The sequence below is a fragment of the Haloarcula sp. H-hyl6 genome, from assembly GCF_056934455.1.
The window spans coordinates 1-110,790 of the sequence record NZ_JBRIIK010000002.1 but is presented as its reverse complement, the minus strand read 5'-3'; the positions used below and the strand labels follow the sequence as shown (position 1 = coordinate 110,790).

Annotated in this window: 123 protein-coding genes and 1 tRNA gene (1 of these 124 only partly in view); 62 read left to right on the top strand and 62 right to left on the bottom strand. The window is 58.6% G+C overall.

Features of this window, described 5'->3' with window-relative positions; translation table 11 throughout:
* Positions 1–1,654: the 5' portion of a hypothetical protein gene (locus Hhyl6_RS13780; RefSeq protein WP_483739831.1), read on the bottom strand. It extends 314 nt beyond the left edge of the window; the window shows 1,654 of its 1,968 coding nt (coding positions 1–1,654); it begins with the start codon at positions 1,652–1,654; its stop codon lies beyond the left edge, outside the window.
* On the bottom strand, positions 1,654–2,763 hold the full coding sequence (locus Hhyl6_RS13775) for a hypothetical protein (RefSeq protein ID WP_483739830.1): 1,110 nt from the start codon (positions 2,761–2,763) through the stop codon (positions 1,654–1,656). The genes Hhyl6_RS13780 and Hhyl6_RS13775 overlap by 1 nt, the downstream gene beginning before the upstream one ends.
* 122 nt (positions 2,764–2,885) lie before the next feature.
* On the opposite strand from Hhyl6_RS13775, the gene Hhyl6_RS13770 reads away from it, so the two are divergent.
* Genes Hhyl6_RS13770 through Hhyl6_RS13760 form a run of 3 tightly spaced genes read left to right on the top strand, consistent with a single transcriptional unit; the run spans position 2,886 to position 3,693 of the window.
* Entirely contained in the window at positions 2,886–3,167 is a 282-nt protein-coding gene (locus Hhyl6_RS13770; RefSeq protein ID WP_483739829.1) for a DUF7837 family putative zinc-binding protein, read from the top strand.
* Positions 3,164–3,319 carry a zinc-ribbon domain-containing protein gene (locus Hhyl6_RS13765; RefSeq protein WP_483739828.1) on the top strand — a complete coding sequence of 52 codons (156 nt, stop codon included), beginning with the start codon at positions 3,164–3,166 and terminating at the stop codon, positions 3,317–3,319. The genes Hhyl6_RS13770 and Hhyl6_RS13765 overlap by 4 nt, the downstream gene beginning before the upstream one ends.
* Positions 3,319–3,693 carry a hypothetical protein gene (locus Hhyl6_RS13760; protein ID WP_483739827.1) on the top strand — a complete coding sequence of 125 codons (375 nt, stop codon included), beginning with the start codon at positions 3,319–3,321 and terminating at the stop codon, positions 3,691–3,693. The genes Hhyl6_RS13765 and Hhyl6_RS13760 overlap by 1 nt, the downstream gene beginning before the upstream one ends.
* On the opposite strand, the gene Hhyl6_RS13755 is transcribed toward Hhyl6_RS13760, so the two are convergent.
* A complete protein-coding gene (locus tag Hhyl6_RS13755; protein WP_483739826.1) occupies positions 3,690–4,283 on the bottom strand; it encodes a hypothetical protein in 594 nt (197 codons plus the stop codon). The two genes, Hhyl6_RS13760 and Hhyl6_RS13755, sit on opposite strands and share 4 nt — an antisense overlap.
* Before the next feature lie 131 nt (positions 4,284–4,414).
* Between Hhyl6_RS13755 and Hhyl6_RS13750 the strand changes: the two genes are divergently transcribed.
* The 3 genes from Hhyl6_RS13750 (at position 4,415) to Hhyl6_RS13740 (ending at position 5,502) form a co-directional block, all read left to right on the top strand.
* Positions 4,415–4,741 carry a hypothetical protein gene (locus Hhyl6_RS13750; RefSeq protein ID WP_483739825.1) on the top strand — a complete coding sequence of 109 codons (327 nt, stop codon included), beginning with the start codon at positions 4,415–4,417 and terminating at the stop codon, positions 4,739–4,741.
* Between the two features lie 44 nt (positions 4,742–4,785).
* Positions 4,786–5,019, top strand: coding sequence for a hypothetical protein (locus Hhyl6_RS13745; protein ID WP_483739824.1), 234 nt, complete (start codon positions 4,786–4,788; stop codon positions 5,017–5,019).
* 183 nt (positions 5,020–5,202) lie between these two features.
* Positions 5,203–5,502: a hypothetical protein gene (locus tag Hhyl6_RS13740; RefSeq protein ID WP_483739823.1), complete on the top strand. Its 300-nt coding sequence runs from the start codon at positions 5,203–5,205 to the stop codon at positions 5,500–5,502.
* 165 nt (positions 5,503–5,667) lie between these two features.
* Here the strand turns inward: Hhyl6_RS13740 and Hhyl6_RS13735 are convergent, their stop codons facing one another.
* From Hhyl6_RS13735 to Hhyl6_RS13720, 4 genes are all read right to left on the bottom strand, one after another.
* The gene (locus tag Hhyl6_RS13735) at positions 5,668–6,606 is read right to left on the bottom strand and encodes a hypothetical protein (RefSeq protein ID WP_483739822.1); all 939 of its coding nucleotides are present in this window, start codon (positions 6,604–6,606) and stop codon (positions 5,668–5,670) included.
* Entirely contained in the window at positions 6,603–7,157 is a 555-nt protein-coding gene (locus tag Hhyl6_RS13730; protein WP_483739821.1) for an HD domain-containing protein, read from the bottom strand. Before Hhyl6_RS13730 ends, Hhyl6_RS13735 begins: the two co-directional genes overlap by 4 nt.
* A 220-nt stretch (positions 7,158–7,377) precedes the next feature.
* Positions 7,378–7,505 (bottom strand) — tRNA-OTHER (locus tag Hhyl6_RS13725).
* Positions 7,506–8,473: 968 nt separating this feature from the next.
* Entirely contained in the window at positions 8,474–9,115 is a 642-nt protein-coding gene (locus Hhyl6_RS13720) for a tyrosine-type recombinase/integrase (RefSeq protein ID WP_483739820.1), read from the bottom strand.
* A gap of 212 nt (positions 9,116–9,327) precedes the next feature.
* Between Hhyl6_RS13720 and Hhyl6_RS13715 the strand changes: the two genes are divergently transcribed.
* Genes Hhyl6_RS13715 through Hhyl6_RS13700 form a run of 4 tightly spaced genes read left to right on the top strand, consistent with a single transcriptional unit; the run spans position 9,328 to position 12,018 of the window.
* On the top strand, positions 9,328–9,594 hold the full coding sequence (locus Hhyl6_RS13715; RefSeq protein ID WP_483739819.1) for a hypothetical protein: 267 nt from the start codon (positions 9,328–9,330) through the stop codon (positions 9,592–9,594).
* A gap of 54 nt (positions 9,595–9,648) precedes the next feature.
* A complete protein-coding gene (locus tag Hhyl6_RS13710) occupies positions 9,649–11,109 on the top strand; it encodes a hypothetical protein (protein ID WP_483739818.1) in 1,461 nt (486 codons plus the stop codon).
* Positions 11,106–11,366 (top strand): hypothetical protein, encoded by a 261-nt coding sequence (locus tag Hhyl6_RS13705; RefSeq protein WP_483739817.1) that lies wholly within the window; start codon positions 11,106–11,108, stop codon positions 11,364–11,366. The genes Hhyl6_RS13710 and Hhyl6_RS13705 overlap by 4 nt, the downstream gene beginning before the upstream one ends.
* Positions 11,326–12,018, top strand: a complete 693-nt coding sequence (locus Hhyl6_RS13700) for a cyclin family protein (protein WP_483739816.1) — start codon at positions 11,326–11,328, stop codon at positions 12,016–12,018. Before Hhyl6_RS13705 ends, Hhyl6_RS13700 begins: the two co-directional genes overlap by 41 nt.
* 24 nt (positions 12,019–12,042) lie before the next feature.
* On the opposite strand, the gene Hhyl6_RS13695 is transcribed toward Hhyl6_RS13700, so the two are convergent.
* Positions 12,043–12,942: a hypothetical protein gene (locus Hhyl6_RS13695; RefSeq protein ID WP_483739815.1), complete on the bottom strand. Its 900-nt coding sequence runs from the start codon at positions 12,940–12,942 to the stop codon at positions 12,043–12,045.
* Positions 12,943–12,946: 4 nt separating this feature from the next.
* Positions 12,947–16,876, bottom strand: coding sequence for a glycine-rich domain-containing protein (locus Hhyl6_RS13690; RefSeq protein WP_483739814.1), 3,930 nt, complete (start codon positions 16,874–16,876; stop codon positions 12,947–12,949).
* A 123-nt stretch (positions 16,877–16,999) separates the two neighbouring features.
* Between Hhyl6_RS13690 and Hhyl6_RS13685 the strand changes: the two genes are divergently transcribed.
* Positions 17,000–17,581, top strand: a complete 582-nt coding sequence (locus Hhyl6_RS13685) for a hypothetical protein (protein WP_483739813.1) — start codon at positions 17,000–17,002, stop codon at positions 17,579–17,581.
* Between the two features lie 37 nt (positions 17,582–17,618).
* Here Hhyl6_RS13685 and Hhyl6_RS13680 read toward each other — a convergent pair whose 3' ends face one another.
* The 14 genes from Hhyl6_RS13680 to Hhyl6_RS13615 all read right to left on the bottom strand — a co-directional run bounded on the left by Hhyl6_RS13680 (position 17,619) and on the right by Hhyl6_RS13615 (position 30,724).
* Positions 17,619–19,214 carry a glycosyltransferase family 2 protein gene (locus Hhyl6_RS13680; protein ID WP_483739812.1) on the bottom strand — a complete coding sequence of 532 codons (1,596 nt, stop codon included), beginning with the start codon at positions 19,212–19,214 and terminating at the stop codon, positions 17,619–17,621.
* A gap of 217 nt (positions 19,215–19,431) precedes the next feature.
* Positions 19,432–20,031, bottom strand: coding sequence for an MPN domain-containing protein (locus Hhyl6_RS13675; protein WP_276273565.1), 600 nt, complete (start codon positions 20,029–20,031; stop codon positions 19,432–19,434).
* Between the two features lie 117 nt (positions 20,032–20,148).
* Positions 20,149–21,081, bottom strand: coding sequence for a hypothetical protein (locus Hhyl6_RS13670; protein ID WP_276273564.1), 933 nt, complete (start codon positions 21,079–21,081; stop codon positions 20,149–20,151).
* Positions 21,082–21,408: 327 nt separating this feature from the next.
* Positions 21,409–23,379 (bottom strand): fusexin 1, encoded by a 1,971-nt coding sequence (fsx1, locus tag Hhyl6_RS13665; protein ID WP_483739811.1) that lies wholly within the window; start codon positions 23,377–23,379, stop codon positions 21,409–21,411.
* 286 nt (positions 23,380–23,665) lie between these two features.
* The gene (locus Hhyl6_RS13660) at positions 23,666–23,959 is read right to left on the bottom strand and encodes a hypothetical protein (protein ID WP_483739810.1); all 294 of its coding nucleotides are present in this window, start codon (positions 23,957–23,959) and stop codon (positions 23,666–23,668) included.
* Positions 23,960–24,178: 219 nt separating this feature from the next.
* Positions 24,179–25,522 (bottom strand): ATP-binding protein, encoded by a 1,344-nt coding sequence (locus Hhyl6_RS13655; RefSeq protein WP_483739809.1) that lies wholly within the window; start codon positions 25,520–25,522, stop codon positions 24,179–24,181.
* A 30-nt stretch (positions 25,523–25,552) separates the two neighbouring features.
* Positions 25,553–26,131: a hypothetical protein gene (locus tag Hhyl6_RS13650; protein WP_483739808.1), complete on the bottom strand. Its 579-nt coding sequence runs from the start codon at positions 26,129–26,131 to the stop codon at positions 25,553–25,555.
* A 6-nt stretch (positions 26,132–26,137) separates the two neighbouring features.
* Positions 26,138–26,317, bottom strand: a complete 180-nt coding sequence (locus Hhyl6_RS13645) for a hypothetical protein (RefSeq protein ID WP_483739807.1) — start codon at positions 26,315–26,317, stop codon at positions 26,138–26,140.
* Positions 26,314–26,448 (bottom strand): hypothetical protein, encoded by a 135-nt coding sequence (locus tag Hhyl6_RS13640; protein WP_483739806.1) that lies wholly within the window; start codon positions 26,446–26,448, stop codon positions 26,314–26,316. The genes Hhyl6_RS13645 and Hhyl6_RS13640 overlap by 4 nt, the downstream gene beginning before the upstream one ends.
* A gap of 291 nt (positions 26,449–26,739) precedes the next feature.
* Complete coding sequence (locus Hhyl6_RS13635) at positions 26,740–27,675, bottom strand: hypothetical protein (RefSeq protein WP_483739805.1); 936 nt, start codon at positions 27,673–27,675, stop codon at positions 26,740–26,742.
* A gap of 14 nt (positions 27,676–27,689) precedes the next feature.
* Entirely contained in the window at positions 27,690–28,250 is a 561-nt protein-coding gene (locus Hhyl6_RS13630; protein ID WP_483739804.1) for a hypothetical protein, read from the bottom strand.
* Positions 28,251–28,262: 12 nt separating this feature from the next.
* The gene (locus Hhyl6_RS13625) at positions 28,263–29,960 is read right to left on the bottom strand and encodes a hypothetical protein (protein WP_483739803.1); all 1,698 of its coding nucleotides are present in this window, start codon (positions 29,958–29,960) and stop codon (positions 28,263–28,265) included.
* A complete protein-coding gene (locus Hhyl6_RS13620) occupies positions 29,961–30,146 on the bottom strand; it encodes a hypothetical protein (RefSeq protein ID WP_483739802.1) in 186 nt (61 codons plus the stop codon).
* A 38-nt stretch (positions 30,147–30,184) separates the two neighbouring features.
* Positions 30,185–30,724 carry a hypothetical protein gene (locus tag Hhyl6_RS13615; protein WP_483739801.1) on the bottom strand — a complete coding sequence of 180 codons (540 nt, stop codon included), beginning with the start codon at positions 30,722–30,724 and terminating at the stop codon, positions 30,185–30,187.
* Positions 30,725–31,049: 325 nt separating this feature from the next.
* On the opposite strand from Hhyl6_RS13615, the gene Hhyl6_RS13610 reads away from it, so the two are divergent.
* Positions 31,050–31,472 carry a DUF8104 domain-containing protein gene (locus tag Hhyl6_RS13610; protein ID WP_483739800.1) on the top strand — a complete coding sequence of 141 codons (423 nt, stop codon included), beginning with the start codon at positions 31,050–31,052 and terminating at the stop codon, positions 31,470–31,472.
* 3 nt (positions 31,473–31,475) lie between these two features.
* Here Hhyl6_RS13610 and Hhyl6_RS13605 read toward each other — a convergent pair whose 3' ends face one another.
* Complete coding sequence (locus Hhyl6_RS13605; RefSeq protein ID WP_483739799.1) at positions 31,476–32,057, bottom strand: hypothetical protein; 582 nt, start codon at positions 32,055–32,057, stop codon at positions 31,476–31,478.
* Positions 32,058–32,358: 301 nt separating this feature from the next.
* On the opposite strand from Hhyl6_RS13605, the gene Hhyl6_RS13600 reads away from it, so the two are divergent.
* The 13 genes from Hhyl6_RS13600 to Hhyl6_RS13540 all read left to right on the top strand — a co-directional run bounded on the left by Hhyl6_RS13600 (position 32,359) and on the right by Hhyl6_RS13540 (position 45,125).
* A complete protein-coding gene (locus tag Hhyl6_RS13600) occupies positions 32,359–32,562 on the top strand; it encodes a hypothetical protein (RefSeq protein ID WP_483739798.1) in 204 nt (67 codons plus the stop codon).
* A gap of 8 nt (positions 32,563–32,570) precedes the next feature.
* On the top strand, positions 32,571–33,755 hold the full coding sequence (locus Hhyl6_RS13595) for a TrbL/VirB6 family protein (protein WP_483739797.1): 1,185 nt from the start codon (positions 32,571–32,573) through the stop codon (positions 33,753–33,755).
* Entirely contained in the window at positions 33,748–36,471 is a 2,724-nt protein-coding gene (locus tag Hhyl6_RS13590) for a VirB4 family type IV secretion system protein (RefSeq protein WP_483739796.1), read from the top strand. The genes Hhyl6_RS13595 and Hhyl6_RS13590 overlap by 8 nt, the downstream gene beginning before the upstream one ends.
* Positions 36,462–37,439: a DUF8128 domain-containing protein gene (locus Hhyl6_RS13585; protein ID WP_483739795.1), complete on the top strand. Its 978-nt coding sequence runs from the start codon at positions 36,462–36,464 to the stop codon at positions 37,437–37,439. Before Hhyl6_RS13590 ends, Hhyl6_RS13585 begins: the two co-directional genes overlap by 10 nt.
* Positions 37,436–39,355, top strand: coding sequence for a type IV secretory system conjugative DNA transfer family protein (locus tag Hhyl6_RS13580; RefSeq protein ID WP_483739794.1), 1,920 nt, complete (start codon positions 37,436–37,438; stop codon positions 39,353–39,355). The genes Hhyl6_RS13585 and Hhyl6_RS13580 overlap by 4 nt, the downstream gene beginning before the upstream one ends.
* Positions 39,352–39,771 carry a hypothetical protein gene (locus Hhyl6_RS13575; RefSeq protein ID WP_483739793.1) on the top strand — a complete coding sequence of 140 codons (420 nt, stop codon included), beginning with the start codon at positions 39,352–39,354 and terminating at the stop codon, positions 39,769–39,771. The genes Hhyl6_RS13580 and Hhyl6_RS13575 overlap by 4 nt, the downstream gene beginning before the upstream one ends.
* 47 nt (positions 39,772–39,818) lie before the next feature.
* Entirely contained in the window at positions 39,819–40,097 is a 279-nt protein-coding gene (locus Hhyl6_RS13570) for a hypothetical protein (protein WP_483739792.1), read from the top strand.
* A gap of 564 nt (positions 40,098–40,661) precedes the next feature.
* A complete protein-coding gene (locus Hhyl6_RS13565; protein ID WP_483739791.1) occupies positions 40,662–41,882 on the top strand; it encodes a Cdc6/Cdc18 family protein in 1,221 nt (406 codons plus the stop codon).
* Positions 41,883–41,942: 60 nt separating this feature from the next.
* Positions 41,943–42,209 (top strand): hypothetical protein, encoded by a 267-nt coding sequence (locus tag Hhyl6_RS13560; RefSeq protein ID WP_483739790.1) that lies wholly within the window; start codon positions 41,943–41,945, stop codon positions 42,207–42,209.
* Positions 42,206–42,442 (top strand): hypothetical protein, encoded by a 237-nt coding sequence (locus Hhyl6_RS13555; protein WP_483739789.1) that lies wholly within the window; start codon positions 42,206–42,208, stop codon positions 42,440–42,442. The genes Hhyl6_RS13560 and Hhyl6_RS13555 overlap by 4 nt, the downstream gene beginning before the upstream one ends.
* A 43-nt stretch (positions 42,443–42,485) precedes the next feature.
* Positions 42,486–42,782, top strand: a complete 297-nt coding sequence (locus Hhyl6_RS13550; protein WP_483739788.1) for a hypothetical protein — start codon at positions 42,486–42,488, stop codon at positions 42,780–42,782.
* Positions 42,779–43,048 carry a winged helix DNA-binding protein gene (locus Hhyl6_RS13545; protein ID WP_483739787.1) on the top strand — a complete coding sequence of 90 codons (270 nt, stop codon included), beginning with the start codon at positions 42,779–42,781 and terminating at the stop codon, positions 43,046–43,048. Before Hhyl6_RS13550 ends, Hhyl6_RS13545 begins: the two co-directional genes overlap by 4 nt.
* Positions 43,049–43,139: 91 nt before the next feature.
* The gene (locus tag Hhyl6_RS13540; protein ID WP_483739786.1) at positions 43,140–45,125 is read left to right on the top strand and encodes an ATP-binding protein; all 1,986 of its coding nucleotides are present in this window, start codon (positions 43,140–43,142) and stop codon (positions 45,123–45,125) included.
* Between the two features lie 31 nt (positions 45,126–45,156).
* Here Hhyl6_RS13540 and Hhyl6_RS13535 read toward each other — a convergent pair whose 3' ends face one another.
* The 4 genes from Hhyl6_RS13535 to Hhyl6_RS13520 are packed head-to-tail and all read right to left on the bottom strand — an operon-like array spanning position 45,157 to position 47,808.
* Complete coding sequence (locus tag Hhyl6_RS13535; RefSeq protein ID WP_483739785.1) at positions 45,157–45,723, bottom strand: hypothetical protein; 567 nt, start codon at positions 45,721–45,723, stop codon at positions 45,157–45,159.
* 2 nt (positions 45,724–45,725) lie between these two features.
* The gene (locus Hhyl6_RS13530; RefSeq protein WP_483739784.1) at positions 45,726–46,826 is read right to left on the bottom strand and encodes an ATP-binding protein; all 1,101 of its coding nucleotides are present in this window, start codon (positions 46,824–46,826) and stop codon (positions 45,726–45,728) included.
* Positions 46,823–47,527, bottom strand: coding sequence for a hypothetical protein (locus tag Hhyl6_RS13525; protein WP_483739783.1), 705 nt, complete (start codon positions 47,525–47,527; stop codon positions 46,823–46,825). Before Hhyl6_RS13525 ends, Hhyl6_RS13530 begins: the two co-directional genes overlap by 4 nt.
* Entirely contained in the window at positions 47,524–47,808 is a 285-nt protein-coding gene (locus tag Hhyl6_RS13520) for a hypothetical protein (RefSeq protein WP_483739782.1), read from the bottom strand. The genes Hhyl6_RS13525 and Hhyl6_RS13520 overlap by 4 nt, the downstream gene beginning before the upstream one ends.
* Positions 47,809–47,890: 82 nt before the next feature.
* On the opposite strand from Hhyl6_RS13520, the gene Hhyl6_RS13515 reads away from it, so the two are divergent.
* Positions 47,891–48,424, top strand: coding sequence for a hypothetical protein (locus Hhyl6_RS13515; protein ID WP_483739781.1), 534 nt, complete (start codon positions 47,891–47,893; stop codon positions 48,422–48,424).
* On the opposite strand, the gene Hhyl6_RS13510 is transcribed toward Hhyl6_RS13515, so the two are convergent.
* From Hhyl6_RS13510 to Hhyl6_RS13495, 4 genes are all read right to left on the bottom strand, one after another.
* Complete coding sequence (locus Hhyl6_RS13510; protein ID WP_483739780.1) at positions 48,425–49,303, bottom strand: DUF6610 family protein; 879 nt, start codon at positions 49,301–49,303, stop codon at positions 48,425–48,427.
* Between the two features lie 129 nt (positions 49,304–49,432).
* On the bottom strand, positions 49,433–49,615 hold the full coding sequence (locus Hhyl6_RS13505; RefSeq protein ID WP_483739779.1) for a hypothetical protein: 183 nt from the start codon (positions 49,613–49,615) through the stop codon (positions 49,433–49,435).
* Between the two features lie 167 nt (positions 49,616–49,782).
* Positions 49,783–50,769 carry a tyrosine-type recombinase/integrase gene (locus Hhyl6_RS13500; RefSeq protein ID WP_483739778.1) on the bottom strand — a complete coding sequence of 329 codons (987 nt, stop codon included), beginning with the start codon at positions 50,767–50,769 and terminating at the stop codon, positions 49,783–49,785.
* Positions 50,770–51,276 (bottom strand): hypothetical protein, encoded by a 507-nt coding sequence (locus tag Hhyl6_RS13495; RefSeq protein WP_483739777.1) that lies wholly within the window; start codon positions 51,274–51,276, stop codon positions 50,770–50,772.
* 462 nt (positions 51,277–51,738) lie between these two features.
* On the opposite strand from Hhyl6_RS13495, the gene Hhyl6_RS13490 reads away from it, so the two are divergent.
* Together Hhyl6_RS13490 and Hhyl6_RS13485 are read left to right on the top strand one after the other, a co-directional pair.
* Positions 51,739–52,776: a homing endonuclease associated repeat-containing protein gene (locus Hhyl6_RS13490; protein ID WP_483739776.1), complete on the top strand. Its 1,038-nt coding sequence runs from the start codon at positions 51,739–51,741 to the stop codon at positions 52,774–52,776.
* Positions 52,777–52,814: 38 nt separating this feature from the next.
* Positions 52,815–52,946: a hypothetical protein gene (locus Hhyl6_RS13485; protein WP_483739775.1), complete on the top strand. Its 132-nt coding sequence runs from the start codon at positions 52,815–52,817 to the stop codon at positions 52,944–52,946.
* Between the two features lie 47 nt (positions 52,947–52,993).
* Here the strand turns inward: Hhyl6_RS13485 and Hhyl6_RS13480 are convergent, their stop codons facing one another.
* Genes Hhyl6_RS13480 through Hhyl6_RS13470 form a run of 3 tightly spaced genes read right to left on the bottom strand, consistent with a single transcriptional unit; the run spans position 52,994 to position 55,442 of the window.
* A complete protein-coding gene (locus Hhyl6_RS13480; protein WP_483739774.1) occupies positions 52,994–53,806 on the bottom strand; it encodes a hypothetical protein in 813 nt (270 codons plus the stop codon).
* A 17-nt stretch (positions 53,807–53,823) separates the two neighbouring features.
* Positions 53,824–54,777: a hypothetical protein gene (locus tag Hhyl6_RS13475; protein WP_483739773.1), complete on the bottom strand. Its 954-nt coding sequence runs from the start codon at positions 54,775–54,777 to the stop codon at positions 53,824–53,826.
* On the bottom strand, positions 54,774–55,442 hold the full coding sequence (locus Hhyl6_RS13470) for a hypothetical protein (protein WP_483739772.1): 669 nt from the start codon (positions 55,440–55,442) through the stop codon (positions 54,774–54,776). The genes Hhyl6_RS13475 and Hhyl6_RS13470 overlap by 4 nt, the downstream gene beginning before the upstream one ends.
* A 70-nt stretch (positions 55,443–55,512) precedes the next feature.
* On the opposite strand from Hhyl6_RS13470, the gene Hhyl6_RS13465 reads away from it, so the two are divergent.
* Positions 55,513–56,301, top strand: a complete 789-nt coding sequence (locus tag Hhyl6_RS13465) for a hypothetical protein (protein ID WP_483739771.1) — start codon at positions 55,513–55,515, stop codon at positions 56,299–56,301.
* Positions 56,302–56,471: 170 nt separating this feature from the next.
* Here Hhyl6_RS13465 and Hhyl6_RS13460 read toward each other — a convergent pair whose 3' ends face one another.
* Positions 56,472–57,407: a tyrosine-type recombinase/integrase gene (locus Hhyl6_RS13460; RefSeq protein ID WP_483740733.1), complete on the bottom strand. Its 936-nt coding sequence runs from the start codon at positions 57,405–57,407 to the stop codon at positions 56,472–56,474.
* Positions 57,397–57,912 carry a hypothetical protein gene (locus Hhyl6_RS13455; RefSeq protein ID WP_483739770.1) on the bottom strand — a complete coding sequence of 172 codons (516 nt, stop codon included), beginning with the start codon at positions 57,910–57,912 and terminating at the stop codon, positions 57,397–57,399. The genes Hhyl6_RS13460 and Hhyl6_RS13455 overlap by 11 nt, the downstream gene beginning before the upstream one ends.
* 735 nt (positions 57,913–58,647) lie before the next feature.
* Here Hhyl6_RS13455 and Hhyl6_RS13450 point away from each other — a divergent pair.
* From Hhyl6_RS13450 to Hhyl6_RS13435, 4 genes are all read left to right on the top strand, one after another.
* Positions 58,648–60,111, top strand: a complete 1,464-nt coding sequence (locus tag Hhyl6_RS13450; RefSeq protein ID WP_483739769.1) for an APC family permease — start codon at positions 58,648–58,650, stop codon at positions 60,109–60,111.
* A gap of 101 nt (positions 60,112–60,212) precedes the next feature.
* Positions 60,213–60,926 (top strand): universal stress protein UspA, encoded by a 714-nt coding sequence (locus Hhyl6_RS13445; RefSeq protein WP_483739768.1) that lies wholly within the window; start codon positions 60,213–60,215, stop codon positions 60,924–60,926.
* A 1-nt stretch (position 60,927) separates the two neighbouring features.
* Positions 60,928–61,656: a universal stress protein gene (locus Hhyl6_RS13440; protein WP_483739767.1), complete on the top strand. Its 729-nt coding sequence runs from the start codon at positions 60,928–60,930 to the stop codon at positions 61,654–61,656.
* An 88-nt stretch (positions 61,657–61,744) separates the two neighbouring features.
* Positions 61,745–62,701: a nucleoside hydrolase gene (locus Hhyl6_RS13435; protein WP_483739766.1), complete on the top strand. Its 957-nt coding sequence runs from the start codon at positions 61,745–61,747 to the stop codon at positions 62,699–62,701.
* 63 nt (positions 62,702–62,764) lie between these two features.
* Here Hhyl6_RS13435 and Hhyl6_RS13430 read toward each other — a convergent pair whose 3' ends face one another.
* On the bottom strand, positions 62,765–64,012 hold the full coding sequence (locus tag Hhyl6_RS13430; protein ID WP_483739765.1) for a sulfatase family protein: 1,248 nt from the start codon (positions 64,010–64,012) through the stop codon (positions 62,765–62,767).
* Positions 64,013–64,131: 119 nt separating this feature from the next.
* Here Hhyl6_RS13430 and Hhyl6_RS13425 point away from each other — a divergent pair, with 119 nt between their 5' ends.
* A complete protein-coding gene (locus Hhyl6_RS13425) occupies positions 64,132–64,368 on the top strand; it encodes a hypothetical protein (protein ID WP_483739764.1) in 237 nt (78 codons plus the stop codon).
* 139 nt (positions 64,369–64,507) lie between these two features.
* Here Hhyl6_RS13425 and Hhyl6_RS13420 read toward each other — a convergent pair whose 3' ends face one another.
* The gene (locus Hhyl6_RS13420) at positions 64,508–64,702 is read right to left on the bottom strand and encodes a hypothetical protein (RefSeq protein ID WP_483739763.1); all 195 of its coding nucleotides are present in this window, start codon (positions 64,700–64,702) and stop codon (positions 64,508–64,510) included.
* Positions 64,703–64,926: 224 nt separating this feature from the next.
* Complete coding sequence (locus Hhyl6_RS13415) at positions 64,927–65,991, bottom strand: Brp/Blh family beta-carotene 15,15'-dioxygenase (RefSeq protein WP_483739762.1); 1,065 nt, start codon at positions 65,989–65,991, stop codon at positions 64,927–64,929.
* Positions 65,992–66,091: 100 nt separating this feature from the next.
* Here Hhyl6_RS13415 and Hhyl6_RS13410 point away from each other — a divergent pair, with 100 nt between their 5' ends.
* Positions 66,092–67,612 carry a phytoene desaturase family protein gene (locus Hhyl6_RS13410; RefSeq protein WP_483739761.1) on the top strand — a complete coding sequence of 507 codons (1,521 nt, stop codon included), beginning with the start codon at positions 66,092–66,094 and terminating at the stop codon, positions 67,610–67,612.
* A 45-nt stretch (positions 67,613–67,657) separates the two neighbouring features.
* On the opposite strand, the gene Hhyl6_RS13405 is transcribed toward Hhyl6_RS13410, so the two are convergent.
* Positions 67,658–68,386, bottom strand: a complete 729-nt coding sequence (locus Hhyl6_RS13405; RefSeq protein ID WP_483739760.1) for a GIY-YIG domain-containing protein — start codon at positions 68,384–68,386, stop codon at positions 67,658–67,660.
* A gap of 131 nt (positions 68,387–68,517) precedes the next feature.
* Between Hhyl6_RS13405 and Hhyl6_RS13400 the strand changes: the two genes are divergently transcribed.
* Both Hhyl6_RS13400 and Hhyl6_RS13395 read left to right on the top strand, forming a co-directional pair.
* On the top strand, positions 68,518–69,786 hold the full coding sequence (locus Hhyl6_RS13400; RefSeq protein ID WP_483739759.1) for a cytochrome P450: 1,269 nt from the start codon (positions 68,518–68,520) through the stop codon (positions 69,784–69,786).
* A 60-nt stretch (positions 69,787–69,846) separates the two neighbouring features.
* A complete protein-coding gene (locus tag Hhyl6_RS13395) occupies positions 69,847–70,002 on the top strand; it encodes a hypothetical protein (RefSeq protein WP_483739758.1) in 156 nt (51 codons plus the stop codon).
* Here the strand turns inward: Hhyl6_RS13395 and Hhyl6_RS13390 are convergent, their stop codons facing one another.
* Entirely contained in the window at positions 70,003–70,464 is a 462-nt protein-coding gene (locus Hhyl6_RS13390; protein WP_483739757.1) for a nucleoside deaminase, read from the bottom strand.
* Between the two features lie 90 nt (positions 70,465–70,554).
* Between Hhyl6_RS13390 and Hhyl6_RS13385 the strand changes: the two genes are divergently transcribed.
* Positions 70,555–70,800, top strand: coding sequence for a DUF7861 family protein (locus Hhyl6_RS13385; protein WP_483739756.1), 246 nt, complete (start codon positions 70,555–70,557; stop codon positions 70,798–70,800).
* A gap of 7 nt (positions 70,801–70,807) precedes the next feature.
* On the opposite strand, the gene Hhyl6_RS13380 is transcribed toward Hhyl6_RS13385, so the two are convergent.
* The 3 genes from Hhyl6_RS13380 to Hhyl6_RS13370 form a co-directional block, all read right to left on the bottom strand.
* Positions 70,808–71,335 carry a TrmB family transcriptional regulator gene (locus Hhyl6_RS13380; RefSeq protein WP_483739755.1) on the bottom strand — a complete coding sequence of 176 codons (528 nt, stop codon included), beginning with the start codon at positions 71,333–71,335 and terminating at the stop codon, positions 70,808–70,810.
* A gap of 97 nt (positions 71,336–71,432) precedes the next feature.
* A complete protein-coding gene (gene pdhA / locus Hhyl6_RS13375) occupies positions 71,433–72,542 on the bottom strand; it encodes a pyruvate dehydrogenase (acetyl-transferring) E1 component subunit alpha (RefSeq protein ID WP_483739754.1) in 1,110 nt (369 codons plus the stop codon).
* 51 nt (positions 72,543–72,593) lie between these two features.
* The gene (locus Hhyl6_RS13370) at positions 72,594–73,250 is read right to left on the bottom strand and encodes a sugar phosphate isomerase/epimerase family protein (protein WP_483739753.1); all 657 of its coding nucleotides are present in this window, start codon (positions 73,248–73,250) and stop codon (positions 72,594–72,596) included.
* A 94-nt stretch (positions 73,251–73,344) separates the two neighbouring features.
* On the opposite strand from Hhyl6_RS13370, the gene Hhyl6_RS13365 reads away from it, so the two are divergent.
* The 5 genes from Hhyl6_RS13365 to Hhyl6_RS13345 all read left to right on the top strand — a co-directional run bounded on the left by Hhyl6_RS13365 (position 73,345) and on the right by Hhyl6_RS13345 (position 78,787).
* On the top strand, positions 73,345–73,506 hold the full coding sequence (locus Hhyl6_RS13365; protein ID WP_483739752.1) for a hypothetical protein: 162 nt from the start codon (positions 73,345–73,347) through the stop codon (positions 73,504–73,506).
* 87 nt (positions 73,507–73,593) lie between these two features.
* Positions 73,594–74,667, top strand: a complete 1,074-nt coding sequence (locus Hhyl6_RS13360; RefSeq protein ID WP_483739751.1) for a thiamine ABC transporter substrate-binding protein — start codon at positions 73,594–73,596, stop codon at positions 74,665–74,667.
* 1 nt (position 74,668) lies between these two features.
* Positions 74,669–76,486 carry an ABC transporter permease gene (locus Hhyl6_RS13355; protein WP_483739750.1) on the top strand — a complete coding sequence of 606 codons (1,818 nt, stop codon included), beginning with the start codon at positions 74,669–74,671 and terminating at the stop codon, positions 76,484–76,486.
* Positions 76,476–77,552 carry an ABC transporter ATP-binding protein gene (locus Hhyl6_RS13350; protein ID WP_483739749.1) on the top strand — a complete coding sequence of 359 codons (1,077 nt, stop codon included), beginning with the start codon at positions 76,476–76,478 and terminating at the stop codon, positions 77,550–77,552. Before Hhyl6_RS13355 ends, Hhyl6_RS13350 begins: the two co-directional genes overlap by 11 nt.
* A 137-nt stretch (positions 77,553–77,689) precedes the next feature.
* On the top strand, positions 77,690–78,787 hold the full coding sequence (locus tag Hhyl6_RS13345; RefSeq protein ID WP_483739748.1) for a CapA family protein: 1,098 nt from the start codon (positions 77,690–77,692) through the stop codon (positions 78,785–78,787).
* A 3-nt stretch (positions 78,788–78,790) separates the two neighbouring features.
* Here the strand turns inward: Hhyl6_RS13345 and Hhyl6_RS13340 are convergent, their stop codons facing one another.
* Entirely contained in the window at positions 78,791–79,714 is a 924-nt protein-coding gene (locus Hhyl6_RS13340; RefSeq protein WP_483739747.1) for a hypothetical protein, read from the bottom strand.
* Positions 79,715–79,879: 165 nt separating this feature from the next.
* Between Hhyl6_RS13340 and Hhyl6_RS13335 the strand changes: the two genes are divergently transcribed.
* Both Hhyl6_RS13335 and Hhyl6_RS13330 read left to right on the top strand, forming a co-directional pair.
* The gene (locus Hhyl6_RS13335) at positions 79,880–80,491 is read left to right on the top strand and encodes a translation initiation factor IF-2 subunit beta (RefSeq protein ID WP_483739746.1); all 612 of its coding nucleotides are present in this window, start codon (positions 79,880–79,882) and stop codon (positions 80,489–80,491) included.
* Between the two features lie 62 nt (positions 80,492–80,553).
* Positions 80,554–80,970 carry a hypothetical protein gene (locus Hhyl6_RS13330; RefSeq protein ID WP_483739745.1) on the top strand — a complete coding sequence of 139 codons (417 nt, stop codon included), beginning with the start codon at positions 80,554–80,556 and terminating at the stop codon, positions 80,968–80,970.
* A 7-nt stretch (positions 80,971–80,977) separates the two neighbouring features.
* Here the strand turns inward: Hhyl6_RS13330 and cysK are convergent, their stop codons facing one another.
* Complete coding sequence (gene cysK / locus Hhyl6_RS13325) at positions 80,978–81,916, bottom strand: cysteine synthase A (protein ID WP_483739744.1); 939 nt, start codon at positions 81,914–81,916, stop codon at positions 80,978–80,980.
* Positions 81,917–81,978: 62 nt separating this feature from the next.
* Positions 81,979–82,731, bottom strand: a complete 753-nt coding sequence (locus tag Hhyl6_RS13320; RefSeq protein ID WP_483739743.1) for an SOS response-associated peptidase — start codon at positions 82,729–82,731, stop codon at positions 81,979–81,981.
* An 83-nt stretch (positions 82,732–82,814) separates the two neighbouring features.
* Between Hhyl6_RS13320 and Hhyl6_RS13315 the strand changes: the two genes are divergently transcribed.
* The 8 genes from Hhyl6_RS13315 to Hhyl6_RS13280 all read left to right on the top strand — a co-directional run bounded on the left by Hhyl6_RS13315 (position 82,815) and on the right by Hhyl6_RS13280 (position 88,429).
* A complete protein-coding gene (locus Hhyl6_RS13315) occupies positions 82,815–83,699 on the top strand; it encodes an aldo/keto reductase (protein ID WP_483739742.1) in 885 nt (294 codons plus the stop codon).
* 3 nt (positions 83,700–83,702) lie between these two features.
* The gene (locus Hhyl6_RS13310; RefSeq protein ID WP_483739741.1) at positions 83,703–84,455 is read left to right on the top strand and encodes a class I SAM-dependent methyltransferase; all 753 of its coding nucleotides are present in this window, start codon (positions 83,703–83,705) and stop codon (positions 84,453–84,455) included.
* A 66-nt stretch (positions 84,456–84,521) separates the two neighbouring features.
* Complete coding sequence (locus tag Hhyl6_RS13305; protein WP_483740732.1) at positions 84,522–84,908, top strand: hypothetical protein; 387 nt, start codon at positions 84,522–84,524, stop codon at positions 84,906–84,908.
* Positions 84,909–84,965: 57 nt separating this feature from the next.
* Positions 84,966–85,340, top strand: a complete 375-nt coding sequence (locus Hhyl6_RS13300) for a cyclophilin-like family protein (RefSeq protein ID WP_483739740.1) — start codon at positions 84,966–84,968, stop codon at positions 85,338–85,340.
* A 2-nt stretch (positions 85,341–85,342) separates the two neighbouring features.
* Entirely contained in the window at positions 85,343–85,726 is a 384-nt protein-coding gene (locus Hhyl6_RS13295; protein WP_483739739.1) for a gamma-glutamylcyclotransferase family protein, read from the top strand.
* A 52-nt stretch (positions 85,727–85,778) separates the two neighbouring features.
* A complete protein-coding gene (locus Hhyl6_RS13290) occupies positions 85,779–87,017 on the top strand; it encodes an ornithine cyclodeaminase, nickel-pincer nucleotide-dependent (RefSeq protein WP_483739738.1) in 1,239 nt (412 codons plus the stop codon).
* Positions 87,018–87,116: 99 nt separating this feature from the next.
* The gene (locus Hhyl6_RS13285) at positions 87,117–87,530 is read left to right on the top strand and encodes a hypothetical protein (protein ID WP_483739737.1); all 414 of its coding nucleotides are present in this window, start codon (positions 87,117–87,119) and stop codon (positions 87,528–87,530) included.
* Positions 87,527–88,429 carry a hypothetical protein gene (locus tag Hhyl6_RS13280; protein ID WP_483739736.1) on the top strand — a complete coding sequence of 301 codons (903 nt, stop codon included), beginning with the start codon at positions 87,527–87,529 and terminating at the stop codon, positions 88,427–88,429. The genes Hhyl6_RS13285 and Hhyl6_RS13280 overlap by 4 nt, the downstream gene beginning before the upstream one ends.
* A gap of 31 nt (positions 88,430–88,460) precedes the next feature.
* On the opposite strand, the gene Hhyl6_RS13275 is transcribed toward Hhyl6_RS13280, so the two are convergent.
* Positions 88,461–88,733, bottom strand: coding sequence for a DUF7553 family protein (locus tag Hhyl6_RS13275; protein WP_483739735.1), 273 nt, complete (start codon positions 88,731–88,733; stop codon positions 88,461–88,463).
* A 105-nt stretch (positions 88,734–88,838) separates the two neighbouring features.
* Here Hhyl6_RS13275 and Hhyl6_RS13270 point away from each other — a divergent pair, with 105 nt between their 5' ends.
* From Hhyl6_RS13270 to Hhyl6_RS13260, 3 genes are all read left to right on the top strand, one after another.
* Positions 88,839–90,218, top strand: coding sequence for a phosphoribosylglycinamide synthetase C domain-containing protein (locus Hhyl6_RS13270; protein ID WP_483739734.1), 1,380 nt, complete (start codon positions 88,839–88,841; stop codon positions 90,216–90,218).
* Positions 90,219–90,275: 57 nt separating this feature from the next.
* Positions 90,276–90,521 carry a DUF7127 family protein gene (locus Hhyl6_RS13265; protein WP_483739733.1) on the top strand — a complete coding sequence of 82 codons (246 nt, stop codon included), beginning with the start codon at positions 90,276–90,278 and terminating at the stop codon, positions 90,519–90,521.
* A 78-nt stretch (positions 90,522–90,599) separates the two neighbouring features.
* Positions 90,600–91,604, top strand: coding sequence for a DUF368 domain-containing protein (locus Hhyl6_RS13260; protein ID WP_483739732.1), 1,005 nt, complete (start codon positions 90,600–90,602; stop codon positions 91,602–91,604).
* A gap of 214 nt (positions 91,605–91,818) precedes the next feature.
* Here Hhyl6_RS13260 and Hhyl6_RS13255 read toward each other — a convergent pair whose 3' ends face one another.
* The 5 genes from Hhyl6_RS13255 to crtD form a co-directional block, all read right to left on the bottom strand.
* Complete coding sequence (locus tag Hhyl6_RS13255) at positions 91,819–92,922, bottom strand: NADH:flavin oxidoreductase/NADH oxidase (protein WP_483739731.1); 1,104 nt, start codon at positions 92,920–92,922, stop codon at positions 91,819–91,821.
* A gap of 156 nt (positions 92,923–93,078) precedes the next feature.
* The gene (locus Hhyl6_RS13250) at positions 93,079–93,591 is read right to left on the bottom strand and encodes a hypothetical protein (protein ID WP_483739730.1); all 513 of its coding nucleotides are present in this window, start codon (positions 93,589–93,591) and stop codon (positions 93,079–93,081) included.
* Positions 93,592–93,809: 218 nt separating this feature from the next.
* The gene (cruF, locus tag Hhyl6_RS13245) at positions 93,810–94,679 is read right to left on the bottom strand and encodes a bisanhydrobacterioruberin hydratase (RefSeq protein WP_483739729.1); all 870 of its coding nucleotides are present in this window, start codon (positions 94,677–94,679) and stop codon (positions 93,810–93,812) included.
* The gene (locus Hhyl6_RS13240; RefSeq protein WP_483739728.1) at positions 94,672–95,553 is read right to left on the bottom strand and encodes a prenyltransferase; all 882 of its coding nucleotides are present in this window, start codon (positions 95,551–95,553) and stop codon (positions 94,672–94,674) included. The genes cruF and Hhyl6_RS13240 overlap by 8 nt, the downstream gene beginning before the upstream one ends.
* Complete coding sequence (crtD, locus tag Hhyl6_RS13235; RefSeq protein WP_483739727.1) at positions 95,550–97,037, bottom strand: carotenoid 3,4-desaturase; 1,488 nt, start codon at positions 97,035–97,037, stop codon at positions 95,550–95,552. The genes Hhyl6_RS13240 and crtD overlap by 4 nt, the downstream gene beginning before the upstream one ends.
* A gap of 147 nt (positions 97,038–97,184) precedes the next feature.
* Between crtD and Hhyl6_RS13230 the strand changes: the two genes are divergently transcribed.
* On the top strand, positions 97,185–97,877 hold the full coding sequence (locus tag Hhyl6_RS13230) for an SDR family NAD(P)-dependent oxidoreductase (RefSeq protein ID WP_483739726.1): 693 nt from the start codon (positions 97,185–97,187) through the stop codon (positions 97,875–97,877).
* 46 nt (positions 97,878–97,923) lie between these two features.
* Positions 97,924–98,796: a ZIP family metal transporter gene (locus Hhyl6_RS13225; protein WP_483739725.1), complete on the top strand. Its 873-nt coding sequence runs from the start codon at positions 97,924–97,926 to the stop codon at positions 98,794–98,796.
* Between the two features lie 6 nt (positions 98,797–98,802).
* On the opposite strand, the gene Hhyl6_RS13220 is transcribed toward Hhyl6_RS13225, so the two are convergent.
* Positions 98,803–99,690 carry a hypothetical protein gene (locus Hhyl6_RS13220; protein ID WP_483739724.1) on the bottom strand — a complete coding sequence of 296 codons (888 nt, stop codon included), beginning with the start codon at positions 99,688–99,690 and terminating at the stop codon, positions 98,803–98,805.
* A gap of 102 nt (positions 99,691–99,792) precedes the next feature.
* Positions 99,793–100,134, bottom strand: a complete 342-nt coding sequence (locus Hhyl6_RS13215; RefSeq protein WP_483739723.1) for a hypothetical protein — start codon at positions 100,132–100,134, stop codon at positions 99,793–99,795.
* Positions 100,135–100,458: 324 nt separating this feature from the next.
* Here Hhyl6_RS13215 and Hhyl6_RS13210 point away from each other — a divergent pair, with 324 nt between their 5' ends.
* Complete coding sequence (locus Hhyl6_RS13210; protein ID WP_483739722.1) at positions 100,459–101,625, top strand: tyrosine-type recombinase/integrase; 1,167 nt, start codon at positions 100,459–100,461, stop codon at positions 101,623–101,625.
* A 1,040-nt stretch (positions 101,626–102,665) separates the two neighbouring features.
* Positions 102,666–103,541: a hypothetical protein gene (locus Hhyl6_RS13205; RefSeq protein WP_483739721.1), complete on the top strand. Its 876-nt coding sequence runs from the start codon at positions 102,666–102,668 to the stop codon at positions 103,539–103,541.
* A 4-nt stretch (positions 103,542–103,545) separates the two neighbouring features.
* On the opposite strand, the gene Hhyl6_RS13200 is transcribed toward Hhyl6_RS13205, so the two are convergent.
* From Hhyl6_RS13200 to Hhyl6_RS13175, 6 genes are all read right to left on the bottom strand, one after another.
* Positions 103,546–103,779, bottom strand: coding sequence for a hypothetical protein (locus Hhyl6_RS13200; protein WP_483739720.1), 234 nt, complete (start codon positions 103,777–103,779; stop codon positions 103,546–103,548).
* A gap of 691 nt (positions 103,780–104,470) precedes the next feature.
* Positions 104,471–104,794, bottom strand: coding sequence for a transcription factor S (locus tag Hhyl6_RS13195; protein WP_483739719.1), 324 nt, complete (start codon positions 104,792–104,794; stop codon positions 104,471–104,473).
* A gap of 38 nt (positions 104,795–104,832) precedes the next feature.
* Complete coding sequence (locus Hhyl6_RS13190; protein ID WP_483739718.1) at positions 104,833–105,420, bottom strand: DUF8135 domain-containing protein; 588 nt, start codon at positions 105,418–105,420, stop codon at positions 104,833–104,835.
* A complete protein-coding gene (locus Hhyl6_RS13185; protein WP_483739717.1) occupies positions 105,413–106,333 on the bottom strand; it encodes a hypothetical protein in 921 nt (306 codons plus the stop codon). The genes Hhyl6_RS13190 and Hhyl6_RS13185 overlap by 8 nt, the downstream gene beginning before the upstream one ends.
* A 99-nt stretch (positions 106,334–106,432) precedes the next feature.
* Positions 106,433–107,269, bottom strand: a complete 837-nt coding sequence (locus tag Hhyl6_RS13180) for an RAD55 family ATPase (protein ID WP_483739716.1) — start codon at positions 107,267–107,269, stop codon at positions 106,433–106,435.
* Positions 107,270–107,402: 133 nt separating this feature from the next.
* Complete coding sequence (locus tag Hhyl6_RS13175) at positions 107,403–108,368, bottom strand: beta-ribofuranosylaminobenzene 5'-phosphate synthase family protein (protein WP_483739715.1); 966 nt, start codon at positions 108,366–108,368, stop codon at positions 107,403–107,405.
* Between the two features lie 129 nt (positions 108,369–108,497).
* On the opposite strand from Hhyl6_RS13175, the gene ilvD reads away from it, so the two are divergent.
* Together ilvD and Hhyl6_RS13165 are read left to right on the top strand one after the other, a co-directional pair.
* Entirely contained in the window at positions 108,498–110,237 is a 1,740-nt protein-coding gene (gene ilvD / locus Hhyl6_RS13170; RefSeq protein WP_483739714.1) for a dihydroxy-acid dehydratase, read from the top strand.
* Positions 110,238–110,327: 90 nt separating this feature from the next.
* Positions 110,328–110,570 (top strand): hypothetical protein, encoded by a 243-nt coding sequence (locus tag Hhyl6_RS13165; RefSeq protein WP_483739713.1) that lies wholly within the window; start codon positions 110,328–110,330, stop codon positions 110,568–110,570.
* Positions 110,571–110,790 lie beyond the last annotated feature (220 nt).

Genomic DNA, 110,790 nt, shown 5'->3' with positions numbered 1-110,790 from the left:
AATCGCTTCCGTGTGTGAACCGGTCGTCTTCTAAAAGCTTTCTTCGGTGCTCTCCGGCCCTGAAGAGGATTACTGAAGGATGTCTTCGGTCCACCTGATCTTCTATTTCATCGAGTAACTCGTCGACAGTATCTACCGTGTGCTCCTCGAGCATCAGCCGCCTCAAAACGTACTCTCGATAACTATCTAAGATACTCCGGAAGTTGCCTGTCGGAGATTTGTGTACTGCTTCCTCAGGCACGAAGTTTCGCTTACGCGGATATCCAACTGAGACCTTGATACCGTCAAGATCCGGAGGGAACGGTTTCTGCTTCAGCAACTCGATTTCTTTCAGTGCTTGCCTCAACAGGCATGAGCTATCAAATTGGTCGTTCACCTCTTTTTCCCAAGAGTCGACGTACTCTAATTCGATAGGATGGTTCCGCATCCGCATTATATCCTGTTTCTCAGCGTGTGACAGTGCAGTATCCAGGGTTTCAGACAGTTTTTCTATTCTCTCGTTTATATCAACCTGGTCGTCTAGGAGGAAGTCCAAAGGATAGTCATCTTCAAATCCTTCAATTGCATCCAGCAGGCTGTTGATCTCAATACGCTCCCTGCTTCCTGTAGGGAAAGGCAGTTCTTTAGGTGTAGAGTTCGAGAAGTTCTCTTGAGTGTCTTCGTCGAACAGATACAGTGAAAACGCCAGGTAGAACGAGGGTATCCAGCTGTTTGTCCCCATAGAGGTCATGACTGGGCCGAGTGACTGCTGTAGTTGTCTGTTTGTCTCCCAATCTTCCCAGTAAGGCACTTCACCGAGAATGGATTGAATCTCGAAGTAGGTCTCTGTAAGAGAGCTAATGGAGGAAAAGTTCTGCTCGGCGTATTTCTGAAGCAGTTCCTCGATAAACTCTTCCTCAGAAATTATGCCCTTTACGTAGAGGTTGTATCCCCAGGAGTATCCGGCGAATTTCTGTATCTGGATTCGCTTCCGGAAGGTGTTAGCAATTTCCTGTTTTTGGTCAAGGAAGTCTTCGTTGTACTCGCTTTCCGGGGTTCCGAGCGGTAGGTACTGGGCTCGTTCAAATGCTCTTACGTCATCCAGATTGTGGTGAAGTCGTTTGATAGACTCCTTACATCCGTTTTCAATAGAGCATCTCCAGAGCTCACGGTAGTACTGGAGAAGAGTATCGATGATTTCCTGGCTTTTAGCTAATCTGTCGACACTGTCTACGTCTTCGAAGGTCTGTGTTGTTCCGTACTGGATATGGCTGTATCTCTCGAAGATATTCCCTACAGCGTCGTCAAATCCAGGGTTAGGATATGACTGCACGTAGCAGCTTGTGATGGAGTTAAGCAGTTGATCGAAGGCCTCTAGATCATTTGCTTGGCGGGAGTAATTGGTGATCGCTGATATCGAGTCGATAATGCTTGTTCTTAGATCCTCGTCAGCACCATTCTCAAGCACTGTATCATACAGCTGGATGTACTGGCGTCTACAGAAAGCGTAGTTCGACCGGAACTGACCATTTGAGTCCGTTTCTCTGTCAATCAGTTCCTGAATCAGCTCTGCGATGTGAGAGAGATTATCTGAGAGTTCCTGTCCTTTTCCCTCCCGTATTGAGGCCTCTGCATTGTCGAAGAAGTGTTCCAGATAGTCTTCGTAGTTAGGCATCAGTTTTCCCTACGTGTCCGCAGTCCACGACGCAGTTGTTCTGTGAGCTCTTCTACTGTTTCGTCATCGATGTCTCCTTCTAAAGAGAGAACTGTGGTATCTTCAGCGAGAGAAAGGCCTACTGTCGGGTTCTTCCTTATGCTGGTAGCAGGCTCTTGATCAACAATATCTGAAACATTCCCCATCCTTCTCAAGTTGATATCTGTGATGACTCCTCGTTTTTCGATGTCTCTTGAAGAAATCGAGGTATGATCTAATCCAAAGTTTGGCATACCTATCGATACCTGTTCGAAGTTGTGTATCGTCTCTGAGAGTACTTGGTTCGGAGTAGAACTTTCTCTTATGAGGTCCTTCTCTAAATCGGCTTTTGCGTATTCTTTAACCTCCTCGTCTAAATCTGTGTAGAACAAGAGATCTAATGCATCCAAGAACCGCCCAGCTACAGACACAATAGACGATACGAACAGTACAGCCGTTATATAAATTGGTAGAAGCCCTACGTCCTGTACTGAAGATTGTGTGAAGGCGATTACTCCAAGAAGCAGGTTAGAGCCAAAGACAAAAGTAACTGTCCAGATTGATCCAATGTCCTCGACGAACAACCTTGTTAACTCGTCGCTTAGGGAGTTACTGTAGATCTCTTCCCAGACGAAAGTCAAGGCAACAAAGCTAAAACCGATAATGACTGCGTGTACCTGCCATGCAGTTCCGAGTACACTGCTCTGGATGTTGAGCGTGAAGTCGTTTAGCAGAGTAGAATGAAGGAGAGAGATTGAACCTCCTACAACCACTGCTGCAACAACTAGAAAAAGCCCTTTCAGAACCTCCACTCTCCGGCGTTCCCGAGATTTAAACACTCGAAGAAGCGGTACAAAGCCTGAGTAGCTGTATTTCCGGTAAAGTGATCGCAGTTGCAGTGACCAAGGGGATAGGAAGAAACCTCGTCTCCACATCCATCCTAAGATCAGGAGGACTACTGCGATGACGGCGGACGTGAGGATCTGCCAGCTCACATCCAGAACCTGGTTGAGGAAGACGAACAGGGCAGATACGATTACAGCTAAAGTCCCGAAGCGTATCACTGAGGTTCCCAGTGATCGCGTGTTCATGACGGATATCTGTCTTCGGGAGGCCATTCTCTTCTGAGGAATTATTCAATCCACTGGTTAAAACATGGTGTTGTTCCGTCTTCTCGTCTCTCTGATTAGTCTGTCCGGAAGAAGGAGGGGCTATGTTTTCTCTACTTTCACTGTGGTTACCTGACCTATATGCCCTTGGCAGTGTTCAGGTCTTGTTAGAGGGCAGCGTTTCCGGCCCTCAGTCACACGCTCCCCGCACCCCCCTTTGGAGGCTAACTATGGCTGCTCAGAAACCCGATCGACTCGGAGTCTGCCCGACCTGCCACGAAGGACTACATCCACGACATATTCTGATTCAGTACGAAACAAGTTCAGGTGAGGAAGAGGCTTGGACAGAGTGTCCGGGCTGCGGCGAGGTCGTCCATCCAAAATGAGTTCCTACCTATTGGAGGAGGTGAAACGGGTTCTGAGACCTTCCGACAAGAAACTGTTTGAGTGCCGGAACTGCGGTTACAAACTGGAGGAAGAAGCGGATGAATGCCCTGAGTGCGGCGCGGAGGATATCGCCACCTACAGATTCGAATGATGGTCTACCCTGATGTAACTGACGAGGATACGCTCGAACACCGTTCCGAGGCTGTCGAAGAGATAGAGAGTTGGATCAGGGAGAACTGCTTCGAGGCAGAGAATATCGGTATCATTGCAGGGCCTCAAGTCAACCGAAAGACCGGGCACTGGTGGGTGCATATCCAAGTCCAGCACAGAAACAGAGGCGAACTCCTTGAATTGGATATTGCGTATGCCAGAAGGGAACTGTCCACGGAGGAAGTTGCTCAGGAGTATTCCCGGCTGAGAGACCTTCTTCGACACCGATTCCGAGAAGCAGATCTGCGTTTCTCCAACTTCAACGAGTACTACGAATCAGTAATCGAGTCGACTCAGGAAGTTGAAATCGGTTAGATCTGCCACCTGATGCCGGTCATCATCGCGATGATCGCCAGCATCAACACAGTTTGAACCAGGCCCCACTTCATCGTAGCTCCGAACAACTCATCCAAGCGCTCCGGGTCAGGCTCGGGCCGGGATAGTTCCACACCCATCTTCGTCGTCAAGTAGTGTAGAGGGCCGAACCCTATCAACAGCATCGTGACACCGATACCGAGAGCTCCCCACAGCCAGATACTCGGAGACTCCCAGTAACCCATCATAGCTGCCAGGCCGATCCCCGAACCGATCACGCCGACGCTCAATGGCTCCGCGACGACCGCCATCTTCGGCACCAACTTCTGATTGATCACTCCTGCTGCGTCATCCGGTACCTCGTCGAGAGCAGGGCCGAGAACAAACTTGAAGAAGAAGTCAAGGCCGAACCAGAACGCTCCCAATCCGACGTGGACGTAGAACAAAGCCCGGGGATCTCCAGAGAGATACGCAGCGATTGGAGCGCCCAAGAAGAGCACGGCTGCTACAGCTGCAAACCGTGAACCAGCGGAATTGATTACAATACCCAGTTCCTCTCGGTGACTCGAAGGCCTGTCAACAGTAGCCATGAATGCTACGTTGTGAACCCGTCTAACCCCTGACGTATACTATTTATGGAAATGCCTAGTTTTGCATTTTCCATATCGAGGGACTGGGGGTCGGATTTATCAGTACTACTCGATATCTACTGTTTTATTGGGTGAAGCACTGTATTTCAGAGGTAGAGTTTACAGACCACGCTTTCGAGAAGGTTGATGGCAGCGAAAAAAGTCGATGCAAACTCCCCGAGTCCATCATCGAGAACTGGATTTTCAGACGGAAGGGTAAACAGTTCTACGACACGGAAGAAGACACGCTCCTGTTCATACATCAGAAGACGGTCGTTGTAACGGATTATGAGCCGGAGGATGATGTCTGGGTTGTCGTAACGGTGTACCGTAGTCAGAGTCCTGGGAAACAAGGTCTTGACCGGTACTCACAGGTTGAGGCAGAGGATTTCAAGGAGTCTCGCCGGGAGAACGAGTAACCCTGTCACCCGGTTTTAAAAGCAGTAGTTGGTGAATAGGTGTTATGCTGGAAGGATTATTGGAGAGCGAATGGACTGCCCTATTCGTGTTCGAGGCCTTTGTCACATTCGCTGTCTTCGGATCTTACCTCGCAGTGTTCTGGGGGCTCGGAGAAATACCGCAGCTGCAGTTCAGTCTCGAATCCTTCCTCAACCAGTACGGAGTCATCTTCTTCATCGGCGTTGTACTTGTCAGGATCGGGAACAAGGTCCTACAAGCAGCGATTCAGGGAATGTAACCTCTTTCGAGGAGACGCCCAGCGTTAATCCACTTCTTCCGCTAAGCTATAAAAACGAGTTCTTGAAAATATACTACAGAGCAATTTTCACCCGCAGGACTCGGAGGAGGATAACCAATCGACTACGTCAGGATAAACGGCACTGACTACAGAATCACGGAGCACGCACGGCTTCGCTGGACTATGCGGATCAACACCTCCGAGAAACTGAACGAAGAACACATCGATAACAGTGTCCGAGTCAACCTTTCCGGAGGATACGAACGAGGATTCTGGAACCAAGACTACGGCGCAGTTCTCCTCGTAAGCGCTGACTCAATCGCCACAGTCATACCTGAAAACGATCTCGGGCTGAGCGAAGATCTGAAACAATGCTGCAGCTGCGAGGCTTTGATTATGGAAGACTGCAGCCTGGATAACTGCCGTTGGTGTGGAGAAGAGAACTTCGAAGAACTGTCGGCCTTTCCTGCCGAACAAGGGTAGGGTAAGAAAGGAAGATACCCCGTTAGAAATCATCGTTTGGTTTCTCGGAAGGCCTACTTCAACTCTCGCAGTGAAACCCGGCGTGAGTGAACCCTGTTGACGCCAACAGTTAATCTCTGACCGACCGAGCCACGGTTTTCCTGGTCCATTGTCATTGTAAGACACCTAGATCTCGTTCAGCGAAGGCTGCTTTTCTTGCTTTTCCCCGGCTTCTTCATCTCCTTCGTTGTTTTCGTCGAGGCCTTCCGAGCTGTCGTTGTTTTCTCGGTATTCGTCTTCGTCGACGTCGGGAGGGAAGAGATAATCTTCCTCATCCTCGTCTTGGCTGATCCAGACACCGTCCTTGTTCTTCTTGTATTCGACGCCGTCCATCGTCATTGTCTCCCGATCCTCACTTTCTTCTCCACTACTGTCGTCTTCTTTCCCGGTGTCGTCTTGGCTACTATCAGCGTCCTCGCTGCTGTCATCTTCACCGGCGAAGATCACGTCACCGCTGCCAAACGACTTCTCCTCTTCTTCCTCTTCTTTTTCTTGGTTGTCATCGCTTTCTTCGTCTTCGTCGGTTGCTGTTGATTCGGAGCTGTCACCGGAAACGATAACCGAATCTCCATCTGCTTCTTCTTCCTGGTCGACGTCTTCAGCGTCTTCTTCCCCGCTGTCCTTTTGATCAGATCTGGAGTCTTCAGAGTCCTCATCCATATCTTCATTCTCTAACGGCTTTACCGGGTGAGCGGAAGGAACATCATCTGCGCTCATCTCCTCAAACTTGCTGCCAGGTATGGCGTCAACGTCGCCACGAACAGCTTTCTCACAGTACTTCTGTTCCCTCTCTTCCTCGTACTCCAAGAGATCAGGGCCTTCGTCTCGGCCAGGAACCATCTCACTGAGACGAGGCTTCACGTAGTTCGGACCACTGTAATTCGCCTTGCCGTGCTCTTTCTCGAAACGGACGAAAATGTCTATTTCCTTCGCGGTCGGCCAGTAGCCTTTCTCACGGTAGAACTCAAGCACTTTCTTGTACGCAAAATCGTACCTGTCCGAGATCTTTCCCTGTCTCTTCAGTTCGTTGTAGGCCTGTAGGCTGGTATCCTTGATTTCGATCACTGATCACCTCCGTTGGCTACGAAATCGATTGTTTTCGAAAGGCTATCTGGATCTACTTCGCCTCGCCCTGGGAGATTGAACTGGTCGACGAAGTCGGAGGCCTCAATTGCTGTACTCAGTGCAGAAACCCTTCCCAAGATAGCCTGTTCTTCGTCGGTTTTCCGTTCGTGGATAACCTCTTGAAGCTCTTCGCACGGATCCAATACGTCGAACCACGCAGCCTTCCTGGAAGAGATGTAGTCGGCACGGTGATGCAGTTTCTCTAACTCCGTCTCTGGATCCTTCCCCTGACACCAGGCACCGTTGTGACTGTCAATACAGCCGAGGACTTCATCCGGAAGATCCGCCTTCCTTCCAAGGAATCGGGATGCAACCCTGTCGTGATCATCTTGGGTCTCATGTTCATCACGAGGAGGAAGGCCCTGCTTGAACAAGTCGTGAAGAAGGATCCCGGCACGTCCATAGTCGAGCTGTGCTTCATCGATGTGTCCCAGTTCTACTTCTGTCCGTGCAAGATCCTCGAAAACTCGGAAACTTCTCTTGGTATGCAACCAGAGACCGTGTTTTCCCCTGGTATCCGGTGGATGGTACTTGCCTGAGGAAGAAGCCGGGCAGGTCCAGAAATAGTCAGGGCAGTGCTGCAGGAATACGTTGATAACCTGCTGCCTCAGTTTGTCGTCTTCGATTTTCTGTATTTCTGGGAGTCGGCGAAGCAGCTCCTCACGGTCTAACTCTGGTAGGTCGTTTTCGATTGTACATCACACTCGTATACGCCGCCTCCGGGATTCGAACCCGGGCAGGGAGGTGTCCACCGCGTTCACCACAGAACTCGCGTCCTGTGTAGCTACTTGCGGCTTCGTCCGAATGGGCCTCCCGCTCTCCCACTGAGCTAAGGCGGCTTGTAATGGATCAGCCGGACTTAGACTAGCCATCCGCCCTTCCTTTCGGAAGACAGGAACTATGGCTCTCGGCGTCAGTGCCTTATCCGGCTGAAAGCCCCTGCTGGGATTTGAACCCAGAACAGTGCGGCTACAAACCGCTCCACAACTAACTCCAGAGGTCTACTACGCTTCTCGCTTGTTGGCCGTTTCTCCCGCTTTTAATCGGGTAGTCCGGCTCCGCTTCCACGACCCGACATGGATTCGGTTGTGCGCTCTGCTCTTTTGAGCTACAGGGGCGTAAAGGATGCAGGACCCTCCCCGGAAAAAGGAACACAGTGCTTCAACAAGGCTGAGGTGTCTGCCCACCCTTCCACCCTGTTAGAGCAGAAGGTGTCTACGCACGCCGGTTCTCGGCACTTATTCAGAGCCCGCTGGTGGAAGACTCCGTGCGAACTCGTTTTTCCTGTTGAAGCAGTTCCCCTCCGAAAAGAGGAACCCTGCAAAAACGGGGGACAGGCAGGAAGTGAACCTGCTTACAGCCATCTGATTTTCACGACTTTAGGGCTCTGCCCCCTCTTGTACCCCGACTCTTTATGCGAGGCCTCTGGGATCCAATACTCAGAGAGATTGGTTGACCGGGGAGCGCCAAGCTGCGGCACCTTCCAGGTAACCAAGTGACATTGCAGCTGTACACTCCACTATGTTCGTCTCGCAGAGATCAGGGAACGTGTTTTGGAGAACTAAAGGCCTTAACCCAGCTTTCCTGCCGTCCCAGGTCCTTGTCTGTGTAGTGTAGGGGGGAGGGAAATCCGCTTCTCCACTACCAGACCAGGGTATGCAGGCAAAAGACCGGGTTTTGTAGAGGCCTTCAGACTGTGCTCCGGTCATTACCGACACGGATGGGTTACCGATCGGTTCCCGGAGACTGCTTCTAGTACCAATTTACCACTAGCCGTTTTTAAATGTTAGCTGTCAAGTCGAATACCTCAATCCCAGTTCTTAGCCGCCTCATTCAGCACGTCACGGTTCTTCTCATTAGCAAGGTGAGCATAGAGATCCATCGTAGTCTGCATCTCCTTATGACCCATCGTATCCGAGAGCTCTTTCGGAGGAACACCGTTCTCGTACATCCTCGTACCGTAGGTATGCCGCAATGCGTGAGGCCTCACACGCTTCGGTTCAGGGACCTCCTCTGTGACCTCTTCTTTCGAGTCGAGTTGTGGATAGAACCCGTTCTCCCAGGCAAGATCTTTCATCAGGTCTTGAAAGTACTTGGTTGAGATATGGGAGTCAGTTCGTGGACTGGGAAAGAGGTAGTCGTCCGGGTTCTCTGTACGACTGTTGACCCATTCGATGAAGTCATCTTGTACAGGGATGTCTCCGAGAGAGTCGAGTGTTGGGACGAATCGAACTCCTGCAGCCGATTTCGTATTCTGTCGTTCGATGTCTACTCCGGTGTTGCCGAAGTTGACGTGTTTTCGTTGGAGGGTTACTGTTTCTTCGTTCCGCAGACCGTGGCCTAAGCAGGTCTTGATCAGCATTCTATCGAATTTATCTGTGCAAGCTGTGAGGAGGGTGGTTATCTCCTGTTTTGTGAGTATCCTTTGTTGTCGGGAGGCCTCTGCCATATATCCTTATTTGGTGAGAGATATTTTTATTTCCTGTTCGCTTTTCTAGACAAAAACGAATAACTTGGTGTGGGAGGTGGCTTCTCTCCGAATTTCTTGGTTCTGGTTTCTCGACCACTTTACCTTTTAGCTAAAAGGTAGTTTATAGCTATAAGTTGGGTCAATTAACTAACCCTAAAAATAAAAAGAAGTGTGAGAAATCTGATGATAAGATGACTGAGCTCAAAGACTTCAGGAGTGAGAAGATCGAGCAACTGAGAAACGATGTCCTCGCCATACTTGAGGAAAATGACGGAGAAATATACAACAGAAAACTCGCTGAAGACGAACTGGATTCTGACACATATAGCTGGTCAGAAAACTCCCTCAAAATGGCCTTGTCCAAGCTCAGAGATAAACTCGAAGAAGAAGGAGAAATCAGAGTGGAAAAGGAGGATACTGACTCAGTTGCCCAGGCCAAATTATGGGTGAAAGTATGATCTCTCAGTCTACACCACATTCTCACTACTATACTACTCATAGGTGATTCACGATTGTCAGATAACCATGAAAACGTCAAAGACGCCGTTTCTTCACAAGACACAAAATCTACTGAACAACCTTCTATCAAAATCAACGTACCACAAGGCCTCGAAGCCGAGATCCAGGTCCGTGAGGAAGAGGACTTGGAAACGGTTCTTGCCAACCTCGAACTACTTGCTCGCCGCGAAGACTTCGACACTGAAGGCCTTCTCTCCCGATCGGTAACGGGGGATCAAGGAGACGAGACCGTCGATGAAGATTTTCTCGGCTGGTTGAATCAGCTGGATGAGAATCTCGGTGAGGTCGAGCAGCATCTTCGAGAGCTTAATCAGCGGGTTGACCGGGGTGAGGACGAACTCGGTGGAGGTGAAGATAGCCAGCTCGCTGAAGTTATGGATAGGATCCAGGAGCTGGATGAAGCTGTACAGGAAATGCCGGACGATGTTGATGACTTGAGGACGCAAGTCTCCACGGAAGAAGCTTCACAGGAAGACAGTTATCAGAGAGAAGATGAAGATTCCAGTGAGCAAGAAGATGACAAAGAGGAACCAGAGGAGGCAGACGAGTCTGAAGGCCTTTTCAGGTCTGTCTCTGACTTCCAAAATCTCAGTAGAGAGCAGAGAGCCGACGAAGTAAAACAGGTCATCGAGGAATATCAGCCGATCGGAGCCTCCGAGATCTGTGAGAAACTGTTTGGTTACGAGGCGAAATCAGGGACGGATGCCTACGTAGCTGTTCAGAACGTGATGCAGGACTTCCGGGATGAACTGGAAACCGAGAAAGACGGTCGCAGCACAGAGTACAGTATACCAGAAACAGAAGAACAGGACTCCTCAGATAGCGACGAAGCCGCAACAGATGAAGACGAAGAGACTCAGCCTGAAACACAGCCCACACCAAAGATAGAATCTGAATCCGTAGAAACAGACATTGAAGGTGGTGAGGACAGAGATTTTTCTGACCAAGATGGACGGTACAGTCTTGAAGATCTGAGAGAAGATGAGGATCTTGACGCAGAGGCAGAGGTCCTGAAGGTTTTCCAAGAGTACCGGAAGGAATATGGGTCAATCTCCATCCCTGAGGCAACAAAGGTATTGTTCGGATTTGAGGCCTCGGAAGAGGATGAAGAGCACCAGGTGGTAATGAACTACCTCTCAGACCACGATTCGAAAGACGGTAGGAAAGTAGAGGAAGTTGAAGGACCCGACGGAGAAACCAGATACAGAATCTGTGGGCCTTTCCAGTTCAAGAACCTGTACTACGACAGTCATCACGAAGTGATCTGCACCGAATGCCCGGTTGGGGAAGAAGCAGTGTACGCACCAAGGAAGGCTAAGAAACATCATGTCAACACAAGGAACGATGGGATGAAACCGCATCACAACTCTTTCGTCTCAGCTCAAATCCCCAGCAACTTCCAAAACGGCGAAACCGTACGCACCATCATTGAACGCGAGTGTGGTAACCAGTGAAGAAGCGACTCACATCCTTCCTCATCGGTACCATCGAGGCCTTCCTCGCGGTCAACTTTATTATCTCCCTCGCCACCTATGCTGCGTACCCTGATTTCTTCCACGTAGGCCTCCTGTTTGACCCTCAAGTTCTGATCCTGACCATCCCTCTCTCCGCAGCATTCCATCTCAACACTAAATACCTGAGAGAAGCGATGGATAACTCCGAAGAAATCCGTGAAAAGTTCGAGGAGGTGGAGCCCGATCTCAGCCACTGAACTTGAAAAATTCGTCAACAACTACAACCAGAACCTCGGTGAGGAAGAAGATCTTCTAAGCAAATTATCCAAGCTCGGTGCAGGCCTCGAACTCAGTGAAGACACATTGGACAAGGCAGCAGAGCTCATCGACAAATACAGAGATGAACTCGAGGTCCAGAAAGACCACTTGCCGCCTGCTTCTCTCCACATCGCTTCACGGCTTAACGACGAGCCCAGGACTCAGAAAATGATTCTCTCCGAATTACTGGCCGATCGGCATATCCTCAATCAGAGGAACATGCAGTACACGGAGAGAGATCTGAAGCGTGGCGTGAAGAAGACTGTGAAGAAACTGAGGACACGCATCGATGCGGATCTGTCTTTCGTCCGGAGTCACGAGCATCTTCCCTACCTTGTCTCTCAAATCGACGAAATCGAAGAAGACAGTGAAGTTGTCGAACTGGCAGAGCAGTACTGCCGGACCATACAGAAACAGGGCGGGTTGTCTCGAAGCAAAGTAGCGATCGCCGGAGCCTGTCTCGAAGCAGCGGTCGAGGAAACCGACGTCGACTACACGCTTACCCACACTCAACTGGCAGAGATCACCGGGATGAACAGCACCACCTTCGAAAACAACTTGGCCGCAGTCAAGGAAACAATCCTCGACTAAACCTTCCTACTCCTCTTTCTTTTTCTAAGCGAACTCTTTGGTGATGCTTGCGCCTATGGCGAGGCCTTGGAACAGTTTCACCGCTACATAGTACCCGGCCAAGAGATACATTATCGAATCCAGGAGAACAATCGCTTGGCCGACGTACAGCAGTGGTTCAGGAGCAGACAAGATCGTGGTATAGAACTCGACGAGGCCTCCCGCGTTCGACGTATTGATACCACGGTGTACACCGTAGAAGAATCCGAAAGTGACCGGAATGTACCTTTTCAACGGCAGGTAGACATCGAGATCTGCACCGTAAAGGTACAATGCAGAGACAAACATGATTGAGAATGCGACGGCCTTGAATCCGAGACTGGTCAAGCCGTGGATGTAGGCGAAGAAAACGCCGGCAGGGAAAGCACCAGCTATCATCGCGAGAGGTGCGTTCTCTGTTTTCTCGTAGACAACAATCGAGATCACAGTTCCGAGGCCGAGAAGTGCGATGTTCTCGCCTCCAGGCGCCAGAATCAGGTTGACGATGTCACGTACTGAGGCTGGTTCACCGGTCATAGCTGCGGAAGCGTACATCCTGCTCGGCAACCTGAAAACACTCAATTGAACGTTTGAGACCAGTGTTCCGAAGTTCAACACAACCAGTGGAAGTACTGTTGCGAATGCTGCTCTGGGCCAAGAGGCCACGCTTTTCGTCAAGCTCCCGCCGACGATGTAGATCATCAACCAGCCGAACAAGGTCAACAGGAAGAATGCAACTCCGAGAATGATGACATCGAACTGGTTTCCGCTTCCTACTGTTCCCTGAATACCGTAGAGGATGAATCCGCCTGCGGAGGCGAGAGTTCCGAATAGAATTACGAATAGGTTGACGTAGTCATACTCAGATCCTTTTGCCGTCTTCAGTAACGATGTGAGATCTACCACTTAGTCAAATCCACCTCTTCCGTGTCCAAGCGATTAGGAGGAAGCCGAACACCGCTGTACCGAGCAGGCCTGCCGAATCTTTCGTCGGCACCGGAACCTGCTGTACCTGTCCTTTGCACTCTCCACTGTCTTCGTAATTGTAGGCGCTGGATAGCTTGGAGGACAGGCACACCTTCTCAGACCGGACCAGTTGATCTGGAAGCTCCGGCACCAGCTTCATCAATTCCTGTACTGGGTCGAACCGTTCAACCGGTTTCACTGTCACCGACAATGGGCCTGCATCTCCCTGACTGGCCTTGGTGTCGAACTTGCAGGTGAACTTGCCGTCTAACCCGAGCTCTTGGAGCTTCTCCTTACTTGGAATTTTGAATCTAGCCTTTAATAAGATACTCGACGACTGCTTGTAGGTCCCCTGAGTCTTGCTCGGAACCAGTGTAGTAATGTTACTGCGGTAAGGCCTCTGGACGTTGACCGCGGATTTAACGTCGACGAAGCTGCAGGCGGTCGAGTTCCCTGTGGCAACGGTGACTCTGTTCGGTTCTTTATCGAAGTTGTAGACAGTGATGTACTTCACCTGGGTTCTGCCGTATCCAACTTCGTAGAACTGCTGAGTGTCGAAAGAGGCCTTCACCGTGGTATTGTTCTTAGGCTTTGGAGGTGGCGCACCTCCTCCTGATCCGCCGCCTGTTCCTCCTCCCTCGCTTGAAGTCCTGTACTTGTACTTCAGGATGCCGTTGTAAGTCCCTTCGTGGAGGGAGGAGTTACCATAGTCATCTGGGACGATTACGTAGATGCTTTCCTGTGTTTCGTTGATGTTGAGGCCTGAACCCGAGGCGTTGATATCTACTGAACTGGATTCTCTGTCGTCCCATTCCGGTGCGTTGTCTTTGTCCAACCCTATCTTCAGAGTGGATTCGTCGGTGACGTTGGAAGGGACTTCGACGTTGAAGTTGAGTTTGACCGTGTCGTAGTACGTGCTCGGCGTGTTCAACAAGACCTCCGTATCCTGACCGTACACACTGCCAGTATTGCAGCTGTAGTCGACGGTGAACTCCTTCTCAGCCTGTGCAGGTAGATCGACGACAGTCCTGTTTTTCTGGGTGCAGGCTTGCTGGTTGAACGCGGCTGTGGTCGACAGGTTCTCGAAGTCGAGGCTTGCCGTGTTGTTGACCTGGGCTGTTCTTGAGGCGTTGATTGTAGATCCGATAAGGACTGTGTCTTTCGCCGGTTTGACCTTGGAAAGGTTCTCCGTGACGTGGTCGACGTCGAACGTCCTGTTCCAGCACTCCTTCGTCAACAAGGAATCGGTCTTCGAGATATTTCCTGTGGTGTCGATGCTGCAGGTGCTGGAGAGATCTACGTTGCTGAGTGAGACATCGAGAGTCTTTAAGTCTGCTGTCAATTCGGTCCTGTTGAAAACGTGCTGCGTTGTAAGCGAGCTCGTCTTCGAAACATTCTGCCCCCTGTTCACCGTGGAGACTTTCTCATTGACAATCCAGTCACCGTGGCTTTCCACAGTATGAGTAACACTGCCTCCACCAGAGAGAAGGCCAGACCACTGATCCTGCGAGTCAACTGTGCCGGGAATGGAGAGCTCGACAGTGTAATTGATCGAGGACGAGGCCCCGTTGCTCAACGTATAGGTCTGGACCAAGTACTGAGTGCTGAGATTGCTGACCTGACCCGTATCCTGCCTGTGCCCGGTATCTGACTCCGAGAGATCTACAGCTTTGTTGCCGGAGTACGCTCCCTTGCTGTCACTGACGTTCACAGTACTTGTGAATGGGAAACCGATGTCGGACTTCAACGTAGAGTTTGTGAACTCGACAGCAGTGGAAAGACCTTGGAAACTACTGATGTCCTTGACACCTACAGGATCGAGGCCGAAGACCAGCCTTCTGTAGTTGGTTTCGTTGACTACGACTTCGCTGCTCGCGATCTCTGGCTTGGCGTTGGTGATTTCGAAGGTGTAGTTGTTGCCGATGCTGGTGACTGCACCGTCATTGTCCTCCGCATTATCTATGACAATGCTGTAGTTGCCAGTACTGTCCGCAGTGATTGTAGGAGAAGCCCAGTACGTGGAGTTGACCTGAGTTCCGTTTTTCGTAGAGAAAACTGTTGAAGAACTGTTCTGGCCTGTAAATCTAGCAGCTACAAGGCTGCCATCAGGGTCAGAGACGTTTACCAAGAGTTTGACTGTATCCCCATACTTGACATTGCTATTATTCAAAGAAGCTGAGTGGAATACTGGATCATAATTTGTATTAATCGCCTCAATTGTTACTGAGCCATCCCCGGCATTTGTCCCCGTAGAATATTCTGTATAATTTGAAACTTCATAATATGGATTGCCGTTTTCTCCATCGAATCCCTCATGGGCTGGACTATAGTCATAATATCCTCCCTTTCCTCCACTTCCTCCTCCGAAGCAAGAGCTAAAATATCCCTCACCTCCTTGACCTGGACTTGAATCAGCATCGTAGCCGTTTTTACCTTCTGAATAGCCTGTTTGTCCATCTCCATTTCCACCTGATCCGCCATCTCCACCGTGTGTAGCATCTTGGTCTCCAGTAGCTCCGCCTCCTCCACCGCCTCCTCCAGCACAAGCTAGGAGATCTCCTCCAGTATATTTTATTGCTGAAGAACCTCCACCACCGCCTCCAGCAGCATTTCCAGCATCACCATCAAAATCACCAGCGTTACCTCCCATTCCTCCAACTCCAATCGTCAAGTTATTACTCGAATCAATCGGAATTTTAAACTCCATCGTTGCACCTAATCCGCCATTTCCTCCATAGTGATTTGCCGTATCTCCACCATCACCTCCTTCAGCTCCTTTTAAAGTGACATTTAGGAACTCTGCTTCATCTGGAATATCGTAGGTATAAGATCCAACACTTGAGTATGAATTTGTGCCTATAACTGAGGCTGAACCAATTATGTAAGTGTAAATTTCTTTAGGAGGACGGAATTGTACACCATTTTCTGTTTTTACTTTAGCTGAAGGATTGTAAGTGTATTCAGTTTCTATAATTTTGGTGCTATTTCTGGGGAAAGTTACGTTATAGACATGGTAGTTATAGGCTTGTTTGTTGTCTATAAGCAAATCACTGTTTATGCCTGCTTCTTTAGCTTCTGTTAGTGCATCTTCTATGCTTTTGTTTACCTTTTTGTGCCGGATATTGTTGAAATCTATTTTTCTCAGCGTGGCATTTTTAGGTGTTGCTAAGTAGACCAATTCGTTTGCTTTTGGTTCATATAGGTTATCGTAAGTGATGTTCTTGTACGCAAACTCACCATTCCTTTCAAAGCTACCACCTACGATTAGTTTCTCTGTGTCCTTCCCGCTGTAGATATCTTGGTAGCTGTCCTGGACTGTGCCGTTGTAGATCAGGCTGTAGTTGATGATTAGGTGTTCGTAGTGAGCGTTGACGGTGATGTTCCAGGTCGCGTTTCCGAGGACGGTGTTGCCTTGGCCTTCTACAGCTTCATCGAACGAGGACTCGAAGACGGTGCCTCTTTCTGTGGATTCGTTGCTGTAGAAGCTGTCCGAATAGTCGTAGTAGTTCGCTGGAAGGCCTTCTACACTGTCGTTTTGTCCGAGCAGTGCTGAGGCCTCAGGACTCGGATACTCATAATTCGAGGCGAGGCCGTACTGGTAGTTCAGTGTGGATACTCCGCTATTTTCTCCCCAGGAGTCTCTGGTGTAGCTCCAGTCGACGACTGCGTGATCTGTGGCGTTGGGGACGAATACCTGGCGTGGAGTCAGTGTCTTGTTGAGGTAGCTGGTTTCGAACTTGATCGCTGAGTCATTGACGAATGTGGTGTTCACGTTTTCCTCGGTGAGGCCTGCTATCTGTACATCAGCTGCTGCAGCCGATGTTGTTAGAAACAAAGCTGCTGCTAAGAGAACCAAGGCCTTCCTGTCAGACATATAAAAAATAGATGGAACGTTACTTAAAAAAGTGCATTCCATGTAGAGTCAGAGACTCCCCATTCTTACTCCATATTTACCTACCATGTACCCTTTTTATCACCCAGCCTGAACAGCCACTATATGACAATCACCGGTGGCATTCTGTTCCGGGAAGAGCCTTACTCAGATCTTGAGGAGCTCAAAGAGGAGCGTATGGACAAGATCAGCAGTTCTCATCAAAACTCTGCTATTGACGAGATCCCGGATATCGAGGAAGAGGAGTTCGTGGAGAGGACGATGAAAGCTGTCGGCCTGAACATTCCCTCCTTTGACTACGACAAACTGCGGAAAGAGGAATACGGCTCACCAGGGAGGGAGAGGCTTAGGGTCAAGCTGCTGGTCAACGGCAACATCGATCTTCTCGAATACCCTCCCGAGAACGATTACCCAGAAATTGAAGTGGGCGATGTGAACGGGAACTGGCTGGAATGGCGGGTCTCAATCGAAGGAAAGAGCGGGGACGAGGTAAGCCAGGAGATCGAGGAGAAACTCGAAGACCTGCAGGAAGGCCTTGACGCCCTCCGACCCAGATTAGAAGAAGTGAACGAAGAGCTTCGGCAACAGGCGAGAGAAGAGTATCAGACCCGGATGGAGAAAACTGAGAAGCATTCAGAGACGATAGATAACATCGACGTCACCACTCCGGACGAAAAAGAGGATTAGCCAGACCTTCTCTAAAAAGAACAAGAGAGAAGGCGGTTTACACCCTCGCCAACTGGATACCAGACAAACCAGCTAACCCAGCCAAGCCTACAGCTGTCAGGACTTCACCGTAGCCGATCATCGACAACCCTGTTCCGACAACACCGGTCAACAGGAACACCGCCGGCATCCACGCCACGACCCGGACCACGCGAGAACTCTGCGAGTCACGGTTCCAGAGAATCAATCCCGGTGCTAAGAGGAACGCTGACCCGACAGCCAGCAACGGCAAGTCATACAGCAGGCCTACCACTGAGACGAAGACACCGGACAATACTGTGAACGGCATCATCTTGACCTGGTGAGAGACGTGGACGCCGTTCTCCTCCTTCGGAGTCGTATGGAAGAACGCATCACCGCCACGCACTATCTCCACGATCTTCTTCACAGCAGTCGGAGCCAAACTACAGTACACCGCAGTACTCACCGCCAGAAAACTCGCCAGCTGCAACGGTTTGTCCCGCATATCGATGAGGAACGACAGAATCGGACTGACCAGTGTTGCCAACGTCATCATGTAGAATCCGGTGCTGAACTCGAAATCCAGACCCAGTCCGAACACTGCTGTGACACTGAGAATGTACGAAAGGAAAAGTGTGGACAACGGCAGGTTCAGTACCGGGAAAGCTACGTCCAGTTTCTCAGTGAGGGAGGCCTTGCTCTTCAGAAAACGAGGCAATTCCTTGACGATGTACTCTGTCGTCCCTGCACTCCACTTGATGTGCCGCTTCCACATCGCGTAGTAGTCCTCAGGGAAGTCCTCTCCACAGACAACGTCGTCAGCAAACACTCCTTTGTATCCGTGTTCACGGATCCGTGTAGCGAACGCCAAGTCCTCAGACACCATCTCAGGGAACCCGCCGATATCCTTCCAGGCCTTTCGCCGGAATACGGTGCCGTGGCCGAGGAACATTACGAAGCCGTACCTGTTCCGTTGAGGCATATAACGGTCCCAGTGAATATCGATGCCTTTCCCAAGCAGCTGTGCGAACCGTGATTCCTGTTCGTTGGTGTCGTGATTGGCCTGGACAAAGCCGACGTCAGGCGTTGAGAAGTACCGGAGGATCTCGGAAAGAAACGTATCCAGTAGTCTTTCGTCGCTGTCGACGACTGCGAAGTACTCGGCGTCGACCTGCTGGACGGCGTTGTTCAACGCACCGGCTTTGAAGCCTTCCCTGTTATCCCTGCGAATAACCTGGACACTGCTGTACTGCTGGGCGAACTCATCAACCCTTTCACGAAACTTCTGCTCGGTGCTGTCGTCCAGGATGTACAGAGGTGCGTCGAAGCCCTGCTCAACGCAGTCTTTCGCTGTCTCGACGTCGAAATCGTTGAACGTCGGCAATAGAACTGCTGCATCCAACTCCTGCACCTGTTCCCTGTCGAGTTTCTCTGGCGTGGTCCGTGGCAGGTAGCCGAAGAGCTGGACCACGATGTTGTAGATCCCGTAAAACCAAAAGATGGAGATCGAGGTGAGTAGGAATCCGACCACAGTCTTCCCCAGTAATCCGTTGATTGAGGCAACTATCTGCAGTGCTTCACCGCCGAAGAACACGATTGATACAAGCCACGTAGACAGGATTGTGGCGTACATCGCCGGGCTTTTCGCCTGACTGATGGCGTATCAAGCCCTGCTGAGTCTTGAGGACTGTTGACGGGTTTTAGAAGATTGTAGTTGAGGTCCGAGAAGTAGTTTGGTTCGTGTCATATACGGTTCGCCTCTTAGTGGGTGATGCGTCTACCTGAATGATCCATTGTATTAGTACATGTTTACCACTAGAACTTTTTAAAATCCAAGGCCAGGTACGGAATCAACCCGAGGCCTTGATCCCGATCTCTACGGGTTCGAACTCGTGGCCATCAGGCGTATCCACTATCTTCCAACACTTCAGGCCTCCAACCTCTCCCTCAAGCTGCACCACCTGATCATACATCAGACAACTCCAATCCAAGTCAGACTCCAAATCCTTGTCCTCCTCAGAAAGCCGTTGATTGAAATCTGGGTGCGTGTGGAGTATACCGTCAAAGGGAGCGGAGCTGAACAGCGTTGAGCATCTGCCAGCGACAGCATCGTGCTTCGACTTCGTGATATCATCCACAAGCCGTAGCCGAGTCACCTCCTTGTCCTCCACCTTCATACAGAACAAGCGCTCATCCGCAGCGTTGTAACCGATGCTAGCGGCACCAACATTATTCAGCTCTTCAATCTCTTCGGCGGGGAATGTCAAGACAGGTGCTTGGCCGTCATCAAACGCATCGAGGCCTTCACGCATCACAAAACGGGTCTGGGCATCGAAGTTAGAGTTAGTGTACATCGTATAGACGAATCCGCCGGATACCAGGACAGCTGCGAATCCGAGGTATATCCAGTCCTCTAACGTGACTTCGAGCAGCTTTGCGATTAGAGACATACAGAACTACTTCGACCTCTCGTACAACTGAAAATGAGGATCTACTACTTAAGAAAGAAAGGGAGAAAAAAGGAAAGGGAAGTTATTTTGGACGCAGGTGTTCAGAGACGGACACTTTTAGTTGAGCGTGATGCTCGAAGTGACCATCGAAACACCGGTGTCCTGAGCAGGTGTAGCTGCGTTCTCGACGCCCCACTTGACTTCGTTTCCTTCGATGTATGGAGCAGAGTCGAGGACTGCGAACTCCAGGCTCTCGCCGGAAGTACCGTCAGCATCTGCCTTCAAGACAATAGCGCCTGACTTCTCTTTCTCGTAAGCTGTGAGCAGTGGTTCCTTGTCTTCTGTTGCTGGATATACTGCGTAGGCCTTGTCGAATCTGTCAGGTGCAGAGTTTGGCATTGCTATCTTCTCTGCGTTAGGCATTGAGACCTTGCTCAGGTTGGAGCCATCCACTTTGTTGACGAGGACAACCTTTGGGTTGTATGCTCTGTCGTCGACGTTGACGCCGACCTGCATACCGTCCAGGGTTACTCTCTCATCAGCGGATAGATCTACGGATGAAACGGTGTTCCCGTTCGGTCCGAAGAACGTCACGCCGACGTTGGACGGAGATACTCCTTGCCAGACCTTGATGTTGACAAGCTCGCTGACTTGGTCAACGAATTTCTCCTTGACAACTCCGTAGTCGTAGGTACTGTCGAATGCAGTTACCTTTGCTGTGGTTCCTGTTACGAACTCAGTGTAGCTTGCTCTGCTGTCTGCGCCTGCGGATGCACTTCCTAAGTCGTATGTTTCGCTGTCACCGATCCTCCAGGCGTGGGCAGTTGTTGCTACCTGATTGTTTGAGTCTGAGGTCTGGGAGAATGCTGCGATGGAGACTGTTGCTTCATCTCCGGTTGCTACGTTAGGACCAGGGTTTGAGCCGTTATCTGCTGGATCTGAATTTGCTGAACTCATAAACGGCAGGTTGCCTGTGGCACCTCCAACGACGAGGGCTCCGAGAACGAATGCTACGGATATTCCTCCGATAAGCTGTTTTCCAGTAGCCATGTGTAATTTGTCACCTCCTGCGGTGTAGGGTCAGACAGAGACAGGATCAACCGAGGAATAGGCTTTCGACCCAAATAATTCAGAAGTGCTATCGGAGTCGCCGCTGCCAGGCGTATGTGGTTCACTCCGGTTCTCAAATGGCCGGCTCCAAGCCATTGAACCAGAGCGTTCGTGATACTGGCCCTGTGACAGATCCGAATAGCTGAGGTCGAAACCTTCCTCAGGCAGATCCCGTATTTGTTCTCTGCCTGCCTTTAGGGGATTTTGAGGAAAACGATACATTCTATCTACGAATTGATAGTTACTACTTATAAAACCCGTCCGGAACTAAAGTTCGATATCCGGAGTACTGGCACTCACATACAGATAACCCAGTCCGATCAGACCCAACACCGTAGCCAAAAGGCCCAGCGGATCTGTGACCAACTGGTACACTGCTACTGCGATCATTGCACCGCCGACAAGGCCTATAACCAGTCGAACGTGGGAATCCTTCACCGGAATGAACTCTGTCGCCAGTCCGTCAACAAGTTTACCGAGCTTGACTCCTACCAGGGCGAATCCTCCGAGAAACGCGATGAACGTCACGAACACTTGGAACCAGTTCAACGCATTCGCATCGCCACTCCAAATGTTTCCGAAGGCATTCAACGGATTACTTAGCTGAGTGCTTGTACCTGGAAGAGTGAACCGTTTACCGAACAATCCGGTTCCACCGGTAGTTGTCGTACCTGGGTCCCGGCACTCATACTGGACATCGTCATTGACGTAGACTGCCTCCAATTCTCCTGTACAGGTATCCTGTTCCGAGAGCTTGAGGCCGTTAGGACAACTGTAGATGACGTCGTTACCATCCTTCTGCTTCACAACCTCTTTGCCCTGAGTACATTCTGACTGCTGCGTGGCCTCAACCGAGACACTGGTCGAAACCTCGTTACCAGCACCAGTATCCTCCACAGTGATACTGCACTGCCCTGTGTACCGGGATTGAGTCATACTTGTCGACGTGAACGTGACCCTGAAGCTGTAAGACGCAGTCTCACCAGGAGCAACCGTCTTCGTATTCTGAAGAGCATCCGCCTGGAAGTACTGACCGCAGTTTTCGGCACGAGCTGAGAAACTGCCTTCAGCCTCACCCACATTCTTCACATCAACAGAGATCCTGCCACTACTGAGCTCTCCGAAACTGGTTCCATCACTGGAAACAATCTTCGGCCTCCCCACTGGTTTCGAGACAGAGATATACCCGTTCTCGCCAGCATCAACATAGACGTTGAACTCGGGATAGGCCAAGCTACGACTCATATCGACTTTGAACGCACCGCTCTGGAAGCTCGAGTCCAACACCTCCGAATCAGCAAGAGGTGAACTACTGTACTTCTGCTGTGCGTTCTCAGCCTTCCCGTTCATCTGGCTCTCGATGTAGCTCTCGGTAGCTGAGCCAGCTGCCCAGTCCTGCAATAGATCAGGGCCGGAGTTCGCTACGTAGCTCCAGTAATTATTGTAGCGTCTTTCACTGATGATTCTCCAACCGTTCTCGTAGTTATTCCCGTGGAGAGCCAGTTCGTCGTCGACGAGCGGAGGATTCTCACCGGTCTCCAGGTTGCCCTGCCACTTCACCTTCGCATACCGGCCAAGGTTTGAGACTACGCCTGATCCGCCGTCTCCATTTGTAATTACTGCTGTCTGCGGGTTCTTGTTTCCGGCTTGCAGCTTCCATTCTGTGCGGAAGATCTCGTCAGGTGAGCCGATATCCGCGACAGCTCCGTAGTATCCGTTTTTCCTGAAACAGTAGATATCATATTTGTAGGTTCCACTCCAGTAGTCGTACCACTTGTTTCCGTAGGCCTCAACGTCGGTTGTTCCCCATCCTTCTACTGTGTAGGTCTGTGCGTCGTTCAAGTCGGCACAGTTCGAAGTCACCCAGTTCCAGAGTTCCTCTTTAGAACTGACTGTAGTACTGATTCCATCCCAACCGTAGATCTTCTTCAACCCGTTGTCCTGGGCCGGGTAACGGGCGTAGGTATCCTGGTGAGAAACACTCAAAGTCAGGTCTTCCTCTGCTGTAGCTCCAGTCCTGCTCTCGATCTCACTGGATCCAAGATAGACATCGATTTCGTCCGTCGCAAAGTTCGAGACGTAACCAGCCTGGAGAACTTCGCCGTCAAAGAACTCGCTGTTGCTCTTGTATTTAACACTGTCAACAGAGGTCGTACCCGCTGCTGCCAACGAGGTAAACAGTAGAAGAGAAATTCCTGCAATCAAGGCCTTCCAACCCTTATCCACTCTTGATTTCACCTACACACTCGGCCTCCTGGTACAGAGTGCCGTTGATAATTTTGAACGTGGCGTTGGAAGGAATCGAAACTCCACTCTCTGAGGCGTAGTCACGCAGGTCTTGTTCAGAGTCAAAGGTCTGGTTGTTTTGCTGGATCTTGTGCCAGCAGCCATCATCTGTTCTGGCGAGGCTCAATGGTCCGACGTTGAGAGCAGAAGCAATAGTCAAAGCTAGAAGTATTACAACTCCTATCCCTGAAATCCATTTCACTGCTGTCGAACCTTTGCTAGTATTATTGATTGTGTATCACCCTGCTTTGATATCGATCATTTTCTTGACTCCGACTAAGCCGAATCCGACGAAGATACCGTTCGTAATCGCCGCGAACAGCCGTTGAAGGCCTGTACTTGGTGTTGGCACTGCGAAAAAGTAGAACCCGGATGCAGCCAATACCAATGCACCTGTAACGTACAGACTTCGGATGAACGGTACTCGTGCTGGAACCCTGTCGACACTCAACAGAGCAGCTACGATGTAGGCAGCTGCAACTGTTACCTCGGGGTTCTGGAAAGCCAGTTGTATGATCGCGTTGAGTACCACTTCAGTCGTTCACCGGCCAGCTATCTATGACTGAGGTATCTTTGCTGCCACAGCCATTCTCACGGCTTTTGTAGTGGCGGTTAGGTGCAGAGCGGTCGTCCTTCGGATTTGTCCTGTAGGTTTCTCCGCATCCCTTGCAGTGGACCAGGCATCGATACTTCTCAGCCATTTTATCTATATTACAGATGTGAAGATACTCCTTATAAAATGGCGGGACGGCTAGCCGGTGTGCCTGACCAACGGACTGTAAAACTTCACCACAGGACAGTCCTCAACGCCATCGTGCTTCTCCGGGTTGACGTACAAAAACTCGTACTGATTCAAGTCGTTGATCTTCTTCCTCCACTTCTCCTTATCGCCCTGCCCGTAGAGGTTAGTGGAGTTCAACGCCTTACGCCAATCCACCGGGTTCAGGCCTTCACCGATAAACATGTGCGTCGTATCTCCGACGAAGTCATACGGATCTGAGCTTTGAGGGTACGGCAGTTTTGAAGGCCGCTGCGTGCTGAGAATAGTAGCTACATCCGCCTGGCGTCCAGCGATATCAAGGATCTTCTGAAAGTATCTCTTGACGAGGTCGCCAGTGTCTCGGCCCGCAACTTCGTGGAACTCGTCCCCGTAAAGTATGAATGGGCCTTCGATATTCCCCCGCCTGACTTCCTTGATGAAGTTCCTCATCAGGACCGCAACGTAGAACTGGAACTTCTCCTCATCGCCGTAGGTGTAATTGTCGTAGTGCTTGAGGCTGAGCGAGATGACTGCTCTCTTCTCCTCAAGCCTGTGGTTCTCTAACTCGTGTTGTCCCTTGTTCTCTTTCCAGACGTATTCGCCGCAGTCGTGGCACTCCCAGCACTCGATGTAGTTGAACGGGTTCTTACGCAGGTGGGAGGCCAGGATCTTGCTGTTCTCCAAGCTGTTCAATGTCCTCTTGATCGGGCCTTTCAGGTTGTCCGCGTAGTCGATCTCAACGTTATCCAGCTTGGCTTTCAGCGAGGTGAAGTTCTCGTCCTCGATGTTGAGATCTCCGAGCAGGTTGTCGAAGACCTGTTTCTGTGGTTCGCTGTTGAAATCCAGGAGGAACATCAGGTCAGATTTCGTGATGTCCTCGAACCCGAGTGTGAACTGCTCGATGTAGGACGGTTTCCCGTTCCTGTAGTCCTCGACGAGGAACTTCGGCTGGAACAGTTTCCGTGGGATTGCGTGAGGCTCCTCACCTTCTACCAAGCCCATCGTTTCAATCATATTCTTTGAAGCTCCCCCAGAGTAGGAAACTGACTGAAAGTCGTTCTTGACGTCAGAGAAATGGATGGGAGTCCAGCCATCGTCGTGCGCTGTGGAGACAATCCGTTTCCCGGCGACAGTCTTTCCACGGCCTGTAGGAGCTACAAGCAGTATCCTCGTCGTATCCGTCAACTCGATATTGATGGTGTCTCCAGAATCGACTTCATAGGCGACCGGAAGCCTGCCGTTGTAGTCGACGTCAATCTCCTCCTCTTCTTGACTGTACTTCTGATATTTCGGATCTCCGGCCTCAAGTGCCCGCTCAAATAATCCTTTAAACATAATTAAAATAATAATAAAGGTGCTTTTAAATCATTGTTCCTCTTCGCGAGGCGGTCCTTGATTAATTTCGATTTTGTTACTGCTGCCGGAGTCTTTCTTCTTCGCTGTGACGCCTTCTGCCTGCAGCCAGCTGTACTTCCCTTTGAACGGGTTGATCCTGCCCTCTGGGTCATGTATGTCTCCGCTGTACTTCCTGATCTGGTCATCAGAAAGATCGTAGATGTACGCCAGCATCTCTCGCTTCTTCGTATCTCGAGGCCTGCCGATGATCCCGTACATCAAGTGTTTCTCACCGTCAACCCTCACCCATCGAGAATCTGTGTGGAAGTCACGGTTATCATCGTGTGTCTTATCCAGGTTGAGAGGCCTGTACGCGGCTGCGTTCTGTACTCTTTTATTCAGTTTTTCGGGGGCCTTGACTGGCTCAACCTTAGCATTCTTCCGGTCAGAGTCAAAGCCGAAGGCGTCCTGATCCCAGTTGTACCAAGCTACAGCACCTCCGACTATCGTGGACAGTCCGAAGACCCAGCTCCAAGGGATCAGCCCTGTGTAGAAATTACCGAGCAGGAATACGAAGACTGCTGCTGCGTAGATCTCGGCGTCCTTCAATCTAATCTATATCACCTGCGGAAGCGTGACGAGTACAAAGTATCCTGCTCCAGCACCCAGCAGTGTAAAGACGAAGTAACCTACAAGAGCGCCTCCGTGCTTGAGGCCTCTGATAAGGCCTGCTGCTTGTACTATTAGGAAGACTGCAAATGCGATCAGGAGATGAGTCTGAGCGATTTCAATCATAGTACTTTCTTTATGAACTTGTTTTCGAATATTGATTCGATTGGAGGGTTTCCGCCGAATTTGTAGATATTGACTCTTCCTTCACCGTATTCCTGGTAGATCTTGTGCACCAGCCGTTCTTCGTCAATCACTGGTTCTCCGTTCTCTACCGAGTAAGGCTGGATAGGAGCTTCCTCTACCGGTCCTTTGTACTTCGTAACGTCCTTGATATACGGTCCTTGAACCGGTTCCGTACCTGCTTCGTATTCCGCAACCTTGTACCGGTGACTCTGGAAGGTATTGCCGTCTGTATAATCTACAGTGGTTGTTCTTTTTACTAGTTTCTCAGGCAGGTCGTCGCATTTGACGTCTTCCTGTGCTCTGTTGTCTCGCAGTTTTCGGACTATCAGTGCCAGGACGGATCACCAGTGCCGAAGAGAGGGTTATACGCCCTCGATTTTCTCTCCGAAGTTTTCGAACCCTTTCTTCTGGATATTCGTGACTTGGCCTTTCAGGATGTGCTCCTGTTTCCCGAGCTCTTCAGCATACCACTCCAGATCTTTCCCCGGGTTCTCGTTCACTGTCTTGTAGACCTCTTGCTGCAGATTAGATAGTTCGCTCAAATCTTTCTCAGAATCTTCGTCCTGAGCTGAAGACTGACTGCTTTCCGGAGTTGTGGAGACTTGCTGTTCTGCAGTGTCTATCGACCTCGACGTCGAACTCCGTCCCTGTCTTTGCTGAGGCGAGTTGATTTCCTGGGCCGCAGATTGCAAGGCCTCAGCAGCCTCCTTCATATTCTCAGAAACCTCGACGTGGTTCTCACTCAACTCCTCCTCAAGGCTTTCAACCGACTCAGTTACTTCACTAACCACGTCTTGACTCATACTCTGGAACTGGTTCTGACTCTCACTGACGTACTGCTTGGTCATTTCCATGACTTTGGATTCGTCCTGCCTCATCTGTTGCAAATCAATAGCATCACTCAGCAAGTCGTCCTGATCCTTGTACACCTTCAACGCCAAGGCCAAGCGGGAAACCAGCTGCCTGTAATCTCGTATAGCCTTCCTCATCTTTTCCGCGTCGTCGGAATCGACAGCATTCCTTCTCAAGTTCTCCTGGAAATCCTCTTCGTCCCAACGCTGCTCAATCTTTTCAGCCTTCTCTAACGCCATATCTGCCTTCGTCGACGCCGAGTCCTCGATCTGACTCGCGTGACTTCTACGACGGTCCAGGATATCCCTAAGATTGTACTTCGTAATGCTGCCCTGGTCGAGTTCGCTTTCCGTCTTCGACTTCAAGTCTTTCGCAGCCTTGTCCAGTTCCTGATTTTCAAGTATCTTATCTGTGATCTCGTCGTCTTCGTTGTCGAATAGTCCCACTTAGGAAATCACCTTTAGATTGCGTCTTCGAGCGCTACGTCGCTGCAGCTTGGACAGTAGCCATCGTTGTTCTTCCACCGTGATTTTGGATTTGTGCTGTTGCAGTCTGGGCATTGAATGCCGCTGGAATTAGAAGACTGAGCTGCTTCCTTCTTCTCCAATTCCTCACGTTCCTCACGCAGCTCGTCAGCTTTCTTCTCTGCAGTACCTTTCTCCTTCTCTAACTCGCGTATATCTTCTATTAGATCTGAAATTTTACCTTCCAGATCTTTGTTCATCCGGTATCCGATAGTCCTCTGGAACTCATTTTCAGTCAAGCCCGGGACATCCTTTGTAGGCCTGAGCACCATAATACGGAATCCTCCGTCTGTCGGGTACTCCTCAATGTTTTTCTCTTCATCAAGGGCGTAGGGGAACGTTTTGGGTCTTGAGAAGATTTCTGAGCCTTTGGTTCCCATCGGCCTGATTTCAGGTTTTACCCGTTCAGGGTATTCGTCCGGCCTTTCCTTTTCACCGGTGTGGCCGCCAAAGTATTCGCCGAAAAATAGATCGACTACGAGTGGTTCTTTTGCCATAGTATAATTTAGTCACCCAAAGATTCCTTCCTCTTCATCGTCTCCTCCGAGGAAATCTGTTGAAAGTAGATCTGTGCTTTTGAGACGTGTGTAGTACCACGACGGTGCTACTCTGCGTTCCCAGAGGAATGCACCCCAGCCAAGGAATCCGAAGACGAGGAACACCTTTCCCCAGAGAGCGTTGTCCGCAGCTTTCTGTTTCAACCTCTGTTTCTCGTTCTCCCGGAAGTCTTCAGTCTCTTCCTGGACTTGCTCTGGGATGAAGACCCTGGCACTCTGTTTGAGGTTAGAGCCTATCGGCACTGTATCCGCTGAGATGAAGTAGGACACTTCCCACCCTGCTTTCTCACAGCTGTCGCTGTTTACAGGAGTGTAAGTCACGTTCCGGTCGAACACTGTGATTACCTCTTTCTTCGGTACCTTGCACTGCAGGTACTGGCCGTTGAACCGGACGTCGTCGATGGAGACGTGTTGTTTGACGCCTTCGAAGCTGAGCCGTCCGTTGAATCTCTCAGCAACGTTTCCGTACAGTTTGAGGTAGATCGTGGTCGGGCCTTCTACAGTTACTGTGTCATTCTCGTTTCTCAGGAACTTCTCGCCGTTCTGTGTCTTAACTGCCAGTGTCCACGTTTCGTTGGGGCTTTGCAGTGGCTGACTGAAGGATTCAAGCCGTATCTCGACAGGTGTTTCTCTTTCTATTTCTCCGATCTCTACGACGATCTCTGATTCAACCCTGTAGTTTTGAAGCGAGACTGAGGTGTTGACTTCGACAGCGTCGATCTCCTCGACTGTGTATTTGGAGGTGAAGTTGACCTTGTTTCCTGCACCGTCGACGACGTACCCTTCAACGTAGAAAGTCCCCGGTGTATCTGCAGGAGGCCTTACCGTCCATCTCTGCGTATTTTCGAGTTTCTTGAAGGACAGGGTGTCTATTGTCTTGTTCACCGTCTCTGTGGTGTTCCCTGACCGGACCTGGGTTTCATTGAGAATCTCAGCTTCGACCGTAGATATGTTGAGGTTGTCCGAGGCTTCGACGGTGAAGTTCTCTGGGAAGGTTGCGGTGAAGCTCGGTGTCTCCACGGTTCGTATATCTGGTGTTACGTTGTCCTTGAACTGGAGACGTACCGGCACTTCCTGACTATGGTTGTATGACCCGTTCAACTGCAGTGTCCCGTTGTACAGTCCGTACTCTGTTGTCTCAGGTAAGCTGTACTGCAGTACCACTGAAGAGTTGATATCAGGGTAAACTGTGACCTTGTCAGTCACCTGGAGATACTTCGATATGTTCCCGTTGAGGGAGATATCGATCGTAGAATTGGTGTTGCCGGTGAGTGAGATGGTCTGCCCGGTGAGTTTGCCAGACGTTCCGACGTTGATCGTGTCCTCAATCCTGTCCGGCGTCAAGCTCCAGTTGACCGAAGGAAGAACTTGGACCGTGAAGTTGTGAGTGTAGTTGTTCTCCAGTTCGACCGTTCCATCGTAAGTCCCGACCGGGATTGAGAGAGGGATATCCGCTACGATGGAATTGTTCTCAGTCCGGACCGGGAAAGAGAATGTATTCGCGGAGACGTTAGACCCGTTGACTGTACTGTTTGTGGCGAGTACAGTCTTGTTTGAGGGGTTCGCTTGGATCTTGTCAGTATGTGTTGCTGCTGCAAGGCCTGAAAGCAGTAGAAGTAGAGATGCAGCTATCGTGGTCTTGTATTTCATTCAGTGATCAACCTCGTCAGGTCCGTCGAGTAGGTTTTTCAGGTCGTCTTTGCGGATGATTACTACCTCTTCTCCCGGCTCGAAGTCGGAGTTTGCTGGGACTGTAACCAGTTTTTGATTGTTGTAGTCCCTTTCCCAGATCTCCATTGTTTCTATTTCGAAGGGGAGCAGGAAGCTATCCGACATTACTATTAGATTAGTGATAACTCACCACTTTTAAACCACTACGTCGTGGAGTTCGGTAACTGCGGAACAGAAGAGTTCGTCAAATTCGTTGCATTCCCCGGATCCATCAACGGATTCAACCTCTGGAAATCAAACAGCTCAACGACATTCGTCAAAGCATTCAGCGTTCCAGCGTCCGGAACCCATCCTGTCACCGCGAACACGATAGCGAAGTAATTCATACCGATAAATCCCCAGACCAGAAGTGGAGACACGTCAGGATCGAACCAAGCTGCCACGATGTATGCTGCTTTGAAGTACCAGAGAACGTGGGCAGCAGCACCTACAGCCGTTACAAGCAAGGTCAGATACTCCCAACCACTAGCCGTCGGAACTTGGTGAAGCACAGAAATCACGGTCTGGATACTCTCTCCAAGATGGACGGCATAAGAGACTACGACAGGCTTCAAAGCTCCAGTCTCAACTAACTCGCGTAACGCAGCCCTGTGCTCCCAGACAAGTACAGAGCCAAGCGTAAGCCAGCTCCAGAAACCCATATTCGAAGAAAGCAGTGTCCTGGTCCGTGCGAACGCCTTCACCACTGCAAACTTGCCGAGTTGGAAAACAGTGAACAGGCCCTTCAGTAGTTTGAGCAGGAAGTAGAGAGCAGTTCTAACTGCGATACCGGATTCACCTCAAAATAAATTTGCAGACCGGGCACAGAGGGCGTTGGTTGCAGGACTGTATTTCTTCCACGGAGAGCCGAACATCTTCATCACAGATCTTGCACGGCCTGTAGATTATAGGATTTTGATGAGGTATCACAAATCTACTCCTCACTTATATTTCAGTTTTCACTGCTTTTTAAAGCGTGCTCCTCGGCTCGGCCTCAGCTTCTTAACTCCTATTGAGATTATTCTCAGTATGCCGGGATATCTGGACTACGACATCCCTGACTCTGTGGACTACGAGCTCTATTCTCAGTCATCTTGGAGCGACGTCGACGGTTTCCTCGAACAAGGCATTCGCAACGAGAAAGACAGGTTGGAACAGCAACTGGAACAGATCTACCGGCAGCTCGACGAACGCAAAGACATCCACGAAGAGAAAATCGAATCAATCGAATCAGAGATCTTTCGGCAAAAAGAACGACTCGACTCCGCTGAGAGAAGGCCCGGCAACGACGACGTACAAGTCAGAGATAGACTGAAGAAACTCTACCGAGAGAAACGCAAAGCCAAGGAATCACTGTGGCAGGACAAGCAGAATCTTCTACAGGAGAAACGAAGCCTGGTCCGCGAACTCCAAGAACTCGAAGAAAGCAGAGACCTCGAAAAAATCCTGTAGTCCTTACTCTGGAACAGGGACTCTTTCAACAAGCACTTCTTCAGTGGATTCGTGGGCTTCCTTCAGTGCCTTCTGAGGATTAGCCGATCTATCTACACTAGATGTACTACTGGACTCCTCCGACTGATGATGAGTTTCAACCGAGACTTCATTAGATAGTTTTCTCAGATATTCATTATCTCTTAAGAGTCTATTGAACTCTACTTTATCAAGAACTAATACGGATCTCGGCTCATCGTCTCTCATCCGGTTGTCGCTGTAGAAATAGATAGTATCACCTACTTCAGCGTCCCGATGACCATTCTTCTCGATATCCGGATTCTCCATATCCGGGATCTGGACACGGCTACCGGAATGCAGCTTGTAGGTCTGATTGTAGAGTATTTGAAATCGGTCACCCTGAGTATAGGTATCCGCGAGGAACGCGAACTGGGTTTTATGATCTAACCCCCACCAAGTCGTCCGTTCATCGCCTTCATCAATGCTGACAAGGTCTCTGAAGTCTTCAGGGACGGGAAGCATATATCCAGAGCGAACTTTAGAAGTCCGTACTTCCCAGTCCAGAGAGGAGGCATCCTCGCTCATTTAGAAAATTCTAACGAGACTCAGTATCCAAAACGGCTGTGGTTCTCCAGAGAAGTACAGAACTCGACTCAGGATTAATATTCCAATTTTGATACTTTAGTAGTACCCAGCTCGCAGTAGTTTTGGGTGCATGGTTTCCAACCTGCACCAAGGCCTGAAACGCAGCCTGAGTAAGGCCTTCCCGGCGATAGTCGCATTGACACTGTTAACTAATCCTGCAGCAGCGCAGTCAGCGACCGAAGACTGTACGATCCCAAGTTCCCTGCAACCGTTGTTCAACCTGCTAAGTACGTTGGAGACGTTGGCGTTCGTCGCCGGCGTCTCACTCGGCGTCGTCGGACTCTCCACCGCTGGCCTGATGATAGCAGGTCCATTCGGAGAGGACTGGGTTCGACGAGGTAAGCAGGTGGCGAAGAACACCATCCTCGGAGTTGTCATCCTCGCCTCCGCGAACATGGTTGTCTCGTTCTTGATCAGCCAGCTCGGCCCCAGCTTCTGCACCTAACAAACACAATGAATAGGATACTGCTCACAGGCCTCGCCCTCATCGCTGTGGCAGGTCTTCTGGCAACTCCGGCAGCGGCAGATCACCAAGAAACGCCTACGCCGACCACCACGCCAGGAAACGGAAGCGGAGACAATGGAGGAGATGATGGTTCTGTCATCGACCTCAGTGGAGTCATCGAAGCTATCAACACCCTGATTGAGGACTTTGAGGAGTTCACCGGCAGCTGGGACGAAACGCTGGAAGAAATCCTGATCGCCGTCATCTTCCACCCGTTCAAAACGCTGGCACAGCAGCTTGTCGAAGCTCTCTCACACATTCTTACGCACACGCCCGACGTCCATCCGAACCCCGCAGTCGAAGAAGTTCACAGCAGAGTCCTTCTCGTAACCTACGTCCTGTCCGGCCTCGGATTCATGGCCGCCGGATTCCTGTACATCACCGGCCCGCTGTTCGGAGTGTCGTACACCGAAGTCCGGATGATCATTCCGCGGATTCTGGCAGCTTTGATTTTCTCCACAGTCTCCCTACCACTGCTTCAGTACGCGGTCGAACTCAGCAACGCCCTCGTCCACGCATTCGCACCAAACCAGCTGTGGATGAGTATAGGCCAGTTAGCAGGCCTCTCCACAGGACTGGTGCTGGCCTGGGTCGTCAACGCCGCAGTCCTGCTCGTGGTCGTCGTGATGTTCATCATCCGCAACGTGTACATTATGTTCGGAGCAGCGATCTCCCCGCTGCTGGCCTTGGGCTGGAGTGTTCCGAAAGCGAAGCGGTACGCAGACTCCTTCATCGCCGGATGGTGGACTGCATTAGCGATGGCTCCGCTAGATATGCTGGTTCTCAGGTTCAGCTTCGCAATGCTGCAAGGCAACGGAGCTGGTATCTCCGGCAGCATCTCGAACTGGATCCTTGGAGTCGGATCCTTCACTCTCCTAATCCTCGTTCCATACCAGCTCTACGGAGCAAGTCAGGCGGCAGTCGGAGAAGCATACGCCATCAGCAGCGGTGTCAAGAGCCGGGCGAAAGAGGCCTACCGAATCAAACGCGGTAACGATGTTGACGACAACAGGTACCGGCTTTCGGCTGACGAGATGAACAATTTGATGAGCTACAGACGGCGGAAATTCAGGAACGCGGAAAACTTCCGCAGAAACTGGACGCCGGATTCTGAAGGTGGTAGCGATGACTGAGAAGGTCAGGATGCCAGCGGACCTTGACCAGGTTACCTTGAAGCTGCTCGGAAAACTTGACGCTAAAGACCTCGCAAGGTTCGGAATCCCATCCGGATCCGCCTTCACGTACCTGTACCAACTACCGAGTCCATCCCTTGCTGCATTCGCAGGTGCAGGCGTAGCAGCAGGCCTCGGAGCAACCTGGGCACTGTGGAAGCCTTACGGACGCTCCCTCGACCAGAACCTGTACCAAGCACTGCGGTGGACGCTGCAGAACAGAACAGGCGTCGAAACGCCGGAAATCAACGATGGAATCCTGAAGTCAGGCAGTTCCGTGGCCGCCTTGATCGAAGTCGACCCTGTCAATATGGAGCTGAAATCCGGCGGCGAGAAAGCCGCGTTCCACAAGCTGTACCAGGAACTGCTGCAGTCCGTCGACTACCCTCTGAGTGTTTACAGCACCCAGCACCCGTTCAGCTATGCCAAGTACTTCGAAAACCTCGAAGACGGCAACAAACTGAACGAAGACTATCAAAGGCACTGCGAGGACCTGGTGGAGGACGGTAAGAGTAAAACCCGGCACTACATCGAAGTCCGAGTCGAAAACGGCGACAGAAACGAACTGTCGAACCGTGTCGGAGAAATCCTGGAGCACCTGACTTCCGGAGGCCTCACCACGTACCGAGTCACGGAGATAGACAACAGTGAACTCGAGAAAAGTCCGGAGATCAAGCCTCGGTACATCCACCACCCCGAGTCAGAGAAGAGAGAATACAGCAAGACGCTGTACATCTCGGAGTATCCCCGCGACGTAGACTTCAGCTGGATATCGCAGATCCTCCAAGTCGAAGGCCTGGTTGATGTCACCCAGATAGTCTACCCGAAGACTTCGCCGGAAACAGTCTCTAAGCTCCAGAAGCTGGAGAACAAGGCCGAAGCTGAACACCAGTCTCTCGTTCGGAAAGGCTACGGAGGAAGCAGAAAGCTGGAAAGGCTGCTTGACGACATCGACTGGTTCCAGAACCTGCTGGCTGACCAGGATGATCAAGCTGTCAGGCACGGCTGCTACATCACGGCCTACGGCGAAGACGTGGAGGCCTGTGAAGAGACGCTGAGAAAGATTGAGAACAGGCTGAAAACGCTCGGTATCAACTACCGAGATACTGCCCTGCGTACTGATCAGGCCTACCAGTCGACGACGCCAGGCCTCGGAGACAGACTGGAACAGCGTCAGCTGATGCCTGCGGGAAGCGCCGCCTCCGGCTTCCCATTCACACAGGCCTCGACCATAGACGAGAACGGTGTCTTGTTCGGAGTCGATGACTCGACAGAGACTCCAGTAATCCTCGACCGGTTCAAATGGAACGCTGGACACGCAGTCCTGGCTGGAGCTACTGGTTCCGGGAAGAGCTTCTACTCCAAACTGCTGCTGCTTCGCTCAGCCCAGATCTACAACAACCTCGAAATCAAGATCATCGACCCGAAACCTGAGTACGGAAATCTGGGAGACAGTCTCGGAGAACACGCCTCAATCACCAGATTCGAACTCGAGTCCTCAATCGAGGAGGATACCGAGGACCTGATTCAATCCGTCAAAAAGGCGTACAGCCAAGCTCAGGAAAGCGATTCGAAGACCATCGTTGTCATCGATGAAGCACACCGGCTCTTGAAGAATGAGAAAGGCGCATCAGTGCTTTCCACGCTGGTTCGAGAGGCACGGTCGTCGAACACCGCAGTCACATTGATCACACAGACCATCGGTGACTTCTACCGAACCGAAGACGGCGAAGATATCCTGAAGAACATCCCGTGTAAGGTTCTCTTCGCCCACGAGAAAACCGATGACAGCCCTGCAGAGGCCTTCCAACTCTCAACCGTTGCTGAGACCCAGCTCTACAACCTGACGAAAGGTGATCACGACTCAGCAGATTACAGCCAAGCCATTCTCGCAGTCAGCAACCAGGTGGAAACCGACATCAAGATCGAAGCCTCCGACATTGAGGTATCGATAATCGAACACGGCGAAATCCCAGAAGAAAACCTCGACAGCTCTGAAGCGAGTAGTTTCGACTATGGACAACAGGCTACCAAGACAACGACCGAAGAGCCCGGAGTAATCAGAGGCCTCGCGGAATCGATCGCTGAGACGTTGTCAACTATTGAGAGGCCTTCACTGCCAGATATCAGCCTGTCGTCGGAAACTGAGAGCCGTGGAGTATCGACGCTGAGTTACGGACAAGAACAAGAAGAGGAAGATCAGTGGTCTATACCGAAACCCGGCGTTGACCGCGTTGTCGGCATCTGCAAGAAGATCTTGTACCTTCTCGGCGGTGTGGTCTTGGGTGTCTTCGGAGTAGCTGTCGTCCAAAGCATCTGGAAAGTCCTGCTGCAAGAAGTACAGGTTGAGAGCCGATTGATCGGTCCTGGGCTCTTCACCGTGGCTGTCGGAGGTCTCCTGACATACGGACTGTACGTCGACCTCTACAGGACCAAGGACGTCGATCTGACCGACCTCTCCCTGATACAGATAATCAAAGGTGGAGCCCTCCATCTAACTGTTGTATCCTTAGTGGCAGCCGTGCTCATCGTCCTGCCGCTCTTCATCATCAGCAAGGCTGCACAGCCCATCGCAGACCAGCAACTCTGTACTGCCGTCTACGTTGCAGCTACTGTCGTCGAACTCGGAGTTCTCGGCAAATTCGGAGAAATAGAGGGTGATACAGTATGGTCCTGAAAAACAGGCTGTACAGCGACCACATCACGCTTGAAGAAGCGGAAGCTGAGAGACTCAGCTACAGCACCGAGAACTGGTACGACGTCGAGGTCAAGCCTCCGAAAAACGAAGACATCCCAGCAACGCTGAGAGAGTTCGCCGCCGGAATCCGAGAGCTGCAGACGAAGTGGCTCAAGCTGCGAAACGCTTCACCGACTATAGCGTTCGAGATCCGGAGGCACACTCCCGACAAGCTCACGTTCCAGTTCTCTGTTCCAACGAAGAGACTGGAGCGAAAGGTCCGGACACAGCTATCCAACCAAATTCCCGGCGTTGAGTTCAATGACGGAGTCAAAGGCCTACCCGTCGGAGAAGAATCAACAGCAGGCGGCGGATTCCTCACCGCAGGAAGAAGAGACTGGTACCCGTTCCGCCAGGACTTCGACGACCCTCCAGTCAACTCGCTGGTCTCCACATTCCACCGCCACGCGATGCAGAACACCGGCTTCGTCGTCCAGGTCCTGTTCAAGCCAGTCGTCGGTGAACGAGTCCAGAGATGGCTGTGGAAGAAACAGGCCTACAAACAAATCCGGTACCTGAAGAAGGAGAAAGAACAGCTCTGGGGATCTAGATCTCCAACGAAACGTGAGAAGCGGCAGGCCGACAGCATCGAAGCCAAAGCCGGAAACAGCCGCTTCCACACCAGCATCCGGTTCGCCGTCATCGGCGCTGAAGAATACACGAAAAGCCGAGTCAAGGAACTTGCAGGCAGCTATAACACCTACGAGAACCCGGAAACAGGGCAGTACCTCGACACAGTCACCGTCGAGGCCCTACGCAGACAGCGGATCTTCGACTTCCTCCAAGCAGTAGCTGATAGAAAGTACGCAGGTTGGGGCCGACGTTTCCAGGCCTCACTCGACGAGCTCGCTGCGTTCGTGTCGCTTCCGTCAGTCAACCGCGAAAACATCCAGTTCGCAGGACCATGAATCCCGAAGAAGTCCAAACCCTGATCGAAAGCACCGAGAACCTGAGCACTACGTATCTCGGCAGCCGCGAAAGCGATCTCGGCGTCGAGGAGAACATCGGACTCAGCGACGACAAACGCTTCATGCACGTTCTCAATATAGGGCCGGTCGGATACGGTAAGAGCCAGTTGCTGGCCCATGTCGCTCTTCAAGACGCCGAGAAAGACCACGGCCTCGCTATCGTGAATCCGAAAGGAGACCTGATAGACGAGTTGCTGGCCAAGCTGCCAGAGGACCGTGAAGACGACGTCGTCTACATCAACCCGGCTCACGACCCGGTGACGCCAATCAACGTTTTGGAGCCTCATGTCACCGAAGAAATGAGTGAGGCCCAACGAGAGAACCAGAAGGAGATCATCGTCTCCGACCTCATCGACCTGTTCAAACGCCAAAGCGAGAACTGGGGTGACCAGTTCGGACGAGTCCTCGAAACCCTGCTCCGGGCACACCTCGACCTCAACATCAAGAAAAACAAAGGTAACAGCCTGCTCGACGTCTTCCGCTGCGTCGTCAACCAAGACAGCCTCACAGAACTCATCGACGAGACAGAGGACGAGATAATCCGCGAGCAACTGGTCCGGGTCAAAGAAAATATGACTAGCTACGAGATGGAGCCCCTGCAGCGCCGTCTCAACGACTTCGTGATGAACCCGACCATCCGCAGAGTCATCGGCCCCGAAGAATCCGGAGTCGACTTCCGCGAAGCCGTGAACAACGGGAAAATCGTCCTGGTCGACATTCAGAAAGGCGAGGTCGGAGACACCGTCTCACAGCTCGTCGGATCCATCGTGATCACGAAGATCTGGGCAGCGGCACAGAGCCGGGTCACCCAGCCAGCAGAACACCGCACCCCGTTCTATCTCTACGTCGATGAGCTGCAGAACTTCGGCGGCGAAGGAAGCAACTTCACGAAAATCCTCTCTGAAGCCCGTGAATACCGGCTTGGATGCTGGCTCGCCACTCAGTATCTCCACCAATTGGCTACGGATATGCGGCGTGCAGTGACCAACAACTGCCGTACCAAGATCGCATTCAACCCGTCCGGTAGCGAAGACGAAGCCCGGATCGCAGGAATGTTCCAAGGTCTCTCGAAACAGCGGTTGAAGAGCCTGGGTAAGTACCGTGCTGCGGTACAGCAACCGAGCGAGAAAAGCCATAACTCCGCTACGTTGTTCGACACCTATCCGCCGTGGAACGGAGACTACAGCGACGTCGACGACCTCAAAGAACAGGGAACGGCTGCCACTTCACAGGGAACGTCTCAGGTGAAGGCCTCGCAAAGTCTCGGACAAGGAAACAACGCTGGAGGAGACAAGCACCGTGAACTACTCGCAGAAGCGAAGAAGCAATTGAGTGAACGTGGCTTCCAGGTCAACCTGCTGTATCAGGATACGGGAGATGACAAGCCGGATGGCCACGTCCACTTGCCGGATGGAGATATCGCACACTTGGAGGCAGAGCATTCGACGCTGTCTCGGCCCGTCAAAGTGCTGCGGAATCTGAAGCGTGCTGCTGAAGAGAACCGTGAAGTGTTCTACGTCGTTGAGGAAGGGAAAGCTGCCAAGCTGCAGAACATCGTTAGTGATCCGAAGAACCGTCGTGGCAGCGAGTACGAAGACGAGAACGGCAGCTACAGCTACTACACTGACAAGGACGGTGAGGCCTTCACCGAGTTCGAGGAACTTGAGAAAGCTGAGTATCGTGTGATCGAGGTTAGCGAAGGAGAACTTCAGGTCCACGACGAAGAAGTCAAAGCTGAGTGCCCTGCGCTCGGAGAGAACAGCGAAGAAGAGTTGGAGTCGTTCTGCCTGCACCGGGAGGAAGACGGATTCTGCACTGAGCTCGAACAGCAGTGTGTCCTGCTCGAAGAAGAATGAGTGAAGAAGACCGATTTGATACGGTTCGTGACAAGGACCACGTCGTCCTCCAGCACATCGAAGAGGGACGTGACGACGTCCAGAAGATCACTGCGGAGACCACGTTGGAGAACCACCACGTCTCCTACAGCCTCGAGAAACTGGAAGATCTCGGCCTGGTCACGGTAGAGAAGCCGGACAAAATGGTGGAAAGGGTCGTCGACGGCCAGAAACGTGTGTTCCAGCATCCGAAGCAGGCAGAGCTCACGGACAAAGGCCTTCGGTACCTAGAGGATTCAGAGTCAGAGGACGTAACTGAGTATGAGGACTTGAGTCACGCAGAGCTCGTTGACAGGGTCAGGGATTTAGAGGATGAAGTGGAGGAACTGAAGGAATCGTTCAGGTTGTTCAAGAAGCAGATTCAGCAGAAGATGTAGCCCCCCACACACTTGTTTTAAAAAATATACAACTATAGTAACACTGTATGGAAGAACCCATCAGAGACATCCTTAATCAGTTCCCTTACCCTCGCGGAAAAGACCAAGACAAAGTCCTGGCAACCTACTTCGAAGCCAAAATAACCGAGAACAGAACCAACGCAGCAGACACCGCCGACATCAACTACAGGACTGCGAAAAAGATCGAAGAAACCTACGAAGACCTGTCCGAGCAGGAGAAAAGAAAACTGGACAGACACCTCCACCAGAAACGAATCGAAGACAGCGGTCAAGTTGAAACAGACGAAGAAGGCCTACCAGCATAGATCTCATTTCTTCTCACTTCTTTCTCACACAGTTGTCTACAGAATCGGTTCGAAACGGTAGGGCAAAACAACGTATAGAGGCCTCAAGGCCCGGAAATATAGGAGCACGTTTTCATCAAAATCGAGAAAATTTCGAACCGACTTGCAACCGGACAGTGACAAATCGGAGGGCAAATTGACGAGTTAGCACGTCTGAAGGACATCTATATGCCTCAGCGATTTTTTTAAAGACGTCTAGGACACACCCACATCCCTTTCGAACCGTTCGAGTGTTCAAAGAAACTCAGTATAACACTGTTATATTACTGTACTTATTATACAATAACAAGTACCAAATGGGTTTTTGCGGTAGTAGAGAGGCCGAGATTTTCAGGGTATAGTTGATTTTCTGGATTTACTCTCGATTCGGTTCGATCGGTCCGAAAGGGATGTGGGGGGCCGATGATCTTCTATATCTCTCTCGGATCGAAGGGTTCGAAATGGTAGGGCAAAATCCGGTCTGAAGGCTGCGAACGATATGAGGGTAAGGTATAAAAACGGATTTCCACCATCCACAATATACATATGAAATCTGACACTCAAGAAGACAACCTATTCGACAGCCTTCCAGAAGATCGAATCTTCATAGACAAACTCTACCTCAAATACGAATACACCCCTGACTACAACGAAATCGTCGGCCGGAACGAACAGATGCAGGAACTCGGCAGCAAACTCAACCCAATACTCCACGGAAAAAGTGGCAGCGTAGCCTTCGTCACAGGCCTCACAGGAAACGGAAAAACAACCACTGTGAAAATCTCCCTTGAACAGCTCCAGGAACGAATGGAGACCAAGGATAGAGATCTCGTTACATCTTACATTGAGACCTGCTCAAGCCAGCTCCAAGTATTCAGGAGGATCAGTGAGGACCTTGACCTCGGCTTCCAGGGTACTGAGATAGACCGGTATCTCACGAAGCTGAAAGAGAAAATCAAAGAAGAAGATCTGGCCTACGTCGTCGCACTTGATGACATCGACCAACTCTTCGAGAAGGGCGAAAGCAGTGACGACGGCAACAACCTGCTCAAATCGCTATACGAAGCTCGGGTGGATATTCTCAACAACAGCGATGGAGATCTCATCATCATCGGCGTCACAAACAACGTCAACTTCACCAACCAGTTCAACTCGAAGAACCGATCAAGATATACAGAAGACACCATCCGGTTCCCTTCCTACAACGCCAACCAGCTTAGGGACATTCTCCGTATTCGAGCAGAGAAAGCACTGAGAGAAGATGCCTACGACGAAGGCCTGATCTCAAAGATTGGTGCTAAAGTCGCCAAAGGCGAGGGAGATGCGAGGAAGGCGATCAAAGTTCTGAGGAAAGTCGGAGAGATGGCAGTCGACCGTGACTGCGACAGTATCAAGCGATGTTTCGTTGACCAGGCCATTGACGAAGTCGAGAAGCGGAATGCTGTATCTGAGTTCGAGAATCTTCCAAAGGACCAGCAGATTGTCTACTATGCTATTTTGGATGATAGCAGGCAGACTCTGAAGACGAAGAGGGCCTACAGCAGGTACAAGAAATGGTGCAATCAACTGGACGTGAATCCTGTGAGCAAGAAGCGTCTGACCGATTTCCTCAGTGATCTCGAGAACAGCGGATTTGTAGATATTGGGAGTAAGAAGCTGACACACGGAGGGAGGACTAACACGTACAAATCTCTCCACAGCGAGGAACTCCAGGAAGCGATTATGGAGGCTTTTGAGGAAAAATACGAGGTTGGAGAGGTGTTTTGAGGTACTCCAGGGAACTGCCAAATATTTATAAATAAATTATAACAAGTATTTGTTGATAAGATGACAGCAGATCGACGTACGGTTCAGGTTACTCCACAACCTGAGATAAATTCCGTTCCAGAAGCGGTTCAAAACCACAGAAGAGAACAGCAGGAAGACGGAGAGGAAGACGAGGATGAGCCTGGTATTGTGAAGCGGGCTAAGGAATCAGATTTCACCCATATCAGTATGCAGGAAGAGGCCTCCAGTTCCGAGTCCTCTGTTGAAGCTAAACCCTTGAACAGGTTCCTCGAAGGTGAGAATCAGGAGTGGAGAAGGAGCGTTTGAAGGGGTTCATCATAGCGAAGCTCAACAACTCAGTATTCCGCGACAGAGATAGTTTCGTGGAGAAGACGAAGGAGCATCTTGAGCCTGTGAATCTTGAAGCAGATGTCGATCAGTGCTTTCAGGAGCTCATCGAGGAAGGCTGGATCAAATACCACGAGGAAGGCAACAACGTAGAGCAGGTGCTTCCTGAATCCGAGAAAAAGCAGAAAACACTACTGGAGAGTACAGGGTGATGTCTGAATCGCTGATTACGTAGAGCCACGGTACAACCCGGAATTGAACGAAGGCCTTGGCGGGACAGTCGAGTTCGGAGAAGAAGACGAGGAGTACCTGTTTCCTCGTAACTTGCCAGCTGACAAGGTTCGTCAGATCCTCGAGGACCAGGACGCAGATATCTACGGCTCAGAGTTCCCCGGCTTCCGAGTCGAGACCAGTGAGGGAGTCAGGTACGATGTAATCCATTTGGATGAAAGTGAGCCTGTGGATGCGATCGGGATCTACGACGTTGACGAGGGAGAAGTCTTGGAGTTTTACGAGATGGATGAGCTCGTCGAGGAGGTCGATGCGGTGTGACCCTTTTTGACTCGGTTATTGTGAAGAAGAGGCCTGCACAGGTTCTTTACTCTGCTTCTTCTGGAGGTCGGCAGACGGTCTCTGAAGTCGCTGACGACGTTGACTCTCCCTTGTCCTACGTCGGTGAATTGTTGAAGAAGTTAGATCAGGAAGGTCTCGTGGAATCTCGTTCTTCGGAGGAAGATGGCAGGGAGAAAGTCTATGAGGTGACTGATGAAGGCGAGGTACTGATTGAGTTGCTTGAAGGCATTTACGCCGAGGCCTGACTCTACTTCATTTTTCTCTTTAACATTTCTTATTAGCTAACACTCGTAATCGTAATTTCTCTTTTAAATTTGTGATTCGCAGAGTCCTACAGTGTCTCTACACGACCGGTTACTGCAGCAGGCGAAGGAAGCTGGGATTGACGATGATGAAGAAGTTCAGAAACTGCTGACTATTATCGACGAAGTTCCCAGTGACAAGGTCAGGCAGGACGCAGCGAAGATGCTGAGGGCTAAAATTAAAAAGCATCACAGGCACCCTTTCAACGACAAGTACAGCACCTCACAGCCGCGATCCTCGATTAATGTGGGACGGGGTTGGAAAGGGGGTGTAGTAGACCTCCCTGTAGACGACCTAACAAAGCATCTTTTAGCAGTCGGTCAATCCGGCTCAGGGAAGACGACCCTCTTCTACAATTTCATGTCCGAGCTCGACGACCTCGATATCCCGTTCTGGGCGTTCGATCTGAAGCAGGATTACCGCCACCTAGTAAAATCCGACGAGATACAGAACGTTCTGGTACTTCCTATGGAGAAGTTCCGGTTCAATCCGTTGAGGCCGCCGCCAGGGGTCAAGACGGGTGACTGGCTTTCACGGTTTATGGAAGTATTCTGTGACAGCCAGGAACTGCTCGGAGGCTCCGACCGATTCCTTGACGAGCATCTTCACCATTTCCAGAAGCAGGTCAGCGATCCCACTCTTCTCGAACTGAAGAATTACATTGGGAACCAGTCCGTGCCACCGGAAAACCGGGCTTTCCAGTACAGAATCAAGGGAAGTATCGGACGGCTTCTACGAGATGCACCTCACACATTCAACGTAAAGCAGGGCTACAAACTGGAGGAATTGTTGAAGCGTAATGTGGTCTTCGAGTTTGAAGGCTTGAAGAAGTGGACGAAGAACTTCCTGATGGAGATTTTGATTGCGTGGATCTACGAGTACAGGAAGGCACAGAATCATCGTGGTAGCGGTGTCCGCCACGTCACATTCCTGGACGAGGCGAAGACGATCATGTCTGTCTACAAGGAGCAGCAGGCCGCTTCCGGGTTGCCGGAGATAGACAGGATGGTAGCGGAACTACGGGAGTTCCAGGAATCACTGATAACTGCTGACCAGGAGGCCAACAAATTGACTGACTCAATCAAGGCCAACACGTACACGAAGATCTTGCTGGCGACCGGTGACGCGAAAGAGTTCAAATCGATAGCGGAGTCCCTGAAGATGGATGGCCTGCAGAAGCGATGGGCGAGAAAGTTGGCAGTAGGTCAAGCTGTAATTCAGAGAGGAGAGCACGAACCTGTCCCGGTACGTCTCCCGGACTTCGAGTTGGAGAAGGACGTTACTGACGACGAATTGGTTTCGCAGATGAGTGAGGAGTGGCGCAACTTGTCTTTCCAGCCGCTTGATTCCTCTACTTCCGAGAGTTTAGAAGCTCCCGAAGAACCTGAGTCGAAACCTGATAGCGACTCTAACGGCGGCGAAGAAGCCGAATTGGATGTTTCTGAGCGAGCCGAGCGTTTGCTTCGGGATATCATTGAGAATCCGTTCAAGTCTGTGACTGACCGTTATGAGAATTTTTCCAGCCGGTATCAGGGCGACAAGGCGAAAACCGAGTTGCTGGAGAAAGAATTGGTGGAGGAAGAATCTGCTAAGTTGAAGCAGGGGCGGGTGAAGCTGTTCGAGCTCACCGAGAGAGGAGAGGAGGTTGCCGAAGATCTGGGAATAGAAGTTGAGAGGACGGGTCGTGGAGGTGTGGTCCACCGGTACTGGCAGCACAAAGTTTCCGATCGACTGGAAGAGAAAGGCCTCAACCCAGTCATCGAGAAAAGCCACGCAGACATCTACGTCAACTTCGAAGGAGAAGGAATCGCCATAGAAGTGGCTATGGGACGAAACGAGAGGGAGATCCAGCACGTTTCAGATCGACTGGAGAAAGGATTCGACCGGGTAGTTACGCTGTGTCGAAACAATTCTGTCAAGGGTTTTATTGAGGACAAAATGGAGGACGTCGACGTATCGAGTGATCAAGTAGATGTTCTGCTTCTTCGGGAGTTCTTCGATGAGGAAAAACCGCTTTGACGAGTGTTCGGGTAAGTCGAGCGGTCGGAAACTAAGGCCGAACAGTGCTTTCTCCAGAGATTTTGACCCAGTCGTAGTATCTTCGCTCGCCATCCGTTTTCTTCTCGATCAGATTTTTTTCTTCGAGGCCTTCGATTCTTCCAGCTCTTCGGCAGTGAGTCGGGTCAACCGGCCTCCAGTATATCCCAGCATGTTTCTCGCTTTCTCTGAATCGGTAGTCCTGTTTGGCGTCGACGCCGATTGCCTGGACTTCGGACTCGTTTTCGACGAGCGCCTCAAGAGTATACAACTGCTGCTGATGGTTGGAGACCTTGAGTATCCTGTATGGGATCTCTCCCGCTCCGAGTAGGTTGGCCAGGAGTATGACCTGGTCAACGTGGCCTCCGTGTTGATCTCGGTTGGTCTTCCCCGGGCCTTTCAGTCTTCCTTGCTCGGTATCGTCTATCGCCCTCTTCACGTACCAGTGGAGGATCAATGCGATAGACTGCTTAGTCGTCTCCTCCTCGTGCCTGTAGACGATCTTATTGTAAAGTTCCTGGACGACGTCGGAGTTAAGCTTCAGCTCGATATCGTCAAAACTGATTCCGCATTCAGGCATCGTTACTTGCTCCAGTGTTTGAGGCTTGGCTCAGTGTTCTGTACTGCTTCGAGTAGGTGGCGCTGATTGACAGGTTGAAGACTGTCCTGCTCAACAGATTGGATGTGTGCGGATTGAGCTGCGTCCTCGACGACCTTCTTCAGGTCCGCAGCGGAGAACTCTTCGGTCAGCTCCGCTAAACGCTGAAGATCAATTCCTTGGATAGTTTCTCTGTCCCTGAGGTGAACCCTTAGAATCTCCTTCCGGGCGTCTTCGTCCGGCGGCGGAACCTCGATCTTTTCGTCAAACCGGCCGCTACGCCGTATCGCACCGTCTACGCTATCCAAGAGATTTGTAGACGCCATCACCAGTATGTCTTCGTCCTGAACGTCCTGGATGCCTTGCAGCATCTCTGAGACGGCGTTTTGGTAAGCCTGACTGTCTCGTTCGAGCGACTGCCGATCAGATGCGACAGAGTCAATCTCGTCGATGAAGATGACGCAGGGCTGCATCTGCAGTGCCTCGTTGAACAAGTCTGCGACGTTCTGCCCGCTTTCCCCGACGAATCTACTGATCAGGTCACTGCCTCTGACCTGTGCGTAGTTGTAGTCGAGTTCTCCGGCAAGTGATTTTGAGAGATATGTTTTGCCGGTGCCTGGAGGGCCGTACAGCAGGATTCCGTTAGTAGGACTGACTCCGAGGTCGTCTCTGAACTCTGTGTGCTGGAATTGCTGGATGACCTTACGGTCCAGTACTTCTTTTAATTCGGTCATACCGCCGACATCGTCCAGATCTTGGGTTGGCGGGTCCTGGAAAAACTGTGAATCACTCTGCTTTGACTGGCCAAGCTTCTTTTGCTTCGACCCACGACCACCGCTGTTGTCTCGGCCATTGGATCGGCCTTGTTTCATTTCTTTGTGAGCGACTTCATCCAGAGAGTCACCCATCTCCTCTACTTTCCGTGAGTCGCCGTTCTCCATCTCCTCGGAGACTTTCTGGATGTACTTCTTCGCCTTCAGCAGTTTCTTCACACGTTCTTCGCTGCTGTCGGCTTGTTCAGCCTCGTCGACGGCCTGCTTGAACTGCTGAGTGTAGTACTGTTCTTTGGAAGCTCCTTTGCTCATCGTCCATCACTTTGCATTCCCTCGATTTTCTCGAGCTCTTCCTCTATCGCCTGATCGATCTCTTCCTCAGTCTCCAAAGTGCGATCCGATAACCCGACGTCGTCCTGACTTGCGGTGCCGTCGACCTCTTCCTCAATGTCGGATAGGTCAAGGCCAGCCATTTCCGAGTCAGACATTTCCATTGCCTCAGTGAGATCCTCCATATTCTGAGCCGAGTCCCAGAGTTCATCTCCACCTTCCTCGATAGCGTCCTCGATCACTCCGGTATCCAGCTCTCCAAGATCGATGTCCAGATCGGTGTCGATACCGTCTCCGACGTTGTTCTGCAGGTGCTGCAGCTGCAGTTTTCTCAGAACCAGTTTCTCTTTGCGGAGATGGTCAAGGATCTTCTCCTTCTTCGCCTTCGCCTCTTTGTGCTCTTTCGCCTCGACCATGTACCCCTTCTTGTCGGACCTGTCACCGGCTTTTTCGGCCTTCCGGGCTTTGTCCACAGCTCGTTCTTTTTTCCGCTCGTGTCTGTCGACGTCTCTCTCGAGGTCGGAGATCGCGTCTTCACGGCCTTCGATATCTTCCTTCAGTTGTTCGAGGTCGTGACCTGATTTTAGGACTTCACCGTCGCCGTCGAGTTCAAGGCCTCCGACTTCTACCGGTTCCTTGGCCTGTTCTTCTTTGCTGCTTTTCAGCCAGTTTCTGAGTTTCATTGTTCTGCGGGTTCAGACTGCTGTGTTTTGTTTTCGGAGTCGATGAACAGGACTGTGAGACCGGAGCCGAACGCGGTTGCTACTGCGGCATAAGCAACGGTGTTGGGATTCGGTATAGAAGACGAGAGGACGCCGTATCCTGCGATGAAGATTCCTGCTGTTGTTCCGATTAGAAGGTAGAGCACTCCTTTGTAGATGTTCTCTGTTTCTATCCCTTTCATCCCGCTCAGGGTTGTCAGTGCACCGGTTGCGATCAGTGACCCGATTAGTAGGGTGTTCATCAGCTGTTTTCACCTCTCGTTTCAGTTGTTTATGCTTCCGATGCTTTAATGCTTTCTCCTAAAGAAGGGTTTTGCATAATCTATGGCAGATGAGCAGTTTCCCAAACGCCTTTTTAGGCAGTTCCTCATAGGATTAGAAACGATGGAGCCTGAGCGCTGGGATAAAGATGATTTCGAGGCTGTTTCCGCCCTGTTCCAGGGATTGGCGCATGAGGCCCGGTTAGCTCTTCTTCTCGGGATCTACCAGGATAATTCTCTGAATGATATCGCAGAGTTCATCGGTATTACTCGGGGTGCGATGCAGGATCATATTGAGAAATTGGTTGCCACAGATCTCTTGTACAGGCCTGAGGATTCTGGGAAGACATATGATTTGACCCCGTTCGGAGAGTTCTTCGTGCAGTTCTTGTTGGAGAATGAGGAGACGCTGGTTGATGCGATAGACCAGTTGGAGATGGAGAAAGAAAAGGTGGAAACGGCGGTCGACGAGGTCCGAGGCCAAGTGAATAAGGCAGATGTCGACTTTTCGGATAAGGACTGGAACCGAAAGGTGCATTCGAAGAAATGGCAGCAGGCCTGGGATGACGTAGAGGAAATTCTCGAAGATGAACGGTAGTTAGATCTTGGTCAGGTCTTCCCGGTACTCGATGAACTCTTTCTGTGTCTGGCTTCGGAACGCCAGTTTGCCCTTGTCTTCGTATTCCGAGACGTAGGCCTTCTCCAGCTCTTCGAGCGTGCTGATTGGGTCGCCGCCGTCATCTATCCAGATTGAGTCATCCGGTTCCTTGGTTGGCTCGCCGTATATCTCAATGGGCTCTGTCTGAGGCCAGTGACCTTTGTCCTGCCAGAACTGTTTGATCTGTTTTAGCGACTTTCTCACTGTTTCTCGGATGCTGAGGTGGTCAGCGTTTTGCCAGCCGTCCTGGCTCCAGTACTCTCCGAGGTACGCTACTTTGTGAACTCCGTTCCAGTCGACGCCAACGATGTCAGCTGGTTCATCTCCGGTCAAATTCGGGCCGGTCAACCTTCTCATAGCATTGTATTGTTTGTCAGGAGCAGAGCCAAGCAGGTGGATCCGTCTTCCTCGCCAGTCATTTAGATCGCTGTAATCCTCGGGTTCGAGATTAGAGAAGCCGATCGGATAGCCCAGCGTTACGTCGTCAGAAAGTACGTCGAACGCTTCACCGCTCTTGGGCACGACGATATACTCCTTGTATGGGTTCTCTTCGGAGAGCTCGGAGACAACTTCGTTGAACAGCTGGGCTTCTACCTCGTCATAGGCATCACCGATGACTGCGACGGAGGGATCTACTTCTTTGAACTTCTCCAGGTACCGTTCTACGTCAGGATCTTCGAAGTCGTTGTCGAGGAAGCCTCCAGGGACATCGGCATTGCTGTAGCCTTCTTGCTGAAAACTGTAGTCCTCGCGGAGGCCTGGTAGAAATCCTTCCCTGTAAGCGTCGATCACGAACGGGAACCGGCCAGTGAAGACCACATACTCGAGTTGTCGTGCTTCTTGGACCTGCTGGTGATCGACCTGTTGAACTCTGTACCACCCTGCACGGAGACTACACTACTGACCGAGGTTTTTCAATCTATCCTGGAGGGGTGAGGAACCGGTGTGTCAGATGCAGTCTTCGTGTTTTTCTCCGATCTTTTCGACTGCTTGGAGAAGATGGTCGTCCAGGTCGTCTAATGCTTTGTTGACGATGGTTTCGAGTTCGTCAGATTCAGCTTTCTTTGTTGCTCGTTTCAAGTGTTCTACTGCCGCTGCCATTTCCTCTAAGGCCTCCCCGTCTTTAGACATACACAATAATATGGAATAGGCCTAAAATAGAGGTTACTGCTGTAGGCTGATTTCTAAGGTGCCTGTCTCTCGCAACTCTTGGACTTCCTCTTTGGATAGGAAAATGGTAGCTCCGATTAGTTCGTCCTCTCTATCGGTGATAGAGTTGATTTCGTGTTCTCCGATCGTTAGATTCCACCTCCGCCGTACAGATTCAGGGTTTTGATGTGCTCTAAGTATTCGTCCCGGACTTGGTCACGAGGTATCTTTGTGTACAGATCCATCGTTTCTTGGTCGCCGTCTCCACGCAGGTAGCGGGTGAAGTGGTCTGGCATCCCGTTGTTCCTCATTAGGGATGTGAATATCGTCCTGTAGTAGTGCGGGGTGAATTTGTGGTGCCACCTGTCTTCGTTGACGTTATCCATTATTCCGGCTTCGACAGCTGCTCTTCGGACTTCACGGCGGATTCTTTCACGTTTCACTCTGCTTCCGTGGATGGCAGTGAACAGGTATTGTGAGTCGTTGCTGCTGACTGCTTGAAGTCGGCGTACAGCTTGAATCGCTTCATCGTCAAGCGGGTTCACAGTTTCTCGTCCGCCTTTCCGGTCGGTGAACCGGATGAAGCCATCGTCGAGCATCAGGTGCTCTTCCTTGACGGTCAGTACTTCGCGTACACGGGCACCTGTCTTCGCCATCAGGATAGCTGCTGTCTTGTCCCGTGGATCCGGGATGTTTTTGATTATCTGTTTCCCGTTCTCCCAGGTAGCGGTTTCTGGACGTGGCCGCTTCTTTTTCGGCAGTTCCTCCAGAACTACTCCCGCCGGGTTCCCTGTGATATTCTCGAAGCGTGGCCGCTTCATCGCCCAGCTATAGAACGCTGACAAGGACTCGACGTACCGTCGTTTCGTGTTCTGAGCTACATCCCGGTCGTTCAGGTCCAAGACGTATTCCTCAACGTCGCCTACGGTGACTTCGGATGGATGTACCTCTGGCAGGAACTCGTGGAAGAAACGTACTGCAGTCCTGCTGTAAGAGTTCAGTGTGCGGCGAGACGTCGATTTGTTCGTCGAGTCTTTGGACCGCAGCCAGTTATTGATACAGTCGTGTTTGTTCTCGAATACCCGGTTTTCCCACTCTTCGTCATCCAACAAGATGTCGTACTTTTTCTCCGCCATTCAGTCGTCACCACCGTTGTCCGATAGTTTCCAGCCCCAGCCACGCTCGTACTCTACCTCGTCACGGGCAGCGAGGAAGTACAACTGGTTCTCAACAGGTTGCCGTAAGGCCTCATCCATCACTCCGGATTCCACGATACTGCGGAGGATCTCATCCAGTTCTTGGTAGTTGCCGGTCAGGAACTCTCTGAGAGTATCTGGGTCGAAGCTGATCGCTGTAGAGCTCTCCGACTGTTTTTCTTCTATTCGGTGTTCCAGTTGCTCGACTTGTTCCTGCAGTTCCTGGATTCGTGCTTGATCGCCTTCGGCACGCAGTAGTCCGTGTTCTCTGTAGGCCCGTGCTTCTTGGATTAGTTTGTAGAGGTAGCGGGATCGGCTGAGTCCTGCGTTGTCAGCTTCTTCGTCCCACTCTTCTAGATCTTCTTCCTTGCAGATGACCTGCGCGACATCGGTGTCTTCTGCGAAGCCGCCGGTCTTTTTCCACTGCTTTTTGTTTTCTTCTGACATCTGTTTGTAGACCTCTGATATGCAAGGAGAAGAGCGGGATCGCTCCCTCGACCTCGGACATGACACAAGTTATGTGTCAACTTTTTTATTCCCTATGTAGGGACGGTTGTTTATGAGTGCCGAGGTCTGCATCTCCTATGTAAGGGGATGCATCCTTTATTGAACCAATGGACAGCACAGAGGCCAGCATAGCAGATATTATTGAGATTCTAAACAGAAAGAAATAGGAAAATTTGAATTACTGTGGGTAATGTTTATAAGCATATTCCCACAATCACTTGTTAAGAAGATGAAATCACTAGATACATTTGAGAGGAGTGGCGGCCACACCGCCGAAACCGATTCAATCAAAAGAAGGTGTATCTCTTGAAAGATCCTAGAGTTGGGGATAATGAAGTCCGTTGTGTAGTATGTGGAGATGTCTTTGAGCAGATAACGCATACTCACTTGAATGTTCACGACATGGATTTTGACGACTACTTTAATTATATGCGGAAGAACGACTTCAAACCAATTACAAAGTCAAACAGAATAATTGAGGAAGTTGCTGATTCAGCCCGTATATCAAAGAACAAAGTTCTGAACGATTTAAGTAGAGTCAGCAATGAAGTTGAAGGCTATCTTTCCGTAGCCGATTATAACAGAAAAGGAAAATATAATTATATGTTAGCGATAAATAAGTTTGGCTCTTGGGCTGAAGCCTGCGAAGAAGCAGGAATACAAGGCTCTAGGAATATCAAAGAACAAGAAATTATACAAGATATTAGAAGAGTTGCGAAAAATTGTGAAGATGGATTCACTTCAGCTGCATATAAAAATCAAGGAAAATATAGTAGAACTTTAATAGAAAATAAATTTGATGGAGGATGGGCAGAAGCTGTTGAACGTTCCAATATCAAGAAAAAGAAAGGCACAGTAGCTAATCCAATAAGTAAAAAAGATATCTCTGAAGATTTGAAAAGAGCTTCAAAAAGATGCAGTGGTATGCTGACAAAAAGTGATTACAACAGATTAGGTAGTTATTCTGCCAGATCTGTTCAAAATATCATGGGTGGGTTCAGTAAAGCAAAGGAAGAAGTAGGTTTAGAAACTAGAGGTATAGACCGAGAGGAACTTTTACAGGACATCAGAAGAGTTCGCAGTGAACATGGAAAAATAACCAAGAAATTGTATAGAAAGCACGGTGAATACGATTGTAGCACGATCTTACGTAAGTTTAAAGATTGGTCTGAGGCCTTGATCAGAGCAGGTATTTTACCCAATAGAATAGACAATTATTCTAAGAGGGATATAATAATAACTGTTAGATATGCTGAAGCAATTAATGAAGATGAGAGTTTTTCTATAAAAAATTATAAAGAGCTGTCTCCAATTTCTTTTGGAAACTCCACGATAACAAAGGAGTTTGGAACATGGAGTGATTTAAAACAAATAGCTATTCAGAAAAATCAGACTTTAGAAGATACTGAACAGAAAAACTTGGAAGGTGATAATCGGTAGTGGCAGAAAAACAAGATCGAACGCAAGGGTGATAATCAATGGCTTTAATTCCTGAAGAGATTCTTGAAGATTTCAAACCTGCCGACAGCAGAGGCCGGGTGACTCTGGGTTCAGAATACGCTGGAAAGAAGGTAAAGCTGGCTATTCTGGAGGTTGAAGACAGAGAGTAGCCCTCCCATCGTCCAACTTTTCCTTACCTCTGATAGCTGATTAACTTCTATTGGTTCTCGGTTATTATATTCTCGCCGTCATCTGCTTTCGTGACCTCGATGGCCACTTCGTCATCAGCTAATAGACTGAGTTGATTGATCGCACCAACGCACTTCACCATATCACCTTCTATGTCGTTGAAGGAGTCCAGCGTCTGCCTCTCTTGGACGTTGTGGATCAGCTGATTGCGAAGATTTCTGCGAATGTGGACTAAGTCATGATGAACTGTCTCACCGATTTCGTCAGTGTAGTACAGGTATTTCTCACGCTGAGGTTGAGAAAGGAGTTCATCAGCTATCTTTTCAGCGTCGTCATTATCCTGAATAGTGCTCTTGATTTCGGGTGCAAACTTCGACGAAGTTCGCTCATTCACGAAATCAAGAGGATCAGATCCCTGTATCCGATCCTCTGTTAGCCTCGTGGACAACTGCACGATAACCTCTTGAGCTAGGCTGTAGAACAACACCAAGTCCTCAGCTAGATCCTTCTTTTTCGCTTTCTTAACAGTCATCGCCTCCATCCGCTTCGGATGGGCTTCCGGAGGCATATCCTCTGCATCAATCTGTTCAAAATACTGCTCGTAGGTGGATTCAATCCGCTTCGACTCTCTGTGAATCTCCAAGAACTTCTTTGACAGAGTCAAGTAGGAGATCGAGTGTGCCCCTTCCTCATCCTCAGAAGCAGGAGAATTGACCAAGAGATGCTCAAACAGCTCCAAGGCCCGGACATCATCCATCGACTGAAGATTCTCAGCAAGATTGTCCATCACTTCGTCAGCAGGGACAGGCTCACCCCAGCCAGGCGGCGGATCATCAGACATAATAAATAAAACAGTGATTACCCGATAGACGGGATAGTTGGTTCCACACTGTTGTAGACATCGTCCCGACTGGTAACCTCCCTATCCTGGAACTTCACGACACCAGCATCGTGCAGTGATTCCAGCTTCCGCCCAAGCTTCCACGTATCAGTAGTGTCGTCTTGGTACTCGGCCTGCAGATTCTCAGCTATGTCCTCAACACTCAGATGAAGCTCTGGATCACTCCGACGCAGAGCACTGAGGTAGTAGGCGTTGGCGAACTTAGGGAAGTGGTTCAGCATCGCCAGACCCAGCTTCTGACGGAGCAGGTAGTAACCCTCATCGATGATGTCTCCGATGATATCCTCCTCCTGAAGGCCCTGCATATCTGCGGACTCCATCTTCGGACCTTGGTACATCATCCCGTCTTCAATCCGGACGTAACCAAGTTCCTCGAAGACATCCAGGTAGTCTCTCGTGTTGGACGTGGTCTGAGCGTTTTCCAGCCTTCTAACGGAGTCCGGTGCTTCGTGGCGAATGAAGTCCACAATCTCGATGACCGAGTTCAACTGGTTCCGGACAGGAGTCAGCTTGTAGACCTTGCTGTAGATGGCACGGGCCATCGACCAGTCCAGTTGCGTCAGGATATCCTTGTGGCGTTCTTTGAAAGCATCGTAGAGATCGCTCCTCTCGGGGAGTTTCATACGGTAGTAGCCGTCGTCCATCGGAGAGGCGTACAGGGTTTTCACGTCTCCGATGTTCACCATCTTCAGGACGTTGTCCTGTTTCCGGCAGTCTGAAACGTCGCGTGGGTACGCGATTCCGACTTTCACGTAGTAGCCGTCCTCAGACTCTTCCACGTCTTGGACGAACAGCCTTCTACTGTAGTGGTAACGAAGGTGGCCTTCGATTCTATTCTTCACGCTCTCTTCTCCCGTACCTGCTGGGAACGTCAGAGCTTCATCACTGATCCTGGTTTGTTGGATGCTCATTGGTCTGTCTCCATGAACTCAGCCATCTTCTTTTGCTCCTGTCCGTCGATCCAGAGGGTCCAGCGGGCGCGTTCGGCACGACTCCAGAGACGGAGAAACGTGGTCTCGCTGAGGGTCATTTCCACTGGATCTTCGTTCTCGTTGTCGTAGTAATCGGCTAACGGATCCCAGTAAATGACGATGTCGTCTTCGACCTGGATTGGGATCAGGATCGGTGTCTCGCTTGCCCCGTACTGCCCAGCCTGCACATCATACGCATCGATTTTCTCAAAGTACTCGGGGTCGAGTTCGACCAGAGGCAGGGAGGCAGTATCTGTATTCAAAATCTCATCGAGGTCACCCAGATCCATCTGGGTCGCTGTATAGGCATCGAACGACGTTTCGTCCAGTTTCCCATTCAGCCTGGCCTCCAGCTGAGAGAAGTTCCCGCCAAACCGTGAGCGGTGCCCGCACAGAGTTTTCAGTTCTTTGCGAGCAGCCTCCTCTGGGTCTTCGTCTTCATCAGCATCTTCCCCAGGGTTGATTGGGAAGTCTGGATGGAACTCACGATAATCCGCAAGCATATTCTTCACAGCCAGAAGCAGACAGTCGAGTTCGGACTCAAGACGGGTGAACCTCGAAAAGACCGTCTGTTTGTGCTGTGGGTTTTGACCGTCTTTACTCACGGTAAGTCCTCTAGTCGAAGGTGCAGGTCGAATACGTTATAATTTATGGACGTTCCGTTCAACAGAGCCGGTGGGAACCGGTGAATTAGCTGGAATGAACAATATCTTCCCCGATGAAGAGTGGGAGCCTGCTCAACCCGCCTCAGATACTGAGTTGTGGCGTTACATCGATTTCACGCAGTTCGTCTCTATCCTGGAGAATAACGCTCTCTGGTTTTCCCGTGCTGCGGGTTTCTTCGACTCCTACGAAGGTGCCCTGCCACCTGCCAAGCTGCGAGAGATTGCCGATGGAGTATCTGACCGTGTCTCTAACCCGGAGAACTTTGTCCGGGCGTTCTACGATGCACTGCGGTATTCGACATATATCAGCTGTTGGCACGAGGCCTCCGAAGAGACTGCTGCGATGTGGCAGGTGTACCAGCAGAAAGGGAAAGAGGTAGCTATCAAAACAACTGCCTCCGAGTTCCTATCTGCACTGAACAGTGATCAGCAGATCGTGAGCGGGCAAGTGGAGTATATTGACTACTCTAACAACCCAGATATCACCGTAAACCGTATCTCTCCATTCTTTTTCAAGCGCGAAAGCTTTGAACCTGAATCCGAGTTTCGAGCGGTCATCTCTAATTTCGAACCACCGGACGGAACCCCTGTTAATGAGAACTTCGTGGATAAGGTGGCACGAGAATCCTCGCCTGGACAATCAGTTACAGTAGAGCCTTCGACATTGATCCAGGAAGTTTATATCTCGCCTGTAGCTGGCGGATGGCTGGAGACCTTAGTCGATGATGTTCTTGATACGTATGGCTTAGAGGATGTCCCTGTTCACCCCTCCAGTTTGAATGAGGATCCGTTCGAGTGACGGCCTAAGAATACAGGTATCACCGGCTAATCTCGATTTCTATGGTGCCTTCTTCACGAGCTTCTCTGACTTCTTCAGCCGTCAAAAATACAGATGCACCTATGAGATCACCTTCTCGGTTCTTCCATTCATTCAAATCATGCATTGAGTGAGCTGTTCACCTCCGTCTGCTATAATCCAAGGATTTTGATACAGTTGAGATACTCTTCGCGGGCGTCTTCACGATCAACTCTGGTGTAGATGTCCATCGTCTCACTGGCAGCGTCACCTCGAATGTACCGAAGAATGTGCTGCTTCATCCCCTGATTCCGCATTAGCGTCGTAAACACTGTCCGATAGGTGTGTGGTGTGAACTTCTTGTGGAACCGGTCCTCACCACGCTCCATCACACCCGCTTCCACAGCCGCATCCTTCACAGCCCGCTGAACTTGCGTCTTCGAGACGCGATTCCCGCGAATGCTGAGGAACAGATAGTCCGAATCACCGTTCGAGGGCCGAGTGAATTTGAACCGTTCGATGGCCTGAATCGTCTCCTCGTCCACGGGCACGACCGTTTGCTTCCCACCTTTCCGCTCTCGCAAGCGAACGAATCCCTCGTCTAACATCAGGTCGTCCATCTTCACCTCCAGAGCCTCACTCACACGACAGCCAGTCTTGGCGAGCAGGACGGCGACTGTCTTGTTCCGAGGGTCGGTCATCTCGCGGATGATCTTCGCACCGTTCTCCCAGGTCGCACAGTCCGGTCTTTCGCGGATCTTCTTCGGAATGTCTTCCAAGACGACGGCAGCCGGATTCCCCGTGATGTCCTCGAACCGGGGGCGTTTCATCGTCCAGTCGTAGAACGCACTCAGGGATTCGAGGTACCGCCGCTTCGTGTTCTGCGACAGTCCACGCTGGTCCAGCGAGACTACATAGTCCTCAACGTGTCGCACCGTCACTTCTGACGGGGTGAGGTCCGGGAACTGCTCGTGAAAGAACTTCTTCAGCGTCCGACTGTAGGAATTGAGCGTCCGGTGGCTACAGCCGGTACTCTGCTTCTTCCGGATAAACTCGTTGACCACATCGTGCTCGTTCTCGTAGACCGTCTCGTACCAGTCATCGGCCATCGCCATCACCTCCGCCAGAAAGTCGCCAGCCGTGTCCACGCTCGTACTCCACGCGGTCCTGCGAAGCCAAGTAATAGAGTTCGTCCTCGACAGGCTTCCGAATCAGGTTGTCCAGCGCACCGCTCTCCACGATGTCCTGTAGGATCTCTGGCAACGTCTGATACTCCGAGGAGAGGAACTGTTCGAGGAAGTCGATGTCGTCGACCTTCGTCGTTCCGTTCTCTTTCTTTCGCTCTCGCTCCAGTTGCGTCTCCAATTCCTCGATCCGTGATTTGAGTTCGGCTATCTGCTCCTCGCTCTGATGGTGTGCGAGGTACCCTTGCTGTCGGTAGGCGCGAGCCTCTTGCACCAACTCGTAGAGGTACTTGCTCGTGCTGCGGTAGCCCTTCTCCTCGGCTTCTTGGTCCCACTGATTTTTGTCGGGTTCTTTGCAGACGATCTGGGCGACCGTTGAGTCGGCGGCGAGGCCTGCGGTTTGCTTCCATTGGTCTTTGTCGTCGGACATACTGACACCTCTTGGGGTACAGGAGAAGGCGGGAAAACCCGCTCCGCCTCCACACACTCTGGAATTTACTATCAACTTTTTAATATCTTATCTATGCTGATATTTACCAGAGTGCCGAGGCCACCCACGAGCGCGAACCGGCGAGTACCGGTACGAGGCGACATCCACAGGTACGGACAGACAGCCGGCGGCAGGAGCGCCCGCTACGCGGCCCGAGACGGGGCAGTCGGCGGAAAGCGGCCCGAGGGTGCCGACGGGTCAGCGCCGTCGGAGCAGACGCCGTCCTTTGCGAACGATGCGTCGTCGTACGTGGCGCGGAAGCCGTCGCCACGCTCGCAGCGCCTTACGAAGTTTTCCCATCGTGGCACCTCCGTGTAGCTCGTGCCCGCTCTCGCTCGGCGCGGGCTTTCGTGGCTATCCGGCGGCCGGGCTTAAGGCTACGGCCTGCGAGCACGGCTTGCGAACTCTGTACGACGCGAGCCACGACTGTGCAACTCTCTACCCCCACGACCGCCACAGCCGATAGATGGCAGTCGGCGTTTCGAGGGTCTATGCTCCGCTCGTGACGCCGAGCGGAGCGGCCCGGTACGTCCCACAGAGCTCCTGACGCAGAGGTCTCGCAGTCACGGACGAGCGAACGGACGGCTCGCGGGTCCGAGCCGCCGGCGTATTTAACTGTCCTGCAAGTGCAAGTCTTGGCGATTAGCACTGTGAGACGGTAGCATAGCCCGAATAATGGCTGGTGAGACGGAGACACAACTAGAGCGGACGCTCGGGCTGACGGAGGCGGTGATGATCGGCGTCGGGACGATGGTCGGTGCCGGAATCTTCGTCCTCCCCGGGGCCGCGGCGGAGATGTCTGGGCCGGCCGCCGCAGTAGCGTTCGTTCTCAGCGGATTCATCGCGGTCCTCACGGCGCTGTCCGCCAGCGAACTCGCCACCGCGATGCCGGCGTCGGGCGGCCCGTACCACTTCATCAACCGCGGACTCGGGCCGCTGTTCGGGTCGGTCGCCGGCCTCGGCAACTGGCTCGGACTGGCGTTCGCGACGGCGTTCTACGCCGTCGGGTTCGGTAACTACGTCGCGCCCCTCGTCGGCAGTCTCGACCTGAGCCTCGGCGTCGTGGCCGCGGTCCCCCTGAGCGGCCCGCAACTCGCCGCAATCTGCATCGCGCTCGTGTTCGTCGCCATCAACTATCTCAGCACGAACGGCACGGGCGACTTGCAGAACGTCATCGTCGTCGTCCTCCTCGCGATTCTGGGGGTGTTCATGGCGTTCGGGGCGACGCAGGTGAACGTCGGCACGCTCCAGCCGTTCTTCTCGAAGGGCGTCTCGACGATGTTGCCCGCGACCGCGCTAGTGTTCGTCTCCTACCTCGGGTTCGCACAGGTCGCGACGGTCGCCGGCGAAATCAAAAATCCCGGGACGAACCTGCCGCGGGCGATGGTCGGCGGCGTGACGCTCGTGACGGTCATCTACGCAGTGTCGATGCTCATCCTGCTCGGCGTGGTCCCCGTCGAGCGGGTCGCAGGGAAAGAGACGGCGATAACCATCGGGGCTCAGGAGATATTCGGCGCGTTCGGCGTCGGCGTAGTCGGCGTCGGGTTGTTGACGTTCGGTGGGCTGTTGGCGACAGCGTCGTCTGCGAACGCGTCGTTGCTCTCGTCCTCGAGAATCAACTACGCGATGGGACGGGACGGGCTGGTCGACGCCCGCCTCTCGGAGGTCCACGACCGGTTCAACACGCCGTACCGCTCCATCGTCCTCACGGGTACGCTCATCCTGCTACTCATCGTCGTCGGGAACGTCGAGATGCTCGCGAAGGCCGGGAGCGTCCTCCATCTGCTCGTCTACGGCCTGTTGAACGTCTCGCTACTCGTCTTCCGGCAGACGACCACCATGGCGTACGACCCGAGTTTCGAGGTCCCCCTGTATCCCGTCGTCCCCGCGCTCGGCGCGGTGCTTTCGTTCGCCCTCATCGGGTTCATGGACCTTCGGCAGATTCTGCTCGCTGGCTCGCTCGTCGTCGGCGGCGGGGTCTGGTACTTGGCGTTCGTCCGCCGGCACGTCGACGACACCAGCGCACTGCACAGGTGGCGGACGCCACCCGCCGTCGACGTGGAAGTCGACGTCGACTTCGACATCGAGACCGGCGACGGACCGACGGCAGCGGCCGACGGAGGGCAGTCGGATGACTGACTGGACCGACACCCGCCCGCCCGCAGGGCGGGTCGGCCCGGAAGGCCGGCCGTCCCGGTCGGCGCGTGGAGTCGAGCGGACCCCCGAGGAGGTGGAGGCGGGTGAGTGAGCACCCGCACGTCCTCGTCCCCGTGGACACGTCCGACCCGGCGGAACTCCCGGTCGAACTCGTCGAGACGCTCTGTCCGATGGGGGTCGTCGTACTCGGATACTACCCGGTTCCGGACCAGACCGCGCCAGAGCAGTTACGCGACGAGTACGAAGACGAGGCGAAGGCGGCGATGCGGCCGGTCGTCCGTTCGTTCGCGGAAGCGGGCGCGGACGTCGAGTCGGTCCTCGTGTTCACCCGGGACCGCGTGGAGACGACCGACCGCATCGCCAACGAGTACGGGTGCGACGCGGTCCTGATTCCCGGCACCGTGGAGGAACTGACGGACGTCCTCGTCTCGCTGGAGAGCCAAGAGAACATGTTCCGGGTGCTCGAAGTGGTCGAACTTCTCGTGGCGGCCGGCGAGACGGAGGTGACGCTGTTCCACGCGGGGAGCGTCGAGAAGGGGACTCGTCGGTCGGAGCTGTACCTGCGCGGTGCGACAGACTGGCTGACCGAGCAGGGGCTCGAACGCGGCCGCATCACGTGGAAGGAGACGACCGAGGGCGCACAGGAGAGCGACCTGCTGGACCTGTCCGAGACCCACGACTTCGTGGTCATGGGCGAGCACGAACCGGGCATCCGCGAGCGAGTGCTCGGCGACGCGCCGAACCAGATTCACGAACGGACCGGCCGACCGGTACTCGTCGTTCGGAGGGAGCGGTGAGATGACCGACACGGACCCGACGGTGCTGGTTCCGGTCGACGTCTCGACCGCCGAGCGACCCGACCCGGAGCTCTTGGCGCTGTTCCATCCGGTCGAGGTCGTCCTCCTCGGATGGTATCCGGTGCCGGACCAGACCGCACCGGAACAGCTTCAGGCAGAGAAGGAGGAGGGGGCCGTCGAGCGAATCGAACAGCTCGCCTCGGAGTTCCCCGACGATGCCGCGAACGTCGAGACGCTCGTCGTGTTCACACACGACCGGGGGGAGACCGTCCAACGGGTAGCCGAAGAGAAGGCGTGTGACCTCGTGGTCGTCCCGGACGACGTGGCGGACCTGAGGCGTGTGTTCGTCCCGATAAGGGGCGACGTGAATCTGGAGCGGATTCTCGGCCTCGTCGGAGCAGCGCTCGAAGCGACCGACGTGACGGTGACGCTCTTCCACGCGGCACCGCCCGAGGCGGACGACGACGGGGGGTCGACCGAAGGCGACCTCCTCCTCGCGGGCGCGGCCGACGAACTCGCGGCGGCCGGCATCGACCGGGACCGAATCGAACAGGTGAACGTGACGAGCGAGTCGCCGGTCGACGCGATTCTGGCGGAGACGACAGAGCACGACGTCGTCGTCATCGGCGAGTCCGAACCGTCACTCGTCGACCAGATTCTCGGGGACGTCCCGACCCAGATTATCGACCGCTGCGACCAGCCCGTGTTGGTCGTCCGGGACGTGGACTGACTGACGACCCAGTCCGGTTTCGCGGCCCTCCGAGAACGGCCATCGATAGCGCCACGGGAACTAAGACGGTATCGTGCGAAGGAGTAGCGTGGCACAGAGACTTCTCATCGACACGGACACCGCGGGCGACGACACGCAGGCCGTCCTCATGGCCGCGCTCGCCGACTCCGTCGACGTCGAGGCGCTCACGATAGTCGCAGGGAACGTCGAGTTCGACTACGAAGTGGAGAACGCGAAGTACACGCTGGACCTCGCGGGCGTCGCGGACTCGGTCCCCGTCTACGAGGGGACGCGTCGACCGCTACTCAAGGACTTCGAACACGTCGACCACGTCCACGGCGAGGGAGGGTTGGGCGGGGACCTCTACCCCGACACGGGTATCCCGTCGGCCGACGGTCACGCCGTCGACGCCATCGTCGACACCGCTCGGGAAGCGCCGGGCGAGGTGAGCCTCGCCTGCATCGGCCCGCTGACGAACGTCGCGCTGGCGGTCCGGCGCGAACCCGACCTGAACGAGTTGCTCGACGAGGTGTGGGTGATGGGCGGCGCCGTGAACACGCTCGGGAACGACACCCCCTCGGCGGAGTTCAACTTCTGGGTGGACCCCGACGCCGCGAAGATAGTGATGACCGAACTCGACGTGACTCTCGTGGACTGGGGCGTGACGGTCCGGGACGGGACCCTCGACGGCGAGCGACTCGACGCGCTGGCCGCCGTGGAGACGCCGTACGCCGAGTTCTTCGCGACCATCACCGACCACGCCCGCGAGTTCTCGAAGGAGCGGCACGGCGTCGACAGCACCACCCTCCCCGACGCCCTCGCCATGGCGTGCCTGTTGCACCCGGACCTCGTGACGGAGTCGGGGACGTACTTCGTCGACGTGGACGAGCGAGAGGGGATGACCCGGGGGTACAGCCTCGTCGACGAACTCGGCATCACCGACGGCGACCCGCGGACGCGCGTCGTCGAGGCCATCGACCAAGCGACGTTCGAGCAGATGCTCGACGACATGCTGACACACGGGGACCCCGAGCGGTCCCTCTGAACCGGCGGACGTACGGGACGCTGTCGGACGCCCCGAGCGACGTGAGCGTCGACGCTCCCGACGCTACACCTGCCCGCTCTCTGCGAGGTCCTGGGCGGCTTCGACGACCCGCTCTTTCTCGGCCTGCGACCCCTGCCAGAAGTCGACGAGGTCCTGTCCGACCGCCCGCAGGTCCTCGTCGTCGAGTTCGGCGTCCTCGCCCTCGGTGAGGTCGTACAGTTCCCGGTCGTCGGGCGACCAGATGTACTTCCACTCCCGCCCGCGGACCGAGACGTTGGGCATGCGGGTCGAGGAGAAGACGTACGGTTCTGTGAGTCGCTCCCCGACCGTCTCGTCGCCGCTGGCGAGGCCGTGCAACAACTCGGGCAGTCGGCGGAGCGAGAAAGGACGCTCGACCCGGCCGGACGGCCCGTTACACACCACGAGGGGCACGTTCACTAGCTGGTCGTACAGTTGCCGGCCGTGGCCGTACATCCCGTGTTCGCCGAAGGCCTCGCCGTGGTCGCCGTGGACGACGAACGTGGTGTCCTCGCCGATTTCCTCTGTGAGAAACGAGAGGAACTCGTCGGTGTACTGCAGCGAGTTCTCGTAGGCCGTGGTCAACACGTCGCGGAGGACGGACTCGAGCGGGAGGTCACGGCTCAGGAACAGTCCCATGTTCGCGGGGTAAGTCTTGAGACGGGACTGGGTCCGGTACTCCTCGGGCGGGAGGTACGGGAGGTGGGGGTCGACGAGAAACACCCAGAGGAAGTAGGGGTCGTCCGCTTGGGCCGTCCACTCGCTGATTTCGTCGGCGAGGGCCTCCCACGACATGAACATGTCCTGTCCCTGCCACCAGTTGGCGGCGTTCATCGCCAGCGTGCCGATGGTGCTCTCCTGTTCGCCGCCCTCCAGCAAGTCGCTGGACGCGTCGTCCTCCATGAAGTCCTCGAAGTGGTCGAACCCCTCGTCGAATCCGAAGTACCGCGAGGTCCACGGGTTGGCCGTGAACGCGGCGGTGTCGTACCCGCGCTCGGAGAACTCCTCGGCGACGCTCCGCCGGGCGGCCATGTGTTCGCGGACGTGGGCCTTCATGTCCTCGCGCGTCGCGCGGCGGGCGTCGGGCCGTTCGACAGGGTCCATCCCCGTGAGGAACGACGTCGCCGAGGCGAACGTCGCCGCGCCGGGCGCGACGGCGTTCTCGAACACCAGTCCGTCCTCGGCGTGGGCCGCGAGTGTCGGCATCGTGTCAGAATCGCCGGCCGCGACGCCGCAGTAGTCGGTTCGGAAACTGTCGATAGTGACGAGGACCACGCTTTCGTCGTCGGGCATGTACCCGTGAGTGACTCCGACAGCGGGCGTTATTATTCAGACGGTAAACGCGGAATTTCCACGGACGACGGCGTGAACAATGAAACCGGTTTTTACGCTAGCACCGGGTCCACTCACCCATGTCACAGAGCGATGTCGCCGCGGAGAGCGTCACCAGCGTCGAACTGCCCGCCGGCCTCGTCGAAGACGTCGAGGGGCGAGTGGCGTACACGGAGTTCGAGGACGCGAGCGAGTACGTCGCCTTCGTCGTGGAGGAAGTGCTCGCCGCAGTCGACGACGGCGAGGGCGCGAACTACGACGCCGTCGACCAAGAGGAAGTCGAGAGTCGCCTCGAATCGCTCGGTTACATGGAGTGAGCGGCGTCGGGGACGCCCTCTCTGGCCACCGGCCGCGCGTCGGTTCGTCACCCTCCCGCCGGCCGTTTAATGTGCCGATAAGCCGGGTGTAGGTCGGATTCACCGACCCGCCGACCGGGCGGTACGAGGGCGTCGTCGCTTACCGAAGCCGTCGAACCAGCCGAAGCAGCACCGACGCGGCCGTACCGATGCCGGGGACGCGACGCGAGAGCGCGGCGGCACCGAGCAGTACGAGGCCGCTCTTCGTCCGCCCGCGGACGAACGCGAACGCGGCGTCGACGAGCGTCGAGAGCATACTGAGCCTGTTCAGCGGGGAGTTGTGGACAGTAGTCATCGTCTCGGTCGTACGTACCGCGTCCGGTCGGATATAGCCCCACCCGGACTATGCAAGCACCGCGAAACCGACCGTGATGAGACACCGGCGTCGCTCCCCGGTCTGTTCGACTCGGTCGAGAAAGGGCGGGTGGTCAGCCTCCGCGACCGGACTGTACGGTTCGATGCCGCGCTGTTCGAGCGCCGTGCCCGGTTCGCCGCCGACGCCGGGTCGGGGACGCGAAATCAGGGCACGTACCAGATGCCCCGGTCCTCGTCCAGTACGGACCCGACGACGACGTGCGGGAACGCCACGATACTGATGAAGACGCTCCAGAACGCGACCGCGCCGGGGAGCAGGTGCGTCCCGGCCAGCGGGTTCGGCACGGCGAGGTAGACGGCCGCCAGCACGCCGAAGGTGGCGAGCGCACCGGCGACGAGCACGCCCCACGCTCGGAGGGCGACGGTGCCGGCGTCGGCGCCATCGAGCAGGTCGCTCCCCTCCTCTCCGACTGCCTCTGCCTCGACGGTCCGGGTCCGGGCCACCTGCCGCGCTGAGTACCAGAACGGGAAGTACAGGCCCACGGCCACCACGACGGGGACGGCGGCGAAGTACGCCGCCAGCAGGACCGACTCGCCGGCGTCTACCAGCCACGAACGTCCGCCCCCGCGGACGTATCCGAGCGCGACGTGGGCGAGGAGCGCCCCGCCGTAGCCGACGCCCACGAGTGCCCGCGTGGTCCCGAACAGTCCCGCGTACGGTTCGAGAGCGCCGGGTTCCACGAGACCGACCATGAGTGCCGAGAACGTGTGGAACGTGGTGGGCCAGAAGACGATGGGGACGAGCATCACCGCGCCGCCCCGGACCGCCGCCGCGAGGTACCGCTGGGCGCGGGTCCGGAGGTGGTCGGTGCCGCTCGTGGCGTCCAGCACCTTCAGCCCGCCCAGACCGCCCTTCGCCATGGCGACCAGCAGTGCGAGCGCGAGGCCGGCGACGGGAGCGACCAGGAGCAGGCCCACGAACGCGGCGATGGCCACGAGGTAGGCCGCGACGTAGCGCAGGCGGAACACCGACCGGCGGCGACGCAGGTTCTCGAAGTGCTCGTAGCCGCCGTGCGGGAGGTTCAGCGCGACCATCCCGACGAGGTAGACGACCATCTGCGCGCGCAACGGCATCGTGATACCGACGCCGCGAGCGACGAGGAACCCGACGGCGACGACGAGAAGGGCGGCCCTCGAGAGGGCCAGCGACGGGTGTGCGTCCGAGCGCCGATGCCAGCGGTCGACGAATCCCGGTGTGAGCGCACTCATCGCCGGGTGTTAGGGACGAGTTGCCAATAAACGAACTCCCGAATCCAGCGACCCGAGAACGCGGCACGGTCGGATAAGTGTCCACCCCAAGTGTCACCGTATGCACGAGGACGGCCCAACGGGCGGGAGGGTGACGGTCGTCGGCGGCGGGTTCGGCGGCCTCTCGGCGGCCGCGTACCTCGCCGACGCCGGCGCCGAAGTGACGGTGCTGGAACAGCACGACCGGGTCGGCGGCCACGCAGGGGTGCTCGAGCGCGACGGGTTCCGGTTCGACACCGGCCCGTCGTGGTACCTGATGCCGGACGTCTTCGAACGGTTCTTCGGCCACTTCGACAGGGCACCGACCGACTACTACGACCTCGAACGGCTCGACCCACAGTATCGGGTGTTCTGGAAGGACGGCGACAGCGTTACCGTCGAACCCAACCGTCGGAACGTCCGGGACGTGTTCGAATCCTACGAAGACGGTGCCGGCGCGGCGCTGGACCGCTATCTGGCGGCGGCCGAGCAGAACTACGACCTCGCCATGGACCGAGTCGTCTACGAGGGTCGGGAGGGGCTGACCGACTACGTCGACACCGACCTCCTGCCGCTTGCCCCCCGATTTCGCCTGTTCGGGAACATGGACGACTACGTCTCCCGCTACGTCCAGCACCCGAAGCTCCGGCAGTTGCTGGAGTACACCCTCGTCTTCCTCGGGGGGTCGCCCCACAACACGCCAGCGCTGTACAGCATCATGAGCCACGTGGACCTGAACCTGAACGTCTTCTACCCGGAGGGTGGCATCGCCGGCGTCGTGGACGCGCTGGCGGAGCTAGCGACCGAGCTGGGGGTCGACGTCCGGACGGGCGTCGAGGTACAGGGTATCGAGGGGACGGCCGGCACGTTCACCCTCCGGACCGACGCGGGTCAGCACGAGACGGACCTCGTCGTCAGCAACGCCAACCCCGCGTACACGGAGCGGGAACTGCTGGCCGCCGACGCCCGGGACCACGACCCCGGATACTGGGACGACCGGACCTACGCCCCCTCCGCGTTCATGCTGTACCTGGGCGTCGAGGGCGACGTCGACCCCCTGGAGCACCACACGCTGGTCCTCCCGACCGACTGGGACGCCCACTTCGAGTCCATCTTCGAGACCCCGCAGTGGCCGACGGACCCGGCGTACTACCTCTCCGTGGCCTCGAAGACGGACGACCACGTCGCCCCCGACGGTCACCACGCCGTGGTCGCGCTCGTGCCCGTCGCGCCGGGCCTCGACGACGGCCCCGAGGTCCGGGCCCGCTACCGCGAGCAGGTGCTTTCGGACCTCGCCGACCACACGGGCGCGGACCTCCGGGACAGAATCGTCGTCGAGGAGAGCGCCTGCGTCAGCGAGTTCGCCGACTACTACGGCGACCCCCAGGGGACCGCACTGGGACTCGCACACACGCTGTTCCAGACCGGGCCGTTGCGGCCGGGCCACCGCGCCGGATTGGACGGGCTCTACTACACCGGCGCGTACACCACGCCCGGCATCGGGATGCCGATGTGTCTTATCAGCGGCGAACACACCGCCGACGCCGTCCTCGAAGACTACCCCGGCGTCGCCGGACGAACGGTGGCGGCCGACGAGCGGTGAGTGTGTCACCACCGGCCTGTGTCGTGGGGGCCGCTCGCAGCGGTCTCACAGCGGCCCGGTCGCCTCGACGGCCCGTTCGAACCGGTCGAGGAACGCGGGGTCGTAGGCCTCCCCGACGTGGTTCACGTTCCACAGTCCCGACGCTCGAATCTCGGGACTCTGACTGTGGTGTCCCAGCCAGTCGTCCGCTCGCGGGTCGATAACCGAGTTCTCGACGTTGCTGAGGAGCGCGATGGCGTTCTGTTCGAGGTACGCTCGGTCGCTGGTGGGACTCGGTTCGTCGTCGACGGCCACCCAGAGGAACGGCTGGTCGCGGATGTAGCCGCTCACCCGGCGTTCCAGCGGGTACTCTTCGTCTCGGACCGTGGCCCGGTCCCGGTCGACGGCGGCCCAGCGGTCGTCCCAACTGGGGTAGTCCTCGTGTAACGCGTGGCGTTCGACGAGCGCCTCGCCGACTCGCTTCCGGTAGACCGACCCGCGGTGGTTGCCGCCGTGCGGGTGGGCCGAACTGCCGTCGCCGGTGCCGTAGTGTTGCTTGAGACGGTCCCAGAGGGTCGTGCTACTGCCCTGCGAGACGGCGTGGGTCCCGACGCGAGTGACCCGGTGTCGGTCGGTGTCGGCGTGCGTCTCGCCGGGTTCGAGGAAGAAGTAGACCCCGCGGTCCGGCCAGTCCATGTAGCCCGTGCAGTCCTTCAGTTTCCGGGGACCACCCACCGTCGCTTCGAGCGACCCGAGCAGACGATAGAACCGGTCGACGTCGTCGGCGCGTGCCATCGTGTCCGCGAGCTCGGCCAGCCGGGTCAAGTCTCTTTCCCCACCGGATTACCCCCACGTCGTTGCCACCTGCGGACCGGGTTACCGACCGCGACGGGACGTTGATACCTGTTGGCCGAGAACGATGTCCCATGGGTGCAACACCCGACGGAGAGCCCCCGCGGACGCTCGAACGCGTCCCGGCGGCGCTCTCGACCCCGGAGGCGTGGCTCGACCCGTTCGACTGGTACGCAGAGATGCGCGACGACGACCCCGTGCGCTACGACGAGACGCGGGAGTGCTGGGACGTGTTCCGGTACGACGACGTGGACGCGGTGCTGGACGACCCCGAGACGTTCTCCTCGGACCCGCGACTGGCGAGCGCCATCGAGTTGCCGCCGGAGGAGGAGCAGAGCCCAATCGTGGAGACGATGCTGCTGACCGACGGCGAGCGTCACGACAGACTGCGCGGCGTCGTCGAGGACTCCTTTCGGCCGCGGGCGCTGGCCGGGCGCGCCCCTCGCTTCGAGCGCATCGCCGCGGACCTGCTGGACGACTCCGTCGGCGGCGGCGAGATGGACGTCGTCGACGACTTCGCCTACCCGTTCCCGGTCATCGTCATCGCGGAACTGCTCGGCGTGCCCAGCGAGGACCGCCCGCAGTTCCGCCGGTGGTCGGAGACGCTGGTCGAGACGCCGACGGACGCCAGCGAGGACGCCCTCCGAGCGTTTCAGGAGCGACAACGGCAGGTGACCGAGGAGTTGACCGACTACTTCGAGGCGAAACTCGACGCCCGGCGCGAGGACCCGAAGGACGACCTCGTCTCCGAAATCGTCCACGCGGAGGCGGACGGCGAGACGCTGACCCACGAGGAGGCGCTGGGATTCTGCATGCTGTTGCTCGTCGCGGGCAACGTCACGACGACCAACCTCGTCGGGAACGCGATGCGGTGTCTGACCGCCCATCCGCAGGCGATGAAGCGGTTGCAGAACGAGGACGCCCTCTACGAGAGCGCCGTCGAGGAGGTGTTGCGCTACCGGTCGCCGGTGCAGGCGCTCGCCCGGGTCGCCACCCGCGACGTGGAACTCGCCGGCCGGGAGATAGCCGAGGGCGACGCCGTCGTGACGTGGCTGGGGTCGGCGAACCGCGACCCGGCGGCGTTCGACGACCCGGAGGCGTTCGTGGTCGACCGCGCGCCGAACTCCCACATGGGGTTCGGACGCGGCACCCACTACTGTCTCGGGGCACCCTTGGCCCGGATGGAGGCCCGCATCGGCCTGCGGGCGCTGTTCGACCGCGTGACCGACGTTCGGCGAGCGACGGACGACCTCACGCCCGTCCGGAGCGCGTTCATCTACGGCGTAGAGTCGTTTCCCATCGAGTTCACGCGGCGGGCGGACGCGGCGTCGGGGTCGGACTGAGGCGGAGACCGGCCGCTGTCTGGCCAACCGCTTTCAGGGAGGCCGTCGTAGTGTCACCGCATGTCTCTGAGCCAGTACTACGACGAGATAGAACCAGTGACGATGCTGGTCGTCGGGTTCGTCCTGTTCGTCTTCCCGGAACCGGCCACCTCGGCGCTCGGCGCGGGCCTCATGTTGCTCGGGAGCGCGTGGTGGTTCTACGAGTGGCAACGGTGACTACCAGTCGAACGCCTCGTGTATCGCCCGCCCCTCCTCGTTGCGGACCGGACCGACGACGTCGGTGACGCCGGCCAGAACGGCCGCCGACTGGACGGGGGCACTCTGGTCGGTGAACTCCCCTATCTCCCGGCCGCCGACGCTGTAGACGACGCGCCCGAGGCCGGCGTGCCGGATGCCGCCGGCGCACATCGGGCACGGTTCCGTGCTCGTGTACATCACCGTCTCGGCCCGTTCCTCCGGCGATAGCTCCCGCCGGGCGCGCACCGCCAAGTCCAGTTCGGGGTGCCGCCGCACGTCGTCCTCGGTGACGACGCGGTTCGACGCCTCCATCACTATCTGGTCGTCCCTGACGAGAACGGAGCCGAACGGTCGGTCTCCACGGTCTGCGGCCTCGCGGGCGAGTGCGAACGCTCGGTCCATGTGCGACTCGTGGTCGAACTCGTCGAACGCGGTTCCCATACCGCCGCCGAGGGGCCGCGGCCGGGTAAATCGACCGCCCGGAGGGCGACTGAGCGGTGCGCTCAACACCCTGCCGGACGTAGGAGGGCCGTGAACCACGACCGAATCCACGCCCGCGAACCGAGCCACCACGTCGACCGGTGGTCGGTCGGCACAATCCGGCACATCGGCGAGCGCGACGGGCACTGCGTCGTCAAGGTCGAGGCGGCGGACGGCGAGACGGTCGAGTTGGTCGTCACGTTCGCCGTCCGGGACCTGTTTCTCGGACGGTTGGACGTCGAGGAGGGGGCGTCGCCCGTCGGCGAACGCGTCTGGTACCGGAAACGCGGCGGCTGACCCGCGCTCACTCGGGCGGTTCGACCGGGGCCTCTATCTGGGCGACGTCGAGGATGAGCGTGTTGCTCGTGTCGTCGATGGCGACGATGGTGCCGGCGACGACGAGACTCGACTTCGGTGTCGGGCCGGCCGCGACTGCCTGTCCGACCTCGAACTGGTCGACGGACTGCTGGAGGTGCAGTCGCGCGCGGCACTCCTCGGGGTGGTTCACCGTCGTGAACGTTATCTGGTCGACGGTGACGTCGATGCGCTCGAAGTCGCGGGCGACGGTGACCGACTCCGCGTCGTCGAGCGGTTCGCGGCCGAGGGTCTCGTAGGCGAGGTCTGTCGGCACGTACCCGCCTTCCGGGCCGGAGTGGCCCTCGACGAGGCCGAGTTGGGCGAGGCTCTGCATCTGGTTCTGGACCGTCCCCAGACTCCGGTCGACGTCGTCTGCGATGGTCTGCCCTTTGACCGGCCCGTCGGCCGAGCGGTGGCGATTGACCAGCGTCGTCAGCGTCTGCTCCTGACTGCTGGTCAGGTCGATCTGGACCATACCGAGGCTACCAGAAGCACGCCCATATGTGTGTGGATACGCGCACGTATCCCAGTCCGGTCCCGCTACCGCCGCCCGAAACCGACCGACGACTAGGTCACTCGTTCAGCAGGGCGTCATCCCCGTGGCGTTCGCGCAGGTCGGCCAGATACTCGCGCTGGGCGTCGAGTTCGTCCGTGGACTCGGCGTAGACGTCCGCGAACATGTCTGCCGGGTCGGCGGCGACGCCCTCGGCCTCGTCGACGACGTCGGCCAAGCGGTCGTCTATCGCGTCGTTCATCTCGTCGAGTCGCTCCTGGTCCAGCAGGCCCCGGTCCCAGAGGAACGCGCCGAAGCGGGCCAGCGGGTCCCGGTCGCGCCACTCCTCGACTTCCGCCTCGTCTCGGTACACCTCCGGGTCGTCGGCGGTCGTGTGGGCGCCAAAGCGGTACTGGACCGCCTCTATCAGCGTCGGCCGCAGTTCGTCCTCGGCCGGGTCCAGCGCCCGTTCGCGGGCCGCCTTCGTGACGACGTAGGTGGCCAGCGGGTCCATCCCGTCGACCTGCACGCCGTCGAACCCGTAGGCGTTGGCCTTCTGTGCGATGGTGTCGCTCGCCGTCTGCCGCTCTCGCGGGACCGAGATGGCCCACTGGTTGTTGTTGCAGACGAAGACCGTCGGCGTGTCGAACACGCCGGCGAAGTTCATGCCCTCGTGGAAGTCCCCCTCCGAGGTGGCGCCGTCGCCGAAGTGGACGACACCGACCTGTTCGTCGCCGTCGCGTTTGGCCGCCCACGACCACCCGACTGCGTGGGGGATGTGAGCCGCGATAGAGATGTTCAGCGGGAAGACGTTCACGTCCGCGAGGGCGGCGTTGCCCCGTTCGTGGCCCATCCAGTACAGCAGGTACTCCCACGGGAGGCCGCGGGCGACCAGCGCCCCGTGTTCGCGGTACTGGTAGAACAGCGTGTCCGAATCGGCCAGCGCGTACGTGGACCCGACCTGTGCCCCCTCTTGGCCGGCCAGCGAGGAGTACGTCCCCAGTCGGCCCTGCCGCTGGAGGCTTATCATGCGCTCGTCGAACCGTCGAGCGAAGCGCATGTCGCGGTACATCGACACCAGTCGCTCGTCGGAGAGGTCCGGGACGAGGTCCGGCGCGACCACCTCGCCGTCGGCGTCGAGTACCTGCACGCGGTCGTCGGGCGCTCGGTCGAGCACGTCGGCTGACATCCTGTGCTGACAATCGGGGCAGACCGGCAAAAAGGTGCGTCAGACTGCGGGTCAGGCCAGCCACTCTCGGACCTGCCGGCGGGCCGCCTCCTGATGGTCCGGCATCACCTCGACGACGACGCGGCCATCGAAGTGGGCGTCCAAGAGCGCCGCGGTGCGTTCGAGAGGCATCTCGCCGGCGCCGAAGGGGAGGCCGTCCTCGGTCAGCGTCGCGTCGTTGAAGTGGACCACCCGAATCCGGTCGCCGTCGCGCCGCAGGAGGTCGGTCAGGCCGTCGAGGTAGTCCGGTTGGGACATGAACAGGTGCGCGGTGTCGAGGACGAGGTCGTGGCCCCGGTCCAACAGGAGGTTCCGCAGGTGGAACGGGGTCGCGCCGGGGTTGTTCTCGTAGCCGTACGGGGCCTCGAAGTCGTAGGCCTCCAGCGTCTCGACGTGGGTGTGCTGGGCGTACTGGCTGTGGACGACCAGATAGGCGTCGAGGCGGGCGGCCAGCGCGTCGCTCCGGCGGAACGGGCGTCGGTCCTCGGGGGTGGCGTGGAGCGTGTGGACGGTCGCGGCGTCGACGGGCGACGCGTCCACCGTCTCGGCCGTCGCCGTTACGTCCTCCAAGTCTGCGGGACGTAGGTGGAGTTCGACGCTGTCGAAACCGCGGTCCGCCGCCGCGGCGAGCGAGTCGGGGTCCGGCGGGCACTTGCCGACGAGGTCCATCGTGGTCGGGTTACGACGCCGGGCCTCTAAAACGCCGCCCCACGCAGTTCGAGCACCCGAGCGCTCATGTCGGTATGGCCCTTGCGGTCCGACGATGCCCGTTGCGTCCGCGGACCCCGACGACGCGCTGTTCACCCTGCGCCGGGAGCGCCGGATGACCCGGACTCACGCCGCACTCTGGGCGCTCACCCTCGCCCTGTTCGCGGCCGTCACCGTCGGCGTCGTCGGCCACAACGCGGTCCTCCTGTTCGCCTGAGACGGGACCGAGATAGCGTGCCCCCGGGCGCACCAACACTGTCCGAGAACACGGGGGTTAAGTACAACTAAGTGCGACCACCCGGTAATGGACAGGCGGAACTTCCTCACGGCGGCCGGCGCGACCGTAGCGACGGCGCTGACCGGATGTAGCGGTATCGGCACAGAGGGCGACACGACAGGCGACGCCGACACCGAGCGAACGCTCGTCGTCGGGACGTACAGCCCGTTCATCGACGCCCCCTCCTCCAGCCCCGGCGCGTGGCTCAAAGAGCAGTTCGAGAGCGAGTTCGACGCGCGGCTGGTGTGGCAGACGCCGAGCAACGAGGTCAACCACTTCATCGAGCGCCAGAAGGCCGGGGTCGACGTGGAGGCCGACGTCTACGTCGGTCTGAGTGCCGACGACCTCGTCCGCGTCGACCGGACGCTCGACGCCCCGCTGTTCGCCGACGCCGGCGACGTGAGCGGCCAGAGCGACGTGAAAGACGCGCTCACCTTCGACCCGCAGGGCCGGGCCGTGCCGTTCGACACCGGGTACATCAGCCTCGTCTTCGACGGCACGTCGACGACGGCCCCCGAGACGTTCGAGGGACTGCTGGCGGAGGAGCACGCCGGCGCCCTCATCACCCAGAACCCGAGCAGTTCCGACACCGGCAGAGCGTTCATGCTCCACACCGTGAAGCAGTTCGGCGCCGACGGCTACCTCGACTACTGGGCCGACCTGCAGGACAACGGCGTGCGCGTGCTGGGCAGTTGGGACGACTCCTACAGCGCGTGGTCGGAGGGCGAAGCACCCATCGTGACCTCGTACTCGACCGACCGCGTGTACGCCAACCGCTACGACCAAGACCTGGCGAAACACCGGATTCGCTTCCTGAACGACCAAGGATACGCCAACCCCGAGGGGATGGCCGTCTTCGAGAACGCGAACGAACCGGACCTCGCCCGCGAGTTCATGGGCTTCCTGCTCCGCCCCGAGGTGCAGGGCGAAATCGCCGTGCGGAACGTCTCGTTCCCGGCGACGACCGACGCGAACCTCCCGAGCGACTACGCGGAGTTCGCGCTGGAACCGCCGGAGGCGGTGACGTTCACCTACGACGAACTGCAGGGCTCCGTCGGCGGGTGGGTCGAGGACTGGAGCCAGCAGTTCGCCCAGAACTGACGTGAGCGACGCTGGCGACGGAACGGCGGCCGCTCGCAGGCCGCGAGAGCGGCGGGTGCGCGCTCGCCTCGAACGCTACGTGCTCCCGACGCTGGCCGCCGGGACGGTGGCGCTCCTGTTGGTCGTCTTCTACTACCCGGTGGCGACGGTGTTCGTCGACAGCGTCCTCGTCGAGGGGCGAGCGACCCTGTCGGTGTTCGCGCGCCTCCTCGGCGACCCCTTCTACGTCGGTGACCTCGCCGGACTGGCCGCCGGGAAGTCGCCGCTGGCCGTCCTCGGGGACCTCCTCTCGCCGGACCGCCGACTCGGCGTCGTCGGGTTCACGGCGTATCAGGCGGCGCTCTCCTCGGTCGCGAGCGTCGTCCTCGGACTGCCCGCGGCGTACCTGCTGGCCCGCTACGAGTTCCCCGGCCGGCGGACGCTGCGCTCGCTGACCATCCTGCCGTTCGTCCTGCCGTCCATCATGGTCGCGGTGGGGTTCGTCGCCACGTTCGGCCGGAACGGGACGCTGAACGCCGTCATCGGTGCGCTCGGTCTCGGCGAAGTCGACCTGCTGTTCACGCTGGAGGCCGTGATAATCGCCCACGCCTTCTACAACGCGCCGCTGGTCGCTCGCGTGACGACGGCGGCGTGGGAGTCGGTCGACGCCAGCGCCGTCGAGACGGCCCGCAGTCTGGGGGCGAGTCCTCGTCGGGCGTTCCTCGACGTGGTCGCCCCGCAACTGTACCCGTCGGTGCTGATGGGGGCGGCGCTAACCTTCGTGTTCACCTTCGGCACCTTCCCCATCGTCCTCGCGCTGGGCGGGTTCCAACTGGCGACGGTCGAGGTGTTCGTCTACCAGTTGATACGGGACTTCGAGTACGCCGAGGCCGCGGCGCTGGCCGTCGTCGAACTCGCCATCTCGCTGGGTCTGCTGTATGCCTACCTGCGGTACGAGGCGCGACACAGCACCCGGGCCCGCGGCATCCGACCGCTCCCCCGGCGGCCGCTCCGCCCCCCGTCGCTCTCGGTCGGGGAACTGCTCCCGAGAGCGGGGCTCGCCGTCTACAGTGTCGTCGCGCTGGCCGTCTTCGTCGCGCCCATCGCGAGCATGGTGTACGCGAGCGTGAGCGGCCCCGCCGGACTGACGCTCGCACACTACGCGTTCCTCGTCGAGCGACAGGCGACCGCGGCCGCGTTTCAGGTGACGCCGTGGGACGCCGTCCGCAACTCGCTGGTCTTCGGGGTCGGGTCGCTCGTGGTCGCCCTGCCGATGGGCGTCGTCGTCGCCGTCCTCACGACCCGCGAGTACCGCGGTCGGAAGGTCCTCGACGCCGTCGGGATGGCACCGCTCGCGGTGTCGAGCATCGTCGTGGGCCTCGGCCTCCTTCGGGGACTGGTGTTCGGCGTCGAAATCGGCGGCACGCGCCTCGCAGTCGGCGGTGCTCTCGCCATCGTCGCCGCTCACGCCGTCTCGGGCTACCCGTTCGTCGTCCGCACCGTCGCGCCCGGACTGGAGCGCATGGACCAGTCCCTCGTCGAGTCCGCCCGGGCGCTGGGCGCACCGCGCGCCCGGGTGCTCACGGACGTCGAGTTACCGCTGGTGTGGCCCGCCGTCGTCGCCGGCGCGGCGTTCGCCTTCGCCATCTCCGTCGGGGAGTTCTCCGCGACCGTCGTGCTGTCGACGGGGACCGACCAGTTCACGATGCCCATCGCTATCGAGCGGTTCATCGGCCGACGACTCGGTCCGGCGACGGCGATGGGCGTGGTCCTCCTCGTCGTGACGGCTGGCAGTTTCCTCGTCATCGACCGACTGGGGGGTGCAGACGGTGGCTTCTGACGCCCCGGCGGTGGCGCTCGACGGCGTCATCCGGCGCTACGGCGACACCACCGCGCTGGCGGACGTCTCGCTGTCGGTGCGCGAGGGGGAGTTCTTCACGCTCGTCGGTCCCTCTGGCTGTGGGAAGACGACCACACTGCGACTGCTCGCGGGGTTCGAGACGCCGACGAGCGGCGCCGTCCGCTTCGGGGGCGACCGCGTCACCGGCGTCCCCCCGGAGGACCGCGACGTGGGCGTCGTCTTCCAGAACTACGCCCTCTTTCCGCACATGAGCGTCGGCGAGAACGTCGCGTACGGCCTCCGGTTCACCGACCCGCCCGGCGGCGTCTCCCGGGACGAACGAGTGGCGACCCTGCTGGAACTGGTGGACCTCGGGGGGACCGAGGACCGTGACCCGGACACGCTCTCGGGCGGGCAACAGCAACGGGTGGCGATGGCCCGGGCGCTCGCGCCGGGACCGGACGTCCTCCTGCTTGACGAACCGATGAGCGCGCTGGACGCGAAACTCCGCGAACGCCTGCGAGTGCAGGTCCGCGAGATTCAGCAGGAACTGGGCATCACGACGGTGTACGTCACCCACGACCAAGAGGAGGCGCTGGCCGTCTCCGACCGGGTGGCCGTCGTCCGCGACGGACGCGTCGAGCAGGTGGGGTCGCCGCGAGAGATATACCACCGCCCCGCGACCCGGTTCGTCGCCGCCTTCGTCGGCGACAACAACGTGCTCTCTGGCCGCGTGACAGACGTCCGGTCGGGAGCCGACGGCCCCGTCGCGTCGGTATCGGTCGGCGGCGAGTCGCTGACCGTCGGACTGGACAGTCGGAACCGTGCCGACGTCGGTGACCGCCTCACGTTCTGTATCCGGCCGGAGCGACTCTCGCTGGACAGGGGCGAGACGGCGCTCTCGGCGTCGGTGACGAGCGCGGAGTTCCTCGGCGAGACGACGCGGGTCCACCTCGACTGGGGTGAGCAGACCCTCCGCCTCAGGACGGCGTCCCCGCCGAGCGGCGACGTGACCGTCCGGTTCGACCCGAAGGACGCCCACGTCGTCGCCGTCGACGACTCGTGACCGTAACGGGCGGTCACAGACCCCACCGCAGGGATGCTGGAGGTCAGCGGTGAGTATCGCCGTGAATGTTCGCCCACCACCTCGAATAGCCGTCTCGGGGACCGGGTTCAAGAGGGTGCCACGCTTCGTGACTGACGATGGCTCCGACCCGCCGCAGCGTGCTCGCCGCTTCGCTGGCCGGTCTCGGCGGTTGTCTGGGAAGCGCCGGCGAGGTTCCCGTCGAGTGTCCGCCCCCCGTCGACGCCGGCGGGACCGCGCGACTGGGGTTCGTCGGGGACGTGATGCTGGGCCGGAACGTGGACGACCGCTGGCGGGAGGACCCAACCGGCGTCTGGGACGGGATGGCCGACCGCCTCGACGCGCTCGACGGCCTCTTTCTGAATCTGGAGTGTTGCATCTCCGCTCGCGGCGACCCGCGGCCCGGCCGAACGTACCACTTCCGGGCGCACCCGTCGTGGGCGACAGACGCCCTCCGGAGCGCCGGCACCGTGTTCGCGAGTCAGGCCAACAACCACGCCCTCGACTTCGGACCACAAGCCCTCGGCGACACCCTCGACCACCTCGCCGACGCCGGCGTCGCCACGGCCGGGTCGGGACCGGACAGGGCCGCGGCCTTCGAACCGGTCCACGTCGAGGTCGGCGGACTGGACGTGGCCGTCGTCGCCGTCACCGATCAGTCGCCGAGTTACGCCGCTCGTGCGAACGCGTCAGGGACCGCCTACGCGCCACTGAACCCGAGTGACCGACTCACCCGCAACTGGGTCGGGGGAGCGCTGGCACGAGCGCGGGAGCGCGACCCGGACCTGCTGGTCGCCTCGCTCCACTGGGGGCCAAACTGGGAGACCGCCCCTTCGGAGACGCAACAGTCGGTCGCCCGATGGCTCGTCGACCGCGGGGCAGACGTGGTCCACGGCCACAGCGCCCACGTCCTGCAGGGCGTCGAGACGTACCGGGGCCGCCCGATTATCTACGACGCCGGGGATTTCGTCGACGACTATCTCGTCAAGGACGACCTCCACAACGACCGGAGCTTCCTCTTCGAACTGGTGGTGGCCGACGGCACGCTCTCGGCGCTCGAACTGGTGCCGGTCGAAATCGTCGATTCGCGCGTGACGCCCGCGGACGAGACGGCCGCGCGGTGGCTTCGCGACCGGATGCGGTCGCTGTCGGCCCACTTCGAGACGACGGTCCGCCGGGACGGGGCGGGCCTCCGCATTCCGCTCGGGAACTGCTGACGCTCAGTCGTCGTCTTCCTCGTCGTCTTTCGGACCCGCGTGGTCCGGTGGTCCGGCGTGGCCGGGCGCGTTCGAGTGGTCCGGTGGCCCCGCGTGGTCGGGCGGACCGGCGTGGTCCGGCGGCCCTCGGCGGTCGTCGTCATCATCGTCGTCGTGGTCGTGGTCGTCGTCCCGGTCACGGTCGTCGTCGTCGTGGTCGTCGTCCCGGTCACGGTCGTCGTCGTGGTCGTCGTCCGACCCGTCACAGGACCCACGACGGAGGCGGAGTCGCCTGTCCAAGTCCAGTTCGTACCGGTCCGGGTCGTCGATGTCGCCGGAGAGCACCTCCCAGTCGGTGATGCGGCCGTCGTAGTGGTCGCCGAACAGCGCCGCCTCCGAGTTGAACGACGGGTCGATAGTCAGCGAGAGGTCCCGCACGTCCAACCCACGGAGCGCGCCGCCGTCCGTCCGTTCGGCGGCCCACGTCCAGTCCACGCGCGTTCGCGTGTCGTCGATGTCCCAGCGGTCGTAGTTCGAGTCCCCGTCGTAGAAGTCGTCGCGCACCACCCAGCGCGCGTCGCGGGGGATGCCCTCGATGAGGAACGAGACAGACCCCCCCGGAGAGTCGTCGTCGAGTTTGTCGTGGACGACCACGAGGCTGAGGCCGTCGGGCCCGTCGTAGAGGAACAGGATGCTGGTGTCCCGGCGCTGGAGGTCACGCGTCCCGGTGGAACTGAAGTACCGGTCTTCCTGTCCCCAGCGGTAGAACTCCCTGACGGGTTCGTCGCCCGACAGCGGTGTAATCGGGATGCAACGATTCCCCTGTTCGACGACGAACCGGTGTTCGTCCGCGGCGGCGGACCCGGCGGCGAGGCCGAGAGCGCCGACGGCGGTGCCCGTGCTTGCGAGGACTCGTCTGCGGGTCCAGAGCGGCGGGTCGACGGTCATACCGGACTCCACCGGCGACGCAGAATTTGTTATGGTGCGCCTATACTCACGACCGCCTGTCTGGACGGGCTTACCGCCCGCATTCTCCGGCCGCAGACCGTCGGACCGCCGACGTGATAGCGGCTATCACGGAACCCATTTACGTCAGAGTCCGCTCTATCTGGTATGAACTACGAGGCCGCACTCCAGCGAGCGTACGACGTGCTTCCAGACCAACCCAGAGAGGCGGGTGAGCGCCTCTCCATCCCGGACCCGGAGGGACAGACCGACGGGGCGTTCACACGGCTGACCAACCTCGAATCCATCGCCGACGCCCTCTCACGGGACGCTCAGCACCTCCACAGCGCCATCCAGCGCGAGTTCGGGACCAACGGCCAGTTCGACGGCGGCGAGGCCCGCTACAACGGGTCGTTCGACGTCGCGGACTTCCAGGCCGCCATCGACGCCTACGTGGCCGAGTACGTCACGTGTTCGGAGTGTGGCCTGCCCGACACCGTCCTCAAGAACGAGGACGGCGTCGACATGCTCCGCTGTCAGGCCTGTGGTGCGTTCCGCCCCGTCTCGAAGAGCGCGAGCAAGAACACACAACAGCAGACGCCCACGCTCGAGGAGGGCGAGACCTACGAAGTGAAGATTACCGGCACCGGCCGCGAGGGCGACGGCGTCGCCGAGAAGGGCAAGTACACTATCTTCGTCTCCGGGGCCCGCGAGGGACAGGTCGTCAACGCCTACATCGAGTCTATCAGCGGCACCCTCGCCTTCGGTCGCGTCCAGTAAACCGTTCTGCGGGCGGATTTCGCCACCGAAAGCACTTATCTTCGCCACTCCCAGCCCGTGCTATGGTCGACGAGAGCGGCGAGGTTGGACTGTACGTGGTCGCGGCGGTGGCGCTCGGCCTCGGCGTATCACACACCCTGTCGGGGGTGCTGGGAGCCGTCGCCTCGCCCGATTCGACGGGCACGATAGTTCTCGCGGGTAGTCGAGCCATGTTGGGACTCGTTCTCCTCCCCGCTGGCGTCGGCGTCGCCCTTCGGAAGCCGTGGGGCCGCTGGGTCGGCGTCGTCGCGTTCGGCGGTCTCGCCGTCGTGCAACTCCTCCCCTTGCTCTCGGGGGCGACGCTCGCGGTGCCGCTGGCGGGCGTCTTGCTCTCGACCGGGTGCTCGCTCTACCTCTTGCTGGCCGGCGAGGTGTTTCGGGACGACGACGACGGGCGTGTCCTGACCGAAGACACGAACCCGCACGAGTTCGTCCGGTAAGTCCGAATTACTCGCCGGCGTTCCACAGGTCAGTCGAGAGGTAGCGCTCGCCGGTGTCCGGCAGGACCACCACGACGGTCTCGGCGGGGTTGTCGTGTGCGTACTCGGTGGCCGCGTGCAGGGCCGCGCCGGCCGAGATGCCGACCATCAGTCCCTCCTCGCCGGCGAGACGGCGGGCCGCGGCGACGGCCGCGTCCTCGCTGGCGACGCGCACCTCGTCGAGCAGGTCGGTTCGAAGGATATCGGGGACGAACCCCGGGCCGATGCCCTGAATCCCGTGGCTGTCCGGGTCGTCGTTCGACAGCAGTTGCGAGGCTTCGGGTTCGACGGCGACGGACGTGAGCGGTGCGTCCTGCTCCTCTTTGACGAACTCCGAGATGCCGGTGATGGTGCCGCCGGTGCCGACGCCGGCGACGACGGCGTCTACCTCGCCGCCGGTATCCCGCCAGATTTCGGGGCCGGTCGTCTCCCGGTGAGCGCGGGGGTTCGCCGCGTTCTCGAACTGGCTGGCCCGAACGGCGTCGTCGGCCGCGGCTAGTTCGTCCGCTCGCTCGATGGCTCCGCTCATGCCGTCGTCGGCCGGCGTCAGTTCCAACTCGGCGCCCAACCCCGAGAGCAGGCGCCGCCGCTCCTCGCTCATCGACTCGGGCATCGTCAGTACGCAGTCGTAGCCCCGGGCCGCCGACACCGCCGCCAGTCCGATGCCGGTGTTGCCGCTGGTCGCCTCGACGACGGTGCCGCCGTCGGGCAGTTCCCCCGACTCGGCGGCCGCCTCAACGATGTACGCCGCGATGCGGTCCTTGACCGAGTAGGGGTTGGCCGCCTCGTACTTCCCCAGCAGGTTCTCGGCGAACGAGTCCAGACGGACCAGCGGCGTGTTCCCCACGAGGTCCGTCACGTCCGATGCGACTGTCGGCGTCTCCGCTCGCTCCGCGAACGATTGCATGCGGCGGCCTTCTCCGCTGGCGGGGGAAACGTTCCACCCTGAGAACTGTGGGTGTCGAAACGCTACGGCTCGACTTCTTCGAGTAGTTCCGGGCCGTCGTTGCCGGGGCTGTTGACCGCCGTCGAGACGGGGTAGGTCCGCATCGCCCCGTCGTAGGGGTCCAGCAGGTCCGCGGCGGTGTCGGTGTCGGCGGTGAGCCACGTCTCCTCCTCGTCGGGGTCGAGAATCACGGCCATCCGGTGGTGGAGGTCACGGACGGCGTCGTTTGGCTCCGTGGTGACGACGGTGAACGTCTCCACCACGTCGTCCTCACCCCCCTCGCCGCCGCCCGCACCAAATTCCCCGAGGCCGGTCTGGCGTTGGGGCGGTTCCCATCGCTCGTAGAGCCCCGCCATCGCGAAGATAGCGTCGTCGGGCAGGGCGACCCGGTAGGGCTGTTTCCCGCCGCCACCGCTGTCTCGCGGCGTCGTCGCTCGACCGTTCGCGGAGCCGTGTGCCGCGCTGTCCACCCACTCGTAGAACCCGTCGGCCGGCACCAGACAGCGGCGGGACTCGTAGGCGTCGGCGAAGGACTTCTTCTGGCCGAGCGTCTCGGCGCGGGCGTTGATGTAGCCGTGGTCCGAGCGAGCGTCGGCCCACGAGGGAATCAGGCCCCACTCCATGCGCTGGATGTTGTCGGGGTCCTCGGTAGTGACGACGGGGAGGGCCTGACTCGGCGCGGCGTTGTAGCGGGGTTCGAACGCGAAGTCGAACGCGGCGTCGAACCGCGCCTCGACGTCCGCCGGCGGCGCGAACAGGCTGTAGCGGCCACACATACCACCGGGAATGGCGGCGACGAGCAAAAGTCCTCCCCGTGACCGCCACCAACAGTTTTGCGCGTCCGGTTCGTCGCTCCGATATGGAGACCCGACCACTCGGCGCGACGGGACAGGAGAGCACCGTAGCGACGTTCGGCGCTATCGCCCTGAACTGGCTGGAACAGGAGGGCGCGAACCAGATGGTCGAACACGTCCTCGACTTCGGGGTGAACCACTTCGACGTGGCCCCGACGTACGGCGACGCCGAACTGAAACTCGGCCCGAAACTCCGCCAGCACCGCGACGAGATTTTCCTCGGCTGTAAGACCCAAGAGCGGGGCTACGACGGCGCGGCCCGGAAGATAGACCGGTCGCTGGACCGACTGGGCATCGACACCATCGACCTCTACCAGATTCACGGACTGGAGTACGAGTCGGAACTGGACGAAATTACGGGCGAGGACGGCGCGCTCGCGGCCATCCGCGAGGCGAAGGACGAGGGAAAGATAGACCACGTCGGCCTCACCAGCCACGGCGACCCCGGCCTGATTCTGGACGCTATCGACCGCGTGGACGACCTGGAGACGGTGATGTTCCCGCTGAACCCCGTCGTCGCGGCGAAGGACGACGACGAGCACGACTACGAGGCAGTGCTGAAGCGGGCCGAGGAGGAAGACGTCGGGACGCTCGGCATCAAGGCCTTCGCCAAGGGGTCGTGGCCGCCAACCTCGGAACTCCCGGAGGCCGACCGGCCGTTCGCGAACTGGTACGAACCCGTCGCCACCCCCGAGGCGATACGCGACCGCTTCGACTTCGCCGCGTCGCAGGGCCTCACTAGCGTCGTGACCCCGGGCGACCCGAAACTCGTCTCGACGGTGCTCGACGCCGCCAGTCGCTACGACGGGATGGACGAGGCCGCCCAGCGCGCCCTCGTCGAGGAGTCGCGCCACGACGACAGCCCCGTCCCCGAACAGCTCCACCACTGAGCCGTGAGCGAGGACGGAGCGCCGCGGGACGTTCCCGAGACGGTCGAAGCGGCGCTGGCTGACCGCCCCGTCGAAGGGCGAGTCTGTCTCGAAGCGGGGGCCGGTGTGGGAAACACGACCGCGGGACTGCTGGACGCCGGTGCGGCCCGCGTCTACGCCGTCACGGACGACCCCGCCCACGCCGAGACGGTTCGAGCGCGGTGTGCGGACGCCACCGACCGCCTCGTCGTCGTCGAGGGCGACCTCAGACAGACGCCGATTCGGACCGGGTCCGTGGACCTCGTCACCGCGCACGGCCTCTGTAACGTACTCGACCCGGCGGCGCTCGACGCCGTCGCCGCCGAACTCGCTCGCGTCGCCGCGCCCGGCGCACAGCTCGTCGTGGACGACTACGAACCGCTCCCCTGGGACGCGACCGTCCGGGACCTGTTCGCCCTCGAGAACGCCGCAAGCGAACTCGCCGACGGCCGGCCGGCGCTGACGTTCTACCCGGCGTCGTTCCTCAGGCGCTTCTTCACCGGCCACGGGTGGGCCTTCGAGCGGGAACTGACTCTCCTCGACCCGGTGCCGTGGACCGAGAGCCACCTCTCCGCTCACGCCCGCGTCGCTCGGGACGCGGCGGCGCGACTCCCCCCGGACCTGTGCGACCCGCTGGAACGGCGCGCCGAGTCGCTCGTCGACGCCATCGGGTCCGAGTCGGTCGGGACGATGTACAGCCTCGCGATGACGCGCTCGGCCGCCCACGACGCGGAGTGAGCACCCAATCGGGGGGTCCGCCCGCGAGTTTAAACCGGACGACGCCGTACCGTGGCACGAAGCCACATGACGACGGACCCCTCGTTCTCGATTCCGCAACGCCCGGAACGGCGGTTCCCCCACGGGAGCGGCGTCGAGTACGAGGGCGGGACGGTGTTCGAACTCGTTCCGGACGGCGACCTCCCGACGTCGGCCCTCGCCGACCGGGTCGCCGGCATCCTCGCCGACGGCCCCTACCGGTACGGCGACTTCCACGACCTGCCGATGCCGCTGTGGCTGGTCCGCGACGAGGAGACGGCCGACGTGTTCCGCGTGGCTGTGCGGGACGGCACCGTCAGACTCCACGTCCTGCCGACCACCGAGTCGGCGGGTCTCCGACGGTTCTACGAGCGGTTGCGGGACGCCGAGGCCGACCTGTCGTGGCGCGTCGACCGCTCCGTCGAGGAGGCGTAGGGCGACGGCCGTGCTCGTCCGGTGGAGCTATGCCACTGGCAGGCACACCAGCCGTCGATGAGCGACCTCCGACTCCGCGTCGACGGGACGGACCTCACCGCGACGTGGACCGACACGAACCGGCGGACGCGGGCCACGCTCGTCGACGCGCTCCCGGTCGCGGGCGAGGCGGCCCGCTGGGGCGACGAACTGTACGTCTCGGTAGCCGTGGACGTGCCGCCAGAGGACACACAGACCGAGGTGCCGGTCGGCGCCGTCGCCTACTGGCCGCAGGGGAACGCCCTGTGTCTGTTCTGGGGGCCGACCCCGGCCAGTCGAGACGGGGAGCCACGGGCCGCCTCGCCGGTGAGCGTGGTGGCACAGGTCGACGACGTGACGCCGCTCGACGGCATCGGCGACGGCGGGGCCTCGGTCCGAGTCGAGCGAGCGTGACGATGGACGTGTTCGTCTACGGGACGCTGACCGACCACGCGACGGCGCGGGCGGTGCTCGACACCTACGAGTACCGCGGGTCGGCGGAACTGGTCGGCCTCCACCGCACCGACGGGCGGTATCCGACCCTCGCACCGGGCGGCCGGACCGAGGGCCGGATTCTGCGGACCCCGGACGTCGACGCGCTGGACGCCTACGAGGGGGTCGACCGGGGCCTGTACGTCCGCGTCGCCGTACCGCTCGCGTCGGCGGACGGAACCGTCGAGTGCTACGTCGGCGACCCGACGGCGCTGGGGGCGGCCGTCGAGTGGCCCGGCGAGGGCGACTTCGAAGAGCGGGTGCGGTCGTTCTGTAACGAGGCGGACGTCGCGGTCCGTCGCCGGTAGCGAGTGGCACGGACCCAAAACCGTCTTACCCGGGTGCCTCCATTCCCCGTCCATGACCGTCTCTCGCGAAGTGATACTCGAAGGGCACATCATCGACTCCGGGATGATGCAGTCCTGTTTCGGCACCATCATGGATATGGGTGGCTCCTTCACCGTCGAGGAGTTCGACATCGGCCGCCGCAAGGACGAGGAGTCCTACGCCCGGATGCTGGTCGAGGCGGAGGACGAGGCGACCCTCCAGTCCATCGTCCACGAACTCCACCAGAACGGCGCCAACCCCGCCGACCCGAAGGACGCGAAACTCCAGCCGGCGCCCGCCGACCAAGTCGTCCCCAAGGGGTTCTACTCGACGACGAACCACCCGACGTTCATCCGCTACGACGGCGAGTGGGTCGAAGTCGAGAACATGGAGATGGACTGCGCCGTCGTCGTCGAAGACGGTGCGGAGCCGAGAGCCTACACGAAGGTCCTCAACGCCGTCGAGGAGGGCGACCGCATCGTCACCGGCGAGACGGGTATCAAGGTCGAACCGCCCGAACGACCCCGTGACTCCGGCGGTGCCTTCGGCTTCATGCAGGGCGGCGTCTCGGCGGAGCGCCCCTCCGAGTCGACCATCCAGAAGATAGCGAACGCCATCGAGGAGACGAAGAAGGAGGGCGGGAAGGTGCTGGCCGTCTGCGGCCCGGCGCTCATCCACTCCGGCGCCCGCGAGGACATGGCCCGTCTCGTCCGCGAGGGCCACGTCGACATGCTCTCGGCCGGCAACGGCTTCGCCGTCCACGACATCGAGCGTGACCTCTACGGCACGTCGCTGGGCGTCGACACGGAGACGCTCGACCACGCCCGACACGGCCACAAACACCACATCTACGCCATCAGCGAGGTCATCCGCGAGGGCGGCATCGAGGAGGCCGTCGAGTCCGGCACCATCGAGTCCGGCGTGATGTACGAGTGCGTCGAGAACGACCGCCCGTTCGTGCTGGCGGGGTCCATCCGGGACGACGGTCCCCTGCCCGACACCATCACCGACGCCGTCGAGGCCCAGAACGCCATCCGCGAACAGGCCCACGAGGCCGACATGGTGTTGATGCTCTCGACGCTCCTGCACTCCGTCGCCGTCGGCAACTGCCTCCCCTCGACCACCCGGGTCGTCTGCGTCGACATCAACCCCTCGACGGTCACGCAACTGCTGGACCGCGGCAGCGCGCAGGCGGTGGGGATGGTCACCGACATCGGCACGTTCGTCCCGATGTTGGCCGAGCAGTTGGACGGTAGCGAGGGGCGCGACTGAAAAGAGCGGTCGCCGAACGAACGGCCCTCTCGCCACCGACGGCCAGTTTACACCCCGTCGCGGAGCAAGACTTATTCTGAGCGACCGGAAACTGCGACCGTGTTCCGTCGCTCGTTCCTGACGGGCGCGTCGGCCGCCCTCGCCGGGTGCGGCCTCGCGCCGTCGGGGCCCTCCACCGAGTCGTACCCCGAATCGCCCCCGAACGTCTTCCTCTCGTTCGACTGGCGCGAGGCCGAGTCCGCCGTCGACGTCACGTTCGTCCGCGGGAACCGCGTGACCACCGAGAACACCGCCGAACTGGCCGTCCGGTCGGCCGAGAGCGACCGCGCAACGGTGTGGGTCAGCCGTGACCGCGACGCCACGGCGGAGTATCCGCTGACGCCCGGTGCGACCCTGCGTCACTCGCTCGGCGAGACGGCCGGCGTGCGGGTCGTCTGGACCGCGCCGGACGGGGTGAACAGTGCGCTCATCGCCGCCGCCGACCGCCAGACGCCGACGGCGGGAGAGCGATGAAGCGGCGGCAGTTCCTCGCCGCGGGTAGCGGAGCGGTGGCCGCCCTCGGCGGGTACCTCGGCCTCCGGGTAGCCGACCTCCGACCGTACGACCCCGACTTGCCGTCGGGCGAGACCCCTCGAGAGCGCATCGTCGCGGCGGCGCGGCACCGCTACGCCGCCGACCACCGGGCGCTGACCAGGGTCCGGATAACCGAGGACTCGGCGGGCCCGGCCGGGTACGACGCCGCGGTCTACCGCGAGAGCCACCAGCACTCTCGGCGGAGGCACACCCACGTCTTCACGACGCGCCGGCAACCGCCCGGGCGAGTCCCGAACCCCTTCTACGGCCTGTTCGGCCACTTCCACTGGGGAATCCTAGACGGAGACGACCTGCCCCACACCTCCGTGGTCCACCTCACCGACGGCGCGACCCTCGCCAGTTGGGACGCGCCGACGCCGGCGTCGGTGACGGCCCGACCGGAACTGGGGTCCGACGCCATCCGCGGCCCGAACCGGACCCTGGCGTCGGGGATGGGCGGCGAGTGGATACGCCCCCACCGAACCGAGTGGGCGTCCGGCGAGGGAGACCGGACCTTCGTCGTCGCCGACCGCGACGGCTACGCGCAGGTCGTCACGCTCCCGTTCGGGGCCGAGCGACTCGGCGATGGCTGTCGGGTCACGGTGACGCTCGACGAGTCGGGCCGCCTCGCACGCATCGTCGACGAGCGAGTTCTCCTCGTCCGACCTCGGAGCGACGACCCGGACGGCGTCGGCGACGGTCCCCGGACCGTCGGCTACCGAATCGTCACCGAGTTCGACGAGTACGGGACCGCGACCGCACGGAGACCGGTGGGCGACGCCGAGACGACGGTCCGCGCGCGGCTATCGAGTCTCCTCACGGACGTCGGGCGGTACTGAACTGCCGAGAAGCCGCTGCGTTCGGTCCGCTTCAGACCCCTTCGAGGTCCGAGCGGTACTCGTTGATGGCGTCGTCGGCCTCGCCGATGGTGTCGGCCACGTCCTCCCCGTCGCCCGAGGAGAGGTCGTTCAGGGCCGACTGGATGCGGGCGAGACGCCCGTGGTCCGGGCCGCGGTCGGCCGTCGACAGCCGTTCCAACTGGTCGGCCAGTTCGCCGAGTCGCTCGCTGGCGTCGTCGCTTGCGGTGTCGTCAGCGGCCGATTCGAGCAGGTCGCTCGCTGTCGCGAGTTCTTCGCGGGTCATACTCGAACGTTCTTCGAACAGGGATAAAACGGTTCTCGTGGGGCAGAATGTTGCGCCTGTCGCTGACGGGCGAACGTTTAGGCCGTCAGCGGTCGCACGTCGGTCATGGCGAACTTCCTCTTTTGCTCGCTCGACGCCCCGCTGGTCGCCGACATCGCGTGGCGCGTCGAGCGAGAGGGCCACGACGTGCGGTACTTCATCAGCAACCACCACCCGGCCGAACGGGAGATAGGCGACGGCTTCGTCACCAAGAGCGAAGACTGGCGGGCCGACGTGGGGTGGGCGGACGTCGTCGTCTTCGACGACGTCTGGGACGGCAGCGACGTAGGTACCGGCAAGATTTCCGAGGAACTGCGGGCCGACGGCCACGCCGTCGTCGGCGGCACCGAACTCACCGACCGACTGGAGGACGACCGCGGGTTCGCGATGGAGACCTTAGAGGAGTACGGCGTCGAGACGCTCCCCCACCGCGAGTTCGAGAGCTTCGAGGCCGGCATCGAGTACGTCCGCGAGAACCCCGCGCCGTACGTCGTGAAACCGCTCGGTGAGGTCCAGAACGTCAAGCGCCTACTGTACGTCGGCCGAGAGGACGACGGGTCCGACGTGGTCGCCGTGCTGGAAGCCTACGAGAAGGCGTGGGGGGACCGGATGAAAGGGTTCCAGTTGCAACGGCGGGTCGAGGGCGTCGAAGTCGCCATCTGCGGCTTTTGCAACGGCGACGGGTTCGTCGAACCGATAAACGTCAACTTCGAGCACAAGAAACTGTTTCCCTCCAACATCGGCCCCTCCACGGGCGAGATGGGGACGAGCATGTTCTGGACGGACCGCTGTCCCCTGTTCGAACAGACGCTCGGCAAACTCGAACCGCTCCTCGCGGAGGAGGGGTACGTCGGCAGCATGGACGTCAACTGCATCGTCGACGCCGACGGCGTCTATCCGCTGGAGTTCACGCCTCGCTTTGGCTACCCCTCCATCTACATCCAAGAGGAGGGGATGGAGACGCCCATCGGCGAGTTCTTCGAGGCCATCGCGAACGGCCGGGACCCGGACTTAGAGGTCCACTCGGGGTATCAGGTCGGCGTCCGCGTCTGCATGCCCCCGTTCCCCTACGACGACGAGCAACTGTTCGACGAAACCACCCGGAACGCGCCCGTGACGTTCGACGACGACTCGGTGCGAGAGGAGTACCACGTCGAGGACGTCAAGCGGGTGCCGGTAGGCGACGAGGGTACGGACGAGGCCGTCGCCGGTGCCGTCTACCCCGACGGCCAGTGGCGCGTGGCCGGGACGTCCGGCATCGTCCTCGTCGCCACGGGGAAGGGCGAGACGATGCGCGAGGCCCAAGAACGCGCCTACGACCGGGCGCGGAACGTCCTCATGCCGAACTGCTTCTACCGCACGGACATCGGCGACCGGTGGTACACCGACGCCAGCGACAGACCCGGCGGCGACGGTGACCGCTTACAGGCGTGGGGCCTCCTCTGATTCGGCGCGCGCCGAACGGCCCCCTATACGGCTGTGGCACCTACCCACATCCGTCCGATGGACGCGACACACGACACCGACGAGTTGGACGTCTCGCGGTCAGAACACGACGACGGCTGGACCGTCGCGGCGGACCTCTACCCCGTCGAGGACGACGCGGTGACCGTCGAAGTCGTCGGCGACACCGCCATCGTCGCCGTGGACACGGCCCTCTACCGCACCGAGTTCGACGTCTCGCTCCCGGCGAGCGGCGGGACGGCGTCGCTCAACAACGGCGTTCTCGTCGTCTCCGGCGAGGCCTGACGCCGAATCCGTGGCCGGCCCGGTAGCCGCGACGTGACTCCACAAGAGACTTGAGACAGATGGCGGTACGATGAGGCAATGACTGCCGCCGACCAGACCGCCGACGCGTCGCCGACCCTCCGTGGCTCTGTCCCGCCGCTCCGGGAGTGGGCGCGGACGTTCGCCATCGGCATCTGCATGGGCAGCGCCGACGCCGTACCGGGCGTCTCGGGCGGGACCATCGCTCTCATCGCAGGCATCTACGGCCGCCTCATCGCCATGGTCACCGCCATCACGCCCGAACGCATCTGGCAGTTCCTCACGGCGTTCGTGCCGACGAACGGCGGCGTCTCGGTCCGGGAGGCGCTCGACGTCTGGGAGGAGATAGACGGCTGGTTCGGCCTCGCACTCGTCGCCGGCGTCGGCACCGCCGTCGTCGTGGTCACCCGGGCCGTCCACGTGCTCAGCCAGGACGCACCGACGCTCCTCTTTGGCTTCTTCTTCGGCCTCATCGCCGCCTCCGCCGTCGTGTTGCTCAAGGAGCTCAGCGTCGAGTCCGCGTTTCAGGTCGGCGCCGCCGTGACCGGGTTCCTCATCGCCTTCGTCCTCTCCGGGCCCACGCCCTTCCTCGCCAGCGACGGTCTCCTGTTGGTGTTCGTCGCCGGCGCCGTCGCCGTCAGCGCGATGATTCTCCCGGGCATCTCGGGGTCGCTCCTGCTGGTCATCCTCGGCCAGTACACCCGGATGTCCACGGCGCTGAGCGAGTTCATCGACTCCCTCGCCGGCCTCGTGACCGGTGGCTCCCTGACGCAGGTCGTCGAGGTCGGCGTCGTCGTCGTGACGTTCGTCCTCGGCGGCCTCGTCGGCCTGTTCACCATCTCGCGGGCGGTCCGCCGCGCGCTGGACCGGAACCGCCGGGCGACCATGGCGTTCCTCGTCGCCCTCGTCGTCGGCGCCCTCCGCGCGCCGGTCCACGAGGTCCAGACCGAGGTGGGGTTCTCGACGGACGTGCTGGTGGCGTTCGCCGGCGCGGCCATCGTCGGCGCGGCGCTGTTGCTGGTGTTGGACTGGTACGCCGTCGACTTAGACCTCGACTCGGTGTGAGCGAGACTCGGAACGGTATCGACTGTCGGTCAGTCCGACAGTCCACGGGGCGGGACTGAACGGGGCCACCCGCTCGCTGAGCGAGACGACGCAAGGACCGCAGGGAGCGGCCCGACCGAGGACCACAGCGAGTCGCAGCCAGCGAGCGGGTGGGGGCTTTCTGCGCGGTGGTCGGTGCGGACAGAGGGGTCCCCACCGACGCAGCGACTACTGGTTAGAACCCGAACGCGCGCCGGTACTGCGGCGGCCCCTCGATTTCGTCGGTCGCGTCCAGCGCCTCGGCGGCGTGCATCGCGAAGTACGGGTCCCGCAGGTGTTCGCGACCGACGATAGCGAGGTCGGCCCGGTCGTTGGCGACGACGGCCTCCGCTTGCTCGGCCGTCGTGATGCCGCCGACGGCGCCGACTGCGACGTCCGACTCGGTCTCCTCGCGGATGCGCTCGGCGTAGCGGAGTTGGTAGTTCGGGCCGGCGTAGTCGGGGCGGGAGTCGGGGTGGACGCCGCCGCCGCTGACGTCTATCAGGTCCGCACCGGCCTCGGCGAGGCGGTCGGCGAGTCGCACGGAGTCGTCGACGGTCCACGACTCGCGGTCCGGGAGCCAGTCCGTCGCGGAGATGCGGACGAACACCGGCTTGTCGTCGGGCCACACCTCGCGGACGGCGGCCGTGACCTCTCGAGCGAGTCGCGTACGGCCCTCGAAGTCCCCGCCGTAGTCGTCCTCGCGGTGGTTGGTCACCGGCGAGAGGAACTCGTGGAGGAGGTAGCCGTGGGCGGCGTGGACCTCCGCGACCTCGAACCCGGCGTCGCGGGCGCGCTCGGCGGCCGCGCGGAACGACCGTATCACGTCCTCGATGCCGTCTTGGTCGAGTCGCTGGGTCGGCGGCGCGTCGCCGTCCTCGTAGGGCCACGGGTCGCCGCTCGGACCCACCGTCTCCCAGCCACCCTCCTCCGGCGAGAGGGGGTCGTGGCCCTCCCACGGCCGACTGGTCGAGGCCTTCCGGCCGGCGTGAGCGAGTTGGATGGCCGGCACGGACCCCTGTCCGCGGACGAACTCGGTGACGGGTTCGAGCGCCGCCGCGTGCTCGTCGCTCCAGATGCCGAGGTCCTCCGGCGAGATGCGCCCACGCGGTTCGACGGCGGTGGCTTCCGTCATCACGAGACCCGCGCCGCCGACGGCACGGGAGCCCAGATGGGTTCGGTGCCAGTCGGTGGCGAGGCCGTCCCGGTCCTCGCAGGAGTACTGGCACATCGGGGAGACCATCACGCGGTTCGGTATCGTCGTCTCTCGGAGGTCGAGCGGCGAGAACAGCGCTGTCATCAACGGGAGTTGGAGGCGGAGTCGGATAACCGCACGGGCGGACGGCGGCGTTGCCGGAAGCCGGACGCTGTCGCGTGACCACGCGTTCGAGGACCCGCCGTCGGACCGGCCGCTCGACGGGCGTGCGCTCTCAGCACACCGAGCGCGGACGGTGTATCACACGCTGTCTGCTTCCGAGGCGCGCACGCCCCGGTAGGACAGAACGACACCGACGACGAAGACGACCGTCGCCAGATAGATGGGCCCCAGATGCACCACCCAGTCGTGGGCGAACGCGTCTGCGGTGTAGTGCATCGGCAACGCGAGCGCTAACCCGACGACTGCGGAGAGTACTGCGGTCGCCCACGCCCAGGTGAGCCGCTGTCGAACGCCGTACCACGACAGGGCAGTGACTGCGATGCCTGTCGAGATGATGAACGCGGCGGTCGCGACGTGCAGGTGGCTGATGTAGTACGCCACCGCCGGGTTCAACGCCGCCTTCGTCGTGCCGTCCAGCGTACTCACGCCGAGTTCGAAGCCACTCCCCACGAAGTTCAACACGAGAAAGACGATTCCATAGCCGATGAACGCGACGCCGGCTAAGGCCATCAGCAGCGACCCGTTCCGAAGCCGCGAGCCGAGTTCGAACTGTCCCTCCTCACCGCCTGCAGTCGGTCGTTCGGTAGCCATTGTAATCACTTTCGACGGTGAGCGCGCTCCGTCGAGAGGCGCTCTACGTCGGACTCGACACCCACCCGTGGTAGTTATTAGCACAGTATCGAGCCGTATACTACTTCGAGAATCCCCACGTGACCGGACAGAAAGGCCAGATAGTCGTCACACGGTCTCTGGATGCGGCCGCCATCCCGACCCGACTAACGACCGGACCTGCCGACGCTACGGGCCGCTCACCGTAACACGACGCCGCCCAACCGCGTCTCCGAGAGGTCGAAGTCGAAGCGGTCGCTCCACAGCAGGCCCGCTCCCAGCAGCGCCGCCAGCGCGACGGGCACCCAGTTCGTGTAGAAGGCGTTGATGCCGCCCCACAGGAGGACGAAACTCACCAAGTCGTCGAGCATGAACTCGCAGTCGTCGAGGCGACGGCGCAGGCCCGCCCGGTCGAACCCCCAGTCGAACAGCAGGACGGCGACGGTACCCGAGAGGAGCCACCCGCGGTAGTTCGACCACGGCACGCCGTAGAACTGCTGGACGTCGTACTCCCAGAAGCCGATGGCGACGGCCCCGGGGTCCAACACCAAATCGACCAGCATGACCGTCGCCAGCGTCGCCAGCAGGCGAACCGGCGTCGATTCGGCCCGTCGGCCGAGGAGGAGCAGGACGAGGAGATAGGCGTTCAACACCAGCGGGAAGAAGAACACCGGCAATCCCAGCGGCACCTCCCCGAACAGCATCGGACCCAGGTCGACGCCGTAGGAGAACTCGCCGTAGGGCCACCCGGTTCTGACGCCGAGGAGTTCGATGCCGTAGGAGTACGCCGTCAGCGCGACCAGCGCGGCTATCGCCTTCCGGTCCAGCAGGGGGAACACGCCAGCGACCAGCGGCAGGCGCATCACGAGCGTCCCGAACAGGACGAAGAGGGGGTTGTACGCGAGCGGCGGCGGAAGCAGACCCTCCGCGCTCGCCAGTAGCGTCACCGCCCCGACCAGCGGAAAGACGACGGCGATGGTGAATCGGTGTTCGCGGACCAGCGCGTCGAACCGAGCGGTCGCCGTCTGGCGGTCCGACGGCATCCCGACCCGCTCTGTCCACTCAGCCATACAGCATCACCCACAGACCGACGAGCGTGAACGCCATGCCGACGAGGGTGTTGATGGCCGGGTACCACCAGTAGGCCTCGTCGATGTCGACGCCGGCGGCGAGGATGCCGAAGACGAGGCCCGGGTAGACGAGCAGGAGCGCGCCAAACACCCAGTGCGTGTACGTGAAGACGAACGCGGCGGTGAGCCAGCACATCACGCAGTAGTAGTAGGTGTTCGACTCCCCGAGGAACGTCGCCGTCGTCTGGATGCCCGCCTCGCGGTCCGGTTCGATGTCCGGGATGGCCGAGAACGTGTGCATCCCCATCGTCCAGAGCCACGCGCCCGCGACGGCCGAGGCGGGCGGCGCGACGCCCTCGATGGCGGCGTAGGCGACGACGCCGGGGAGGATGTACAGGCCGTTCGACAGCGAGTCCAGAAACGGCGTCGTCTTGAACCGCAGGGGCGGCGCGGAGTACTCCACCGAGAGGAACGCCCACGCGAGGAGCGCGACGACGCCGAGCGTCGGGAGCCACGGGAGGAACGCGGCGGCCAGCAAGGCCGACCCGACGATAGTTCCGAGGACGACCGAATCACCGCGATAGCTGACCTCACGGCCCTCGTCTTTCTTCGGGTTGTGTTCGTCGACGTCCCGGTCGAAGACGTCGTTGACGCCGTAGAGGAAGACGTTCGCGGGTATCGTGAAGTACAGGAACAGCGCGATAGCCAGCGGCGAGAAGAGTTCGCCCGGCCGGTCGGCCGCGTAGGTCACCGCGACGACGACCGGACCGCCCTGATACAGCCAGAACCGGGGCCGCGAGAGCCAGAACAGGTAGCCTAACCGGGTGTCCTCGGAGGGGGCGACCTCGCTCAGGCGGTCCGTGACGGTGCTCATTCGTGGTCGCTGATGAGACGCTGTGCGGTGTGTTCGCCGCTGATGAGACACATCGGGACGCCGATGCCGGGCGTGGTGAACGACCCCGTGAAGTAGAGGCCGTCGACGGCCGACGAGCGGTTGTTCGGGCGCAAGAGCGCGGTCTGACGGAGCGTGTGGGCCAGACCGAGCGCCGTCCCCTCGGTGGCGTTGTAGCGCTCGCCGAAGTCCGAGACGGCGAACTGCTTCTCGTAGACGATGCGGTCACGCAGGTCCACGCCGGTGTTGTCGGCGATGTCGGACAGAATCTTCTCACGGTACTCCTCACGAATCGCGTCGCCGTCGTGCAGTCCGGGCGCGACAGGGACGAGGACGAACAGGTTCGAGTGGCCCTCCGGCGCGACCGAGGGGTCCGTCTCGCTGGGTACGCAGAGGTAGTACGCCGGTTCGTCGGGCCACTCGGGGTCCTCGAAGATGTTCTCGAAGTGTGGGTCCCAATCGGTGGGGAGGACCAGCGTGTGGTGTTCCAGGGGGTCGACGTCGCCCTCGACGCCCATGTACATGAGGAAGGCAGAGGGGGCGTACGTGCGCTCGTCCCAGTAGTCGTCGTCGTACTGCCGTTCGTGGTCGGGCAGGAGTTCGCGTTCGGCGTGGGCGTAGTCGGCGTTGACGACCACTTCGTCGGGGTGGAACGTCTCGCCGTGGACCGTCTCGACGAGGAACCCCTCCTTCCGGCGGGATATCTCTCGGACCTCGCTGTCCGTCTCGTAGGTGACCCCGAGGCTCTCGCCGAGTTCGACGAGGCCGTCGACGACGGCCCCGATGCCGCCGTCGGGGTAGTAGACGCCGAGGTTGAAGTCGACGTGGCTCATCATGTTGTACAGCGCCGGCGTGTTCTTCGGGGACCCGCCGAGGAAGACGAGCGTGTACTGCATTATCTGCTGGAGTTTCGGGTGCTCGAAGTAGTCCTCGACGTGGCCCTGCATCGACCCGAGCAGTTGCAGGCCGATGGGCGCGGCCGTCATCACGTCCAAGTCCACCCAGTCGCGCAGGGTGGAGCGGTCCTCGTAGACGAACTTGTTCATCGCCGTCTCGTAGTGCTGTTCGCTGGTGGCGAGGTACTCGTCGAACGCCTCGGCCGCACCGGGTTCGTACTCCTCGAACTTCTGGCGCATCTCGTCGTTGTTGCCGGTCACGTCCAACCGGTCGCCGTCCTTGAAGAAGATGCGGTAGTGCGGGTCCAGTCGAGTCAGGTCGTAGTAGTCGCTCGGTTCCTTCCCGAAGTACGCGAAGAACCGCTCGAAGACGTCGGGCATGAGGTACCACGACGGTCCCATGTCGAACGTGAAGCCGTCAGCTTCGAGCCGGGACGCACGCCCACCCAACTGCTCGTTCTTCTCTACCAGTCGCACGTCAGCACCGGCGTCGACCAGAAAACAGGCGGCCGAGAGGCCACCGAACCCACCGCCGACGACGACCACGTCTTCTCCGGACAAGTCACTCATTGTACGTATTCGAGAACCGGACAGACAATAAACACGCGGCCAAACTGGATTGGTGTGCCAGAGCGGGACACGGCGCGGGGATGGCGTGGAGTCCCGTCGACTCGGGCAGTGACAACGGAGATGAGGCAGGCGGCCGAACGGTGGGCCATGGACGATACGACAGTGGTCGTGACCGGCGCGAGTCGAGGCATCGGAGAGCAGGTCGCACGCGCCGTCGCGTCGGCCGGCGGGCACGCCGTCGTGTGTGCCCGCGACGCCGAGGCGTTAGAGGCGGTGGCAGACGACATCAGGGCCGACGGTGGCGACGTCACCGCGATGCGGGCCGACGTCCGCGACGAGTTCGACGTGGAACGACTGCTCGAAACGGCGGCCCGTGTGAACGGACACGTCGACGGCGTCGTCGCCAACGCCGGGGTCTACCACGGCGAGGCGGGCGAGACACCCCTCGACGAGGAGTCGTACGCGGCGTTCGACGACCACCTCCGGACGAACGCCCGGGGCGTGTTCGCCACCGTCCGCGAGGCGGTCCCGCACCTCGCCGACGCGGCCCGAGTCGTCGTCCCGACGGGCGCCGTCGCACGACAGGGGATGCCGGGGTACGGGTCCTACGCCGTATCGAAGGCCGCGGCGGAGGCCGTCGCCCGCGGGTTCGCCGCCGACCTCGACGCGACCGTGGGGGCCGTCGACCCGGGGAAGGTCGCCACCGACCTCTCCGGCGACGGCGGCCGTGACCCCGCCGCCGTCGCCGAGATGGTACTGTGGGCGCTCACCGACGCCCCCGCCGAGGACCTAGACGGCGATGTACTCGACTGGGGCGACTACCGCCGAGCGACTCGCTGACGGGTTACCGGGAGATTTATTACTAAGACGCGTTTGGGAATAGACAATGGCTATTAACAAACTCGCTATTTTTAATAACAGCGAGCGACCGTCCGTCGTCGGCCTCTCGAGCGTCGTCGCGTTGGTCGCGCTCTCGGCGCTCGCCGTGAGCGGCGACGCGCAGAAGGTACTCGTCATCTCGTGGGTCGCGTTCGCCGCGATGAGCCTCGGTGCGTGGCTCGGCGGCCGGTCGACCGAGACGAGTCCCCACCGTCTCGTCTGGGGGTACGGCCTCGCCAGCGGCGCGATGGTCACCTCGGCGGCGATGTTCCTCGTCCCGCAGGCGATGGGACTGGGCACCGCCGCCGGCACGCCCCGCATCGGCGGTATCGGCATCGCGGCCGGCATCGTCGCCGGGTACGGCACCCACACCGTCGGCCACCGCCTGACCCACGTCGAGACGTCGTTCGATACGACGACGGTGGCAATCGCTGCACACGCGCTCTCCGCCGGCCTCATCATCGGCATCGTCTACGCCTCGATGCCGAGTCTCGGCCTGTTGCTCGGACTGGCCATCGTCTCGCACAAAGGGCCTGCCGGGTACGCCGCCGCCCGCCGTCTGCACCGGGACGGGAAATCGGTCACGTCGCTGCTGCTCCCGGCCGCCGGCGTGGGCCTGACCGGCATCCCGTCGGCGATGCTGACGGTCCCGCAGACGCCGGTGACCAACGCGCTCGTCTTCGGGTTCGCCGCCGGCATCTTCCTCCACGTCGCGATGGACTTCCTGCCGAACTGCGAGGCCGGCAGCGAGATAGACGAGGTCTGCTCGCTCCACGAACACTCCCACGACCTGTTGGACGAACTCCGGACCCACGCCGTCGGGTCCACCCTCCTCGGCGCGGCCCTCGTCGTCGTCGCGTGGGTCGCCGTCACGCCCTGAGCGGCGTCACTCCGTCGCGGTGGCGGTCCCCTCGTCTGTCCGCCCGGGCGTGGGCGTCTCGGTGTCCGTCTCCGTCTCTGCCGGCGAGATTGTCAGCCTCTCGTCCTCGCCGTCGCCCGGTGCGTCGAGCCGGTAGACTGCCTCCCGGGGCGGGTCGGCGACGTACGGACTCTCCGCCTCGAACGTCCGCGTCGCCCGTTCGCCCGGCCCCAGTTCACCAGCGACGCGGGCGACCGGCGCGTACGCGACCCGCGGTCCCGTCCGGTTGAGCGCGAGGGCGTACCGGCCAGTCACGTCGCCCTCGTTGGTCACCGAGACGGTGACCGCCGGGTCGTCGGCCGCCGTGACTGTCTCTGGACCGTCGAGAGTGACGTCGAAGGCGGGCAGGGCCCCTTCGAGGCGGGACCGGGCCCGCTCGGACGGCGTCCACTCCCCGCGGGGCCACGAGAGGCGGGCGTCGGCGGCGTCGCCCGTCGCCGGCAACGGGAAGACGAGCGGGCCCCCGCCCTCCCCGTAGCGGACGCCCCACTCACCGTCGCGGTAGAGTCCGTTCGTGAACTCGGCGGGAGAGTGACTCGCCCCGTCGAACTCGAAGCCGAACGCGGAGCGGTCCGGGGCGGGTCCGTCGACGGCGACGTCGACGACGAGGTACTGCCCGGCGTCGTCGTAGACACCGATGGAGTCGGGGCTGTCCGGTCCGACGACGCCGGGTTGGACGGCGGCCGACCGGACGTCGACCGTCGGAATCTGGTCGTCGTGAGTGCCCGTCTCCTCGTCCGGCGAGGGGACGGGCGTCACGGTGTCGTCTGCCGGGACGGTGTCGTCGCCCACGTTCAGACAGCCACTGCCGGCGACGAGCGAGCCACAGAGCGCGAGGAGGGAACGGCGGCGCATACCCGCACCTACCGGGAGTCGAGATAAGTGCCTTCAGGTGGCTTCGAACGGGTTTGTAGCGATGGCCCCCAGTCGGTCCGAGACCGTTTCGGACGGGGGGGCTCACGTCTCGTCGTCGTTGAGCCCGTCGTTCGGGAAGCACTCCCCGAGGTCGTGAATCATGTCGATGGTCTCCGTCTCCGTCTCGGCGTCGATGCCCTCGATGGTGTCTATCTCGTCCAGCGCACGTCGGAGGAGCGGGAGGCTCAGGCGCTGGTCGACGTGACAGACCGGGAGAGACAGGTCCTCGAAGTCCTCCGGCGGGATACCGGACGTCGAGAGGAGGTAGTAGTCGTCGATGTCGGCCATGTCGTCCATCGGGAAGTCCGCCTCGTTGTACGGTACGCCGGGTGATTCCTTCGTCGCGCCACGAATCGACGGCACGTGCAACGTGTACTCTGCCATTACGCTTCAGAGGTCGGGGCAGCGCCGGATAGGACTACACCCGGCACACGAAAGTAGGCGACTCAGTTGTACTCTCGCCAGCGGTGGCCACAGTCCTGGCACTTGGAAGATTGCGGCTAAGCGGGGGGTTAGTTATAAAGATTGCCCAACTTTTATTAGTTGGTGCAAATCGAATCCTAACCTCAGGTTAGCATCGGTCGAAACACCCCTTCGCCGTCTTGCGGTTTTACCCTCAGAATCCTGTCATAGCGGGTTTGCTCTGAGAGACGCTAATCGCCAGACAGCGCCGGGGATAGACTTAAGTGCAATAATCCCACACGGGCTATGAGCAAGGCAACTGATACTTCGACCGATGAACCGACTACCAACCAAGCAGAACGCGACTTGTGCGATTTCCTCTCAGAGCGGTCTGAGCTTCGCGTGAGCTTCGAGCAACCCGACGACGCGAGGGAACGCCGATACGACCGGCTACCTATCGCACGAACGCAGGCAGGCACTCAGGCCGATGTGAGCGACTTCCCCTCTGGCAAGAGCAACGGCAGGGGAAACTTCTCGAAAAAGACCTACGTGCGATACCGCGATACGGTGAACGACTTTCTCCAATCGCAAGACGTGAGCGACTTGATGGACGTAACGCCTCGGCAGATTAGCCGGTGGAACCAACTCCTGCAAAGGCGAGACTACGCCCGCACAACCAGAGACGGCAAGCTCGAAACTCTCGGTGTGTTCTTTAAATGGGCAGAGGCAGAGTGGCGTGCGCCTCGGGAGGGTAAGACGATAAGCGAGACAATCGCCCGAAAGCGCGACGACTTGGACGTATCGGGTGAGGAAAAGTCACGCTCTGGCGACGACAACCACCGTATCTCGACAGAGCAAGCAGAGGAAATCATCGGACACCTCGCAAAACACGACTACGCCAGTCGGCAAATGGTCGAGTTTCTGCTAATCTACCATATCGGTTGCAGAAAGTCGGCCCTGCTGTCTATTGATTGCTCAGACGTGAAACCGAGAGACGGAATAATCCAAATCCGGAATCGGCCTGAGGAAACAGACTTGAGACTCAAGAAGGGCAACAAGGGTGAGCGGGACGTGAATATCTCGCCCGAGATTATGAGTGTCGTGACTGACTACATAGACGCACATCGGACAGAACCGCAAGACGGTAGTGATGCGTTGCTCACCTCTTGGGCCGGTCGAATAGACGACAGCACTCTATACAGGGACATAGCGGGGCTTACCAAGTGTGGTGAGTGTACCGACGACTCAGGCGACCCTCTCACCAAGCAGAACGCCTCTGACTGCCCTGAGAGTATCGGGTGTCACGACTTGCGCAGAGTGGCGATTACCCGTATGAGAGACAAAGGTGTGAGTTGGGACACCATTTCCGGCAGGGTGAACGCAACGGTTCAAATGCTGAAACAGCATTACGATTCCCCCACCTTCGAGCAAGCGGCAGAACGCCGCAAGCAAGAGGTGTTGAACGCCCTCTAACCCTCAGGCAACTTTTGTACCCCTTCGGAAGCGGTGAGAAATCTGTCGGTCTGAAAAGAGAACCGGGGGACAGAAAACCGATTGTGTAGTAAGGCGGTTGCGGTCTGCCGATGTGTCAACTTTCGCAGACCGACAGATTTCCACCCCGCTTCCAGAGGTGTGGTGAGGTTGCCAAATACCCCTGTTGTGACAGGCAGGATAGTGAGAAAACGCCCTTGTTAGAGTGTTGCCACTTGGACAAGGGCGTTTCTGCCATACACACACCGACTCTCTCAAGCCGGTGTCCCTGCTTCCCGTGACAGACAGGTTGTGTCTGCCGAATACTCGGCTTGGGATTACAGCAGGGCAACCACACCTTGCGAAGCTCCCCAAAGGGACGCTTCCCTCTCTCAAGGGCCTTGTGTGGTGTCTGGCAAGGGCCGTCACCCTGCCCTCAGATTAGGAAGGGCAGTCAGGCGAATATTGGCAAAACGTCAACTTTTCAGACCGACGAGTTTCCGTTACCGCTTCCAAACCAAACAACTCGTGCCACCGAATTGTTCTTATCGTATCCTACAACTTTCTACTATATAAAGCTTTTCCTGATATGAGTTTAGAATATATAAATACCTTTAGGTAGTATCAAGAATTGCGATACGCGAAGGAAAAGGCTCGCGCAACCTTGTGGCACGGGTTTATGGTTTTGGAAACCGACAGCCAACTTCGCCTGACTGTACTAAAAGTTAGGGAGTCCTACTATAAAAAGCTTTCGTCTATTCGTCTACCTCTGAGCCAAGGCCGACCCACTCTCGCGCACGTTCCTTCTTGTCGAGATATTCCCCAACGTATGTACCTTCCCCTCGTGTTGAATCTCGTCCTTCTCAGACGCTTTCTCTGCCCTCTCACGTAGCTCTGACAGGCGCTTGGCGCAAGAGGATGAATCCCTTGCGCGAGAGTCGGATAGCTTAGAGCGGTGTTTCTCGCGCAATACAGGGCGTTCTATGGTGTGAATCGGGAGACAGCAGTAAATACATATATGTGCGCTATCTGGCCAATAGCAAATGGGCAATAGGAGAGAATTTCTCGGAAAAGTATTAACGCTATCAGCAGTCGGTGGGTTAGCAGGTTGTACTGAAAGCACTCCGAACCTACCCAACAAAGGCGACTATATCGATGGGGGAGAAGATACTACAAATGCGGTATTAGCGGATGAATGGACAACTTGGGATTTTACGGTTGAACAACCCGTAAGATTAGAGTATTCGGTTTCTGTGGACAACTATGTCCCAGATGGAGGGCCAGAAGGAAAAGAGGTTCCATATGACCTATTCTTGGTAGATGGAGATAACTACCAAACATTCTCTGAGGGGAACTTTAGCGAAACTGAATTCATTTCAGAAGGTACTGTACAGAATGTTACTGGAACGACCGAAAAGGTAATCCAACTCCCCCAAGGGGATTACCATTTAATATTTGATAATTCAACATATGGATATGGAAAACCATTAGGTGCATATGGAATAGCGTTTGACGCTGAATACAGCAAATACGAACTATTACAAGAGCCAGATAGTTACTACTCCTTGACGAAACTTGGCAATCTTGGCTCTTGTAGTGATGAGCATTCTATCTCCGTCAATCATCTTGAATACGATGAAGGATTTGGTGATTATCAAATGAGATATGATATTCGGTTCGGAGACGTGCAAAAAGATAAGACATACACTATGACAATTGATATGGACGATATTGGAGAATTGTCTCAATCCGTAACAGCAGGCGAGGACCAACATTTCTGTGAAATTGCATTTATCTCACTTTATGAACCAAGTGGGCCAGAACTTAACGAAGGTGATGAAGTTGATGCGACAATATCTGTAAGCGACGGAAACGAGGTTCTTGCCGAGACCGAGGTGTCGAGAACGGCAACAGACTGAAAAGCTATCGCTTGTCGAATCCTGTCCGGCGTTTCGCTTTCAGCTCAAGGCGTTTCCGTTCAGCAGAGGTGAGTGACTTATCTTCTCGAATCGCAGTAACGGAATCGTAGGCCGCAAGCTCGTCAGAGGATGTTTCTTTCTCAGCAAGCTTAGTGAGAACTTCGATAATGTCTTGCTCGTTTACTTGCTTCAACTTCTCTGCTAACTCGTCGTCAATATCTACAAAGTATCTCGTCATTCGTGAAGTTCCTCCTCAACAAGCTCACCGATGATGAACCCAAAGGGGGTATGCTCAGGATAGTTCTGTTGCTTGAGATTGGTCAAGAGTCTATGCTCCTCGTTCGATAGCATAACTTCCTTACTTCGCATAGGAATCAGAGGGCGGCAGGATACCTCCCTCACTTAAGTACTATATGCTTCGGCCTTTATAAATAAGAGACGAATAGTATCCTGCATACTCTGTTTTCTATACTCGGTGCTTAGAGGATATTTGGTTCTATAAGCAGATTTAAAGCTATTAACTTAGCTCAGATTTGGTCACGTCTTTTCTTGCCGCCTGCGCTTACCCCCACCCTTGCTTTCGAGAAATTTCATATAAAAAAGTGCTATTTTGAGCTTGTGTGAGTGCGCGAGAGCCTACCGAGATAATTTCTCAGTTTGTCCAAGCGAAACGCGAAGTGAGATTGTGGAAGGGCTACCTCTCCCGTCACGCCCCTACCCTCACGGCAGGCAATTACCCTTCCACAAGAGAGAATTTCCCTTGTCGAACGCCGAACCGCAAGACAGCGGCAGGATTCTCGCCTGAGAGTAATCTGAGTGGGAACAACTAAGTGGCCCCGAACCAACGTTTCGGGTGGACGGTACACCGATGCAATCTTGCCAAGGCCCAAAAACCCTAATCTGCCGAAATCGGCAGTCTCAGGTGGGTCTTAATTGTACTCGCGCCAGCGGTGTCCGCAGGCTTTGCACTTGAAGAACCGCGTCGGTGGTTCGTCGGCGGACCCGGTCTGTTTGATGGTGTACCACGCCTTCCCGTGACCGCACTCGTCGCAGGTGACGTCGTCGGCGGTCGGTTTCCCCTCGAAGTCCGCGCCCTCCTCCGTCTCGATGACGTCGTCGTCGCTCTGTTCGGCCGTGCTGACGAAGTCGGCGGCCCTCTCCGTGTCCTTGGCGACGCGGGCCCCACAGGACTGACAGACCATCTCGTCGCCGTCGGCGTGCATCATCGAGCCACAGTCGTCGCAGAACTGCATGCCCGCCCATCCGCGACGGCGACAAAAAGTCGTTCCCCTTAGTCGTCGCCGAGTTCGCGCTGTTCGGCCACGACCGGACAGTCCAGCAACCGGACCGTCTCCATGTCGAGGAACTCCAGAATCTCGGTCCCCTCGTGGGTGCAGTGGACCTCCGGCGGCCCGGAGAAGTGCTCGCACTGCTCGCAGTAGCGGTGTTTCGACACCTCGGCGTATCGGGACCCCCCCGACGGCGGGCCGTCCTGGTCGTCCTCGCCGAGCGACGCCCACACTTCGTCGGGGTCGACCGACCCCACGTCGACCGACTCGAAGACGCTCTCGGCGTCGCCGAAGGGGTCACCGCCCCGCTCGTCCATCCCCGAGAACGGGTCCTCGGGGTCTCGCTCGTCCGACTGCGGCGGGTCGACGGTCGGCACGGGGTCCACCGTCGAGGCCGTGTCCGTCGGCGGGGAATCACCGTCCGGGTCGTCGTCCGTCATTGGGTTCTGGTCGGGCATCCCGTCAATCGGGTCGGACGGCGGCGCGTCCTCGTCCGCCGTCGGCCGGTCGAGGTTCTCGAAGGGGTCGCCCTCCCGGTCGTCGGGCGCGTCGAGGTTCTCGAACGGGTCCTCGGGGTCGTCCTCACTCATCGGTCGGGCCGGCCTCTAACTGGGCGGCGGTGACGAGTCGCGCCTTCTTGCGGATGATGCCTCCCTCCGGTCGCACGTCCGAGACGGTCGACCCGCAGTGCGGGCACTGCGGGTCGGTCAGCAGGCCGATGTCGACCGAGTCGCCGCAGTTCTCGCAGGACGCCTTCGAGACGCCCTCCTGTGCGGCCGCCCGCTTGATTCGGTCCACGGCCTTCTGGTGGGCGTCCCGGCCGCCGTGGTCCTCCCGCAGGTCGCTGACCACCCACGCGACCCGGGTGAGTTTCTCCTCGACGTCGTCGAGTCGGTCGTCCACCTCGCTCACGCGCGCCCCCACGTCGTCGACGCGACCCGACTGGTCGGCGATAGCGTCTTCGAGTTCGTCACGGGCCGCGACGAGTTCGCGGTTCAGTTCGGCGAGTTCCTCCTCGAGTTCGGCTAGCTCGTCGAACGCCTCGTGGTCGTGGTCCGCCGGCGCCTTCCCGTCGAGTTCCCGCTTGAGTTGGACGACGCGGCTCCGAACGTCCTCGATTTTCGCCTGAAAGTCGTCCTCGACGCGGTCGAACCGGTCGTCCAGACGCCCCTCGACGGCGTCGGTGATGTCCGGCAGTCGGTCGCCGACCGCCGCTTCGACGGCGGGGTCGATGCGGCCGTCAACGGCGTCGTTGACCGCCGCACTGACGGCCGCGTCGAGTCGGTCCCCCACGGCGTCCTCGACCGCGGCGTCGACGTCGAAGAGCGCCGCAAGCGAGTCCTCCCCACCGAGGTCCGTCGTCGCACGGTACGACGCCAGCAACTGGTGGACGACGGCCTCGCGCTCCACCCCGAGCGTCGCCGCTTGCTCGTCGAGCCACTCGTCGAGTTCGGGCGGTAACTCGACGGTGACGGCCCCCTCCTCCGTCGACTCACTGGCCATTACGTTCTCTTTCACGAACTAGACAGTTAAGGGTTTGCCGCTCGTTTCAGCCGCCGAAACTGGCCCACACAGCGGCCAATAGGCCGCGATTACCATCGCTCACCGAATCTTGCGCACGTCGCTGATGTCGAACCCCGCGTCGCCGAGTTCCGTCTCGAACTGGACGATGTTCTCGTCCTCGATTTGCGAGAGGACGCCGCGGAACTGCTTGACGACCAGCGTGCGCGCCCGCGTGGACCCGCCGGACTCCCACGAGAACTCCATGGTCCCGTGAGCGGCGTCGCTCAACTGCCCCTGCCGGGTGTCCGACAGCGTCTCGTAGTTCAGGTGCAGGAGGATGAGGCCGCCCCACCTGTGGGCGGCCTTCTGGAGGCCGGCGACCAGATAGGTGATGTCCGACCACTCGATGTCCTCGCCCATCGCGCCGACGAGGTCCGATAGCGAGTCGATGACGACGAGGTTACCCGCCGCCACGTCGCTGAGTTTCGACCCCAGCGCCCCGAGTAGGTCGTCCCGTTCGTGGCGCGACCGCAGGTCCTTGATGCTGGGCGTCTGCTCGGCGTACCACGACCGGGGGACCGGACTCACGTGGAAGTACCGCTCGGACATGTCGTGGAACTGGACGCCTTCGAGGGCCGTCTCCAGTAGGTCCTCGTCCATCGCCAGTCGCATCTCCGCGGCCAGTTGCTCGCCGCTCGCGGTGAACGAGATGTAGTGGACCTCCTCGGGCGGGACGGCCTTCTCCGAGGGCGTCCCGTAGTAGAGGTCGTAGAGGTCCTCGTCCACGTCGGTCAGACCGTTGATGACCGCGCTCGTGTGCATGAACTCCCGCGACCCGGCCCCCGCCTCGCCGGCCAACAGGACGACGCTGCCGGCCGGGGCACCGCCGTTGACGATGGCGTCCAGTTGCTTGACACCGAACGGGATGCGCTCCATACACGCATTGTCCCGTGTGGTCGCTTAAACGCTTGCCCTGTTACGGTAACCGGGTCTTACCCCGACCTATCGAGAGCCGTCAGCGGTACAGCCAGAACGTCCCCCTTCAACCGTATCAGCGGCCGAAGACGCGCTACTCGGCCATCGTCGCGCCCGTGTTCCGCGGGGCGACGACGTGGACGTCGCCGCCGACGCCGGCCCCGTCGAGGGCCGCCTCTCCCGTCGCCCGGGCCGCATCGATGCCGTCGGTGTCGGTGAGGCCCCACACCGTCGGCCCCCACGAGGACTGCCCCGCGCCGGTCACCGCCTGTGCGCCCGCGAGGTGTTCGACGATGCCGCCGGCCGGCGGGCGGTAGACGCCGCCCTGTTCGTCGGCGTACCACGCGCCGTTGAGTCTCCCGAGTCGGGCGGCGGCCTGCCCGAACTGCCGCCGGTCACGGGTGCCGATGGCCGGGAGGAGTCGCCGGGTGAGCAGGGTCGATATCTCGTCGGCGATGCCGGGGTCGGCCCGTTCGACGGCCTGTCGCATGCTCTGGTCCTCCTCGCTCCCGCTCTGACCGGGGTCGCTGTCGGGGACGACGAGGACGAACCGCCAGTCGGCGGGCACGTCGTGGTGGGCCAGAATCGGCGGCACCTCCCAGTCGCCCTCCGCCGGCGGTTCGGCGGTGAACCGCTCGGTGGGGTGGCCGCCGTCGACCACGAACCCGCCCCGTTCGAAGGTGGCGACGCCGATGCCGCTTCGCCCCCCGCGACCCAGTTTCGGCGCGTAGGTGCGGGCGTCGGCCGTCGTGTCGTGGGCGCGAGCGACGGCGACGAGCGTGGCGAGTGCGAGTTGCGTGCCGCTCCCGAGGCCGACGTGCCGAGGGAACCGGTCTTCGACGCGGACGCGTGCGCCGGGGACGTCCAGCGCTTCGACGACGCGCCGGACGTACGGTGCCGCCTCGTCGTCGTCGCAGTCCACCTCGTCGGCAGGGGTGGCCTCGACGACCAATCGTGGCTCGTCGAGAGCCAGTCCGACCCCGCCGTACAACCGTTCGTGCGCGAGCGAGAGGTTCTGGAACCCGAAGTGGAGTCGCGCCGCCGTCGTGACCGTCGCCATGTCTCGGGTTTGGAGACGCCTCGGAAAGAAGCTACTGTCACCGGACGGATTCGCCAACGGCAGTCGGCCAGCGTCCACCCGAACGCGATAGTCAGGGCGTTTAAGACCACCGGCGGCTTTCCTCGGAGTATGAGCCAGCAGGAACACGGAGAGACGTCCGGGCCCGGGGAGAAGGACCCGGACCTCCGGTCGAACGAAGTCACCGAGGGCACCGAGCGCGCGCCCCACCGCGCGATGTTCCGCGCGATGGGCTACGACGACGAGGACCTGGCCTCGCCGATGGTCGGCGTCGCCAACCCCTCCGCAGACATCACGCCGTGTAACGTCCACCTGGACGACGTGGCCGACGCCGCCTACGAGGGCATCGACGACGCCGGCGGGATGCCCATCGAGTTCGGCACCATCACCATCTCGGACGCCATCTCGATGGGGACCGAGGGGATGAAGGCCTCACTCGTCTCCCGGGAGGTCATCGCCGACTCCGTCGAACTGGTCTCGTTCGGCGAGCGCATGGACGGCCTCGTCACCATCGGTGGCTGTGACAAGAACATGCCCGGCATGATGATGGCCTCCATCCGGACGGACCTCCCGAGCGTCTTCCTCTACGGCGGGTCCATCATGCCCGGCGAACACGACGGCCGCGAGGTGACCATCCAGAACGTCTTCGAGGGCGTCGGGGCCGTCGCCGAGGGTGACATGACCGAGGACGAACTCGACGAGATGGAGCGCAACGCCTGTCCCGGTGCCGGGTCCTGCGGCGGGATGTTCACCGCCAACACGATGGCCTCCATCTCCGAGGCCCTCGGGTTCGCGCCGCTGGGGAGCGCCTCCCCGCCCGCCGAACACGAGTCCCGCTACGACGTCGCCCGCGAGAGCGGCGAACTGGTCTTGGACGTCGTCGAGAACGACCGCCGACCCTCCGACTTCCTCACCCACGAGAGCTTCGAGAATGCAATCGCCCTGCAGGTCGCCGTCGGCGGGTCGACCAACGCCGTCCTCCACCTGCTGGCGCTCGCCGCCGAGGCCGGCGTCGACTTAGACATCGAGACGTTCAACGACATCAGCGCCCGCACGCCCAAAATCGCCGACCTCCAACCCGGCGGCGAGAAGGTGATGAACGACCTCCACGAAGTCGGGGGCGTCCCGGTCGTCCTGAACGCCCTGCTGGAGGCGGACCTGCTCCACGGCGACGCGCTCACCGTCACCGGAAACACGATGGCCGAGGAACTGGAGGCCGCCGACCCCCCGAGCATCGAGGCACTCGACGTCGACTACCTCTACCCGGTCGACGACCCAATCCACGAGCGCGGGGCCATCCGCATCCTCTCGGGCAACCTCGCGCCCGACGGCGCGGTCATCAAGATAACCGGCGAGGACCACCTCCACCACGAGGGCCCCATCCGCGTCTTCGAGGAGGAGTCCGCCGCCATGGAGTACGTCCAAGAGGGCAACGTCGAGACTGGCGACGCCATCGTCATCCGCAACGAGGGTCCCCGTGGCGGCCCCGGGATGCGCGAGATGCTGGGCGTCACCAGCGCCGTCGCCGGACAGGGCCACTCCGAGGACGTTGCGCTGCTGACCGACGGCCGCTTCTCCGGCGCGACGCGGGGCTTCTCCATCGGTCACGTCGCGCCCGAAGCCTTCGTCGGCGGCCCCATCGCCGCCATCGAGGACGGCGACACCATCACCATCGACATCGACGACCACGAACTGTCGGTGGACCTCTCCGACGAGGAGATACAGCGCCGCCTCGACGACCGCGAGGCCCCCGAACCGAACTACACGAACGGCGTGCTGGCGAAGTACCACCGGGACTTCGGGTCGGCCGCGAACGGCGCGGTGACCAACCCCGGTGCGAAGTGGGACTAGTACCGCGAGCGTAGCGAGCGGTTTCACGGGACGCGAACGACGCGCGCGTCCCGCAACACCCGAGTAGGGGGAGAACATACCCCGTGTACTGTGACCGAGACGTACGTCTGTTCGAACTGCCAAGCCACCGTCACCCGGTCGTTCGAGATTCGCTCCATCATCCGGACCTGTGACGAGTGCGGGCAGAACGGCCGCTTTCTCCACCGCTCGCTCGTGGACTCGCTCGACTCGCTCCCCGAAGACGACCTCCCCGACGACTGGGAGTCGATGGCCCTCGACGAGCGGTTCGAGGAGGCGCTGAAAGAGGGACTGATACAGATTACGCGGTCCTGACGGGTGGGCAGTCGCGGCTGAGTGTGTTCGGGTAGGAACGGACATTGTCTCCGTCGCGGGTTTTCGATGCTGGACGGAGCTTTCGACGGGTCGCGCGGGTGGCTCCGGACTAGGTAACGACCGGCAGAGCCCCAGACGAATCTCGGATGGAAGTTGACCGTTCACACACCCGAGGGTACAGGTGTCGGCGTCTGAGTAAAGTTGGAGTGGGACCGCCGAG

Excerpts from the sequence above, each read along its gene's own strand:
- Hhyl6_RS13580 (WP_483739794.1), top strand. The coding sequence starts at position 37,436 with ATGAATCCCGAAGAAGTCCAAACCCTGATCGAAAGCACCGAGAACCTG.
- Hhyl6_RS13525 (WP_483739783.1), bottom strand. The coding sequence starts at position 47,527 with ATGAAACTCAGAAACTGGCTGAAAAGCAGCAAAGAAGAACAGGCCAAG.
- Hhyl6_RS13450 (WP_483739769.1), top strand. The coding sequence starts at position 58,648 with ATGGCTGGTGAGACGGAGACACAACTAGAGCGGACGCTCGGGCTGACG.
- Hhyl6_RS13560 (WP_483739790.1), top strand. The coding sequence starts at position 41,943 with ATGACAGCAGATCGACGTACGGTTCAGGTTACTCCACAACCTGAGATA.
- Hhyl6_RS13180 (WP_483739716.1), bottom strand. The coding sequence starts at position 107,269 with ATGGAGCGCATCCCGTTCGGTGTCAAGCAACTGGACGCCATCGTCAAC.
- Hhyl6_RS13530 (WP_483739784.1), bottom strand. The coding sequence starts at position 46,826 with ATGAGCAAAGGAGCTTCCAAAGAACAGTACTACACTCAGCAGTTCAAG.
- Hhyl6_RS13430 (WP_483739765.1), bottom strand. The coding sequence starts at position 64,012 with ATGCCCGACGACGAAAGCGTGGTCCTCGTCACTATCGACAGTTTCCGA.
- Hhyl6_RS13535 (WP_483739785.1), bottom strand. The coding sequence starts at position 45,723 with ATGCCTGAATGCGGAATCAGTTTTGACGATATCGAGCTGAAGCTTAAC.
- Hhyl6_RS13755 (WP_483739826.1), bottom strand. The coding sequence starts at position 4,283 with ATGGCTACTGTTGACAGGCCTTCGAGTCACCGAGAGGAACTGGGTATT.
- Hhyl6_RS13680 (WP_483739812.1), bottom strand. The coding sequence starts at position 19,214 with ATGTACGCCACAATCCTGTCTACGTGGCTTGTATCAATCGTGTTCTTC.
- Hhyl6_RS13265 (WP_483739733.1), top strand. The coding sequence starts at position 90,276 with ATGGACGCGACACACGACACCGACGAGTTGGACGTCTCGCGGTCAGAA.
- Hhyl6_RS13745 (WP_483739824.1), top strand. The coding sequence starts at position 4,786 with ATGCTGGAAGGATTATTGGAGAGCGAATGGACTGCCCTATTCGTGTTC.
- Hhyl6_RS13520 (WP_483739782.1), bottom strand. The coding sequence starts at position 47,808 with ATGAACACCCTACTAATCGGGTCACTGATCGCAACCGGTGCACTGACA.
- Hhyl6_RS13630 (WP_483739804.1), bottom strand. The coding sequence starts at position 28,250 with ATGGCAAAAGAACCACTCGTAGTCGATCTATTTTTCGGCGAATACTTT.
- Hhyl6_RS13230 (WP_483739726.1), top strand. The coding sequence starts at position 97,185 with ATGGACGATACGACAGTGGTCGTGACCGGCGCGAGTCGAGGCATCGGA.
- Hhyl6_RS13415 (WP_483739762.1), bottom strand. The coding sequence starts at position 65,991 with ATGAGTGCGCTCACACCGGGATTCGTCGACCGCTGGCATCGGCGCTCG.
- Hhyl6_RS13215 (WP_483739723.1), bottom strand. The coding sequence starts at position 100,134 with ATGGCAGAGTACACGTTGCACGTGCCGTCGATTCGTGGCGCGACGAAG.
- Hhyl6_RS13200 (WP_483739720.1), bottom strand. The coding sequence starts at position 103,779 with ATGACGAGATACTTTGTAGATATTGACGACGAGTTAGCAGAGAAGTTG.
- Hhyl6_RS13275 (WP_483739735.1), bottom strand. The coding sequence starts at position 88,733 with ATGACCCGCGAAGAACTCGCGACAGCGAGCGACCTGCTCGAATCGGCC.
- Hhyl6_RS13370 (WP_483739753.1), bottom strand. The coding sequence starts at position 73,250 with ATGGACCTCGTCGGCAAGTGCCCGCCGGACCCCGACTCGCTCGCCGCG.
- Hhyl6_RS13575 (WP_483739793.1), top strand. The coding sequence starts at position 39,352 with ATGAGTGAAGAAGACCGATTTGATACGGTTCGTGACAAGGACCACGTC.
- Hhyl6_RS13690 (WP_483739814.1), bottom strand. The coding sequence starts at position 16,876 with ATGTCTGACAGGAAGGCCTTGGTTCTCTTAGCAGCAGCTTTGTTTCTA.
- Hhyl6_RS13395 (WP_483739758.1), top strand. The coding sequence starts at position 69,847 with ATGTCTCTGAGCCAGTACTACGACGAGATAGAACCAGTGACGATGCTG.
- cysK (WP_483739744.1), bottom strand. The coding sequence starts at position 81,916 with ATGCAATCGTTCGCGGAGCGAGCGGAGACGCCGACAGTCGCATCGGAC.
- Hhyl6_RS13270 (WP_483739734.1), top strand. The coding sequence starts at position 88,839 with ATGGCGAACTTCCTCTTTTGCTCGCTCGACGCCCCGCTGGTCGCCGAC.
- pdhA (WP_483739754.1), bottom strand. The coding sequence starts at position 72,542 with ATGTCAGCCGACGTGCTCGACCGAGCGCCCGACGACCGCGTGCAGGTA.
- Hhyl6_RS13295 (WP_483739739.1), top strand. The coding sequence starts at position 85,343 with ATGGACGTGTTCGTCTACGGGACGCTGACCGACCACGCGACGGCGCGG.
- cruF (WP_483739729.1), bottom strand. The coding sequence starts at position 94,679 with ATGGCTGAGTGGACAGAGCGGGTCGGGATGCCGTCGGACCGCCAGACG.
- Hhyl6_RS13585 (WP_483739795.1), top strand. The coding sequence starts at position 36,462 with ATGGTCCTGAAAAACAGGCTGTACAGCGACCACATCACGCTTGAAGAA.
- Hhyl6_RS13760 (WP_483739827.1), top strand. The coding sequence starts at position 3,319 with ATGGTCTACCCTGATGTAACTGACGAGGATACGCTCGAACACCGTTCC.
- Hhyl6_RS13425 (WP_483739764.1), top strand. The coding sequence starts at position 64,132 with ATGTCACAGAGCGATGTCGCCGCGGAGAGCGTCACCAGCGTCGAACTG.
- Hhyl6_RS13365 (WP_483739752.1), top strand. The coding sequence starts at position 73,345 with ATGCCCGTTGCGTCCGCGGACCCCGACGACGCGCTGTTCACCCTGCGC.
- Hhyl6_RS13460 (WP_483740733.1), bottom strand. The coding sequence starts at position 57,407 with ATGGCCGATGACTGGTACGAGACGGTCTACGAGAACGAGCACGATGTG.
- ilvD (WP_483739714.1), top strand. The coding sequence starts at position 108,498 with ATGAGCCAGCAGGAACACGGAGAGACGTCCGGGCCCGGGGAGAAGGAC.
- Hhyl6_RS13720 (WP_483739820.1), bottom strand. The coding sequence starts at position 9,115 with ATGGCAGAGGCCTCCCGACAACAAAGGATACTCACAAAACAGGAGATA.
- Hhyl6_RS13210 (WP_483739722.1), top strand. The coding sequence starts at position 100,459 with ATGAGCAAGGCAACTGATACTTCGACCGATGAACCGACTACCAACCAA.
- Hhyl6_RS13360 (WP_483739751.1), top strand. The coding sequence starts at position 73,594 with ATGGACAGGCGGAACTTCCTCACGGCGGCCGGCGCGACCGTAGCGACG.
- Hhyl6_RS13715 (WP_483739819.1), top strand. The coding sequence starts at position 9,328 with ATGACTGAGCTCAAAGACTTCAGGAGTGAGAAGATCGAGCAACTGAGA.
- Hhyl6_RS13480 (WP_483739774.1), bottom strand. The coding sequence starts at position 53,806 with ATGTCTGATGATCCGCCGCCTGGCTGGGGTGAGCCTGTCCCTGCTGAC.
- Hhyl6_RS13280 (WP_483739736.1), top strand. The coding sequence starts at position 87,527 with ATGAAGCGGCGGCAGTTCCTCGCCGCGGGTAGCGGAGCGGTGGCCGCC.
- Hhyl6_RS13290 (WP_483739738.1), top strand. The coding sequence starts at position 85,779 with ATGACCGTCTCTCGCGAAGTGATACTCGAAGGGCACATCATCGACTCC.
- Hhyl6_RS13390 (WP_483739757.1), bottom strand. The coding sequence starts at position 70,464 with ATGGGAACCGCGTTCGACGAGTTCGACCACGAGTCGCACATGGACCGA.
- Hhyl6_RS13405 (WP_483739760.1), bottom strand. The coding sequence starts at position 68,386 with ATGGCACGCGCCGACGACGTCGACCGGTTCTATCGTCTGCTCGGGTCG.
- Hhyl6_RS13495 (WP_483739777.1), bottom strand. The coding sequence starts at position 51,276 with ATGTCAGAAGAAAACAAAAAGCAGTGGAAAAAGACCGGCGGCTTCGCA.
- Hhyl6_RS13685 (WP_483739813.1), top strand. The coding sequence starts at position 17,000 with ATGACAATCACCGGTGGCATTCTGTTCCGGGAAGAGCCTTACTCAGAT.
- Hhyl6_RS13320 (WP_483739743.1), bottom strand. The coding sequence starts at position 82,731 with ATGTGTGGCCGCTACAGCCTGTTCGCGCCGCCGGCGGACGTCGAGGCG.
- Hhyl6_RS13595 (WP_483739797.1), top strand. The coding sequence starts at position 32,571 with ATGAATAGGATACTGCTCACAGGCCTCGCCCTCATCGCTGTGGCAGGT.
- Hhyl6_RS13175 (WP_483739715.1), bottom strand. The coding sequence starts at position 108,368 with ATGGCGACGGTCACGACGGCGGCGCGACTCCACTTCGGGTTCCAGAAC.
- Hhyl6_RS13255 (WP_483739731.1), bottom strand. The coding sequence starts at position 92,922 with ATGACAGCGCTGTTCTCGCCGCTCGACCTCCGAGAGACGACGATACCG.
- Hhyl6_RS13675 (WP_276273565.1), bottom strand. The coding sequence starts at position 20,031 with ATGTCTCTAATCGCAAAGCTGCTCGAAGTCACGTTAGAGGACTGGATA.
- Hhyl6_RS13205 (WP_483739721.1), top strand. The coding sequence starts at position 102,666 with ATGGGCAATAGGAGAGAATTTCTCGGAAAAGTATTAACGCTATCAGCA.
- Hhyl6_RS13625 (WP_483739803.1), bottom strand. The coding sequence starts at position 29,960 with ATGAAATACAAGACCACGATAGCTGCATCTCTACTTCTACTGCTTTCA.
- Hhyl6_RS13655 (WP_483739809.1), bottom strand. The coding sequence starts at position 25,522 with ATGTTTAAAGGATTATTTGAGCGGGCACTTGAGGCCGGAGATCCGAAA.
- Hhyl6_RS13420 (WP_483739763.1), bottom strand. The coding sequence starts at position 64,702 with ATGACTACTGTCCACAACTCCCCGCTGAACAGGCTCAGTATGCTCTCG.
- Hhyl6_RS13340 (WP_483739747.1), bottom strand. The coding sequence starts at position 79,714 with ATGACCGTCGACCCGCCGCTCTGGACCCGCAGACGAGTCCTCGCAAGC.
- Hhyl6_RS13240 (WP_483739728.1), bottom strand. The coding sequence starts at position 95,553 with ATGAGCACCGTCACGGACCGCCTGAGCGAGGTCGCCCCCTCCGAGGAC.
- Hhyl6_RS13335 (WP_483739746.1), top strand. The coding sequence starts at position 79,880 with ATGAACTACGAGGCCGCACTCCAGCGAGCGTACGACGTGCTTCCAGAC.
- Hhyl6_RS13740 (WP_483739823.1), top strand. The coding sequence starts at position 5,203 with ATGCGGATCAACACCTCCGAGAAACTGAACGAAGAACACATCGATAAC.
- Hhyl6_RS13195 (WP_483739719.1), bottom strand. The coding sequence starts at position 104,794 with ATGCAGTTCTGCGACGACTGTGGCTCGATGATGCACGCCGACGGCGAC.
- Hhyl6_RS13475 (WP_483739773.1), bottom strand. The coding sequence starts at position 54,777 with ATGAGCATCCAACAAACCAGGATCAGTGATGAAGCTCTGACGTTCCCA.
- Hhyl6_RS13410 (WP_483739761.1), top strand. The coding sequence starts at position 66,092 with ATGCACGAGGACGGCCCAACGGGCGGGAGGGTGACGGTCGTCGGCGGC.
- crtD (WP_483739727.1), bottom strand. The coding sequence starts at position 97,037 with ATGAGTGACTTGTCCGGAGAAGACGTGGTCGTCGTCGGCGGTGGGTTC.
- Hhyl6_RS13330 (WP_483739745.1), top strand. The coding sequence starts at position 80,554 with ATGGTCGACGAGAGCGGCGAGGTTGGACTGTACGTGGTCGCGGCGGTG.
- Hhyl6_RS13565 (WP_483739791.1), top strand. The coding sequence starts at position 40,662 with ATGAAATCTGACACTCAAGAAGACAACCTATTCGACAGCCTTCCAGAA.
- Hhyl6_RS13260 (WP_483739732.1), top strand. The coding sequence starts at position 90,600 with ATGACTGCCGCCGACCAGACCGCCGACGCGTCGCCGACCCTCCGTGGC.
- Hhyl6_RS13185 (WP_483739717.1), bottom strand. The coding sequence starts at position 106,333 with ATGGCCAGTGAGTCGACGGAGGAGGGGGCCGTCACCGTCGAGTTACCG.
- Hhyl6_RS13485 (WP_483739775.1), top strand. The coding sequence starts at position 52,815 with ATGGCTTTAATTCCTGAAGAGATTCTTGAAGATTTCAAACCTGCCGAC.
- Hhyl6_RS13345 (WP_483739748.1), top strand. The coding sequence starts at position 77,690 with ATGGCTCCGACCCGCCGCAGCGTGCTCGCCGCTTCGCTGGCCGGTCTC.
- Hhyl6_RS13590 (WP_483739796.1), top strand. The coding sequence starts at position 33,748 with ATGACTGAGAAGGTCAGGATGCCAGCGGACCTTGACCAGGTTACCTTG.
- Hhyl6_RS13620 (WP_483739802.1), bottom strand. The coding sequence starts at position 30,146 with ATGTCGGATAGCTTCCTGCTCCCCTTCGAAATAGAAACAATGGAGATC.
- Hhyl6_RS13770 (WP_483739829.1), top strand. The coding sequence starts at position 2,886 with ATGTTTTCTCTACTTTCACTGTGGTTACCTGACCTATATGCCCTTGGC.
- Hhyl6_RS13305 (WP_483740732.1), top strand. The coding sequence starts at position 84,522 with ATGACGACGGACCCCTCGTTCTCGATTCCGCAACGCCCGGAACGGCGG.
- Hhyl6_RS13225 (WP_483739725.1), top strand. The coding sequence starts at position 97,924 with ATGGCTATTAACAAACTCGCTATTTTTAATAACAGCGAGCGACCGTCC.
- Hhyl6_RS13380 (WP_483739755.1), bottom strand. The coding sequence starts at position 71,335 with ATGGTCCAGATCGACCTGACCAGCAGTCAGGAGCAGACGCTGACGACG.
- Hhyl6_RS13670 (WP_276273564.1), bottom strand. The coding sequence starts at position 21,081 with ATGGCTACTGGAAAACAGCTTATCGGAGGAATATCCGTAGCATTCGTT.
- Hhyl6_RS13645 (WP_483739807.1), bottom strand. The coding sequence starts at position 26,317 with ATGATTGAAATCGCTCAGACTCATCTCCTGATCGCATTTGCAGTCTTC.
- Hhyl6_RS13490 (WP_483739776.1), top strand. The coding sequence starts at position 51,739 with ATGGATTTTGACGACTACTTTAATTATATGCGGAAGAACGACTTCAAA.
- Hhyl6_RS13440 (WP_483739767.1), top strand. The coding sequence starts at position 60,928 with ATGACCGACACGGACCCGACGGTGCTGGTTCCGGTCGACGTCTCGACC.
- Hhyl6_RS13220 (WP_483739724.1), bottom strand. The coding sequence starts at position 99,690 with ATGCGCCGCCGTTCCCTCCTCGCGCTCTGTGGCTCGCTCGTCGCCGGC.
- Hhyl6_RS13515 (WP_483739781.1), top strand. The coding sequence starts at position 47,891 with ATGGCAGATGAGCAGTTTCCCAAACGCCTTTTTAGGCAGTTCCTCATA.
- Hhyl6_RS13500 (WP_483739778.1), bottom strand. The coding sequence starts at position 50,769 with ATGGCGGAGAAAAAGTACGACATCTTGTTGGATGACGAAGAGTGGGAA.
- Hhyl6_RS13400 (WP_483739759.1), top strand. The coding sequence starts at position 68,518 with ATGGGTGCAACACCCGACGGAGAGCCCCCGCGGACGCTCGAACGCGTC.
- Hhyl6_RS13300 (WP_483739740.1), top strand. The coding sequence starts at position 84,966 with ATGAGCGACCTCCGACTCCGCGTCGACGGGACGGACCTCACCGCGACG.
- Hhyl6_RS13455 (WP_483739770.1), bottom strand. The coding sequence starts at position 57,912 with ATGTCCGACGACAAAGACCAATGGAAGCAAACCGCAGGCCTCGCCGCC.
- Hhyl6_RS13315 (WP_483739742.1), top strand. The coding sequence starts at position 82,815 with ATGGAGACCCGACCACTCGGCGCGACGGGACAGGAGAGCACCGTAGCG.
- Hhyl6_RS13605 (WP_483739799.1), bottom strand. The coding sequence starts at position 32,057 with ATGAGCGAGGATGCCTCCTCTCTGGACTGGGAAGTACGGACTTCTAAA.
- Hhyl6_RS13765 (WP_483739828.1), top strand. The coding sequence starts at position 3,164 with ATGAGTTCCTACCTATTGGAGGAGGTGAAACGGGTTCTGAGACCTTCC.
- Hhyl6_RS13610 (WP_483739800.1), top strand. The coding sequence starts at position 31,050 with ATGCCGGGATATCTGGACTACGACATCCCTGACTCTGTGGACTACGAG.
- Hhyl6_RS13250 (WP_483739730.1), bottom strand. The coding sequence starts at position 93,591 with ATGGCTACCGAACGACCGACTGCAGGCGGTGAGGAGGGACAGTTCGAA.
- Hhyl6_RS13775 (WP_483739830.1), bottom strand. The coding sequence starts at position 2,763 with ATGAACACGCGATCACTGGGAACCTCAGTGATACGCTTCGGGACTTTA.
- Hhyl6_RS13505 (WP_483739779.1), bottom strand. The coding sequence starts at position 49,615 with ATGTCTAAAGACGGGGAGGCCTTAGAGGAAATGGCAGCGGCAGTAGAA.
- Hhyl6_RS13190 (WP_483739718.1), bottom strand. The coding sequence starts at position 105,420 with ATGAGTGAGGACGACCCCGAGGACCCGTTCGAGAACCTCGACGCGCCC.
- Hhyl6_RS13570 (WP_483739792.1), top strand. The coding sequence starts at position 39,819 with ATGGAAGAACCCATCAGAGACATCCTTAATCAGTTCCCTTACCCTCGC.